This is a genomic window from Desulfurobacterium sp. TC5-1, assembly GCF_000421485.1.
Taxonomy (GTDB): Bacteria; Aquificota; Aquificia; order Desulfurobacteriales; family Desulfurobacteriaceae; genus Desulfurobacterium_A.
In genome coordinates this window covers 745,921-860,095 of the sequence record NZ_ATXC01000001.1, presented here as the reverse complement: position 1 = coordinate 860,095, position 114,175 = coordinate 745,921, and the positions used below count along the sequence as shown (strand labels likewise).

The following is a 114,175-nucleotide window of genomic DNA, read 5'->3' as shown; positions in this document are numbered from 1 at the left end:
CCGGGTCTGATACTGCTTCCCCCACCTATCAGTGCTACATCTGATACGGTATGATGCGGCGCACGGTAGGGTCTTTTCGTTATTATGCCGCTTAACATTCCTGCGGCACTGTATATCTGTGTCGTTTCTATGATTTCCTTTTCTGTCATTGGCGGCAGTATTGTCGGGATTCTCCTTGAAAGCATTGTTTTTCCTGAGCCCGGCGGTCCTACGAAAAGTATGTTGTGCCCGCCGGCTGCCGCTATTTCAACGGCTCTTTTGGCGTGATACTGGCCGGCAATGTCTGACATGTCAACGGCAAAGCTGAAGTTATTTTCTGTTAAGTTTTTTTTAACAGGTTCTATTTTGATGTCGTCGTTTAAAAAGGCAACTGCTTCTGAAAGGTGCTTAATCGGGATTATTTCAATGCCGCTTATTAAAGAAGACTCTTCAGCGTTTTCTGAAGGTAAAATTATCCCTCTGTAACCTTTCTTTTTTGCAAGTATAGCTGCAGCAAGGGCACCTTTTACTTTTCTTATCTCACCTTTGAGACCAAGTTCGCCGGCTATCAGATATTCGTTTAGCCTTTTGCCTGAAACGATGTTCTGTGCCACCAATATGCCGATTGATATCGGAAGGTCGTATATCGTTCCCTCTTTTTTGACATCTGCCGGCGCAAGATTTATCACTATTTTCTTTGCAGGAAAGGGATAGCCCGAATTTACGATTGCCGCTTTTACCCTTTCTCTGCTTTCTTTTACGGCAGAATCCGGAAGTCCAACAACGATGGTGCCCGGCATACCTCTGCCGGCATCAACCTGAACCAGAACCTCAACTGCATTAACACCTATTAGCGTGTAGCTTTTAACGTTGGAAACCATAAATTGATTTTACTAAAAATTTTGTTTCGGTGCTATTTGCCGGATTTTTCTGAAAAGAGACAGCATTTCAGTTGGCGGTATCTCTTCGGCTCTCTTTTGGAACATCTCTTCCAATTCTGCTGAAGGCGGTTTTCCTATGTTGTTTTTCAGCTTTTTCCGCCTGTTTGAGAAGGCTTTTTTCAAAAAGCTTTCAAATTTTTTAAGTTCTTTTTCTTCCATTCTAAAACCTAAAGGGGTCATCTTAAAAACGGTTGACCAGACTTTAGGCGGCGGAACAAAGGCACCAGGCGGGACGTCAAAAAGTTTCTCTATTTTGAAAAAGTTTTGAAGCAGCGCCGGCAGGTAGCCGTAATCTTTTCCCACGGTGCTGGTTAGCCTTTGTGCCACCTCTTTTTGAGTCATAAAGATGGCTGTCTGAACGCTGTCAATGTAGTTTAAAAGGTTTCTTATTATTGCGGTGGAAACATTGTAGGGAAGGTTGCCTAAAACTTTCAGGTTGCTTCCCACCTGTGACAGGTCAAATTTTTTTGCATCTTCGTTTAAAATTGTGAAGTTTTTACGGGTTTTGAACTTCTCTTTTAAAAATTCCACCATTTCAGGGTCTATTTCAACGCATACGAGGGATTGGGGGTTTCTTTCTAAAATCTCTTCCGTTAAGGCACCGCCGCCGGGACCTATTTCAACGACCGTATCGTCTGTTTCTATCCCGGCGGCATCAACTATCTTTTTTATGATGTTTCTATCTTTTAAAAAGTGCTGTCCGAGGGATTTTTTAAGTCTTGGAGGTTTATTCTTCAACAATGCCCTCTCTTTTAAATGCTTCTTCAATTGTTGAAATGGTTTTTTCTATCAGGTCTTCACTTTCGGCTTCCACCATTATTCTGACCAGAGGTTCTGTTCCCGAATACCTTACAAGGATCCTTCCCCTGTCTTCAAGTGTAAGTTCTGCATCGGCGATTGCCTTTTTGACCTCTTCTAACCTGTCTATAGGTTTTTTCTCTTTAACTTTAAGGTTTACAAGCTTTTGGGGATACTTTTTAAACACGTTTGTAAGTTCACTGAACGTTTTGCCGCTCTTTTTAAGAATTGAGGCAAGAAGGATTGCTGTCAGAACGCCGTCGCCCGTTTCCATGAACCTTCTTATTATTATGTGGCCGGACTGTTCACCACCTATGATAGCGCCTACTTCTTCCATCTTTTCCGATACGTGTCTGTCGCCAACAGGTGTTCTGTAAAACTCTATGCCTTTCGACCTTATATATTTTTCAAGTCCAAGATTGCTCATAACCGTTGCAACAACAGGTTCTGATTCACCAAAGTAATCAGATAGAAGGGCTATTATTTCATCGCCGTCTATAATGTTTCCTTTTTCGTCAACTGCAACACACCTGTCAGCGTCGCCGTCAAAGGCAAATCCGACATCTGCTTTTATCTCTTTTACCTTTTCTGCGAGAAATTCAGGATGTGTAGCGCCGCAGTTTCTGTTTATATTGAGGCCGTCAGGTTCTGCGTTGTAAATGAACACTTTTGCGCCTAAAGCTTTAAAAACTTCCGGTGCTATCATGTAGGCTGCACCGTTGGCACAGTCAAGGGCTATTCTAAGTCCTGCAAGGTATGTTCCGGCTTCTTCAAGGAATTTTGCGTAGCTTTCAAGAAGTCCTCTTCCATCAAAGATTCTGCCTATTTCAAGAGCTGATGCTTTTGGAAGTTCGTACTTGTTGAATATTACAAGCTCGAGGGAGGCCTCTTCCATCTCTGAAAACTTTTTTCCTTCCCGATTAAAGAACTTTATACCGTTGTACTCTGCGGGGTTGTGGGATGCAGAGACCATAATGCCCATTGATAGGGAAAAGTTTTTCACCATGTATGAAATAGAAGGTGTTGTTGTCGTTCCAAGATACGTAACGTCAATGCCTGTAGCGGTCAGTCCTGATATGAGGGCTGAAATTATCATATCAGAAGAGGCGCGGGTGTCTTTTCCAATCACAACTGTATGTTTTTTGTCGGGATACTTGGCTTTAAGGTAGCATCCTGCTGCCACGCCGATTTTTTGCGTCATTTCACAGGTTAAAGGAAATTCGTTTGCCACGCCGCGGATACCATCAGTTCCAAAAAGTTTCTTCTTCGGCATTATTACCTCCTGATCAGCTTCACTTTCACGCTTTCCGGGAAAGTTCTGTAAGGGGATTCTATTTTAGCGTAAATAGTTGCGCTTGTTTTCAGGTTGTCCGTGTTTATGGGTTCTGTTTTTACCAATTTTACTTCTGCCGCTTTTGATTGAGGCACGTAAACGGTTACGTAGTTGGGTGTTACTATTTTGGCTTTGAATTTGTGTCTGTTTTTGCCAGTTAGGACAACTTTTACCGGAGTGAGTTTTTCTATGACTTTTTCAAGTTTTAATGTAATGGTTTTTGTTTTAACACTTCTGATAGAAATGTCCGGAAGTTGCGGTTTAAGTGTTAACATTGAAAGGTTAACGGGTAAGGTTATCGTTCCGTTATCTTTAGTGAAGTGAGCGGGTAGGTTTATGTAGAGTTCTCCCTCTTTTTTAATAAATTCTATGGATTTTTTTGTTCCCTCAACTTCGACTGTTAATTTTTCCGGTTTGTAGCTTGCCACATTTACGGTTGCCGGTGTTATTATTTTTACGGGCAGTTTTACAGTTAAAACGATGAATTCCTGCTTGGCAGCTAAGAACCACAGCAGAAAAGAGAATATCACTGCCAGCAGTTTGTAGTGAAAGTTTTTAAATATTGTATCAACTATCTTTTTCAGCATTTTCGCCCTTCAAAAAAGTGGTAAGTAGTTCTTTCAGCGCATTTTTCGTTTCTATCTCTTTTACAAGAAGTGACTTCAAGATTCTTTTCAACCTCTGGGGTTCAAGGTTTTTAATCAGTTTTCCATGGTAAGCTATTGATATGTTTCCCGTTTCTTCAGAAACGATAACGGCTATTGCATCGGTCTCTTCCGTTATTCCCATAGCTGCTCTGTGCCTTGTTCCCACCACCTGTGGAAGTTTGGTGTTTAACGTTAATGGTAAAAAGACGCCGGCCTTTTTTATCCTGTCTTCCCTTACAATGACTGCGCCGTCATGTAGCGGCGTTCCCGGCCAGAATATCGTTATTAGCAGTTCTTTTGATACCTCACCGTCAATTTCTGTTCCGGCTTCTGCGTAGCTGTCCGTCTTTACGTCTCTTTCAATGACTATTAGCGCTCCTATTTTGTCCTCTGACATGGTGGCAGAAGCCCTGACAATTTCGTCAATGACCTTTTCTGCTTCGTATCTCTGGGCAAACAGTCCCATCTGCCCTTCGCCAAGTCTTGCAAGCAGTTTTCTTATTTCAGGCTGGAATATCACGATGAGGGCAAATATTCCGATGGTTAGAACATTGTTCAAGAGGAAAGAAAGAGTGTAGAGGTCGAGGATTCTTGCCAGGACGCTTAACATAACGATTGTCATTATTCCAAAGAGGATCTGTATCGCCCGCGTTTTGGATAGATAGATTAAAACTCTGTATATAAGGAAAGAGACAAGTCCTATATCTATCAGGTCCCTGATTGTTATTTGAGGTAGAATGTTTAGCATTTAAGCGTCCTCTATGGCAAGTAGTATGTCTAAAAACTGCTTCGTCTCTTTTACATCGTGAACTCTTACAATTTTCACACCGTTTAAAACGCCTTTAACTATTGAGGCTAAAGAGCCGGCGACTCTTTTTTCCGGATTTTCTTCGCCTGTTACCATTTTTATGAAACTTTTTCTTGAAGTGCCAAGCAGAATTGGAACGCCAAACCTTTTGAATTCGTTAATCCTTTTAAGAATTGTAAGGTTATCTTCAAGCCGCTTCCCAAAACCTATTCCCGGGTCTATGATTATCTGTTCCTTTTTAACCCCTTTCTCTTTAGCTTCTTTTATGGTCTCTTCAAAGTATTGGCATAACTCTTTTATTACGTCTTCGTAGTAGGGGTTTTTCTGCATGTCTCTCGGTGTTCCTTTTATATGCATGAGAACGGCCGGGACGTTTCTTTCAGCTACCAGTTCTGCCATTCTGTTGTCAAAGTGGAAACCGCTTATGTCGTTTATTATGTCGGCACCTGCGTTTAAGGCTTCCTCCGCTACTTTTGATTTGTAAGTGTCAACGGATATAAAAACGCCCGGAAACTCTTTTCTTATTGCTTCTATCACTGGAACAACTCTTCTCATCTCTTCTTCAAGTGGGACAGGTTCGGCGCCAGGTCTTGTAGATTCACCGCCAACGTCAATTATTGACGCTCCGTCTTCTATCATTTCCTCCGCGTGCTTCAGGGCTCTATCGACGGTTGTCCACTTCCCGCCGTCAGAAAAGGAATCGGGGGTCGTGTTCAAAATGCCCATGATTGTAGGCTTTTCAAGAGAAAGCGTTTTTCCGTTTGCTTTAAGCTCAAACCTTGTGTTGGAATCGGCCTCTATCAGCCTCTTTATTTCGTCAGCAAGTTTTTTAAGTCCGAAAGGTTGCTTTTTCATTCTTTCAAGGAGTTTTTCAATAGTTCTGAGAGAACCGATAAGGACAGCTGTGCACGTTTTACATGTGAAAGAAGAAGCTTCTCTTGGTAGGGCGCAGTCGCCTCCTGAAGCTATTGCGTCCTGCTTTAGAATGTTGGCTGCCCTTGTGTCTATTCCTTCTATTACAAACGTATATAGAATGCCCTTTTTTGAGAGAATGTCGGCACCTTCAGGTGTGTTTCCGATGGTAAGCAAGAACTCTTTAAGTTTACTTTTTGTAAATTTTCTTATTGTTACGAACATAGTTTGCCCCGTAGTTTAAAATAGAAGATGATGAGTTAAATTATACCTATAAAACAGCGTGTGAATAAAGGGGAAATATGGCTATCGTTATAACTGCTCATAAGAATATGGATCTTGATGCTCTTGGAGCTGTCATTGCAGTTAGGAAACTTTATCCTGATGCGGTTGTCGTCCTTCCGGGGACGAAAGGTAAAGATGTTATTAAGGTTCTTGAAGAGAATCCGAAACTGCTTGATTACGTTGATGAGACAGGTTTTAACGGTGAAATAGAAAAGCTGATTGTCGTTGACACGTCGGACATAGAGAGAATACCTGAAGTGGTTAAGGATAAAATAGCGGGGAAAGATGTTCCCGTGATTATTTATGACCACCACACACGGGAAACTTCAGGGTTTAAAAACGTAAGGCTTTACTTTAAGGAAACTGGAGCGGTAACTTCCCTTCTTACTATGATTCTAAAGGGTAAGGGAATAATCCCTTCGCCACTTGAAGCTTCAATAATGGCTTTAGGAATCTATTCTGATACGGGAAGTTTTCTTTTTCCAGGCACGTCCTCCCTTGATCACATAGCGGCCGGTTATCTCTTTTCAATCGGCGCCAATCCGGAAATAATAAAACACTATCTTCCAAGGGAGTTTTCACCGGAAGAGATTGATATTTTGAAGGTTTTAAAGGATAACGTTGAAATTCTTGAGATTAACGGTAACAGGATAGCTCTTACCACTGTGCAGTTTGATAAATACGTGGGAGATATTGCCCACCTCGTCAGTAAACTGCTTGACATCAACAACTATCCTGCCTTGATAGCCGTGGCAGGTGTTGAAGGGACAGTATTTGTAATAGGTCGGTCAAAAACGCCCCTTGTGGATGTGTCAAGACTTGCAGAGAAACTTGGCGGTGGAGGGCATTCGGAGGCAGCTTCGGCAGTAATTCGGGATAAGACGGTTTACGAAGTGAAAGAGAAAGTGATAGAAGTGCTTAAAGATATTGTTTATCCGGCAAAGGTGGCGGGAGACATTATGTCTTCACCGGCACAAACTGTTAGAAAGGATATGACCGTAAAAGAGTGTCTTTCGTTTCTTATGAAGCAGGGAATAAACGCTGCGCCTGTCCTTGATGATAGGGGGATGCTTGTAGGTATCATAAACAGGAGCTTAACCGATAAAGCATATTACATGGGAATGGACGATGAACCTGTTTCAACGGTAATGGAGAGAGAGTTTTCTTGCGTTTTTCCGGATACACCTGTAAGTGAAATTGAGGAGATTATAGTTTCAAACCAGCAGACGCTTGTTCCTGTCATAGACAGGGGTAAAGTGGTCGGTGTCATAACGAGAACGGATGTTCTAACGAATCTTTATCGTGATGAGATAGATGAGTCGGAAAAGTTTTATATGAGGCGTTCATCTTCGCCTCACTTTAAAAATGTGAAACAGATGTTAAAGGAAAGGCTTCCGGGAAAGGTTTATGAACTTTTGAAGAAGGTTGGTGAAGTTGCGACGGAAAAAGGTATAAGTGCTTACGTTATAGGTGGCTTTGTCAGAGATTTAATTATAGGAAGAAAAAACCTTGATGTTGATATTGTCGTTGAGGGCGATGCAACAAAGCTGGCAAAGGCATTTGCTAAGGAGGTGGGAGGAAAAGTTCACGTTTTTGATAAGTTCAAAACGGCTACGGTTACGCTTTTAGATGGCTTTAAGGTGGATTTTGCCTCTGCAAGGACGGAGATTTATCGTGCACCCGGTGCTCTTCCAGAGGTGGATACGGCACCTTTGAAAAAGGATCTTTTCCGGAGGGATTTCACCATTAATACACTTGCCGTTAAGCTTAACGGCAGGGAATTCGGGAAGCTGGTAGATTTCTTTAATGGTTTGAAGGACATAAAGGAAAAGAAGATAAGGGTTCTTCACGCTTTAAGTTTTGTTGAGGATCCTACAAGGATTTTGAGGGCTTTGCGGTTTGCCGTTCGTTATCGCTTTGATATAGGAAAACATACCGAGAAGCTTTTAAAGATTGCTGTTCAGAAAAATCTCTTTAGAACGGTTGAAGGGAAAAGGGTTTACCTTGAGCTTAAACATATTTTTGAAGAGGATAATCCGCTGAGGATTGTAAACCGAATGGAAGAATATGGAATACTTAAGGCTTTTAGCCCGCGGTTTATATGGAACAAAAAAAAGAGGGACTTTTTCGATAGGATAAGGAAGATAATTAATTGGCACAGGTTGACTTTCAGCAGAAGCAGGGTCGATTATCCGATTCTTTACTTTGCCGCTTTCTTTGAAAGTCTTCCTGCAGAGGAGATAGACAGGCTTTTGAAGGATTTTTCTGTTCCGGAAGATGAGGCAAATCTCATTAAAAATCTCATATATCGCGGAAAGCAGCTTACGACAAAACTTGAGAAAGGTAGTTTTACCAACAGTGAGCTTTTCGAGACATTGAAAAGAGAAAAAGAGGAAATGATTCTCTATGTCGCTGCAAGAACTACGAAAGAGGAATTAAAGCACAGGTTGTTGCAGTATCTTAAAGAGTGGAGAGATTTAAAACTTGCCATAACAGGAAATGACCTTAAAGAGATGGGGTTAAAACCAGGCCCTGTTTTTAAGGAGGTGCTGACGGAATTAAAGCACAGAATTTTGGATGGAAAGGTTGAGAATGAATATGACGCTTTGGAAGAAGAAGTGAAGAAAATTTTAAGAGAGAAAAAGCTTGAGCTTGTTTAATAAAAGGCGGGGATTTCCCCGCCTGGTTTAAGCTGTGGCCTTTTGCAGTTCTCTTTCCTGGTGGTTTGCCACGAAATCTTTTGCGTAGTGCTGGACGTAGAATCCAAGGAGAGGAATCTGGATGATAAACCCTAACACGACGAATAGCACCATCAAAGCTGCCTTGTCCACAGGGAATGTTATGAGAATTATTGCAAGTGTTATGTTAAGGTGCCTTACTGCTGATGCAAAAGCAACAACGATTGCCTCTTCAGGCTTTAATATCTTCCTTGCGACTAAGAACTTTGCATATATGGTGCTGAATATCAGCATTGAGATGTAGTAGATGATAAGCGGAATAACGATTACAGGCACGATGTCCGGATGAGAAAAGAGAAGCTTCGTTCTGCTCATTGAAAGGACTAAAAATGAGAGAATAACAATACCGATACTGCTTATTCCAGACAATTCGGGTTTGATTTCTCTGTTGAATGTTTCAATTCCAAACTTCCTTATGAGGAGTGTTCTTATTACAAGACCCACAAGGAGCGGTATAAAGAACACTATGAGAATGCTTTTGATGAACGTAAAGGAACTTATTGTCATCTGGCTTCCGATTACCTTTGGAAGTATAAAAGGAACAGCTACGAACGCTGCAAAGAGCAGGTTGGCAGGAATCAGAAACATTGCCGTTTCGACTTTGCCACCTGAAATGCTGGTCCATGCTGCCGTCATGGCACTTGTCGGGATAAAAGATAGAATTGTCAGTGCAACGAAAAGTTCAGGGTGGTTGGCAAAGAAGATTTTTCCCAGAACGTATGCTATAAGCGGAGATACTGTAAAGTTTACTACAAGGCTTAAAAAGAGCACCTTTGGTTCTTTTAGGTGCTTGAAAACTTCATCTATCTTCAGATTTATCATTACAGGCAGAATTACCAGAAACATCATTACCGAGAGAATCACCGTTTTTGGCACTTTCCATCCACCTGTAAAGTAAACGTTTAAAAGGCCTGCAACGATTGCAGTTACTATAAGATAGTGAACATTTTTCTTTATAAACTGCATCGCTTTAAGTGGTGTTTTCATCACCTCACCTCCTGTTTCTATCTGTTCATATAAATATTGCAATTTTACAATAAATGTCAACCTCTTTGATGAAAGAAAATGGCGTTTTTAGTGGTGTTTCAGAGGAAAAGTGAGGATATGCTAACTAAGAGAGATATTGAAAAGTTTTCCGGTTTTTATTAATTCGTTCAGTTTTTTAGCACAGGTATCCGGAACGAGAAAGCGGACGTCCCTCCCCTGCTTTAGGCGGTTTCTTACTTCCGTTGAGCTTATCTCTATAAGTCTTCCGTTCATTATGAAGATATCTGCCGAGTTGATGTCGTTAGGTTTTTTTAACGTTCCCTCTTGTATTTTTTTCTTTACGTTTAACTGCTTCAGGATTTCTTCTGCTTTAAGGTTGTATTCAGGCCTTTTGACCACGATTATTTTAGCTGTTTCAAGGATTTTTTTTGGTTCCTTCCATTTTGGAAATGTTAGGAAAGAGTCGGCGCCCATTATAAATACGGGAGGTTGTTTTTCATTCTGCTTAAAGGCTTTAAGCGTATCTATCGTGTAAGAAACACCTTCCTTTTTTATTTCGTAATCCCATACCTTAAAGTAGGGTATTTCTCTGACTGCTAACTCTAAAAGTTCTAATCTAACCTCCGGTGGAATTGACAGTTTCCCTTTTAAAGGCTGGATTTTTGCAGGAACAAAGACGATTTCCGAGAAGCTAAAGGATTCAAGGACATCCCGCGCTATGACGAGATGCCCTATGTGAACCGGGTTAAAGCTTCCGCCAAACAGGGCTTTCATCTTTTCTCACTTTTAAACTTCTTTATTAAAGTTACCGGAATCCAGACAAATATGTTTACCAGAAACACTACCAGTAAAAACAGAAATATGTAATTGAAAATCTGTTCTCTCATATTACTCCCTTATCTGTCCGTTGCCAAAGATTATGTATTTTGGAATTGTAAGGTCTTCAAGTCCCATAGGTCCTCTCACGTGTATCTTGTCGGTAGAGATTCCCATCTCTGCACCGAGGCCGAAAACGTTTCCATCTGTGAAGCGGGTTGAGGCGTTTATGTAAACGGCAGCAGAATCGATGTCGTTGAGAAATTTCATGCCGTTTGTATAGTTTTCTGTTACTATGGCGTCGCTGTGGTGAGAGCCGTAGGTGTTTATGTGTTCTATCGCCTCTTCAAGAGAATCAACGATTTTGACGGCAAGTATCAGGTCAAGGTATTCGGCGTACCAGTCTTCTTCTGTCGCTTCTTTTATGTATTCCGGGTCGTAAGCTCTTGCCCTTTCGCATCCTCTAAGTTCAACGCCGGCCTTTTTAAACCTTTCTATCATTTCCGGCATAAATCCGTCTGCTATTTCGCTGTGAACGAGCATAGTTTCCATTGCGTTGCACACACCCGGTCTTTGAACCTTTGCATTGAAACAGATGTTCCACGCTTTCTCAAGGTCTGCAAACTTGTCAACGAACACGTGGCAGACACCCTTGTAGTGTTTTATTACAGGGATTCTTGAGTTTTCTGCAACAAATCTTATCAATCCTTCACCGCCTCTCGGGATTATCACATCTATAAACTGGTCTAACTGAACCATCTCTTTAACGATGCTTCTGTCGGTTGTATCAACAAACTGGATTGCCTCAGGTGGGAATCCTTCAGATTCAGCAGCTTCCTTTAAGATGTTTACAAGTACCCTGTTTGAGTTTATCGCCTCTTTACCGCCCTTCAGGATTATTGCGTTTGAACTTTTTATACAGAGGGAAGCTGCCTCTACTGTGACGTTTGGCCTTGATTCGTATATTATTCCCACAACACCTAACGGAACTCTCATTTTCCCTATTTTTATACCGTTTGGGCGCTTCCACATCTTTATCACAGAACCGACAGGGTCTTCCATTTTCGCAACATCATGGAGGACGTCGATCATCCCTTTTATCCTTTTTTCGTTTAAAAGGAGCCTGTCAATCATGGCTTTTGACAGGCCTTTTTCTTCTGCAGCTTTTAGATCTTTTTCATTTTCGGCTTTTATAAGGTCTCTCTTTGCATCGATCAGTTCCGCTGCTTTGAGCAGTGTTCTGTTTTTCACGTTCGTTGATATACCTGTCAGTTTATAGCTGACCTTTTTTGCTTCTTCAGCAATTTTTCTTATTTCCATTGATATCCTCCTCCAACAGTTTTAAATTAATTACAGGCATTTGCTCACCGGAGGTTGTCTGTGAGGATAAAAATTTTACCATTATTGGCCACTATCTCAACGATTGTTGTTCTTTCTGGATGTGGTCAGACGGTCGTTAACACGGGTGTAACGATTACAATTCCACCGAAAAAGGCAGTTCCAGAGGTTAAGGTTAGTGTTCCTTCTGTCAATCGTGAAGAGGAAGCTTTGAAAGAAGCTGAAGGAAAGGAGCCTCAGATTGAGGTTTCAAAGTATATATTTGAAAACGAAGTAAAGGCGTTTAGAGATTTAACCGGAGCAAAGGTTATTGCTTCTGTACCGCTGTTTGGTCATTTACCGTCTATTAAAGGTGACCTTTTGGTGGTTGAAGAGCCTCAAAGAGTGAGAATAATCATTAAGGATTCACTTATTTTTGAACTTAACAGGGATAGGATTGTCAACGATTCTGTTATAAAGGCGATTGCACAGTCCTTTAACGGTAAGAACTCTCTTTTAGTTATTGCTGGTTTTTCTGATAGCACGGGGACTGATGATTTTAACAATCTTATTACTGAAAGAAGAGCGGAAGCTGTTAAAAAAGAACTTGAAAGCTTAGGTATTCCATCTTATAGAATTTTAGCCTTTGGTTGTGGATCTTCTAAGCCAATAGCGCCCAATAGTACGGTTGATGGAAGGGCAGCCAACAGGCGTGTTGAAGTTTACGTCTATCCTGAAAATATGTACGTTGATAATGTGTGTGGACAGAGATGATGAAAGGAAAGCGGTTTTTTGTAAAGACTTTCGGCTGTCAGATGAATGTTAACGATTCGGAAAAGATGGCAGGAATACTTACCTCTGCCGGATACGAGAAGACGGAAAATTTAAAAGAGGCTGACATCGTCATTGTCAACACCTGTAGTGTTAGAGCAAAGCCTGATAACAAGGCTTACAGTTTTATTGGTGAACTTAAAAAATTAAAAAAAGAAAAGCCTGAGCTTGTCATAGCTGTTACGGGCTGTGTTCCTCAAAGGGACTGGAAATTTATTCTCGATAGATATCCTCATGTTGACATTATTTTGGGCACATTCAACTTTCACAAGATTCTTGATTTCATTGAGGCCCTGGAAAGGCCATCTGTAGAAATACTTGATACGTTCCTTGAAAATGAGGGCGAAGTTGTTCCTTCAATAGAGCCGCTTTTAACCAATCCTTTTGTTGCTTACGTAACGGTTCAGCGTGGTTGCAACAGGTTCTGTACCTACTGTATCGTTCCATACGTTAGAGGGAGAGAGAGGAGCGTACCGCCTGAAAATGTTGTAGATGAGGTGAAAAGACTTGCGGAAAAGGGTGTTAAAGAGGTGCACTTACTTGGTCAGAATGTTGACTTTTACGATTACAACGGTGTCAGGCTGCCAGATTTACTCTACATGGTCTCTCAGGTTGAAGGTATTGAAAGGGTGAGGTTTACAACTTCTCATCCTGCCGGTTTTGATATTTCCATTATAAAAGCAATAAAAGAGATTCCGAAGGTTTGTGAGTATGTTCACCTACCGCCTCAGAGTGGTTCCAATAAAATTCTTGAGAAGATGAATAGGGGATACACCCGGGAAGAGTACATAGAGAAGGTTTTGATGCTGAAAGAGGAGGTGCCGAACGTAGCACTTTCAGGTGACTTTATTGTTGGATTTCCCGGTGAGACAGTTGAAGACTTTGAACAAACGCTTTCTCTTGTAGAAACCTGTGTTTTTGATCAGGCTTTTGTCTTTGAATATTCTCCAAGACCTTTAACGCGGGCGTTCTCTTTTGAAGATGATGTTCCTAAAAAGGAAAAGAACAGAAGGCTTACTGAGTTAAATAACCTTCTGAAGAGGCAGGCGGAAGAGAGAAACCTTGCCCTTCTTGGATCTGTTCAGGAAATTTTAGTTGAGGGCCTGAGTCCTTCAACCAGTGAGAAGATGATAGGACGGACGCGGAATAATAAGATAGTTATAGTGGATAGGAACGATTCTCTCATTGGTAATCTTATAAACGTTGAGATAGAGGAGGCAACACCGTTTTACATGAGGGGTAAAGTAATAAAACAGCTGGCAGGAGTGGAGAGATGGTAGAGGTGTCTGTTATAGGAATAACACACGATAGGTTGAGCGGTCTTCCTATCATTATTTTGGGGAACGTCGAGGAGAACTTTGCAATACCTATCTGGATAGGTGAATACGAAGCGGAGCTTCTTGAAACGCACCTTTTGGGAGCTGTTGCACCGAGACCTTTTCCATACGACCTTATATGTGACATGATTCAGGCTCTTGGAGGAGAGGTGGAGAAGGTAATTATTAATGACTTTGACAATGGAATCTACTTTGCCACCATTGTAGTTAGACGTTACGATGGTGAAGTTATAAACATAGATGCAAGGCCGAGTGATTCAATTAATGTTGCTGTAAGGCTGGGTGCCCCCATATATGTGACGAAAGATGTTATTCAGAGAGTTTCTATTATATCCCTTGACGGTAACCCTCACTACACGAGTGAGCAAAAGGCAGAGTTTGAAGAACTTTTAAAGTATCTTTTTGAAGAGGGAGAAGAAGAGTAATGGCAGTTATGGAGATTTCTGTTGTTCCTGTAGGTACGGGAGATCCGTGTGTTAGTGAATACGTTTCCTATGCTTATAAGTTTTTGAAAGAAAAAGGCTATCATTTTCAGCTTACTGCGATGGGCGTTATCGTTCAAGGTGAAGTTGAGGAGCTGCTTCAATTGGCTCTTGAGATTCATAGAAGGCCTTTTGAGAAAGGCGCTTTAAGGGTCGTGACAGCGATAAAAATAGACGAGAGGAAAGATACGAAGTTAACGGTTGAGGGTAAGGTTAATAAGCTGAAAAAATCCCTACAGTAATTTTATACGCCGAAGAGCCTGATTCCGTGATAGAAGACAAAAGCAGTAATCCATGCTACAACAAGCTCTACCGTTAGTATAAAACCCACCCACTTTTTAGAACCGCTTTCCTGGTATATTGCTGAAATTGTAGCTATACATGGGATATAGAGAAGAACAAAAACTATGTAGGCAAAGGCAGATGCAGGAGTAAACGTTGTTTTAAGCACCGCTGACAGCATCTCTGCGTTTCCGTATAGCGTTCCCATTGTACCTACAACTACTTCTTTTGCAACGGCGCCAAAAATCAGAGCAACAACAGGTTTCCAGTCATTTATCCCTAACGGTTTAAACAGGGGTAAAAGCCATTTTCCTGCCATTCCGGCTACGGAGTGTTCGCCGGCGTATTTAACGCCGGCTGGAAAGCTTGCAAGGACCCATATTATTAGAGAGGCAAAAAGGATAATTGTTCCAGCTTTTGAGAGGAAGTCCTTTACCTCAATGACAGTCTGGTTAAAAACCACTTTTAGTGAAGGGAATTTATATGAAGGTAGCTCTATGAAAAATTCACCTTCCCCTTCATCAATCAAAAATATAGACATAGCCTTTGCAAATATAAGTCCCATTATAATGCCTATTGTGTATAGGCTTAATACAATAAGTGTTCGTTCGTCCCTGAAAAAGGCTGCTATGAAAACGCTGTAAACGGCGAGTCTTGCACTACATGACATCCACGGAATTATCGTCATTGTTATAAGCTTGTGAACCGGCGAGCGCATTGCCCTTGTTGCATAAATTGCAGGAACGTTACAGCCGAATCCCAAGATAAGGGGGATAACGGAAGAACCTGACAATCCAAAGTGCCTCATAAAGTTATCCCAGAGTGCTGCTGCTCTTGCCATGTAACCTGTATCTTCTAAAATTGAAAGGAGTATGTATAGGACAAAAAGAATGGGAAGGAAAGATAAAACAGAACCTACACCTGCCAATACACCGTTGTTTAAAAGTGATTCTATTGTTTGAGGAAAGGAGAATGCTTCTACCATTGCGGGCAGAGTTTCGCCAAATAGGTGGCCTATCCACTCAACAAACGGTGTGCTGAATGTAAAGGTTAACTTGAAAACTGCTGCCATTATGGCAAAAAATATTGGTATTCCTGTAATCGGTGTGGTTATAAATCTGTCAACTTTATCCCTGAAGTCTTCCTCTTCCTCTGCTATGTAGTCTGTCTCAATTACAGTTCTTGCAATGCGGGAAGCCATTAAGAATCGTTCTTTTGGTATTGCCGATGATATTTCTTCTCCCGCGCGTTCATAAAATTCCTTTTTTATCTTTTGAAGAGATTTTGATAAAGAGTTGTATATTCTTGAGTTTTCTGCCATTTCAGTGATTTCTGGGTCACCTTCAAGAAGTTTTATAGCAAACCAGCGCGTATTTTTTTTGAACCGCTCATCTTCTTTTATTATCATAGAAACTTCCAATATGGCTGCTTCTAAAAGGTCAGAATATGTTGGCCTAAAAACTTCTTTACTGATTCCGTTCAGTCCTACTTCAATTATTTTTTCAGAAAGTTCTGAAAATCCTGTGTTTCTATAGGCACTTACGGATACAACCGGCAAGTTGAATATTGCGGATAGTTTTTCGAAATTTATGGAGAACCTCTTTATGTCATCAATTTTGTTAAGTGCGAGTATTGGTTTAACGCCCATCTCAAGAAGTTCAAGGGTGAGATATAGGTTTCTGCCAAGGAGGGTGGCATCTATAACATTTACTACGACATCGTACTTTCCACTAAGCAGGAAGTTTCTTGTTACACGTTCTTCAATCGTGTAGGAAGTGAGGCTGTAAATTCCCGGTAAATCTATCAGTTTTATTTCAAATCCCCTAAAAGAATATTTTCCCTCTTTCCTTTCAACAGTTACACCGGGCCAGTTTCCAACCTTGGCTTTTGTTCCCGCGAGCATGTTCATTATTGCTGTTTTACCAACGTTTGGGTTTCCAACGAGAGCGGCAATGAGTTCTTTTTTCACCGGTTACCTCACAACTATTCTTCGTGCCATTCCCCTTCCGAGGGCAAAACGGCTCTTTTCCACTTCCACAATAATAGGTCCTGGAGCATTTTTTACAACTCGTACGTTGCTGCCGGGAAATATGCCCACTGCGGCTAAACGCCTTTTGAAACAGGGTCCGCCTTTTATCTCTTTTATCTCAACGGTTTGTCCCTCTTCTATATCAAGAAGCGTTCTCATTTTTCTACCCTCAACCTTTGATTGTTAGAATATATTAACTTTTTCTCTGAAAGTCAAGGAAAATCATATTTAGCACCTTCTGTCATCCGTTCGTTGTTTTAAAAAACCACATCAATTATAAGATGTTTTAACTTCTATAAGTAGGGTATAATTTCACCATGAAATGGACAGTTATGACACTTGTTAAAAGAGCTTCTGAAATTCTGTCTGAGAGAGGAATTCCGTCACCTCGCCTTGATGCAGAACTTCTTATGTGTTGTTTATTGGGATGGGATAATAGGGTTAAAATTTATACTGCCTACGATAGACCCCTTTCGGCGGAAGAGGTGGAGGCTTACCGTCAGCTTATAAAGCGGCGGGTTAAAGGTGAACCGGTTGCCTATATCACTGGAGAAAAAGAGTTTTTTGGATTTAGGTTTAAAGTGACACCTGCCGTTTTGATTCCCCGTCCAGAAACGGAGCTTTTAGTTGAAAAGAGTGTTGAACTGCTTAAATCAATGTCGAAAGAAACGCTTAAAATTGTTGATGTCGGAACGGGAAGTGGTTGCATAATCATCTCAATTGCAAAGCTGCTTAAAAAAGATGCGGAGTTTTTTGCTACGGATATTTCCAGAAAAGCTCTTGATGTTGCCGTTGAAAATGCAGAATTACACGGTTGCAAGGTTAAGTTTTTAAAGGCGGATTTGCTGGAAGGAGTAGAAGGAAAATTTTCTGCAGTTGTCTCTAATCCACCCTACATAGCTTATTCTGATAGGCGGGTTGAGAGCAGCGTTAAAATGTTTGAACCGTCAGTTGCCCTCTACGCAGGTAAAAAGGGAACAGAAGTTATAGAACGTCTTGCTTTTCAGTCGTTTGACAAACTTGAACCGGAAGGATTTTTGGCGGTTGAATTTGGGGAAGGGCAGTCAGAAAAGGTTAGAGATATATTTGAAAGAGCAGGTTTTAGCACTATTAAGATTTTTAAAGATCTTTCAGGGAAAGACAGGATTATCGTAGGTTTTAAAAAGGAGTGAAAAATGTATAAATTTGTTATAAAAGGTGGAAAACCGTTAAAGGGGAAGGTTAGGGTTTCAGGTTCAAAAAATGCAAGTCTTCCCATTATTTTTGCTGCTATTTTAACAGAAGATGCTGTTATTTCGAACGTTCCTGACTTAAGAGATACCAGAACAGCTATTTCACTGCTGACAGATATGGGATTTGAAGCAGAGTTTGAAGGAAATAGGTTGAAGGTTGCTAAGGGAACTAACATAAAGACGGAAGCAGACTATGAGCTTGTTAGAACTATGAGGGCTTCCGTCCTTACACTTGGTCCTCTTCTTGCAAGATTTGGAAAGGCAAGGGTTTCTCTGCCAGGTGGTTGTGCAATAGGTGCCAGGCCGGTTGACCTTCATCTTAAAGCCCTTTCAAAGCTTGGAGCTGATATAAGGATAGAACACGGTTACATAAATGCTGTTGCACCGGGTGGACTTAAAGGTGCTGAAGTTGTTTTTGACTTTCCCACTGTTGGGGGTACGGAAAATCTTTTGATGGCAGCAGTTTTAGCCAAGGGAAAGACCGTGATAAGGAATGCTGCAAAGGAACCTGAAATTGTTGACCTTGCTTGTGCTTTGAGAAAAGCAGGTGCGGTTATAGAGGGAGAGGGAACCGACACGATAGAAGTTGAAGGTGTTGAATCTATAGGGACTATAGACTATACGGTTATGCCTGATAGGATTGAAGCAGGAACATTTGTTGCCTGCGTTGCGGCTGCCGGTGGTGAACTTGTAATAGAAGAGTTCCCTTATGATGTTTTAGGAGCTGTGATTGATAAATTTAAGGATGCAGGTGTCACTATTGAAAAGGTTGATGAGATGACCGTTTTTGTTAAAAGCAATGGCAGGCTGGTTGGAACTGACATCACTACGGAGGTTTATCCGGGATTTCCAACTGACATGCAGGCTCAGTTTATGGCTGCCATGTGCCTTGCAGACGGTGTTTCTATCATAAAAGAGACTATATTTGAAAATAGATTTCAGCACGTTCTTGAGCTTCAGCGACTTGGAGCAGATATAAAAATAGAGGGAAATGCCGCTGTTGTTAGGGGAGTGGAGAAACTTATAGGTGCAAAGGTTATGGCTACTGATCTCAGGGCAAGTGCTTCCCTTGTGGTTGCCGGACTTGCTGCCGAAAATACGACAGAAATTTACAGGATATACCACCTTGAGAGAGGCTATGAGAATCTTGAAAAGAAGTTGTCAGCACTTGGTGCTGATATAGAGAGAGTAAAAAGTGATAGACCTTATTGAGGTACTGAATGCTATTTTTTCACAGGAATGAGATTACAGGTGGTGATATTTATCTTATTGCTTTTACTCTTTCTCTGCTTGCCTTTATTCAGCTTATTAAGGTTTTAGTTCAAAAACGTATAGAAAACAGGTTTTTGAAAGCGCTTGTTGAAAGTTTAAGCGGCATTCTCTTTTTTGTTGCGGGATTTTCGCTGTCAAAAGTAGTTTCCAGCCACATTTTAAAGTTAATATTTGAAGATTTTTCAATCCTGATAGGTTCTGTTTACCTCACCAGAGCTGTTTTTATAGCTGAACAAGCTTCCTCCTTTCCCAGAATAATGACATTTTTCTTCCTAGTCTGTGCATTTTTGACTTCAACTTTGAGCCATTTAAACATTTTGAGGCTTGATGAGAATGTTCTTTATTTTATAAAGAAGTTTTTTGTTGTTCTTTCCTTTCTACCGCTGATAGGGACGCTATCTTCCCTCTTAAAAGGGACGCTTCGTAGCATAGCCTTTACGGCCCTTCTTGTTTTTTATATTACCGTTTCAGCCCTTTGGCTTTCAGGATTTATCGCTTTTGATATGAAGGCTTTGATAGGTATAGGCCTGGTTGCAATTGTTAGTCTTTTTTACAGCTTTCTGGAAACGAGGGGTATGGAGTATGCTTTTACTTACTTTGAAAAACATTTTTTCAGGAAAAGAGATGCTCTTATTTTGATTAAAAATCTTAGACTGTTTGTCACTCTGCTTTTTATTGTTGTTTTGAAAGCCATTCTTGAACAGTTTTTTGGGATTGATAAATTTTTTAAAATTTTAAAGAATGTCTATTTTATAGAGACGGACCTTTTGAGGATAAGTCTTTATAACATTGTCCTTTCCGTTTATTATGCGTTCTTGCTTATCTCTCTCCTTAACATTTTTAAAAAGCTTGTAAAACTTTATTTCCCTAAGGAGAGGAGAAGCATAGAGGGTGGTTCTGCAGAGGCACTTATTTTTAACATAGGTATTTTGTTTGTTTTTATCGTTGTTTTGTCCTCTCTCGGTATTACATGGAAGGTTTTGCTACCTGTTGCAGGTACTTTAGGTGTTGGTATCGGTTTCGGTCTTCAGACGATCATGAATAACTATTTGAGCGGTTTTATTCTCCTTTTCAGTAAGAAATTGAAGATTGGAGACATTGTAGAGTTGCCAATTTCTGTTCCAACTCTTGGTAATAGGGATAGGAACGTTTTCGGTAAAATAGAGGATATAGGTATTCTCTCAACTTTAATAAGGACAAACGACGGCGTGGAGATAGCCATTCCTAATTCTAATTTTATCTCTTCTCCAATAGTTAACTTTTCCCATCATGATCCTTTGGTGAGGTTGAGAATTCCCATTGGTGTTGCTTACTCTTCTGCTCCTGAGACGGTTAGGAAGGTTATTCTTTCTGTTCTTGAGAAGATGCCTGGTGTTTTGAAGGCGCCAAGACCTTCAGTTTGGTTCTGGGAGCTGGGAGATAGTGCACTTATCTTTATAGCCTCTTTCTGGATTGATATACGGCGAGATATAAAAATAGAGGAGATACGGAGCCGTTTTTACTACAACGTGTGGAGAGAACTTAAAAAGGCCGGCGTTGAAATACCGTTTCCGCAGAACGATATCTGGTTTAAAAACTCTCTCAAGGTTGAGATTGAGAAGTTTGAAAAAGGAGAAGACAGTTAAATTTCCTTCTCCTTCTTCTGTTCTTTAACCTTTTCTGAGACAAACCTTAAAAGTTCGGTTACGCCTTCACCTGTTACTGAAGATATGGCAAAGAAGGGATAACCTTTACTTTCAAAGTATCTTTTTGCCTTTTCTATTTTTGATTTATCTGTTACTGCATCTATCTTTGTTCCTACAACTATCTGTGGTTTTTCGGAAAGCTTTGGAGAGTAAAGTTTAAGTTCTTTGTTAATCTTTTCAAAGGCTTCTTCCGGTTCCCTGGTCAAATCTGAAAGATCTATCAGGTGTAGCAGTAGTTTTGTCCTTTCAACGTGTCTTAAGAATTCATGACCAAGACCTTTTCCGGCGTGGGCCCCTTCTATGAGTCCGGGAATGTCAGCAACAACAAAAGAAAAGTTGTCAACTTTTGCAACGCCAAGTATAGGCCTTAGAGTGGTAAATGGGTAATCGGCTATTTCTGGTTTTGCAGCTGTGATCCGTGATAGGAATGTTGATTTACCGGCATTCGGGAATCCTATGAGTCCGACATCTGCAATGAGTTTTAGTTCAAGTTCTATCCACCTTTCTTCTCCGGGTTCTCCCGGCTCTGCAAAGTCGGGGGCCTGACGTGTCGGTGTTGCAAAAGCAGCGTTACCTCTACCGCCTTTTCCACCTCTTGCTACGACTAATTTTTCGCCGACCTTTGTCAGATCACCTATTATCTCACCGGTCTCTGCGTCTTTTACTACTGTCCCGACAGGGACTTTTATTATTAAATCTTTACCACTTTTTCCCGTTCTTTTGTTTCCTTCGCCGTGTCTCCCCCTTTCTGCTTTAAAGTGGCGCTTGTATTTAAAGTCGAGGAGTGTGTGCATACCACTATCTGCAACCAGAATAACACTTCCGCCTCTTCCACCGTCACCGCCTGCAGGACCACCTTTAGGAACAAATTTCTCCCTTCTGAAAGCGACACAACCGTTTCCGCCGTCGCCACCTTTAACGTAAATTTTCGCTCTATCAATAAATTTAGTCATGGTTACCTCTTTGAACGGATTTTTGTTCTGTAATTAAGATATGCGGTGGAGGGAGTTAAAGGAAGTCTTATATCCAGTTCCCTGGAAACTCAAGACCCGTTGTTTCAGGAAAGCCACAGATAATGTTCATGTTTTGAACGGCCTGTCCAGAAGCACCTTTTCCAATATTGTCTATTACAGATACCACAATTCCCAGACCTGTACTTTCATCTTTTGTTACGTAAATGTCGCAGAAGTTTGTTCCTGCAACGTCTGAGGTTTTAGGTGGTTTTTCTCTAAGTCTTATGAAGTATTCGTTACTGTAAAACTCTTCATAGACTCTTCTTAATTCCTCTTTTGAGCTTTGGGTCTTGAAATATATGGTAGAGAGAATTCCTCTGTTCATAGGAATTAAATGAGGTGTAAATCTTACACTTTCAATTTCAAGCTTTTCCGCTATTTCAGGTGCATGTCTGTGGCCTTCTACGGCGTAGGCTTTGAAAGACTCATTTACTTCGCAGAATGTGAAGTCTAACGTTGATTTTCTGCCTGCACCGGTTAAGCCGGATTTGCTGTCAGCAATTACAGGAAAAGAGGTTTCTACAAGTCCTGCTTTCTTAGCAGGGTAAAGTCCCAATATTACACTTGTAGGGTAGCAACCCGGGTTTGCAATGACATTTTTTATCTTTATCTCTTCCCTGTTGATTTCTGGAAGTCCGTATGCACTTTTTTGAAAAAGTTCTTTTGCCGTGTGGTTTACGCCGTAGGTTTTTTCGTAGATTTCCGGATTTTTAAATCTAAAATCGGCACTGAAATCTATGATTTTAAGTGTCTTTTTTGTTTCGTAGAGTTCTTTTACTATTGGATATGCAGTTTTGTGAGGAAGACATAAAAATACAACGTCGGATTTTTCGGCAATTTTTTCTTTTTCGTAGCTTTCAAATTTTAGATTTTCAAATTTCATTCTTGAAAGGTGCGGAAAGACATCCTTTATCCTTTTTCCTTCAAACTGGCGGGATGTTACTGAGACTACGTTTGCGAACGGGTGAAAAGAAAGAAGGCGGAGAAGCTCCGCCCCTGTATATCCTGAAGCACCGATAATAGATATCTTAACGTTTTGACCACTGGTACCTTGCACGTGCGCCTCTCTGTCCGTACTTCTTCCTTTCTTTGATACGTGCGTCTCTTGTGAGGAATCCTGCTTTTTTAAGAACTGGCCTTAATTCAGGGTTGAAGGCCAATAGTGCTTTGGCAATACCAAACTTAACAGCATCTGCCTGAGCAGACTTTCCTCCACCTTTTACCGTGCACCATACATCAAATCTTCCGTTTGTTCCTGTAACGTCAAAGGGTTGTTCCATTATTTTAAGAAGAGCAAGTCTTCCAAAGTAGTCTTTTGCATCTTGTCTGTTTACGGTGATCTTGCCAGAGCCGTTAGGAATTATCCAGACTCTTGCAATTGCCGTTTTTCTCTTTCCAGTTCCGTAATATCTCATTTCAGCCATTGAATCCTCCATTAAAATTCAAGAGGTTTAGGATTTTGTGCAGCATGAGGATGGTTTGGACCTGCGTACACTTTAAGTCTCTTCATCCTCCTATCTCTAAGCTTATTCTTTGGGAGCATTCCCCTTACGGCAATCTTGATTACCTCTTCCGGCTTTTCTTTGAGCATGTCTTTAAGAGTTCTTTCTTTCAAATGTCCAAAGTAACCGGTGTGCTTGTAGTAGATTTTCTGGTTGAGCTTCTTACCGCTGGCGTAGATTTTCTCAGCGTTTACTACAACTACGAAGTCTCCACCGTCAACGTGGGGTGTGTAAGTGGGCTTGTGCTTGCCTATGAGTATCTTTGCAATTTCAGAGGCAAGTCTTCCAAGAGTTTTTCCGGTAGCATCAACAACGTACCAGTCTCTTTTAACCTCTTCCTTCTTCTGCATGAAGGTTTTCATTCTGAATCCTCCGGTAGTTGGCGTTTTTAACAAAAACGCCGAAAATGTAGCGGGCAGGTGGAATTTACTATACTGCTGCTGTTTTGTCAAGGTTTTGTTCTTACTTGCACCCGTGAATTTTTAGAACCTTTTCTATAATTTTTGATGTAGATATATCGTAGGCGAATTCTATCCTTTCAACTTTTTTTGCGTATTCCCTTCCTACTATCTTTTCAAGGGGCCAATCGGCACCTTTAACTAAGATGTCAGGCTTTAGAGCTTTTATAACGTTTAAGGGTGTCTCTTCGTTGAAAACAATTATTCCATCAACCGCTTTTAAACCCTGAAGAACCCGTATTCTATACTGCTGGTGCACTATTGGTCTTTTGTCGCCTTTTATTTTTTTAATTGAGCTGTCACTGTTAACACCTATTATCAAAATATCGCCAAGGGATTTTGCCTTCTCAAGGTAATCAATGTGACCTGCATGGATAATGTCAAAGCAGCCATTTGTAAATACTATCTTTTTGCCTTCTTTTCTTTTTCTCTCGGCAAACGCTTTCAATTCTTCAATGCTGGAGAATAGTAGAGCCATTGTTTCCTCGCAATCTTTTACGGCCATTATACCTTAGTATTGAGGAATGGTTGGTATGTTTTGAGGCACCATTCCTGGAAATCCTGGAAAGTTGAAAGGTTGGCAGCTTTTTGCTTCATCGAGAGGAATTTTTGTTTTTCTGCCTGTTCCAAAATCTTTTAGGTACATTGTCACTCTGCCGTTTTCTACCTGTTTAACTATGCCAAAAGGAACATTGCTACTCACCCATGTTTCACCGGTTTCTGTTTTGAAAATTGCTACAGGAACTTTTTTACCTGTTGGTGTTTTATATGTTCCAAAGTGAATTTTTGGTCTTGTCGGTTTGAACTTTTCCGGTGTCTTTGTATGTGGATTTTCCTGCACCTGAGGTCCCATCGTTGAGCCACCTGCAAAACATATAAGTTGTCCGTCTGGTGTTTTCATTATAGTCTTGACCGGTTGGTCTTTTTCATCAAGCCACAGCTGTATTATTCCTGCCATGTTTTTTCCATACCTTCCTGAAAACTCCACTATGTTGATAGTTTTTCCATTAACTTTCTCTTTTCCGCCGTATATGTAGGTTAGTGTTGTTTTCTTTCCATCTTCACTTATTATCGTGTATTTTGACCAATCACCTTTTTTTAGAGGTTTAAAACCTGTATATGCGGAAGCTATTGCTTTTGTTCCAAAAACTAAGAATAAGAAAGCACTTATAATGTATCCTATTTTTTTCATCTTTGTCTCCCTTAAAAGGTTTTATAGAAATTATACTATTTTGATTTTTTGATGGAGCGTGCGACTGTGTAAACGTAGACGGCATCGGCACCGGCTTTAATGAGTTCTTGTGCTATTTCGTTGACGGTGCTTCCTGTGGTAAATATATCGTCAAACAGGCATATCCTTTTTCCCTTTATTTGAGGTATTACATTTTCTTTTACAGCAAATAGTCCTTTAACGTTTTCTTTCCTTTCCTGTTTTGAGAGTAAAGCTTGTTTTCTTCCATGGAATCTCTTTTCAACGCCATCTATGAATGGAACATTTGCAGCGGACAGGATTAAGTGACACTGGTTGAAACCTCTTGCCTTTAGTTCTTCAGGATGAAGGGGAACAGGGATGATGATGTCTATTTTATTTCCAGATAGAAATTTTTTTAGGTGGTTGGATATCGTTTGGCCGATCTCTTTTCCGATTTCCCGGCGTTTTGCGATTTTGAAGGTTTTGATAGCTATTTCAAGGAGACCTTTGTAGAGTCCAAAATACGATACGCCAGAGAAAGCAAATTTTCTGCTTTTTTCGAAACAATCTCTGCAAAGAGGTTCGCTTCCTGGCGAAAGTTTTAAGGGATATCCGCATACCGCGCATTTTTTTCCTGAAAACGGTCTTATGTGGATGTTCCAGCACTCTTCACAGGTGATTTTTCTGTGCTTGCCAATGAGAAACTTTCCACATACGGCACAGTATTCAGGTGAAAGGATGTCTAAAAGTGTTTCTTCTATGAAAGTTAGAATGTTATCTTTAATCCTGTCTTCTCCTCTAAAAACTTTAAGAGGATTTCTGCTGTGTGTTCGGTTGAAGACGTTGCCAATTCCACGCTTAAATCCTGGACAAATTTTCTCTGGTCTTTAAAGTAATTTCTTACAATTTCTTCTATAGATGTTGTCTTTTTAAGTTTTTCTGTCTCTTTTTCTGAAATGTTTTTTTGAAGAACTCTTACTATTAGAGCTTTTTCTTTTAATCGTTTGATGGCAGTTGTTTCTGAAAATGGTTTTTCGGTGTAGAGGTACTTTATCACTACAATTGGAGGAATCGGACATTCAGATGCCTTTTCTGTTATTTCTTCCAGTTTCACGTTCTCGTCTTTTCCTTCCTCTATCGTAAATGATAAGAAATCCCTTAAATTTTCAAGTTTGATTCTCTCTAATGACTTCTTTTCAAGATCTATTATGTTAAATCCTCTGCTGGTGCTTTCTGCCTCTTTTACTGTTCTAAATTCTGTTACACCTGCGTAGCTGAAGAAATAGCTTTTAGTTTCGTGAATAAAGTTGTGGATATGCCCACCAGCATAGTATGTGAATCCTTCAGGTAGGTCAGACATGCTCATTTCAGCTGCGCCTTCGTACGGAAGGTAGGTATCTATGCCCTGGTGGAACATAAAGATTGAGAATCTGTGTTTTACTGCATTTTCAGAAAATTCAGGGAAGATTTTTTTAGATAACTCTTTCAGATGGCTTCCAGGCATGAACTGGATACCTGCTATGTAAAGGTCGCCGAAAACCTTTTCACCGTAAGGTGAGATAAGTTGTAGCAGTCCGAGATCTTCTAAGATTTTCTGCGGTGGGATTTTCCCTTTTCTGAGTGTTCTGTCGTGATTCCCTGTAATTGCAACTACGGGGATTCTTTTTTCTTTTAGCTTCTTAAACTGTTTTATCGCTTTTGAAAGAGAAGTCATGTCAGGTTGTGGAGATTCAAAAAGGTCTCCCGTGTGTATTACAAGGTCAACATTGGATTCTATGATTCTATCTATTGCCTGTTCAAAAGCTTTAAAGAAGTCTGCCTTCCGTTCAATTAGGTTGTACTGTGCATATCCAAGGTGGCTGTCGGATATGTGTGCAATTTTCAACTTTTTTGCTCCTTCGTAGAGAGAAAGGATTTAATTTTCTCGTAAATTTCAGGCAGACGATTAATCAGGGCTTCCGTTTTTCTCCACGTTCTAAAATCTTTTATCGGGAAACCGGCGTAGATGCCGGGCTTTGTAATGGATTTGGTCACACCAGATTTAGCACCGACTGTTATGTTACTTCCTATTTTAATGTGTCCGGCAACGCCTACCTGCCCTGCAAGTGTGACATTGTCGCCAATTTCTGTAGAACCGGAGATTCCCACCTGAGAGACAATGAAACAGTTTTTTCCGATTTTATCGTTGTGTGCTATCTGGACAAGATTGTCTATCTTTGTGCCATCTCCTATGACAGTATCACCTATGGTTCCTCTGTCTATTGTTGTGTTTGCGCCTATTTCAACGTCGTTTCCTATGATTACTCTTCCAATCTGGGGAACTTTGTAAATTTTCATCTCTTTTTTGCTGAATGCGTATCCGAAGCCGTCTGAACCTATTACTGTTCCACTGTGTATTCTTACGTTTTTGCCAATTTTAACGTCGTGGTAGATGGTGACATTAGCAAAAATTACACTGTTATCACCTATTTCACAACGGTTACCTATTACAACGCCTGGATATATTTTAACATTGTTGCCGATTTTACATTCTTTTCCTATGAATACGTGGTCTCCTATATAGACGTTGTTCCCTATAGTTGCTGTTTCGTCAATAGTAGCTGTCTTTGAAATTCCTGGCTCCGGGTGGGGTTCTTTTATCAGCATTGATAGGATTTTTGCAAATGCTACGTAAGGTTCTTCGCAGATTAATTGTGTTATAGGAACGTTGTACTCTTTTCCGACGATAACGGCAGAAGCGCCTGTTGTTCTGAGAAATTTTTCATACTTTGGATTTGTAAGGAAGGTGAGTTCACCTTCCTTAGCTTTCTGTATCTCATTTACACCCTTTATCTTAATATCCGGGTTGCCTTTTACTCTGCATCCAATTGACTTTGCTATTTCACCGATGCTAACTTCCATTATTTGCCTGCCCTGCTATAAAGTTTAAGGATTTTATCTGTTAGGTCATACTTTGGATCTGCAGATATTATTCCTGCCTCATTCTTTTCAACAATCATTGGAATATTGTGTTCTATTCTGTACTTTTCAACGATTTTAAATACGTCCTTAAGGATTTTGGCTGTAAGCTCCCTCTCAAATTTTGAAAGCAATTTTTGGCTTTTTTGTTGTAGTTGTCTGTACTGGAGAATCTTTGTTTGTATTTCAGTCTCTTTCTGTTGCTTCGTTTTCTGACTGATGAGGGGTGATGAAAGTTCTTTTTTTAACTGTTCAATCTCTTTTGCTAACTTTTTGAGCTGTGATTCAGCCTTTTTAATCTCTGCTTCTAATTCAGTTTTTGCCTTTTTGCCCTGAGGTGACTCATTTATTAATTTTTGCATGTCTATGTAGTAAACTGCAAAGCTATCCGCTTTTGCCTTAACGGTTCCCACTCCAATGATAATGAAAGTTCCTATTAAGGTTAACATCAACTTTCTAAATTTCTCCATTTTAATTTCCTCCCTTTGTTTTAGAAGTAAGTTCCAAGTCCAAAATGCCATTCTGAAGCACTTTCTCCGGGCTTTTTGTCAAGTTTGTAACCTATGTCTAATCTTATTGGTCCAACCGGTGTCATCACTCTTATGCCGCCACCTGCTGCTTTTCTAAGTGTTCCAAAGTCAACTTCGTTCCACCATCCTGCGCCTATGTCGAAGAATCCGATGAAACGAAGGTTATTTGATATATCGTAGCCTATTTCAAAGTTCATAACAAGTTCTCTGTTTGCTCCTTCAGGGTCGCCATTAATATCTACAGGACCTGCCTCACCCCAGCGGAATCCTCTGACAGTTGTATCTCCGCCAACGAAGAATCTGTAATCTATGGGAACCTCTTCCGTTTTGCCGTAGGTGTCTGCAAAACCTGCTTTTAGATGTGCTGATAGAACAATGGGTATTTTGTAATTTTCAGATAGGTCATCGAGATAGATATATTTTGATACATCTGCAACCGCTTCGTAGAAATTGCTATCACCACCAAGGGCTTGACCAGCTACTTTTGTACTTAAACTAAACATAAATCCTCTGTGTGGAAGGAATCGGTTGTCTCTCAAATCGAGGGTAACTCTTGAGGAAAGGAGCCCTATAATTGAAGTTCCTTCTTCTTCCTTGACAATGCTTGTTGCGTTGGGATCTATGTCGCTTATTGTGTTCTTTTCAAGAGTGTAGCCTATCCCAACGTTCCAATCTTTTTTGACTCTTCTATAAACATTGAAGGAAAAGCCTTTCTTGTAGCTGGTGTATGTTGTGTATTCATTTTTGTGGTTGTAAACTCTCAATCCAAGTGTTTGCGGTTGATTGAGCCACCACTTGTGGTTGTATCCAATGTCGAAGTAGGTGATGGATGAACCGAATTGACCTGATATGAATATTGAATCACCGGTTCCGAAAAGGTTACCTTTTCTCAAAGATAGCATTGCAGTCAATTTTGTCATGGAGCTGTATCCGATACCGATGGAGAAGATGCCTGTTAGACGCTCTTTAAGATTTACGTCAATGTCTAAAAGATTTTTGTCCACAACTTTAGGTTCTACGTTGACAGCTTCGTAGTAGCCCGTGTTGTATAGTCTTCTGATGGAGCGTTCCAGCTTTTCAGTGTTAAATATGCCTGTTTCGTATATGTCAAGTTCTCTTCTTACCGTTCTGTCGCGGCTGTCGTAGTTTCCTTTAATGTTTATGTATCTTACTTTTGCTCTTTCTCCCTCATGAATGATAAAAGTGACATTTATCGTGTGGTTTTTCCTGTCAATTTTTGTTTCGGGAGTAGTTGATGCAAAGATGTATCCATACTTACCGTAGAGTCTTGCTACTTTTATTGAGAATATGGTTAATAATTCTGGATTATAGGGATTTTTAGGTTTGAGTTCATCTACTAACTTTAGAAGTTCTTTTGATGTGAAAAGGGTATTTCCTCTAATCGCAATTTTTCCAAAGAAATATTGTGGCCCTTCTTCTAAAATGGGGTATATGACTTCGTAGCAACCGTCAAGTTTCTTTATTATGGGATTTCCAACTTTTATATCAATATATCCTTTGCTTTCATAGAGTTTTTTAATTCTTTCCACATCTTTTTTAAGGTTTTCCTTAACGAGAGATGGATGAAATCTTAATTTCCATATACAGCGTTCCTTTGTAAGGAGAACGCCTTTTATTTCATCTGTGTCTATGGCTTTATTTCCTTTTATTATGATTTTGCAGACGTAAGCTTTCTGTCCTTCATCTATTTTAAATGTCACTTTGACTTTTTGGGGTTCAATTTGGGATACATTATAGTTAACTTTAACATTTATGTAGCCTTTTTCGTGATAAACGCTAATTATTCTGTTCTTTATTTTTTCGAGTTTTTCGTAGGATATTACGTGTCCTGTAAAATTGCCTTCGTCAAATTCTATTTTTTTCTTTAGTTCTCTGGTTGATATGTGTTTATTCCCTTCAAAATTCACGGCTTCGACTATTGGCTTTTCTTTTAGTATATATTTTAGAATCACCTGGTTTCCTGCTTTTTCTTCAATGACTTCTATGGTTTTGTAGTATCCCAGGGAAAAGATGTTTTTTATATCTTCTGCTACTTTCTCGGTGTTTAAAGGTTCTCCGGGCTTTAGAGATATCCTGTAAATTATGCTTTCTTTTGGCAAATAGGTGTTTCCTTCAATTTTTATCTCTTTTATTACCGGTTGTAAGGTTGTGTTTTCTGTGGGTACAGTTTTGTTTTCCGAGATTAACGTTTGGGCACTTGATACTGATGGAATAGTTAAAAGTAGTAATGCCACTACAATAGCTATTTTCCTCAAGGGAGAAACCTCCAGATAATTGGTGGTTACAATGATAACACAGTTACGGGTACGGGAAATATACTTTAAAACATGTTCCTTTACCAACTTCGCTTTCAACGTCAACTTTTCCATCTAACTTTTCAACGGCAAGTTTGACGATGGACAATCCAAGCCCTGTACCACCTAACTTTCTGGATCTTGACTTGTCAACTCTGTAAAATCTCTCAAATATAAATGGAAGGTGGGATTTTGGAATACCAGGACCTGTATCACAGACAGAAATTTCTTGTTCTTTAGGAAGCGTTGAGTATTTTATGTCCACTTTTCCACCTTCGTGGTTGTACTTTATGGCATTGTCTATAAGATTTCTGAACACGAAGTAGAAAAGCCTTTCATCACCTGTTACCTCAAGATCTTCAGGAAGGTGAGATTTTACTTCTACATTTTTCTTTTTGGCTATTACACTCGTTTCCTCTATTATTTTATCGATTATAGGCTTCAATTTAATTTTTTTCTTTTCAAACGGGATGCCTTTACTGGTTTCTAACATCGTTAATGTTATTAAGTCTTGGATGAGTTGTTCCATATATTCTATTCTTCCCTGTGCTTTTTTGATAAATTCTGTTGCGGTTTTGTTCTCTTCGCACTCATCTTCAAGGGTTTCCATTAATAGTTTAAGTGTTGCAACAGGTGTTTTAAGTTCGTGGGATACATTTGCAATGAAATCTCTCTTGAGATTTTCGTACTTTTTGATTTGTGTGAGATCTCTGAGCAGCAAAACTTTTTCTTCTACATCTGCAGCGAATACAAGTTGTATATAACGGTTTTTTATCTTTTTACTTTCCCAGACGTTGTACTTTTTATCAAAATTTTCATTAATAAATGTTATTACATCCAAGTCACTTATTACCTGGTAGAAGTATCTACCTTTGTAGTTTTCTTTATCTATATCGAGAAGTTCTCTGGCAAATCTGTTAGTGTATATAAGTTTCCCGGAGGGTGACATAATAACGAGACCTTCGTTAAGGAGGTTTAGAGCTTGAGACAATAAATGAATGTTATCCCGGCTTTTTCTCTCGCTAATCTCTTTTTCGATACAGTAGATAAGTTCGTTCCAGTTTACTTTATCGGGAAGTGAAAACAGACCGGTAAGTTTTTTCTTTATTTGAGCTGTTCTTCTTAGCTGAACCGTTAGTATTCCTGTTGCTATTCCTGCTGCACATAGTCCAATGGTGGCAAGAGCAAGCATTTTAAAACCTCATTTTGTTGTAAATGTACTGAATAAAGTTTATCATTTAAGTGTTAGAAATAAACCGCTTAAGGGAGGATTATAATGGGTGTAAGAGTTGCCATCAATGGTTATGGAAGAATTGGAAGATGTTTTCACCGTGCCATTTTAGGAGATGATGAAATTGAAATCGTGGCAATAAACGATTTAACGGATGCTGCTACACTTGCTCATCTTTTAAAATACGACTCTGTACACGGTAAATTTCCCGGAACGGTGGAAGTAAAAGGGGATAAACTTGTTATAGACGGCAAAGAAATAACCGTTTATGCGGAGAAGGATCCTGCAAAGTTGCCCTGGAAAGAACTTGAGGTCGATGTGGTTTTAGAAGCCACTGGAAGGTTTAGGGATAGAACTGGTGCTTCAAAGCATCTTGATGCAGGGGCAAAGAGAGTTCTTATCTCGGCACCTGCAAAAGAACCAGATGCCACGTTTGTCGTTGGTGTAAATCACACAGATTATGATCCGGAAAAGCACTACATCATTTCAAATGCCTCCTGTACTACTAATTGCCTTGCGCCTGTTGCAAAGGTGTTGCTTGAAAATTTTGGTATAGAAAAAGGATTTTTAACAACAGTTCACTCTTATACTGCTGACCAGCGTCTCCTTGATGCGCCCCATAAGGATTTGAGAAGGGCAAGAGCAGCTGCTGTATCAATGGTACCAACAACCACAGGTGCTGCTAAAGCGGTAGGTCTTGTTATTCCTGAGCTTAAAGGTAAATTTAATGGGATTTCTATAAGAGTTCCAACACCTGATGTTTCTCTAATTGATTTTGTATGTATTGTTAACAAAGAAGTTACTGTTGAAGAAGTAAATGCTGCTCTGAAAGAGGCAGCAGAAGGTAAACTGAAAGGTATTTTAGGTTATACAGATGAAGAGCTCGTTTCTGTTGATTACATAGGTGATAGACGTTCTTCCATAGTAGATGGAAAATCTACTGATGTAATAGGTGGAAACTTGGTTAAGATAATTTCCTGGTACGACAATGAGTTTGGCTATTCAAACAGACTTGGTGATTTAATTAAGTATATGGCATCTGTTGGCGTTTGATGTAAGGTGATTGAAGTATTTTTAAAAGCCCGCTTTGAGCGGGCTTTTTTATTCCTTCCACGCTTTTCTGTTTTTGAGAAGAATGGCTTCAGCGGTTTTCCAGTTTTTTTCAACCTTTTTCTTTGCCTTTTCGGGTAGTAGAGAAACCACTATGTCTGTCACAGGTGCAAAAAATCCTCCAAGATAACTTGTTTTTATAAGGTAACTGTCCGGCATTGTTGCACCTATAAAGAGTAAAAATATTGAGGTGAGGAGAATACCTCTGAAGATTCCAAACAAAAATCCTAAAAGGTTGTTTAACAGTCCTAAAAAACCTTTTGAATATAGAGAGTTTAAAGTGAAAGCGATATATTTAGATATAAGAAATAGGATGCCATAGATGACGAATCCTGTCATAATGATTATTGGTGCGTCAGGGTCGGAAACGAATTTTGCTGCAACAACATGGGCGCTTTTGACAGCTATAAAAATACTTATACCGATGCCTGCGATGGATAAAATTTCTTCGATAGCACCCTTATTAAAGCCTCTAAAAAAGTTCCACCCCAGTATTATCACAAGAACGGCATCTAAGAGATTCAACGGATGAATGTTCATTCTACCTCCATACTTATATCAACCCATTTTGCATTGGTTATAAGCTTACTTGTTGACACAAAATCTATATCTTTGGTTCTTAATTCCTTTAACTTTTCCAGAGTTATTCCCCCAGATATTTCTATTTTAGCATGATTTAATTCATTTCTGATAAATTTTATAGCTTTGTCCAATTCTGATATTTCCCAGTTATCTAACATGATGATGTTTATCATGTCTTTAACATTAAGAGTTTCTTTGAGTTGATCCCAGTTTTCTATTTCAACCTCTATTATTGTTGTTACAGGAATATTTTTATAGATTGTATTTACTGCATTTGTTACATTTCCGTAAGCTTTAATGTGATTGTCTTTAATCATGACTGCGTCGTAGAGTCCCATTCTGTGGTTGAAGGCACCGCCAATTCTTGTTGCATATTTTTCAAAATATCTAAGTCCTGGAGAGGTCTTTCTGGTGTCTAATAGTTTTATTTTTGTCCCTTGTAAAACTTTTGCATACTTATAGGTGTTGGTAGCTATTCCTGAAAGATGTTGAAGTAAATTAAGAGCTGTTCGTTCGCCTATTAGCAGAGATTTTTCTCCGCCCTCTATGTAGCCTATTATTTCACCAGCTTTCACTTGTTCCCCTTCTTTCTTTTTCCATGAAAACTTGAAATTGCTATCTAAAACTTCAAATACTTTCTGGAAGAAAGGTGTTCCAGCCAAAATAAAGTCATCTTTTGCCTCGAGCCTTGCTCTTATTTTTCTTCCTGGTAATGCCGCGGAGGTTATATCACCGGTAAAACCTATATCCTCTTTTAAGAAAGATAGTATATAATCCTCAATTGCTATTTTTGAAAAATTCATACTTTAACCTCTGTTATTTTGGAGTTGATACTAATGGTAAATATACCAAATCTCATAACAGTTGTTAGGGCTCTTATTGTTCCTCTTTTTATAATGGCTGTTCATTATAGTAACTTTAAAGTTGCCTTAATTCTATTCATTATAGCAGCTTTAAGTGACGCTTTTGATGGCTTTTTGGCGCGACGTTTACAGCAAATTACCATAGTTGGAATAATAATGGATCCACTTGCGGATAAAGCTCTTATTGATTCTGCATTTGTGGTTTTGAGTTATATACACAAGATTATTCCTCCATGGTTGACTATACTGGTTATTTCAAGAGATATTTTGATAATAGTTGGTGGCTGGTTGCTTACAGTTTTTAATAAAGTTGATAGAATTAAGCCCATTTTAATTGGTAAATTTACCGCTTTTTCACAATTTTTAACAATATTTTTCACTTTACTTCGCTTGAATTTCAATAATTTTTATCTTGATATATTCTTGAAATTCTTGTATTCCTTTACCGGTGGTATGACTGTTATATCTGGTATAAGTTATGTGATAATAGGGATAAGGGAGTTGGGAAGTGAATAATTCAGTTGTGGAGAGATACTTTCCGGAGATGGTTGTTACGCTTACTATAACACTTTTTATTATTGTACTTTTTATGATGAAGCCAGTTGTTTTTCCATTTTTTGCAGCCGTGGCGAGTGCTTATATAACTTTTCCTATTTTCGAGTTTTTTTTAAAAATTTTTAAAAAACGTCAGATTGCAGCAGTACTAACCGTGGTTTTAATATTATTGGCAATTTTGGGTTTGATGCTTGTTATCTTGCCAGCTCTTATAAAGCAAATTGAAGGATTTATTGATTATCTTCCCGTTTTAACTTCTAAAATAGATTTTTATCTGTCAAAATATATAGGAAAAAGACTTTTTGCCGGTAGCTTTAATCCGGAAAATGCCAAGTCTGTTTTTTCTTTGTTGTATCAAAAATTTTCTGTTAATAATTCTTTAACTGTAGCTGCATTGGTTCAAAAGATATTTTCCGGTGTTTTTTCAATTGCTTCAGTGCTTATAAATATCGTTGTTATTCCTTTACTTTCTTATTATATCCTGGTTGATTGGGAAAATTTGCGGGATTTATATCTAAAATTAATTCCTCGTACTTACAGAACTGAAACAGCTGTTTTGCTGGATAGGGTCAATGACTCTTTGTCTGGCTATATTAGAGGACAACTTTTAATGGCATTTTTAGTGGCTGTCTATTTTTCTATTACATTAACCGCTGTGGGTATCAGGTATAGTTTCCTTATAGCTGTTGTTGCGGGGATTATGAATATGATTCCTTACGTTGGTTTTTTCACTGGTTTTGTTCCTTCAATTTTATTAGCTGTTTTTGACAATGGTGACCTTTTCCATATAGTTGCGGTTATTATTGTTTTTCTTTCAGAAGCTGCTCTTGAGAATGTTATCTATCCCATGGTTATGAGCAGAACTACGGGGATTAATCCGCTTTTAATATTTTTTGCAATCTTTTTTGGAGCAACTTATGGGAATTTCCTCGGAATAATTGTTGCCGTTCCAGTTGTTGCGATGATACTACCGGTTTTTGATAGTTTTATGATGAAGAGGGAAAGTGAATCGTGATTATAGGAATAACAGGGAATATAGGAGCAGGGAAAAGTACTTTCTCTCAATTTTTGAGGGTTAAGGGTTTTAAAGTTTTGAATGCTGATGATTTAGCGAAGGAAGTTTTAAGAAAAGGAGAGCTTGCCTATGAACCTGTCGTTTCCGTTTTCGGAAAGGAGATTCTTGCTGAGGATGGAGAAATCGATAAAAGAAAGTTGGCAGATATAGTGTTTTCTGACAAAGAAGCTCTAAAAAAACTTACATCTATCACGCACCCTATGGTGAAACAAAAGATTATATCTTCAGCTAAAAGTAAAGAGCCTATCTTTGTTGAGGCAGCTGTTTTAATTGAGTCTGGATGGTATAAAGTTGTTGATAAAGTTGTTGTTGTTTTTGCCTATCGTGGTCAGAGGTACTTGAGAGCATCTAAGAGATTTACCCTCAGGGATGTTATTAGAAGAGATAGATTACAACTTCCGTATAATGAAAAGTTAAAGTTTGCCGATTTTCTTGTGTGTAACACAGGAACATTTCTTGAGTTAAAGACGCAGGTAGATTTACTTGTTGAAGATATTTTGAGTGGTCGGAGCAGGGGGATTTGAACCCCCGACCTCTTGGTCCCGAACCAAGCGCGCTACCAGGCTGCGCCATGCTCCGAGCCTGCGTAAGGATATTTTAAAGGCATTAAAAGAAATGTCAATACCGTTTGCGCTTTGATATAATTAGCATGCTTTTTATACCATTTTGTCCGGAGATTGTGGTGGAAAAGATGAGAAATTTAAGATTTGTAAGACTGCTGTTGTTTCTCCTTATTCCAATAGTAGTTGGTTTGTATGTTCGCTTTGATGATCTTTCTGTATGGCAAGCAAGAAAATCGAGCTTTTATTATAAAGATCGTCCCCTGTTTACAAGTTATGATGCTTTCTATTTTGCAAGATGGAGTGAAGATTATCTTGAGGGTAAGTATAAAGCGGGGAAAGTAGATCCTCTCAGGTTTGTCCCTGATAACTATATAGTTTCGAAGCTTTCAGATTCAGAGATAAAAAAATTGAAAGCTTATAAAGCAGTTTATCCTGAGCCGATACCTCTTGAGAGTTTTATGGGAGCCGTTTTTGCAAAACTTTTCCATACTCACATAGAAAATGTAGCTTTTTATCTTACGCCCATTCTTGCCGTTTTATTTGTGATTCCTCTTGTTATATATATGGATGAGATAGGTGCGCCTCTTGCGGGTTTTTCAGGTGCGGTTTTTGGCGTTATTTCTCTTATGTACTTGGCGAGGACAACAGTTGCAAGGTTTGATACCGATTCTCTGAATCTCTTTTTCCCCTTTTTGATAGCCTATTTTTTCCATAAAATTCTCCATACTGAAGGATGGAAAAAGTATCTTTTTGCAATTTTGGCCGGAGTATCTTGTCAATTATTCTACTGGTGGTATGCCCATCCAGATCTTGTACTTATTATGTTTATAGTATTTATAGTGGGTTTTATTGTGCTAAAGAGGCAATTTTCAAAAGATGATGTTAAACTTTTTGGTTTTTTATTTTTAGCGGCCAATCCTTTAATAATTTATAAAGGTATTATGATTCTTGCCGATAGGGTAAATACTTATATTCTTAATTTTGGCAAATCTGCTGTTCAGAGTGGATTCCCAAACGTTATGCAATCTATCAGTGAAGCTCAGAGAGCTCCATTAAGGACAATAATTGCTACGAGTACAGGAAATAGTATTGTGTTCTTTGTTGGATTATTATTTGTTTTCGTATTGTTCTTTAGAAAATGGCGGGAAATGCTTTTTCTTATTCCCACTTTTCTTCTTGGATTAATGTCTTTTAAAAGTGGTAATCGATTTGTTATGTATCTTGCACCCTTTATAGGTATTGGTTTTGGTTACTTCTTTGATTTTCTGTTTGATTACTTTAACGAATATGTTCGTGATAATAATTCCTTATTAAATAATAGTTGGAGTAGACTTAAAGAAATAGTACTTTTGGGTTTAGCAGTTGTTATATCTGTTTTGGCTTTTTCCGTTCAGTCTGAGGCAGTGAAGTTTGTAGCTGTTCCTAAGATAACTCCTGCACTTGAAGAAGCTTTTTTAAAATTAAAAGAGATTACACCTGAAGATTCCTGGATATGGACATGGTGGGATTATGGGACTGCCATTCAGTACCTTTCTCGCCGTGCAGTTTATCATGATGGTCAGTCTCAGCTTTCACCAAAAACATACTTTGTGGCAACGACGTTTTCAACTCCTTCATCAAAGGAGGCTTATAATACGATAGCCGGTATTTCAAATGTGGGCATAACTTATGTTAATAAGTGGCTTAAAGAGGGTAAAAAACCAGAAGAAATAAAGGCGGAAATTTTAAGTGGAAGATTCAGTGGTAGATTAAAACATCCTGTTTACTGGATTTTTACAGAAGATGAAATAGGTAAATTTGCCTGGATTAACTATTTTGGTACGTGGAATTTTGAGCTCAAAAAAGGTGTGAAAAACAGCATTACACCTTTGGGTGTTTGTGTTGCTGTGGATAAGGAAAATGTTGCTTGTGGCGGCATTCGCATAAATTTAAGAACAGGTGTTGTTCGGGCGAAAGGTGCTGTTATGCTAAATAAAATAGCTTTGAATGTTAATGGTAAGTATAAAGAATTAACTTTTAATCCTGCCGGCCGGTTTTATCTTGACCTTGTAAATGTTCAGGGAAGATTATTGGGATTCATAATGGGACAGCAACCTTTTTATTCTATGTTTAATCAGATGTTTATTCTTAGGCATTATGATAGTAGGTATTTTAAGCTTGTTTATGATGATTTTCCGGTTATGGTGGCATACAGACTGGTGTCTAAATGATTATCGATAGAATTGTTAATTTAAAGCATAGATTTTCTGAAGATCAGGATTTAAGGGAACTTTTGAAAAATTCAGGGATTGCTTTTTTCCTGAAAGTTGCTGGCATAATTGTTGGTTATTCTTTTACAGTTATTGTTACTCGCCATTACGGTGCTGAAGCATGGGGTGTTTTCTCTATATGTCTTATGTTTCTTCAAATATCGGGAATGTTTGGTCGTTTGGGAACAGACATAGCACTTTTGAGATTTACTTCTGAGTTTATGGTTTCAGAAAATAAATATTTAATACCTCAGGTTTTTAGAAAGATTTTGTTGTTGACTTTGAGTGTATCAAGTGCATTATCTTTTATTTTGTTTTTGTTTGCTAAATATATAGCAGTCGAAGTATTCCATGATTTTACTTTGATTGTACCTTTGAAATTGGTCTCCGCCTTTGTTATTCCTTTTGTAGTTTTATGGATTACAAGAGAGGCTATTAGGGGATTGAAAAAAATAACTATTTATATGTTACTTCAACAGCTTGGAGTTTTCGGTCTGGCCTCTCTTATTTTAGTTTTCTCTTTGATGTTTTTGAAAACAAAGCATCCTTATTTGATTCCAATTTTATCTTATGGTATATCTGTTGTTGTTTTTACTTTCTTAGCACTTTTTTTGTGGAGAAAGTATTTGAAAACATTTTCGCTCTATGTTAAACCAGCATCAAATCAGATTTCTTATAAATATATCTTATCGGTTTCTCTACCTCTTCTTTTTTCGAGCGTATTGGTTTTCATTATGGGATGGACGGATACTTTTATGATAGGAATTTTTAAAACCACCAGAGATGTAGGAATATATAATGTAGTTCTGAAACTTTCTACGGTAATTAGTATTGTTCTTTTTTCTATAAATTCAATTGCTGCTCCGAAGTTTGCAGAGTTTTGGGGGCGTAAAGATTTGAAGGGTCTTGCGAGAGTTGCAAGACAGTCTGCTCGACTAATCTTTTGGACGTCACTCCCGATATTGGTTGTTTTTGTTTTTTTCTCCAAGCAAATATTGTTAATTTTTGGTAAAGATTTTATTGTTGCTTCTTCTGCACTTGTTATTCTTTCTTTGGGGCAATTTGTTAATGCAATTGTTGGAAGTGTTGGCTACATTTTGATGATGACAGGGAAAGAGAGAACTATGCAAAATATTATATTTGGTGGTGCTTTTATAAATGTTGTTCTTAATGCTTGTTTAATTCCTCATTACGGGATAAACGGAGCTGCCATTGCCAGTGCGATAAGCCTTGCCTTTATCAATATTGTACCGCTTTTCCTTGTTAAGAAATATTATGGTTTTTATACCATAAATATAATTTAGTGGAGCTGTCAAATGAAATGTCCGCCAGTTATTATTGTTGGGATGCATCGTTCGGGGACATCTTTACTTTCAAGAGTTCTTCAAAAATGTGGAATTTTTATGGGAGCGAGTCGAGATCCAAATAATGAACCTTTCTTTTTTCTTGAACTCAATGACTGGTTGTTGGCTCAAGCAAATGCTACATGGGATAATCCATACAATTTTAGATTCATAGATGATACATTCAAAGAAATTTTAGTAAAAGCAGTTAAAGTTAATATTTCCAGTTTTAAAATATTGAAATTTCTTGGTGTTCGCAGGTTTCTAAAGTATAGAAAATTAGACAATCTTCCTTTTCTCTGGGGATGGAAAGATCCAAGGAATAGTATTACTTTAAATATATGGTCAGAGATTTTCCCTCAAGCAAAAATAATTCATATATATCGTAATCCTGTAGATGTAGCTGAAAGTTTGAGAAGGAGAGTATTGAAGAATAAAAATAATTTTAGGTGGAATTACAAACAGACTATAAAAGCTATATTTGCTATAGGTAAATTGAATTTTGTTGATTCAGTTCGTTTGCAGTTTCTTGAAGAAGGTGTTAAGTTATGGGAGGAATATTTAAAATCGATATATGATTTTGAAAAACGCTCAGGCAAAGGAATCTTGCATCTAAAGTACGAGGAATTTTTGGAAAATCCTATTCCAACCATTGAAAGTGTTTTGAACTGGCTTAATGTTTCCATAGATGGGGATAGAATAAAGAAAGCGACTTCTCTTGTAAATGCTTCAAGAAGTTATGCTTTTTTATCGAATGAGCGTCTTGTAGAATTTTATAGAAACCTGAAGGGGAAACCATTAGTTAGAAAGTTGGGTTATCATAACCTGTGTTGAGGTGAATGTGGAAGAAAGGACAGTGGCAATTTTAATGGCTACTTATAATGGTGAGCAGTTTCTGGCTCAGCAGCTTAATTCCATTTTGACTCAAACTTACAAAAATTGGGTTCTTTTGGTTCATGACGATGGGTCGGAAGATGGAACAGTTGATATTTTGGAAGAGTACAGCATTAAATATCCTGAAAAGGTTATTTTTATTAATGATGGATTAAAATTGGGTAATGCTAAAGACAATTTTAGTCATCTTATTGGTATCGCTTTAGAAAAGGATTTTGAATATTTCTTTTTTTGTGATCAAGATGATATCTGGATTGAGAATAAAATAGAGATTTTTCTTCAAAAATTTAAACAAATTGAGAATTTACGTGAAGATTTGCCGATTCTTTTGCATTCTGATTTGAGGGTGGTGGATTCTAATTTAGATGTGATAAGCGATTCTATGTGGCGTTATCAGAAGCTTAATCCGGAATGTAAAACACTTAATTATCTACTTGTTCAAAATAATGTAACTGGATGTGCATGTGCTGTTAATAGGGCTTTGTTAAAAAAGGCCTATCCTATAGGTGGAAAAGCTATTATGCACGATTGGTGGCTTGCCCTTGTTGCGTCCGCGTTTGGAGTGGTGGATTTTATTTCAAAACCAACAGTGTTGTATCGGCAGCATGGAAAAAATGATACGGGTGCTAAAAATGTTGATGTAAAATATGCTGTTAAGAAATGTACACGAAAGGATGACTTAGTTAAATCTATTACTAAAACAATTTTGCAGGCTCAGAATTTTTTATCAACTTATGAGGACTGTTTGAAACCGGAACAAAGAGACATGCTTAGAGCTTATGTACAAATTCCTTATGTATCTTACATTGGTAAGTTGCTTACCATTTTTCGTTTTAAACTTTTCAAGCAGAATTTTCTGAGAAACCTTGGGTTTTTGTGGTATTTAAGATATGTAAGAGAGGATCTCTATGATATCTGTAATAATTCCAACATATAATGCAGAAAAATACATAGGAAGGCTTCTTGATGCTCTTGGTAATCAAACTATAAAACCAGATGAGATTATTGTTGTAGATTCTTCGTCTTTGGATAGGACAGTAAATATTGCTGTTTCAAAGGGGGTACATGTTATATCTATTCCGAAAGAAGAATTTGACCACGGAAGCACGCGAACATTAGCAGGGAAAAAAGCTAAAGGAAAGATTCTGATTTACTTTACACAAGATGCTATTCCTGTTGATGAAAAAGCGATTGAATTTTTAACGCTGCCTTTTCGTGAAGATAAAAAGATAGCCGCTACTTATGGGAGACAGATTCCTTATGAAAATACCGATTTATTTGGGAAGCATTTGAGGTTATTTAACTATCCTGAAAAATCTTTTGAAAAAAATATTGAAGACAGTAAAACCATGGGATTTAAAGTGGCTTTTCTTTCAAATTCTTTTGCTGCCTATAGGAGGGAATGCCTTGAATCTATAGGATGGTTTCCAGAAAATATTATATTTGGAGAAGATTCTGTTGTTGCGGCTCGTTTACTGATGAAGGGGTACAAAATCAAATATGTTGCGGAGGCAAAGGTTTATCACTCACATTCTTATTCTGTAATTCAGGAATTTAGAAGATATTTTGATGTTGGTGTATTTCATAAAACGCAATTTTGGATGTTGGAAACATTTGGAAAACCGGAAAAAGAGGGTATTAGATATGTTAAGTCAGAACTGAAATTTCTTTTAGATAATGGAGCTTTTCATCTTTTACCCAACTTTTTTTTTAGGAATTTTGCAAAGTATCTTGGATATAAAATGGGATATAATTTTGATAAGCTACCTGTAAATATAAGGAAAGCTTTTTCTATGAATAAACATTTTTGGAATAAATGTAAGGAGAAACAGTAGATGCTTTCACATATTGTAGAGGCTGGAATTGTACTGTCTGTTGCAGGTTTTTTAATTGGTTTTCTTTCGGGTCTTTTAGGAAAGGGTGGGGGAATGTTATTTATACCTACATTTTGGGTTGTCTTCCCGTTCTTGGGTATTTCTGAAAGTATAGTTCCTAAATCTGCCGTTGCAACTTCTCTCGCCTGTATGACAGTAACTTCTGGAACATCTGCCTGGCAGCATATAAGAAAAGGCTTTTTAAAGGGAAAACTTTTCCTTTTTCTTGTTTCTGGGGCATTACCGGGTGTATTTTTGGGAAGTGCGTTAACGGCTAAGTTTCTGTCACCTCAGATGACAAAGGTGCTTTTTGCCATCTTTCTTATTTTTATGTCTATCAAGCTTTTGAAGGGTTCAGATAGCAAGAAAAAAAAGGAAAAAGTAAATTATAGGACGGTATTTTTAACGGGTATTGCTTCTGGGTTTCTTGCAGGGCTTCTTGGCGTGGGAGGTGGGGCTGTTGTTACTCCGATGCTTTATTCGTTTGGAGATATACCTATAAAAAATGCTATGGCGACTTCCACAGGTGTTGTTTTCTTTAATGCCCTCTTTTCGTCTCTCAATTATATTTACTATGGATGGCATCGCGTTAGTAATCCTTTTTTTATTGGTTATATCTACGTTCCTGCACTTCTTTTTATGATTCCAGGCCTTTATGTCGGAACCCGCTTTGGTGTAAAGATTATGCATAGAGTACATCCAGATAAGCTTAGGAAGTGGTTTGCCTTATTTTTACTGGCAGTTGCTGTAGAAGTTGTTGTAAAGGTTTTTAATTCTGTTTTTTAATTTTCGTTATTAGCTGCCATGTTGAGTGTGTTATAATTGAGTTTAACAAATTGAAAAATTTTTGTTATTAGAAGAAGCGAGGAAGAATAATGGCTTCAATAGTTGATTTTCTTAGGGAGCTTGTTGAGAGAGGTGGGTCGGATCTTCATCTTTCGCCCGGAAGTCCGCCAAGAGTGAGAGTTAGTGGTGACCTTATTCCAATGGAAGAGTATGAAATCCTTTTACCTAATGACACAAAAAAGTTGATATACAGTGTTCTTACCGATATGCAGAAGAAGCGTCTTGAAGAGGAGTTAGAGCTTGATTTTTCTTTTGGAATAGAAAATCTGGCACGATTTAGAGGAAATGCCTTTTATCAACGCTCTGCATTGGCTGGAGTATTTCGCTTAATTCCTTTTGAAATTCCTGAATTTGAGAAACTTGGTTTACCAGAGGTTGTAAAAAGTTTTGCACATCTTGATCAAGGATTGGTGCTCGTTACAGGTCCCACCGGTTCCGGTAAATCTACAACGCTTGCTTCTCTTATTAATATCATTAATGAAACTTATCCCTATCACATAATTACGATTGAGGATCCTATTGAATTTGTTTATGAGCATAAGATGTCTCTTGTGAATCAGAGAGAACTCGGAAGTGATACGAAGAGTTTTGCCAATGCACTTAGATCAGCACTTCGTGAAGATCCGGATGTCATCCTTGTAGGTGAGATGAGGGATACAGAAACTATTGCAGCTGCTCTAACTGCTGCGGAAACCGGACACCTTGTTTTTGGTACTTTGCATACCAATTCCGCGATAGAGACGATAAACCGTATAGTTGATGTTTTTCCAGCAGATAAGCAGTCTCAGATAAGGACTCAGCTTTCGTTTTCTCTCCAGGGTATAGTGGCTCAAAAACTCCTTAAGAGAAAAGATGGAAAAGGTAGAGTTGCTGCGGCGGAAGTCTTTATACCGACGGCGGCTATCAGAAATCTTATAAGAGAAAACAAACTTCATCAAATCTATTCGTTAATGCAGACTGGCCAAGCAGAGACAGGGATGGTAACGATGAATCAAAGTTTGGCTAAATTGTACCTTTCAGGAGAGATTACTCTTGAAACAGCAAAAACAGTTTCCCCTGATGTTAAAGAACTTGAAGCATTGATAAAAACTTATTCGGGATAGGTGAGATATGCCTGTTTACAGTTATAAAGGTAAGACAATTTTTGGGAAGGTTAAGAGAGGTAAAGTTACCGCTGATAATATTGATATGGCTAAAAATCTTATAAGAAACAAAGGAATAGTTTATATAGAGTCTGTCAAGGAAGAAAAATCTTCTGGTCTAAATATGGAAATTAATCTATCTTTTATGGATAGAGTTAAGCTGAAAGATATAGTATTGTTCACACGCCAGCTTTACTCTATGATAAATGCTGGTATTCCACTTGTCAGTGCTTTAAGAGCGCTTGAACAGCAAGTTTCTAATAGAAGGTTGAGAGAGATTATAAAAGATGTTGCAAAACAGGTGGAGGAAGGAGGTAGATTTTCTGCAGCTCTTGCAAAGCATAAAGATGTCTTTGGTGATCTTTACATAAGTATGATAAAGGCGGCAGAAGAGGCGGGTACTCTGGATACAACTTTAAAAAGGCTCGCAGAATATCTTGAAAAAATAGAGCATCTTCGTTCTAAAGTGAAAAGCGCGATGTTCTATCCTACGTTTGTTTTAATTATAGCTACAATAATTGTTTCCGGTATTTTGATTTTTGTTATTCCTACTTTTGCAAACATATATAAAGACCTTGGTGGTCAGCTTCCAACTTTAACGCAAATCGTTATAAATATTAGTAATTTTTTGAGGGATTATATAGGTTGGATGATTGGACTGTTAGTTATCTTTATAATTGCTTTTAAGCAACTTTTAAAGATAGATAAAGTTAGATATTATTTTGATATGTTTATGTTGAAAATACCAATTTTTGGTAAGCTTATTTTAAAAAGTTCAATTGCTAACTTTGCCAGGACGCTTTCTTCGATGGTTTCAAGTGGTATAAATATTCTTAAAGCTCTGGATATTGCTGCGGAAACATCTAACAACAAGATTATCCAGGAGGAAATAAAAAAAGTGAAAGATCAGGTGGAAAGGGGTATAAGTCTTGCTGTGGCTCTTTCCCGTAGCAAGATCTTTCCACCGATGCTTATAAACATGGTGGCTATCGGTGAAGATGCAGGTAACCTTGACGAAATGCTTGGCAAAGTAGCTGACTTTTATGAGGAAGAAGTAGATACGATGGTTGATGGTTTAACGTCTCTCATAGAACCTCTTATGATGGTATTTATAGGCGGAGTAATTGGCTTTATTATTATTGCGATGTATCTACCAATATTCAATATTGGGAATCTTATTAAGTAATTTAAATTTATTCTGTTTTTTTTCTTAGCAGCATAAGATTTTCGAGAGGTATTTTAATATTAAAATCTATCTTTATCTTGAAGTTAGGATGAGCGGTATCTATAGTTATTTCTTGGTTTCCTTTTAGTTTTTTAATCTTTTCTATGCGCACATTTACAGATTTTCCACTGCTGTAAAAAATTTCGACCTCATCACCCTCTTTAAATTGGTTTCTAACTTCCCATATGCCATTTTTAAAGAGCGCTAAAAACTTATACTTTCTTATGTAAGAACTTGTGGGGTAGTGTTGGAGCTCTTTCTCCTGACCCAAAAATCCCGTTGTATAAGGTCTGTGACTCACTTTATCTAATTCTTTTAGCAGTTTAGGAATCTCTTTTTTAAATGTTGATGGATCATTTTTTATAAGGTCAATAGCCCTTCTATATACTGCTGTTGTAACAGCAATGTAGTATGCGCTTTTTACCCTTCCTTCAATTTTTACAGAGTCAACACCTATTTCGTAAAGTTTGTCAAGGAGTGGAAGTGCACACAGGTCTTTAGAGTTGAAAATGTACGTGCCGTGCCTGTCTTCCTCAATTTGGTATAGTTCGCCTTCTCTATTTTCTTCAACGACATAATATTTCCACCTGCAACTCTGGACGCAGCTTCCCCGGTTGGGATCCCTTCCTGTCAGATAACTTGAAAGCAGACATCTTCCTGAGTATGCCATACACATTGCGCCGTGGATAAATACTTCTATTTCCATTTCCGGTACAGCTTTTTTAATTTCTTCTATTTCCTTGAGTGATAGCTCTCGGGCGAGAACTATTCTGCTGGCACCAAGCTTCCGGTATGCTTTTACTGTTTCTATATTTGTTACATTTGCCTGTGTGCTGATATGGATAGGAATGTCTGTTCTGCTTCTTATTATGGAAAGTGCACCGATATCTGCCACAATAAATCCATCTGGGTTAAGTTTAGCCACAGCGTCAACAGTTTTTTTAAAGGTTTCTAATTCGTTGTTTCGTAAAAATGCGTTGAGCGTTATATAGACTTTTTTATCTTTTGAGTGGGCGTATCTAATTCCTTCATATAGTTCTTCTATCGTGAAATTTCCTGCTCTCTCTCTTAAGCTGAACTGTTTTACGCCTGCATATACCGCATCAGCGCCAAAATCTACGGCAACTTTTAGTTTTTCTAAAGTTCCAGCCGGTGATAAAAGTTCCATGTTTTCCTCTGTCTATAATAGTTATAGAATAAAGATAGCCGTTTATTGCCAGTATTCAACAATGTTCTTAATTTTCTTCTATATACTTTTGGGTTCAGGGAAGACAGAATGAAAAGTGCGGGAATAGATATAGGTTCAACTACCATAAAATGTGTTTTGCTTGATGAAATAGGAAATGTTATCTATAAACGTTACGAGAGGCACGAGGCGAGGCAGGGTGAAAAGCTTTTAAAGTTCTTAAAAGATATTGAAGCGATTGCTGGCAGAGAGTTTAACCTCTTTATGACGGGAAGTGGTGCTACATCTTTTTCCAAAGTTCTTGGAGTTCAATTTATCCAGGAGGTAAACGCTGTAACTCAAGCGGTTGAAAGCACTATTCCAGATGTAGGAAGTGTCGTTGAGCTTGGTGGTCAAGATGCAAAGATGATTTTCTGGTTTGATGTTAACGGCAGAAAAAGAAAGTTAACGACGATGAACGATAAGTGTGCTGGTGGAACAGGTGCAACGATAGATAGAATTTTAAGTAAACTTAAAATATCACCGGATGTTGCAGCTTCTGTGTCTTACGATTCTTCAAAGGTTTATCCGGTTGCTGCTAAGTGTGGTGTTTTTGCTGAGACAGATATAACAGGTCTTCAAAAGAGTGGTGTTCCTGCCGAAGAGCTTCTTATATCTCTTTTTGATGCAATAGTTCTTCAGAACCTTACCGTCCTTACAAGAGGTTATACTCTTGTACCTAAAGTTCTACTCCTTGGTGGGCCTCATACATTTTTCCCGGCACTTCGTCAAGCCTGGAGGTTTCATCTTGGGAGAGTTTGGAAAGAGAAGGGTATTGATTTTGATGAAAACAGCGTGATTGTCCCGGAAAACGCTCAATTCTTTGCCTCAATAGGGGCTGCTCTTACTGGTATAAAAGAGGAGAGTCCTTATAAAGGTTGCGATAAACTACAGGAATTCTTGAGTATAGGCAGGGATGGTTTGAAGAAAGAAATAGGGGTACCCGGGTTAGTAAAGGATGAGGAAGAGCTTGAAGAGTTTTTGAAAAGGTACGGCAAAGTTATTGTTCCGGTGAGACAGATTGTGCCAGGTGAAAGAATTCCCTGTTATATAGGAATTGATGGTGGTTCAACATCTACCAAAGTGGTTGTTATAGATGATAAAAAGCAGATAGTGGAAAAAGCTTACACTCTTTCCTGCGGAAATCCTCTTGAGGATGTTAAAAATCTCTTAAAGCAGGTGCAGAAGTCTGTTGAGTCTAAAGGGGCTGTTCTTGATGTTAAAGGAGTCGGCGTTACAGGCTATGCTAAGGATATGATAAAAGAAATAATAGGTGCCGATGTTGCAGTTGTTGAGACGGTTGCCCACACAATTTCGGCTCTCTCTTTCTTTGATAAGGTTGATGTTATTGTTGATGTTGGAGGGCAGGATATAAAGGTGATGTTTATGTCCAACAATCAGGTGAAAGATTTTAAATTGAATACTCAATGTTCCGCAGGAAATGGATATTTTCTTCAAACGACTGCAGAAAGGTTTGGTTACAGAGTAGAAGAGTATGCAGACGTTGCTTTTAGGGCAGTGTATGTTCCTGAGTTTAATTTTGGTTGTGCAGTCTTTCTTGAACAGGATATTGTTGATTTTCAGCGTCTTGGATGGGAACCTCAAGAAATAATGGCAGGTCTTGCAAAGGTTCTTCCAAAAAATATTTGGCTGTACGTTGTTAAGGAACCGAACCTTAAAAAGTTCGGTAAGTATTTTCTCCTGCAAGGGGGAACACAGAGAAACCTCGCCGCAGTTAAGGCTCAGTACGACTTCATAAAAGAGAAGGTTCCCGATGCGGAAATTTTTGTCCATCCTATAACCGGTGAGGCCGGGGCTTTCGGAGCTGCTGTTGAAGCTATGAAGACAAAAGAAACGGTGTTCCCCGGGTTTGAAACTGTTGAAAATATGCAGTTTGAGGTTATAAGTGATGAGACCACAAGATGTCATTTCTGTACAAACAGGTGTTTAAGAACCTTTATAAAGGGAAGAGATAGCCTTTACATTATTGCTCCGTGTGAAAAGGGAATGGCTGTTGATGTGCAGTCTCTAAAGAGACAGCTTAACTTTCTGCAAGAGATTAAGGAAAGATTTCCTGACATGTCGGAGATCTCTGCCAAAACTGTTTTTCAAGATTTTGATGTTGATGTAATTTCAAATAGATTGAAAGGTGTTGTTGTAGGTATTCCAAGAGTTCTTAACTTTTACGCTATTGCACCTTTCTTTACAGGTTATTTTAAGTCTTTAGGTGCTAAAGTTCTCTTTTCGCCTTTTACAAGTGAGAGTATGGTGAAAAGGGATATGGTTGGTGGTGCCATAGACCCTTGTTTCCCCAGTAAAGTGGCGTTGGCCCACGTTATTAACCTTTTAAGGAAAAAACCTGATGTTATCTTTTTCCCGAAAATCTTAACTTTAATGCGTTTTTTAAAGGATTGTGAAGATTCTAAAGCTTGTCCTACAGTTTCGGGAACGCCAATGGTTGTGAATGCGGTTCTTACGAAAGAAGAAAACGTCTTTAAACGTAAAGGTATTGATTTTATCTCTCCTATCCTGCACTTCCACGATAGGGACTTCCTTGAGTTTGAACTTTTTGAGACGTTTGGAAAACGTTTTGGTGTAACAAGAAAAGAAAACAAGGAAGCTATTGACATTGGACTTGAGGTTTATAAAAAATATCTTTCTACTATGAGAGCTTATGGTAGAGAAATCCTTGAGCGGGTGGAGAAAAGCGGTGAAATTGCCGTCCTCGTTCTTGGGAGGCCTTACCATAATGATCCGGGGATAAATCACGGTATAACCACGGAGATTCAGAAAAGGGGTTATCCAATTCTTACAATAGATTCTCTTCCTGTTGATAGAGACATACTTGCGAGAGTTTTCAGGGAAAAGGATCCTTTCTCTATTTCTCATGTTTATAAGAAATCGTACAGTGAAAATACCAACCGAAAAGTCTGGGGTGCTCTTTATGCTGCAGGTCATCCAAACATCGCAGTGCTTGACTTTTCAAGTTTTAGATGCGGTCCTGACGCTCCTGTTTACGGAGTTATTGAAGGTATAATGGAAAGTAGCGGAACTCCTTACTTTACCTTTCACGAAATAGACGAGAATCGCCCTGCTGGAGCAATAAAGATAAGGGTAGAAACGATAGATTATTTTCTCAAAGAGTACAGGGAGAAGGTTTTATGAGCGTTCTCCTCTTATGATTTTCTTTGCAACGACGAGGGTTATGAATCCATTCACTATCGCAAAGGGAATGCTTTTTAGGAGCAGGCTGTATATGGTTAGGGATATAGAGGCTATAAGGTTAAAGTAAAGGAAGAGTCTAAACTTTTTAAAATACAGAAAGATATAGGCTAAAAGTAGCAGAATGCATCCTGCCCATCCGAAAAGTTCTCTCATAGATTTCTCCTTTAGATTGCCGGAAGTAACACTTTAATTACAAAGATAAGCCACAGGGGAGAGAGAAGTGTGCTTAAAAATATTATTGAAGCGCTGATTTCCGGGTCTTGATTGAATCTGTCGCACAGTACAAAGTTAAGGATTGCCGATGGAAGGCTTGACTGGATAAACACCGTTTTTTTTAGAAGTGGTGGTGCCTGTAAACCTTTTACTACAATGAAGGAGATGAGTGTACCGAGAACAAGTCTTAAAAAGGTGCCTGTAATTGCCGGAGATACTCTATCAGGTTTTATGCGGGAAAGCTTTATTCCGATTGCAAGAAGCATAAGAGGCATTGTTGAGTCGCCTGTAAGTTTAAGCATCTTTTCAATACCTTCCGCAAGTTGAAAGTTTCTCAAGAAGAAGGCACCAATTACTGCGTATATGAGAGGTATTTTTAGCGTTTCGATGACTCCTTTCTTTATACTTTCCGGATTTAATGCCACTATTGCTACCGTAAAGTGGATGATAGTTACAAAGACCATGTAGGTTATAGCGTAACCCAAAGCTTTATCGCCAAAGAGGACGTATATAAGTGGAAGCCCTAAATAGCCTATGTTCATTATAGCTGCCGACAGTTCGAGTGCGGGAATTCGCCTTCCGTAAAGCTTTTTACTTACAAATCCGGCTGCTATCCATACTGCTGCGATTGTTACTGTTCCGTTAGTGATTATGAACTTTATATTCTCTATTGAGAGATCAACGTTTTTAAATGAAGAAAGCACCAGTGCAGGTGCCAAAAAGTAAAGGACAATAAACGTTATAGTGTCTGTCTCTAAGTCTTTCTTGAATTTTCCCGATAGAAAGCCGGCAGCTATTAGAATGTAAACGGGAAAAATAACATTTATCAGAACGTACCACATATTTCACCTTACAAAAAGCCTTTGCGAGAAAGCCCTGCTTTTCAAAGCAGAGATGAACCGCACAGCGTAAGCCGTTGAAACAGGATGATTCAAAGATTAATTTTAAGCTATGAACGGATTAAAGCAAGAGAAAATTAAAGAAACTCTTAATGCAACCAGAAAACGGAGAAAACGTCAAATTCCCCGCGTCTATCAACTTAAACTTCAGAACCTATCAAAGAAAGATAGAAAAAAACTTGACAGACTATTCCTTGAAGCCAAGTGGCTCTACAACTACATAATTGCAGACATAGAAAACCGTCTAACCAAAGACTCCTGGAAGCTCAAGCAGGTAAAAATCAAAACACCCGAAGGCTTTGAAAAGAGAGACATCAATACTCTCTCATCTCAAATGAGACAGGGAATAATCGAAAGGATAAAACACTCCCTTAAATCCCTCAAAAAAGCAAAAGAAAAAGGAATCAAAGCAGGCAAACTCTCATTCAAAAGCGAAATAAGAAGCATACCCCTAAAACAGTATGGAATAACCTACAAAATTTCAGGAGACAGAAACAGAATAAAGATACAGGGAATAAAGAAAAAGTTCAGAGTTTTAGGACTCCACCAGTTAATAGAGGACTGTGAAATAGCAAACGGACTGCTTGTAAAGAAACCGAGTGGCTACTACCTCTACGTCACTTGCTACCTGCAAAAAGAAAAAGCATTAGAAGAAATCAAAAAGAAACAAACCAGACAACCTATTGGAATAGACCTTGGAATAAAACACCAGATAACCCTATCAAACGGAGAAAAAATAAGCTGGTATGTAGAAGAAACCAAAAGACTCAAAAAACTACAAAAAACACTCTCAAGAAAACAAAAAGGAAGCAAGAACTACTTTAAAACCAAGCTGAAAATTCAAAAAGAGTGGGAATATATTCAGAACAAGAGGAAAGACACCCTCAACAAAGCCATAAGCCACCTGAAGAAATTCTTCCTGATAGCAATTCAAAACGACTCAATAAAAGGCTGGCACGAAGGATACTTTGGTAAACAGGTTCAAAACACGGGGATAGGAGGAATAACTGCAAGGCTGAAACGCCTTGCGACTCTTATTCCCGTGTTCTTTGTTGATAGATACGAACCTACCACACAAGTTTGTTCTTTCTGCGGACACAGGCAGAAAATCCCCCTATCAGAAAGGACATACAAATGTCCTCTCTGCGGAAAAGAGATAGACAGGGACGTTAACTCTGCAAAGAACATACTCAAGATAGCGGTAGAGAAACTCAAAGGAGAAGGAAAACTCCTTAAAACCCTACCCGTGGACTGCGGGGAAGTAACGTCTGTGGAGTGGGCAATAACCCACGGTGAAGCAGGAAGCCTGCCACTTTAGTTAGGAGGATGTCACAGGGAGAATTCTTCACCTAAATAGACTTTTCTAACAATTTCTGATGCAGCTATCTCTTCAGGTGTTCCTTCGGCTAAAACTTTCCCGTGACTTATTATGTAAGCTCTGTCTATGATTTTAAGTGTTTCTCTAACGTTGTGGTCTGTTATCAGTATTCCAATACCTCTATGTTTCAGGCTTTTTATCAGCTCCTGAATGTCGGCGACTGCGATGGGGTCAACGCCTGCAAACGGTTCGTCAAGAAGCAAGAAACGGGGATTTATCGTTAAAGCTCTTGCTATTTCAAGTCTTCTACGTTCTCCGCCTGAAAGAGTATCTGCTCGATTTTTTCGAAGGTGTTCTATTCCAAACTCCTGAAGTAGAGAGGTTGTCTTTTTTTCTATCTCTCTCTTAGGATAGTTATGCATTTCCATAACGGCTATCAGGTTCTCTTCAACGGTTAGTTTCCTGAATATTGAGGCATCCTGGGGAAGGTAGGAAAGCCCTTTTCTCGCCCTTATATATGTTGGGTCGTTTGTTATCTCTTCTTCGCCGATGAAGACTCTTCCGCCTTCCGGTTTCACCAGACCTATAATGCAGTAAAAGGTTGTAGTTTTGCCGGCGCCATTTGGCCCTAATAGGCCTACAACTTCGCCCTCTTCAACCTTTAGCGATACATCTTCTACAACGGTTCGCTTTCCGTACACTTTTTTTATGTTAACTGCTGAGAGAACGTTGAGGTCAATTTTATTTAACTGTGGCATTTACTGTCTCTCCGGGGAATATAATCGTTTTTACTTTTTGCTTTATACCTTCCACTGTGACGTTTCCGTCCTTAAATGCGACGATTCTGTCACCTATAATAACGTTTTTCCCTTTCTTTAATGTTGCATTTCCTATAAGAACTATCTTTTCCTGGGCGGGGAAGTATTCTAAACGGTCACATTTTCCATTCCCCTGTTCACTTTTTAATGTGACATTCCCTATCATTTCAACTTTTTCTATTACCTTTCCTGTTTTATCAAAATGGATAATCAGCTTATCGCCAGTAATTGTTATTTTGTCATGTTGAACAATTACGTTGCCTATATATATTGCTGTGTGTTTGTTTTTATCGTAGATTAGCTGCCTTGCTTCAACGACAATTGGAAGGTTTTTAAGTTCAGTATTTCTTGCAAATCCGCTGTGCGGTAGTAATGTTAAAACCAAGATAACTGCAAGGAAAAGTCTTTTTATCATTTCTCCTCCGAAAGTTTTATAACTGTTTTTACCGTTTTGCTAATTATAACCTTTCCCGTTTTGAAGTTGATGGTGCAGTTTTTCCCTTCTATTGTGTATCCGTTTAAAAATTTAACGTGGCAGTTTGAGTTTGAGTGGAAAATCTGCCGTTTACCGTCAAATCTTCCTTTGGGAGTTTCAGCGTAAAAATCCTGTCCTTTTAGTTTAACCTTTTCAAAGGTTGCCCTGTTTTCCTGCTTATAGTATATAGCTTTTTTAGCTGTTATGGTAACAGGATTTTTGGTGTTAACGATAAGGATTGGATTTATGAGGGTTATGTGGTTGTCTATGAACTTTGCTTCAGGTGCTTTTAGCTTCCATTCAGTCTGATTGTTTTTTTCTTGTGAGAATACAAAGTCCCTTATTATCTGTTGTTTTGTCTTTTTTATATGAACCTCTGGAGGTGGAGTATCCCTGCGGAGCATTATAAGGAGCAGGGGAAGCAGTCCTGCTATACCTATAAAAACGGCAATTCTGAATAGCTTTTCTCTCACCCGATTTCACCCACTATCCGCTCTATGAATTCTCTCACTGCTCCTTTCCCGCCTGGATATACACTTACAAAGTCGGCCTCTTTTTTGACTTTTCTCACCGCGTCAATCGGTGCTCCGGAAAACCCGGACTTTTTTATCAGGGGTAAGTCAGGAATATCATCGCCCATGTAGGCTACTTCATCGTAGGTAATGTTAAAACGGTTAACGAGTTCGTCACAAACACTCTCTTTATCCTGGATGTTTTGAAATACGTATTTTATTCCTAATTCCTTACACCGCTTTTCTACCATTGAGGATGTTCTTCCTGTGATTACCGCTATTTCAATTCCCTGTGAGAGAGCATACTTTATCGCGAAGCCGTCTTTAACGTTGAATCTTTTGTACTCTCTCCCTTCGCTGTCATAGTATATGGAACCGTCGGTAAGAACGCCATCAACGTCAAGAATAATTAATTTAATGTCCATCTTAAATCCTCCTACCCAATATGTCGTGCAGGTGAATGATGCCTTTTAAATTGCCAGATTCATCAACGACGGGAAGAACTGTAATCTTGTAACGTTCCATTATTTCTATGGCTTTTTCGGCAAATGCCTTTTCTTCAATGGTCTTTGGCGAAACGGTCATAGCCTCTTTTACTTTGGAACTGATGTTGCCACCCTTTTCAAAGAACCGTCTCAGATCACCGTCAGTCAGTATTCCTGCAAGTTTCCCATTTTCAACGACCAAGGTTGCACCTAACTTTTTTGACGATATTTCATATATCGCGTCTTTTATCGTGGTTTCGGGAGAAACTATTGGAACATCTTCGCCTTTCCTCATCAGATCTTTTATTCTGGAAAGTCTGATTCCCAATTTGCCACCTGGATGGAACCTTGCAAAGTCTTCGCTTTTAAACCCCTTTTCTACCATGAGAGCAGCAGCTATTGCGTCACCAAGAGCAAGCGTTGCTGTCGTTGTGGTCATAGGGGCAAGTCCTAATGGACACGCTTCCTTTTTTACATTAAGGAAAAGACTTACATCACAGAGTTTTGCAAGGGAAGATACAGGATTATTCGTTATTGCTATTGTGGGTATTCCAAAGCTTTTTATTATAGGAATAATGTTTAAAAGTTCTGCAGTCTCCCCGCTGTTAGAGATGGCTATTACTGTGTCGTCTCCTTTTAACATTCCAAGATCTCCATGGACAGCATCTGCTGGATGGAGGTAGAACGAGGGAGTTCCGGTGCTTGAGAGCGTTGCAGCTATTTTTTTACATATAAGACCCGATTTTCCCATTCCTGTAAGGACAACTCTTCCTTCTGTTTTCAGCAGGATACTTACGGCTTTAACAAATTCAGTTCCGATGCTTTCTGATAGGTTGATTAATGCGTCGCCTTCCTCCTTTAGTACCTGCTTTCCGATTTTAAGGATTCTCTCGCTCACTTAGGGACTCCTTATTAGGTATAATTGAATTAATTGCTGTTAGCGTCTGCTTATATTACTATATGTCAGCCATAATTTTACAACACAAATTCCGACTGCAGAGGTAGTTTTCGTTATGGAAATAAAACCTGGATTACAGCAGCAGCTTGCTCTTGAGCTTAAACTGACTCCTGCACTCCTTCAGAATATAGAACTTTTGCAGCTTCCTGTGCTTGAGCTTGAAAATCTTATTAAGGATGAGATAGAGGCCAATCCACTTATAGAACTTGAAGATGAGGTAGAGGAAACTCATAGGGAGCAGAAAGAAAATGTTGAGAGTGTCTGGGATTTTGTCGTTGATGGGGGTAACATCTTTGTAAAGGATGATTCGGAAGTTTTTGATCCACTGACTATTAAGGCATCTCCAGTTTCTCTTCGTGATAGGTTGTTAAAACAGGCGCATCTTGAGTTTGAAAAGGATGAGTTTGAGATAGCTCGTTTTATTATTGATAACCTTGATAGGAAGGGTTTTTTAGCCATTCCTGTTGAAGAGGTAGCCCGTTCCCTTTCTGTTCCTGTTGATAAGGTTGAATCTGTCAGGAAAAAAGTTATGCACTTTGACCCTGTCGGTTGCGGTGCTGTTTCTTTAGTTGAATGTCTTAAGGTTCAGGCTGAAGAGCTTGGTGTTGCCGATAAATTTATCAGGGCCATCGAAGATATGGAAACTTTGAGAAAAAACAGGAAGAGGTTTCTTGAAAAGACCGGATTGACCGAAGAAGAATTAGATGAATTTCTCAATATCTTGAAGCATCTTGATCCACAACCCGGGATGGAAGCTGAAACGGTGAGGATTACGCCTGATTTGATTGTCTATCTTGAGGGTGATAAACCGATTGTTAAGATTCTTAAAACTAAAACTTTTAGTTTTAGAGTAAATTCTTCGTACCTTCGTTCTGCCGATACGGAAAAGCTTAAAAGGTATCTTACTGAAAAGTATCAGAGGGCGCTTAACCTGAAAAAGGCTATTGAGCAAAGAAATGCTACTCTTAAAGCCATAGGTGAGGCTGTTTTTTCTCATCAGATAGATTTCCTAAAACGCGGTGAATCTGCTATAAGGCCGTTATCCTATAGGGAAATTGCGGAAAAGCTTTCCATTCATGAATCAACCATAAGTCGCGCTGTAAAGGACAAGTTTGTTGAAACACCTTTTGGAGTTTACCCGTTTAAGGTTTTCTTCAGGCGTTCTGTTTCAGGTACTAGCGTTGATGTTATAAAGGAAGCTATAAAGGAAATTATTGAAACTGAAGATAAGAGGAAGCCTCTCAGTGATTCCAAGATAGCGACTATGCTTGGTAAACGTGGTATTAAGATAGCAAGACGAACTGTTGCAAAGTATAGGGAGGAGATGGGCATTCCCGGTGCTTTTGAGAGGAAAGAAAAATGAGATATCTCCTTGAAAAGTGCCGAAACGAATATCCAGAAAGCTGGCAAAGGGCACTTGATATTATTGAAGAAGGTAAAGAGAAACTTCCGAATGTTAGGAGAGCCCTTATACTTGTTGATAAACTTAGAGAAAGATTTCCTGAAGGCTTACCCGATTTTTTGCAGGATGAATTTTTAGAAGACCTTATAAAACTTTTCTCTTTTTCTCAATTTTTGGGTGATTTTTTCGTTATCCATCCTGAGTTTATTCCAGAGCTTAAAAATATCTACAAAAAGAAGCTTTCACCTGAGGATTTTGTGGTTTCCGGATGGAAAGAAGGGGACGAAGCGGGCTTTAAACGACTCATAAGATTTCATCACTGTCTTCACATGGGCAGGATTGTTTTGAGAGATATCTGTAAAATGGATTCGCTTATCTTTTTAACGAGAGATGTCACTCTCTTGCACGATTCCATTATGGGGGCGGCTTTTGAATTTGCAAAAAGTGTGATGGAAAAGCGGTATGGAAGGCCTGAAAACAGTGACTTCTGTATCGTTGATATGGGGAAAGCTTCAGGTTTTGAGCTTAACTACTCTTCCGATCTTGACGTTATATACGTTTACTTTTCAAGATACGGTAAGACTTCAGGCGGAAGCTATGGAAAGCTTGATAATCACGATTATTTTTCTCTTCTTTCTGAATACATTACAAAGCTTGTGACGGAAACCACAAAAGATGGAAAATGTTTTGAGATTGATTTAAGACTTCGTCCAAACGGAACAATGGGCCCTATCTGTAACGACATAGAGGCCCTTGAAGAATACTACACTGCTGTGGCAAGACCCTGGGAGCGGTTTGCCCTTCTGAAATCAAGACCTGCTGCTGGTGATTTGAAGGTGACAGGTATTGAGTTTGAGAAATTGATAACACCTTTTGTTTACAGAAAGTACATTGATTTCACTCTTATAGAAGAGGTTTTAAGGCTTAAAGAGCTTATAAAAGCAAAAGTGTCTAAAAAACTGAACAAGATAGATGTTAAACTTGGCGAAGGTGGCATTAGGGAGATAGAGTTTATTGTTCAGGCTTTTCAGATAATTTACGGTGGAAAAAATAAAAACATTCGTTCGCGAAACACACTTATCGCCCTTGATAAGTTGAGACGTTGGGGTTTCCTTACAGAAGTTGAATATAAAACACTGAAAGAGAGCTATGAGTTTTTGAGACAGACAGAACACATGATTCAGGTAACTCACTTTCGTCAGACTCAGACTTTTCATCCAGAAAGTGAAGAGGCAGAAGAACTTGCATTGAAGATGGGCTTTTCAAGCAGAGAAGTTTTTGTCTCTAAGTTAAGAGAGACTATGGATGCTGTTCACTATCTCTTTGACAGGTTTTTCCCGACGGAAAAGAAGAAAACGCTTTCATCTTTAACTATTGAGGACTTAAGACGTAAAGAGTTCTTTGAGCCAGAAGAAATAAAAAGGTTCATAGATTACCTTTTTAACGGAAAATTGCTATCTGCGGAAGCTCAGAATCAATTGGATTTAATGGGTGATACTTTTATAGATCTCATATTTGAGATGCCCGATTCAAAGCTGTGCATGAAGAATCTTGTATCTTTTCTTGAGAAGGAAGAGGGGAGGATCTATTTCCTTTCTTACCTAAAGCAGATAAATACGCTAAAGGTTCTCCTTATGCTTCTTTCTCTTAAAGACTTTTTCATAAAGCGGTTTGTTGAAACGCCGGAGATAATGGAGTATCTCTTTGATCCTGAAGGTATAGAGAATCCCAGAACTGTAAGTGCTGTGAGGGAAACATTTCAACTGTTAAACAACGATAGACTTTCAAAGAATCTTGAAGAGGTTAGGGTTGTATTAAGGAAGCTTCTTGGAAGAACTGATATGGAAGCTTTCAATAAAGAGCTTACAAATGTAACGGACGTTGTTTTACTTAAAATTTATGAAGAGATGAATCCGCTTTTTGCAGTTGCTTCACTGGGGAAGTTTGGAAGCAAAGAGATGAACGTTGGTTCTGATCTTGACCTGCTTTTCATTTTTCAAAATGAGAAGGATAAGGAACAGGGAATCGGTTCTATTCCTGCTTTTATTGAGAGGTTGAGGGCGTTTGGCTATGAGGTTGATACCAGGTTGAGACCTTTTGGTGAAAAAGGAGAGATAGGTTTTACTATTCGTTACATGAGAGAATATTTTTTCGAGTCTGCAAGGGTATGGGAAAGGCTTGCTTATACGCGCTTCAGACTTATTACAGATGGTGTTCCTTTTCGTGAAAAGGTTATTTCTGCCGTTGATGACTTTCTCTTTTCTGTTCCTCTGTGCATCAATACATGGAAAGAGATTAAGTTGATGAGAGAGAGGCTTGAGAGAGAGCTTGGGAAGAAAAGTTTCATTAAATATGGAAAAGGTGGTATTGTGGATTCTGAATTTATAGCTTATACCTATCAGCTCTTTTTGGGAGAGAAGATAGGAAATGTTTACAGGGTGCTTAAAAAGCTGTCTGATGAGATGGGTAAGGACTTTTACACTGTTTTTTCACTTTTGAGGGAGGCAGAAACGGAAAAGAGATTTTACGGCAAGTACATTAAATTTAAAAATGCTGAGAATCTAATGGAAGAAAATAGAAAACTGTATCTGGAGTTTTGTGAATGGATAGAAACTTTAACGAGTACGCACAGGAAATAATTAAGTATATTGCTGAAACATTTCCTAACCTGTATTTTAGAGGAAATGACGATTTGAAAATTATAAAGAGATGGTACTATTTGGCCATTCCAGAGACATTTATTATGAAGTGTGTTACGGAAATGGAGGGAGATTCTCCAAAAACGCTCAGGGAACTTGGTAAAAAAATAGAAAATCTTTTTAAAATTCAAAAGAAAAAAGAGAGAGAAAAGATAAATAAATTGTATAAATCACCGCTTTCGGCTGCAGAGCGGTTGCAGTATCTTTATGATATTCTTCAGGGGATTCTTTTATCTCTTCCAGTTGATAATGTTTTAATACTTGAAAAATTAAAAGATATATCAGAACTTGATGACGACTTGATAGAAGAGGCATTAGAAGGTTTTGAGGACGATTTTTTTGCTTTTTTTATTAAATATCTTCCAGAAAAAGAAGAGATATTAAAGGAAGCTGCTGCTAAATTAGAGAGATACAGGTTTTATTGGGATGAAAAAATTTATAAAATAACTTATAAGGCGCTTGTCAAGAAAATGTTAAGGGAGCAGTATGAAATCCCTGAATTTACAATCGTTGTCATTGATTGATTATCCTGCCGGTCGGGAAAGTGTTATTCTTAGAAGATTGGAAACACTTGAGAATCTTGAAGTTGAGCTTAATGATTTTGTTGCCAAAGGGTATAGAGGAACCGTTTTTTCCGGTTTCATAAAACCTTCTGATCCATTTACCATTCCTGTTAAAGTAGCGATAAAGTTTGCAAGGAGTGATGCCGGTAAAGAACAATTTCTCTTAAAAGAGGCAAGAATTCTTGAGTACCTTGAAGCTAAGTCTGTTGCTCCTGTTGTTTACTATTACGATGAAGACATGATAATCATGGAATACGTGGACGGTTTCCCGTTCTCTTTTGAAAGATTTTTCTCTAAAGAAAAATTAGTGAATGTTATAAGAGAGATTTTGGAGAAGTGCTTTATCCTTGACAGGGCAGGAGTAAGCCATTCTGAGTTAAAAGGTGAAAAACATATAATTTTGACGGATAGGGGAGTTAGATTCATAGATTTTGAAAGTGCCCGATTCACAGATAGTCCAAGAAACCTTCTCCAATTTCTTGGATTTCACATTATCAGGAAGCCTGAAAGGCTCGCCTTCCTCGGTATAGATAGAAACATCATAAAAAAAGCCATAGGATTGTATAAAGAAAATCCAATTTCAGGATTTAAAGAGATTCTGGGTCTATTTCATATTTAAATCTCTTTTCTTTAATAATGTTTAAACATATCTAATTGTTTTGATTTCTCAATTAATCCTATGATAAAATTGCGCAACATATAAAAACCGAGGGAGGCATTATGAAAGTAGCGGTTTACGGTTTTGGCAATCAGACCTATTACAGAGAAATTTTAAAGGTTCCTGAAACTCTTGGTGGTGAGCCGCCATACGGTGGTTCCAGAATGGCACTTGAATTTGCTCAGGCAGGACACGAAGTTTCACTTGCCGATCCCCGTATTGAAACTATTGATTCATCCTTTAAACAAAAGCTTATCGATGCAGGTATAAAGCTTACAGGCGATGATGTTGAAGCAGCAAAAGATGCTGATGTTGCTGTTCTCTTCACGCCTTTTAGAAGTGGTCTTACCGTGAAGATTGCTGAAAAAATTATTCCTTATCTTGGAAAAGATGCAGTAATTGCGACTACCTGCACAATGCCTGTGCTTGTTCTTGAAACGTCTGTTAAAAATATTCTATTTATGGAAGATAGGGAAGACATTGGTTTTTCAACTCTTCATCCAGCAGCTATTCCGGGAACGCCCCAGCATACTCATTATTTTATTGCTACAAATGAGCTTTTGGAAGAGCAAATTGTTAAACCTGAACAGATAGAGAAGCTTAAAAAGTTAGCAGAGGATACGGGAAAAGAGGCTTATTTAATTCCTGCAGAGCTTATATCTCCTGTTGGTGATATGGGAGTTGTTGCCACAGCCTCAGCAGCAGTTAGTGCTCTTGAGTATTATGCTATTTCAAAGAGTGTTTTGAAGACAACAAAGGCAATGACTGAGTTTCAGCTTGCGCAGGCTTTTCAGGCTGTTTCAAGCATTATTGCAAAGTACGGTATAGAGGGACTTGTAAAGTTTTTAAGTACAGGTGCCCTAAAAAAATCTTTAAAGTCAATGCTATTTGACAAGAAAGTGCAGAAAGTTTCTTTTGCAGCTATGGATTTCCTTGAGAACATTTCTGATGTAGAGGCAGTTATAGGTAGTCTTGACGGTATAGCTTCATGTTTTGAGCCAAAGGAGAAAACTTTCCTTTCGGCACCTTCTCCAATGCTTATATCCTATATGGAAGAGCTTGCCGGTGAAGATGTTACAAGAGGAATTGTAAGAGAAGCACTTAAAAAACTTTATCAGGGTGAAGGAAAATAAAGGAGGTAAATTATGGCAAGCAAAAGAGAGTTATTAGAAGAGGTTTTGTCATCTCTTGCCGATTCACTTGGTTCAGATATACTCGGTACCCTCGTTGCAACGCCTGACGGACAGGTTGTCGTTTCAACGATGGTTAAGGGAGGTTTGAGTGCTGAAAAGCTTGCAGCTATGGCGGCTGCTGTTGTTGGTACGTCTGAGAGGCTTTCGAAGGTTGTTGAAGCTGGTGATTTTGAAGATGCACTTATAAGATGTTCTTCCCAGAATATTCTTACTAAGAAAGCCGGAAGAAGGGCTATTCTTGTTTGTGTGGTTAAGTCTGATGCAAATGTTGGACTTTTAAATCTTGAAGTTGAGGATGCCATAGAGAGGATTCAGTCTATTCTTGGTGCTTGATGTAAGGGCGGCGCAAGCCACCCTTTTTTATCCAAAGACTCTGTTAAAGATGTAATCAACGTGCTTTGTGTGGTATGAAAGGTCAAAAATGTCCTCTATCTCCTCATCTGTTAGAACCTTTTTAACTCTTTCATCATTCTTCAATAACTCTTTAAATTCAGCACCTTCGGCCCATACTTTCATCGCATTTTCCTGAACAATTGCATAGGCTTCTTCCCTTGTTAGACCGCCTTTCTCTATCAATGTAAGCAGAACTCTCTGAGAAAAGACAAGTCCTTTGAGAAGATTTAGGTTTTTCATCATGTTTTCGGGATAGACTGTTAAGTTTGATATAAGCCATTCAAATTTCTGGAGCATGTAGTCTAAAGCTATGCAGGCATCCACAAAACTTGTTCTTTCTGTTGAAGAATGGCTTATGTCCCTTTCGTGCCAGAGGGCTATATTTTCCATACCTACGATAGAAGCACTTCTCACGACGCGTGCCAATCCACACAGCCTTTCAGAAAGGATAGGATTCCTCTTGTGAGGCATTGCAGAAGAGCCTTTTTGGCCTTTTCTGAACGGTTCTTCCACTTCTCTTACTTCTGTTCTTTGAAGATGTCTTATCTCTGTTGCAAATTGTTCTATAGAGCTTGCAATGAGACCTAATGTGTTTAAGAATTCAGCGTGTCTGTCTCTTTGGACTACCTGGTTTGAAACCTTTGCATGACCTATGCCGAGCTCTCTGCAGGCTATCTCTTCAACTCTTGGATCTATGTTGGCATAGGTTCCAACAGCACCAGAAATTTTCCCGACAGCAGCTCTTTTTACGGCTGCTTCAAGCCTTTCTCTGTTTCTTTTCATCTCTTCGTACCAGATAGCTAATTTGAGACCAAACGTTATAGGTTCTGCGTGTATGCCGTGAGTTCTTCCTATCATTACGGTGTATTTGTGCTCAAGAGCTCTTCTTTTTATTGCCTCAAGGATTCTATCTATGTCCTTCAGGAGTATTTCGCCAGCCTCTTTTATTTGGATCGCAAATGCAGTGTCAAGCATGTCTGAGGATGTCATACCAAAGTGTAAATACTTGGCAGCATCACCGACTATTTCTTTTATGTAGGTTAAAAATGCTATAACATCGTGGTTTGTTATAGATTCAATCTCATTTATCCTGTTGATGTCAAATTCTTTTTTGCCTTCTATGTACTCTTTTGTCTTTTCTTCAATTGTTTTAAGTGCTTCTTCAGGAACTTTGCCAAGTTCAACCCATGCTTTCGTTGCGGCGATCTCAACCTTTAGCCATGTTCTGTATTTGTTCTGTAAATCCCAGACAGAGCTCATTTCTGGAAGTGAGTAACGTGCTATCATTTGACCTCCGTTTTTCTTTTCAGGTAATTTTTGCGTTTTTGAGAAGGTGTTTGAGTTCTATCGTGAGGTTTAGCATAAGCTCTTTTGCGAATTCTGTCTTTCCTTCAAATCCAAATACGGCAAGTTTCTCTGTTGCTCTTATAATGTAGAAGGGTAGGACAGGAGATTTCACACCCATTGCGGGAAAGTATAGCCTGCCGTTTATCTCTTTGTTTTCGGGAAATGCAGGAACTGAATCGCCTACCGTTTCAACGGCAATTGCCTCAAAAGAAATATCTCTAAGCTTATAGATGTCAGGAACATCGTTTATTGAAGATACAAAAAAGCCCTTGTATCTACCTATAAAGGGGAGTCTTATCGATTTCCTTCTATTTTCAAAAACTGTAACTTTTTCTACATTTAAAATGTTGCCATTTATAGATTTTATGTCGTAAACTTGAACCTTGTTTTGTGTGTCTATAAGTTTCAATCCTTTTGAGGTATCAATGAAACGGAGAATTTTAGTTGCTGGAACAACTACTTTTTCTCCTTCAAATTCAACATTAATTGGGAAGTCGGCTTTCGGTAGAGAAGGTATATCCAGAGTGAGAAAAGCAATGGTTTTCATAAAGCCCTCTATCCAGTTTAGTTGTCACCTGTCTCTTTTAATTTTATAACATTTTTTATCTCTTCGGGAGTAAAGTAGTAAACGGTGGAACAGAAGTTGCAGGTTATCTTTGCTCCTCCCTCTTTTATGAGCTGTTCAAGTTCTTCAATGGGTAACATCATTAAACTTTGCATGGCTGTTTCTTTTGAACATCTGCACCTGAATGAGAGCTCTTTCAGGGCTAAAACTTTTACTCTAAATCCTTTTAATACCTCCTCTATGATGTCTTCAGGTCTTTTACCGGATGTTAGCATTTCGGTTACCGGGGGAAGGTTTTTAACAGTTTCTTCTATCTTTGCGATGTTTTCTTCTTTTGCCCCTGGCAGTGGTTGAACCAAAAATCCGCCAGCTGTTTTGACTTTTCCGTCTTTTCCGATAAGGACACCTAATGAGACTGCTGAAGGTATCTGCTCAGATTTTAAAAGGTAGTAAGCTATGTCTTCTGCTATTTCCCCTGATATGAGAGGAACGGAGCTTTCGTAAGGTGTTTTCAATCCCAGATCTTTTACAACCGTTAGCGTTCCCTTTCCCACAGCACTTCTAACGTCAAACTTTTTCTTTCCGTTGACAGTTTTTGTAGCTGTTTCTATCTGTTTATTCTGAATGAATCCTCTGACTTCGCCTTTTCCGTTTGCTTCAGCTACAACAAGACCTGCAGGGCCATTACCTTCTATTCTTAAAAGGATTCTCTGTTCCGTTCCATGTTTTATAAGCGTTGTAAGGAGTATTGTGCCTGCCATTGCTCTACCTAAAACTACCGTTGAAAGTGGAGATAGCCCGTGTTTTAGACGGGCTATCTCTGTTAGGTTTGTTGTTTTTATTGCGAAGACTCTTATCGCATCCTCTTCCGTTACGGCTATCACGCCGTAGTCTCTATCCTGGAAGTATTCTTTAAAGTCTTTCTTTACCTGTTCGTCCAGCTTCTTGAGCATCTTTTACCTCTTTACTTTGCGTAATCGACAGCACGGGTTTCTCTGATAACAGTTATTTTAATCTGCCCAGGATACTGAACCTCTTCTTCTATCCTCTTTGCTATCTGATGGGCAAGCAGGGCAGCTTCTTCGTCTGTAATCTTATCATGTTCTACCATGATTCTAACTTCTCTACCTGCCTGTATCGCAAATGCCTTTGAAACGCCAGGGAATGATTCAGCGATGCTTTCAAGCTTCTCTATTCTCTTGATGTAGGCTTCAAGGCTTTCTCTTCTTGCACCAGGTCTTGCAGCGGATAGTGCGTCTCCCACCTGTGCTAAGACTGCTTCAACATACTTTGCTTCAACCTCTCCGTGGTGGGAAGCGGCTGCGTTGATTACTTCGTCAGGTTCACCGTACCTTTTGAGAATCTCTGCACCTACAGCAGCGTGGGAACCTTCTGTTTCATGAGAAACAGCTTTTCCTATGTCGTGGAACAGGCCTGCTCTCTTTGCCATTTCAACATCAGCACCTATTTCGGCGGCAAGCATAGAGGCAAGATATGCAACCTCTTTAACGTGCTGAAGGACGTTTTGTCCATAGCTTGTTCTGAATTTCAAACTACCAAGGAGTTTAATCAGTTCAGGATGGACGTTAGAGATACCAAGTTCAAACAGTGTTTCTTCCCCTGTGGCGATGATTTCCTGTTCTATCTCTTCTCTAACCTTTTCTACAACTTCTTCAATTCTCGCAGGATGAATTCTACCGTCTGCTACAAGCCTTTCAAGTGCTATCCTGGCAACTTCTCTCCTTACAGGGTCAAAGCATGATATTGCAACCGCTTCTGGTGTATCGTCAATGATCAGGTCAACGCCTGTTGCAAGTTCAAAGGCTCGGATGTTTCTTCCCTCTCTACCGATGATTCTTCCTTTCATTTCGTTGTTTGGAAGGTCAACTACAGCAACGGTTGTTTCTGCGACGTGTTCTGTTGCAAGTCTCTGTATGGCTGTTGAGAGAATCCTTCTGGCACGCCTTTCTGCCATGAATTCAAACTCTTCTTCCATTTTTTTGTATCTTACCGCAAGTTCTCTTTTGACTTCATCTTCCATTCTTCTTAAAAGTTCTTCTTCTGCTTCTTCCTTTGTCATTCCTGAAATTTCTTCAAGTTTCTGGATTTCACTTTCTATAAGCCTTGCAAGTTCAATTTCTTTTTCTGAAAGTTTCTCCTCCAACTGTTGAAGTTCAGTTTTCCTCTCTTCCAGCTCTTTTTCAACTCTTTCAAGAAATTCAGCCCTTCTGTCAAGGTTTTCTTCCCTCTTGTCAAGAGATGTTTCCCTCTTGTCTAAAAATTCTTCCCTCTTTAAAAGTCTTTTCTCAAATTCCTGAAGCTCCCTTTTCTTTTCTTTGAGTTCTTCTTCTATTCTCTCTTTCTCAAGTTGGACTTTCTCTTTTGCGTGAAGGAGCGCTTCTCTTCTGATTTCATCTACCTTTGATTGGGCTTCTTTAAGGATTGTTTCTGCCTTTCTTTTTATGTCTTCGGCCTCTTCTTTAGCCCTTTTTATCAGCCTTTCAGCCTCTTCTTTGGCTTCATTTCTTATCTGTTCTCTGATTCTTTCGATCTCGCCCTTTTCTTTTTTTGCACCTACTACGAAACCGGTACCAAAACCGGCGATGATTGATAGTGCAACTATCATTAACAGTTCCATTCTTTCCTCCTTATTGTTCTTTTTTCGGATACTACAAGTTTTACAGGTACATCAAACGGTTCAACAGGAAGTTTTTCAACTATCTGGAAGTCGAAGCAGACACCGATTGTGAAGTATTCTTTTCCTGACAGAAAACGGTCGTAGAATCCACCTCCGTAACCGAGTCTGTAGCATTGAAGGTCAAAGGCAATTCCCGGTACAAACACAACTTCTGGCTTTTCTTTTCTACCTGTTTCAGGTGGTTCTAAAATTCCCATGTATCCAGGAGAAAGTTCGTTTAAAGAGTTGACCTTTACCGGTATCAACTCTTTTCCAGAAACTTTTGGAAATAGCACAGATTTGCCGGCTTTTTTAAGTTCGTTGAAGAGTGAAAGTAGCGAAACCTCGTTTTTGAAGGGATAGTAGAGAAGAAAGCTTCTGTGCTTTCTGACAGCATCAATGGTTAAAAGCTTTTTACATATAATTTTGCTTTTTGCTTCGGCTTCTTTCCTGTCAAGTAATAGCCGTTTCCCTTTTATCTTATGCCTTAATGCTGCTTTCTTCGCTTTCATGTTACCCCTTTCGGGGCATAAGGGGAAGGGAAAAGTTAAGGCGCTATTTTTCTTGAGTTGATTAGAATCTTGGCACCTTCTTCATGTAGCCGCTGAATTTCAATGCCAAGATCCCTTATCTGTTCTCTGAGAGATTCATTCTCATCAAGCAGGTAGAGACAGGCTATTATTAAAGCTTTGTCATAGGTTATACGATTGTTGCCAGCTCTTATACGATCCAGCATCTTCTCAAGTTTAATACCAAGATGCCTTACGTACTCAGGATCTTTGTCTGTCCTTATGGTAAATCTCCTGCCGGAGATAATTATCTCAACTGTGTTTGGCAAATTTGCCACTTTCCACTTCCTCTTATGCCCTTATGGTGATGTTGGACTCACTGAGTTTTTTAACTACTTTATCTATTATACGAGAAACTTCCTCATCTGACAATGTTTTTTGAGGTGACCTGAAAATAAGTGAGAATGCTAAGCTTTTTTTGCCCTCTGGAATGTTTTCTCCTTCATAAACGTCAAACAGTTTTATCTTTTCAAGAAGTTTTCCAGCTGCTTTTTTAATAATCTCTTCAACTTTTGATGCGGGTATTTCCCTGTCTACCAAAACAGCTATATCTCTTGTTACAGGTGGGAATTTAGGAAGTTTTTTAAAGCTTTTCTTTTCCTTGCCCGCAAGTTCAAAAAGCTTTTCAAGAACTATTTCACCTGCAAAAACAGGTTGTTTTATCCCCATGTTCTCTTCAATATCAGGATGAATTCTGCCTATAAATCCTGCTTTTTCACCATTTATTACGATGTTTGCAGATTGTCCCGGGTGGAGAAATTTCTCTTCTGACCTTTCAAATTCAGCTTTTAGACCAAAGTATTCTATAAGTTCTTCTGCTATTCCTTTAATGTCGTAGAAATCAACTTCCCTTTCATTGTAAATTCCTTCAGGAAGTTTTCCTGAGAGCAGGAAAGCGGCGTGTAATTTTTCATCAGGAAGTTCTTTTCCAACGTTTTCAAATACAACAGAAACTTCAAATAGGGCCACGTTTTTTTCGTTTCTTTTAACATTTTGAACGCAGTTGTTAACCAGTGAAGGAGTTAAAAGGTCTCTCATTCCAACCCATTCTTCTGACAGAGGGTTGGATATTTTGATAAGGTTTTCAAAATCAAGACCGAACGCGTCGTAAAGTTTCTTTCCGATGAAACTGTAGTTTATCGCTTCGTTCAATCCTTTTGCGGATAGGAACTCTTTTGTTTTCATTATGTTGTCAAATCTACGGGGCCTTTCTACGTTAGAATGCAAAAGCGGATAGGTGCTTTCTATCTTTTTCATTCCGTAGATGCGGACAACCTCTTCTATGAGGTCTACTTCCCTTGAGACGTCGTACTTTCTCCAGGACGGCACTTTTACGATAATGTAGTCCTGTTCTTTCTTAACAGGGAAACCCAAGGAGTTAAGGATTTCAAAGGATTTTCTCGGTGGGATGTCAACTCCAATAAGCTTTTTAACTTTCTCCGGATTGAAAACGATGACTTTAGGTGTGTAAGGTTTTGGATAGAATTCCACTTTTCCAGAGTAGATTTCGGCATCTGCGAATTTTTGAAGGAGGTGAAGTGCCCTTTCAGCTGCACAGATTGTTGCTTCTATGTCCGCACCTCTTTCAAATCTGTAAGAGGCGTCAGTTGAGATACCCAACCTTTTTGCTGTTTTCCTGATTGTTAGCGGTTCAAAATGTGCACTTTCAAGAACAATTCTGTCGGTGTTGAATGTAACACCTGAATCTTCCCCGCCCATTATGCCTGCAAGAGCCACAGGTCTTTCCGCGTCTGCTATTACTAAGTCTTCTGAAGTGAGTTTTCTCTCAATTCCGTCAAGCGTTACGATTGTTTCACCGTCCTTTGCCCTTCTAACAATGATTGTGTTTTCAGTTAGTTTGTCGGCATCAAAAGCATGCATTGGCTGACCTAATTCGTAGAGAACGTAGTTTGTTATGTCAACAACGTTGTTTATGGGTCTTAATCCAACCTTGTAAAGCCTCATCTGCATGAAGAGAGGTGATTGTTTAACTTTTACGTTTCTTGCAACAAAACCGTCGTACCTTGGGCAGGCAACTTCATCCTTCACTGAAAGTGTAAGAGCGTCTAAAGCATTTTCATCAATGGTTGAGAAAGAAGTCTCCGGCAGTACAATTTCTCTGCCCAATACGCTTTTAAGTTCTCTTGCAATGCCAAGCACACTTAGAGCATCTGGACGGTTGGTTGTTATTTCGTATTCTATTATCCAGTCATCAAGTCCTAAAGCTTTTACCGCATCTTCCCCGATCTGAAGTCCTGCATCTTCGGGAAGGATCATTATCCCTTCGGAATGGGTAGTAAGTCCAAGTTCTTCCTCTGAGCAGAGCATTCCGTTTGATTCAACGCCTCTGAGTTTGCTTTTTTTGATTCTTATACCTATTGGAAGCTTTGAACCGTGAAGGGCTACAGGGATAACAGCGCCTTCAAATATGTTATCGGCACCTGTTACGATTTGAAGAACGGTGTCTCCAACATCTACCTGACAGATTTTTAACTTGTCAGCGTTTGGATGTTTTTCAATGGTTAGTATTTTACCTATAACGACCTTTTCTATATCTTTTCCTGCATAGGTAACAGAATCAACCTCTATACCTATGTCTGTCATAATGTCCGCAACTTCCTGCGGAGATAGGTCTTCAATATCTATGAACTCTTTTAACCAGTTGTACGTTATTCTCATACTTCCAACCCTTTGAACTGTTTTATGAATCTTAAGTCGTTTTCAAAGAAAAGTCTTAAATCGTCTATTCCGTATTTGAGCATTGTAAGTCTTTCAACGCCCATTCCAAAGGCGAATCCCTGGTAAATTTCGGGATCGATGTTTACTGCCTTGAACACTGCAGGGTCGACCATTCCACAGCCAAGGACTTCAAGCCACCCTGTTCCTTTACATACTTTACAGCCTTTGCCACCGCATATTACACAGCCAATATCCACTTCGGCACTTGGTTCTGTAAATGGAAAGAAGCTTGGTCTAAATCTAACTTTTGTTTCAGAACCGAAGAATTCTCTCAAGAAAAGTTCAAGAACACCTTTTAGGTCTGCAAATGTTACTGATGTATCAACCATAAGTCCTTCAACCTGATGGAACATGGGGGTGTGTGTAAGGTCTGCGTCTTTTCTATAAACCTTACCGGGTGCTATTATCTGAATTGGAGGATTTGTTGATTCCATGACTCTAATTTGCACAGGTGATGTGTGGGTTCTTAAAACCACCTCTTCTTTTATGTAGAAGGTGTCCTGCATCTCTCTTGCAGGATGTCCTTTAGGTATATTGAGAGCTTCAAAGTTGTAAAAGTCTGTTTCTATTTCTGGACCGCTTGCGATAGCAAATCCCATAGATGTAAATATTTTTGTTATTTCTGATAAGGTTTTTGTTATTGGGTGAAGTGCTCCAGAGGGGATTCTTCTTCCAGGGAGTGTTATATCTATAAATTCCTTTTTGAGTTTTTCCTCTTTCTCTCTTGCTTTTAGTTCTTTTATGCGGTTTTGCAATAGCGTTTCAACTTCTTTTTTGAGTTCGTTGCATGCTTTTCCAAAAGATTTTCTCTCTTCCGGTGGCAGTTCCGGAATTCTTTTGAGGAGCGATGTAACTTCTCCTTTCCTTCCGATGTATTTTACTCTAAGTTCGTCAAGGCTTTTGAGATTTTCTATTTTTGAAAGTTCTTCTATGAATTTTGATTTGAGTTTTTCGAGTGTTTCAAGGTTCATTTTCCCCTCTATCCTGTATGAAGTTTAAAGGGGGGAAGGACCCTTCCCCACCAAATCTTAAAGAGCTGCTTTAACTTTTTCAACAAGAGCCTTAAATCCTTCCGGGTCCCTAACTGCGATGTCTGCAAGTACCTTTCTATCAAGTTCTATGCCGGCTTTTTTAAGACCGTTGATGAATCTGCTGTAGTTTAGACCAAACTGTCTGACTGCTGCGTTAATTCTTGCAATCCAGAGTCTTCTAAATTCTCTCTTTCTTTCTCTCCTGTGTCTGTAAGCGTAAAAGAGAGATTTCATTACCTGGATTTTCATTGTTCTGTAAAGCTTGTGCTTGGCACCGAAGTACCCTTTCGTGAGCTTTTTGAGCTTTTTCCTTCTGTACCTTCTTGGGCTTGTCTTTACTCTCATATCTTTCCTCCTTTTAGCGAGCTACGGGCGCCTTCAGGCTTATGCCCGGTTGCATCACTTACTTGTAGAGCACTAACTCTTTGTAGTTTGCAGCCTGAGCACCTGTAAGGTAGTCTGCCTTTCTGAGTCTTCTCTTTCTCTTTCTGCTTTTCTTGGTGAGGATGTGGCCCTTGTTAGGATGCCAGTGCTTTACCTTTCCGGTAGCAGTTACCTTTACTCTCTTGGCTGCTGACCTGCGTGTTTTAATCTTTGGCATGCCAATTGCCTCCTTCGGAAGTTAAACGGTAGTAATTATATACCCTTGAGTTGATATTTCAAGTCTCAGCTTTTAGTTCCGCCTACGGTCATCTCTTTTATCCTGATTGTTGGTAGAGCGTCTGAAACTGGTACGCCTTGCCCGTCTTTTCCACACGTTCCTATAGCAAATCCTAAGTCGTTTCCAACGGCGTCTATATTTTGGAGAACGGCAGGTCCATTTCCTATAAGGGATGCACCTTTTATTGGATATGTTACCTTTCCGTTTTCTATCATGTAGCCTTCAGAGATTTCAAATACAAAGTCGCCGTTTATTGTGTTAACCTGGCCGCCTCCCATTTTCACGACTAAGATGCCTTCTTTTGTGTCGCTTATAATATCTTCAGGATCGTCGTGACCAGGTGCTATGAAAGTGTTTGTCATTCTTGGGATAGGCACATGCATGTAAGATTCTCTTCTTCCGTTACCTGTTGGATGATGTCCTGCTTTTGAGGCTTGAAGGTGGTCGTACATAAATCCTTTCAGGATTCCATTTTCTATTAAGATGTTTCTTGTGGTTGCTTCACCTTCGTCATCGTATCCAGATGAGCCATATTTTCCTTTGAGTGTTCCATCGTCGATTACAGTTACAAGGTCAGACGCAACTTTTTCACCAATTTTGCCAGAATATACAGAAAGTCCCTGATTTGCAAGATCTGCTTCAAGACCGTGTCCGACAGCTTCGTGAACCATTGTTCCACCAGCTTTTGATGATATAACTACCGGAAATGTCCCGGCAGGTGCAGGTTTTGCTGACAGCATTTTTATGGCTCTCTCAGCTGCTTTCAGTGCAATGTCTTCAGGTGTTATTCTTTCAAAGATAGAATAGTCACCGAGGTGTCCTGCAGGTTCGTATCCTGTTTGAAGGGTTCTGCCGTCAGAAGCGACCACCAATACATAAAAAACAACTCTTGGCCTTATGTCTTCAACAATTTTACCTAAAGAGTTAACAATAACTACCTCTTGAATAGAATCTTTTAGAACAACCGTAACCTGTTTGACTCTGTCGCCACACTCTCTTGCCCTGTAGTTTGCTCTCCTTAAGAGCATAATCTTTTCTTCAACAGGTATTGTAAAATCAGTTTCACCGTCAACAATTTCAGGGTATCTTTTCTCTTTTACTGTCATATTAAGGGATATCTCTTTTTCAGCAGCGGCCGCCACCGCCAAGTTTTCTATGACGGAGAGTATGGATTTCTGCGTTATTTCATTTGTGAAACCGTAGTAGGTCTTCCAGTTTTTTATCATTCTGATTCCAACGCCTATTTCTATTCCGTTGGAGATGTTTTCAATGCGATTTTCTTCACATTTTGCGGTAAAAGTAAACTTTTTTTCAAAGAAAAGGTCGGCAAAGTCGGCTCCGCGTTTCAGCAGCTCTTTGACGCCAAATTCACCAAGTTCCTTGAAGTCAACCAGCATAACTATATCCCCCAGTCTCTAAAGTAGAGGAAGTCTTTATCTACTGTCCTCTGTGCAATTTTACATATGATAGGCAGCTTCCGTTTGTACTGTGAATGTTGAATCATCTTCATCACTTTTTCAACGATTTCAGGTTCGTATCCGAAGCCTATAATTTCTTCCTTCTTAATTTTCAGGTCAACGTATGCTACCAGTATCTGGTCAAGAAGGTGATATGAAAATCCGATTTCTCCTTCGTCAGTCTGTCCCGGCCAGAGGTCTGCTGACGGTTTCTTTTTTACGATTCTTTCAGGAACACCAATATATTCTGCCAATTCCCATATTTGGGTTTTGTAAAGGTCTCCAATAGGATTCAGATCGTGTGCACTGTCTCCCCACCTTGTGGAGTATCCTATAAGAAGTTCACTTTTGTTACTTGTCCCAACGACAAGGGCTCTGTTATCGTATGCAAAATCGTAAAGAATAGACATTCTTTCCCTTGCCATTTTGTTGCCGCGGCGGAGTCTTGATGCTTCGGGAAATCGCTGGAAGTACGCATCGATTTGAGGTGTTATATCTATTTCGTGAAATTCTGCACCAAGAATCTGCCCCACCAATCTTGCATCTTCAATTGAAGCTTTTGCGCTTGTTTTGTAAGGCATTGATATAAGTATAACGTTTTCTTTGCCAAGAGCTTTTACAGTAAGGAAGGCTGAAAGGGCGGAATCAACACCACCGCTTACGCCAATTATTGCTTTTTTAAAGCCTGCCTTTTCTATTTCCTGTCTAATAAAGTTTACAAGAACGTTTACGATAAACTCTTTGTCTTCTATTTTCAGAATTTCTACAAGTTTCTCTTTCATTTTTTTCCTTCCAGAAAGGCTTTTAGTTCTTTTTCAATAATCCATGGTTTTTCGTCTCTAAGGAGAGGAAGACTTATTCTTGCAGAGCGTATAAGAGATGGTTCAATGTCTGCGATAATGATTTCTTCTTCAAATGGTGAACCTTCGTTTACGATGTTTCCGTAGGGGTCACATATAAAAGAGTTGCCGGAAAAAATGAAGCCGTCCTCTACACCAACTCTGTTTGCATATATAAAGTAGGAAGCGGTGAGGCGGGAGTAGAATTCACCCATGTTCTTCCAGACTCTTGCGTTTCCAAACATACGGTTTTCTCTGTAACCTCTTCCAGGACTTGCAGACTGGACAAATATAAGTTTTGTTCCTTCTAAAAACGGAAGGTAAATTGAAGAAAAGTGCCAGCAGTCTTCACATATGAGGATTGTTGATTTGAAACCACACGCAGTGAAAGTTCTAAACGTTTTACCTGCACCGACAAAACGTGCTTCGTCAAACATTCCGTAGGTTGGAAGGTAAACTTTACGGTGTATGTGCTTTACCTTTTCATCTTCTATGAAAAATGCGGAGTTGTAGAGAATGTGTTCTTCAGATTCTTCAATGCCGCCGACTATTATACCGATGTGCTTGCTTAGCTTTTTTAGTGGTGATAATCTTTCATCATCCGGCTTTATAGCTATTTCAGATGTTATGTCCTGAAGGTAGTAGCCCGTTATGGAAAGTTCCGGAAAAAGGCAGATGCTTACACCTTTTTCTATGCATTTTTCGGTGAATTGGCAGATTTTCTCTATGTTCTTTTCCAGGTTTCCAAGAACGGTATTTATCTGAACAACGGCAACTTTCATAATCACCACCTGATTATTAATTGAATTACAGGACTATTTTAAGGCAGATGCAGGGCAATTTCAATGTGAATAAGTGTGAAAAGATTGAAACGGGGGAAATCCCCCGTTTCATGTTAGTTAGTATATTGGAATAAGCCAGTCGCTGTACTTGCTAATGTTTCCTTTAACAATGTTAAAGTAGAGGTCCTGAAGTTTTGATGTTATTTCGCCGATTTCTCCATTTCCTATGACTCTTCCGTCTATTTCGGCAATTGGTGCAACCTGTGCTCCTGTTCCCGTGAAGAACGCTTCATCGGCTATGTAAAGTTCGCTTCTTAACATTGGTCTGACTTCGACGGGAACGTTAAGCTCTTCTTTCAGAAGTTTTATTATGGCGTTTCTCGTTATACCTTCAAGAATGTTACTGTATGACGGTGTAGTTATTGCAACGCCGTTTCTTATGATAAAGAGATTTTCGGCACTCCCCTCTGCTACCGTTCCATCTGGATTAAGCATTATGGCTTCATCTGCGCCTGCCCTTATGGCTTCTGTTTTTGCAAATGCGCTGTTAACGTAGGCACCGGCAACTTTGCACCTTGCAGGAATCATGGAATCGTTTATTCTGTGGAAAGAAGAGGTAATTACCTTTAATCCTTTTTTTGTATCAAGATAGTCACCAAGAGGAACGGTGTATATTGCAAGTTCTGTATCGTATCCTATAAGTTTTGGAGAAATCTGAAGGTTTGGAAAATAAACGATAGGTCTTATGTAAACGTTTTCTCTATGTTCGCATTTTCTTAAAAGCTCTACAGTTATTTCAACGAGTTCATCAACAGTTTTATCTACCTGGAAGTTCAGGATTTTACAGTTTGCAAGCATTCTTTCGTAGTGTTCTTTGAAAAATAGGCCGAAAAGCTGTTGCTTCTCTTCGTTCCAGTATGCTCTAATGCCTTCAAAGACGGCTGTTCCGTAATGAAAAGAGTTGGTTTGAATGTTTATGTTTGCTTCCTCTATTGGAACGAATTTCCCCTCAAAGTAGGCGTAGCGTTGAGCCATCTTTCTCCTCCAGCTTTGAAATTTTCCTTGAGAAATCAATTATACTTTTTTACAGGCTTTCCTTCTATATATTATCAGACCCGTTCCAAGAATTACCATAAAAATGCTCATTATCTGGTTATTGCTTAATGTTCCAAAGAACTCTTTTGGTGTGGCTCTCCAGAACTCTATTAGAAATCTAAAAATACCGTAAAAAATGAAATAAAATCCAAATATTTCTCCGGGTGATTTTCTCTTTCTGTAGAGGAAGTAAAGTACAGCTGCTATAAGAAAGTTTGCTGCTGAAGAGACAGGTTCCGTTGGATACAAAGGAACATTGAGAGGAGCGGCAGAGTGAGGATCTCTGAATACGAGGGCGAACCGGGAATGGCATACTTTACCGTAGCAGCATCCTGCCATAGTACAGCCTATCCTTCCAAACCCAAGTCCCACTTCACCTGCTATTACTGCAATATCGGCCGTCTTCCATATGGGAATGTTCTTTTTCTTGGCCAGATATAGCGCTGTTATAAAACCGAAGAGGAAGCCACCGTACCAGACGAGTCCTCCTTCCCAGAAGTAGAATATCCGCCATACAGGATGGAGATATTGGGGATTGTATAGAAAAAAGAAAATTCTTGCGCCGATGAAGCCGGAAATGACCGTCCAGATCATAAGATCGGAAAGGTCATCCTTGTTTATTCCTTCCCGTTCTCCAAGTTTTATTAGAATGAAGTATCCACAGATGATGCCGATTGCTACCATTACACCAAATGTATAAATGGTGAAGGGTCCTATCTTAAAAAGGATTGGATGCATTTACTGCCTCCTTAAAAGTTTCATCGCTATCCTATCGCCTGCCAAAAGCAGCGTTGCAAAATAGATAATCACTGCAACTACGATGGTTGCAGATATTGTTGCTATTTTGAGTAGCGGTGATGCAAACTGAAAGTATGTTTTTGTTCCATAAATTGCAACTGGAATTATGGGAAGGGATAGGAGTAAATACCTTAAGTTTTCTTTAATCCAGTTTTCTATGAAAGAGACGTTTTTTTCGAGTTTTCGGACAAGAAACAGAACATTTAAAAGAGAGGTCATTGCCGTACCGAGCGCTAACCCTGCAGCACCTAACTTTAGTCCAAAACAGAGAATGATGTTGGCGACTATGTTGAAAACGAGCGTAGCGGCGCCAACTTTGACAGGATAGCTGTAATTGTCAAGAGAGTAAAAAGCGTTGACCAGGATCTTTTCAAAAGAATAAAAAAGGAGCCCTATTCCATATCCGCATAAGACGTAGTATGTTGCGTTTAGATCTGCTGTTGTAAATTTTCCGTGGTGAAACACGATGTCAATTAATGGTTTACCAAAAAAGAGAAGTCCAATAGTAGAAGGTATTATTATCATTGCGCATAGCGTTAATCCTGTTGTCAGGTTGTATCTGAAGGCGTCTTCGTCTTTAAACGTTTTCGCAAGTTTTGGAAGGAGTACCTGGGATAGACCTATTGCAAATATTCCAAGGGGAAGTTGAACAAACCTGTTTGCGTAGTAGAGGTATGATATGGCACCGGCTGCTAAAAATGAAGCGATAATTGTGTCTGCCAACATGGAAAGTTGTCTCACACCAAAGCCGAATATCCCCGGGATGATGTTCTTTAAAGCTTTTTTGACATCTTCGTCTATTCCCGGAATAGGTCTTGGAATAAATGCTTCTCTTCTGAGGAAGTATAGCTGGAGAAGCACTTGAAGAAAGCCACCTATAACAACGCCTAAGGCTAAAGCATGGATGTTAAGTTGGTTCTTAAAAAATATGGCACACAGTATAAGCGATATGTTGAAGAGAACTGTTGAAAATGCCGGGGCGAAGAAGTGCTCATATCCATTTAGTATTCCACCGAAAAAAGCCACGAGGCTTACTAAAAGTATGTATGGAAACATTTCTCTTGTAAGGGATATAGCAAGTTTTTCAATATCTCCCGAGAAGCCTGGAGCTATAACTTTTATTATTAGTGGGGTGAAGATTTCACCTATGATTACAACCGTCAGTAGTGAGATGGACAGGATGAAAAAAAATCTTGATGCAAATTTTACGGCCTCTTCCTTACTTATCTGAAGTTTTTTGGCAAATGCCGGTGTGAAAGCTGAGCTAAAGGCACCCTCTGCAAATACTCTTCTTAACATGTTGGGGATTCTGAAAGCTACAAAGAACACGTCGGTTGTTCTTCCTGCACCAAAAGTCGATGCTATGACGACGTCTCTCAGCAGTCCAAAAACCCTGCTTGAAAGGATGGATAATGCTACAATTAGAAACGATTTTCCTATGCTTTTGTTTTTTGGCATAATAGGCAATTATATAAGAGTTTTGTTTGAGGTGAAAGATGAAAAAAGTTTGTATCATAGGTGCCGGTGTTGTGGGTAGTTCCCTTGCCAAAAAGCTCTCAGTTTCCGGCTATGAAATTGCCGTTATAGATAAGAACAGTGCCAAGATAGAGGATTTAACTTCTACCCTCGACATAATGGGTATTGACTGCGATGCGACAGAAGTGAAGTGTCTTGATAAGGTTAAGGATTTTGAGCTTTTTATCGTTGTGACAGATAGTGATGAGAGAAACATAGCAATAGCCGCGATTTTGAAGTCTTTCTTCAAGAAGGATAAAATAATCATAAGGGTGAGTAAGAATGCCTTTGCTGCGCCACCGATTAAAGAACTTCTTGGTGTTGAACCTGTTAACATTTTAACAGAAGTTATTACAAAAATCATTGACACTATTAGATTCCCCTTTGCCCGTTCAGTTGTTCGTTTCGAAAAAGGAAAGTTAATTCTTCTCAACTACATGGTCTCTTCTGAGGATATTTTTGCGGGGAAAGAGATAAAAGAACTTCAGGCTTTAAGGAAGCTGATTCCTTTTACAATTGCGGCTCTTGAAAGAGACGGGAAGGTTGTAGTTCCGGATGGGGATACGATAGTTTATCCTGATGATTCTCTCTTCTTTGTAATAAAAGAAGAAGATGTAAAAGTGTTTCAGGAACATCTCCTTAAAAATGCTGAGCCAGTTAGACTTGCGTTTATTCTTGGTCATTCAAAGTTTACCGTTGAACTTCTCAAAAGAATAGCGGATTTTGAGGGGTTAAAGATAAAGCTTGTTGAACCTGACCTGCAGAAGTGTGAGGAGATAGCCGGGGAATTTCCAAATATTGATGTTCTGCACGGAGAAGTTACAGATGTTGAGCTTTTAAAGTCTGAAGGGATAGACAAAGCAGGTTTGGTCATTGCGATAACAGAAGATGAGGAAAATAACGTTCTTTCCTGCATCCTTGCTAAAAAATTAGGTGCTAAAAGAGCGGCAGCACTTATAGCCCATTCTGAGTATGAGAACATCATAGAATCTATTGGTATTGATACGCCGATAGTTCCGAGAAAGTTGCTTGCAAGCCGCGTGTACACAACCCTTAGTAGTAAAAGCCTTCTTGATGTTTTTGAGCTTAGAGAAAACATTGAAATTCTTGAAATCCAGGTTGGCAGTGAGTGGGACGGCAAGCAGATATCAGAAATAAAGTGCAAGGAGTGTCCTTTAGTTCTTGCACTTAAAAGAGACAACGATATTCAGGTAGTCGGTGGCGATACGGTTGTAAAGAAAGGCGATATACTTATATGCATAAGGCAGAGGTAGTGGTATGAAAGTTAGGGGTATTGATTTAACGGTAGTGTTTAAAGTTGTCGTCTCAATCCTCTTTTACATGTCTTTGTCGCTTCTTATCCCTGCCACTTATTCTCTCGTTGTTGGTGACGGTCAGGTTATGGATTTTATTTATCCATTTCTTCTTGTAGGTTCAATTTATCTGCTTGCTTATCAGATAGAGATAAGGGATGATTTGACTTTAAAAGAGGCCATTCTTTCTATTTCTCTTATATGGCTTGTGTTTCCGGCAATTTCGGCAATGGCTTACTGGATAAATGGTGCCATTCCTGACTTTATAGAGGCTTACTTTGAATCTGCTTCAGGTTTCACGACCACAGGTGCTTCGATACTGACAAATGTGGAGGCAATGCCAAAGAGTCTCCTTCTATGGCGTTCAACGACAAACTGGGTCGGTGGTTTAGGATTCGTCGTTTTTGCCATTGCCCTTCTGCCTGCCCTTGGATCAGGTGGCATGCAGATGATGAAATTTGAAGCTTCAAAGGCGGTAGAAGAAAAGCTGAAACCGAAGGTTAAAGAAGTTGCAAGGATAATCTTTGTCATCTATAACGGTTTGATAATTGCTGAGATTTTGCTCCTCCTTTTAGGAGGAATGCCGCTTTTTGACGCTGTTAACCACGCCTTTTGTACCATAGCAACAGGTGGCTTTTCAGTTAAGAACAGCAGTATAGGAAGTTACCACAACGTTTTTATAGAGATGGTTGTTGCACTTTTTATGGTGTTTGGCTCAGTTAACTTCCTCAACTGGTATCACTTTTACAGGACAAAAAACTGGAGAGTTTTCTTTAAATCAGAAGAAAACAAACTTTACTTTACAATTCTTGGTGTGGCGATAGTTTTATGTACTCTTGTTCTTACAGTCGATGGATTTTACAATCCATTTCAGGCTTTAAGGTACAGTATATTTCAGGTGATTAATTCTGCTTCAACGACAGGTTTTTCTTCAACAGACTATACTCACTGGCCGACATTCGTTTTAGCGGTGCTTATCATCCTTGAGTTTTTGGGAGGTGTTTCCGGTTCAACGGCAGGTGGTTTAAAGCAGTTCAGGCTTGTAGCTTTAGGCAAGTCTATCTATGGAGAGCTTAAAAAAACGGCACATCCGAGACTTGTTTACAGGATAAAGCTGGACGGTAAAACGCTTGATTTTTCCGCGCTTAATGCAATATGGGCTTTTGGTGCGGCTTTTACCTTTGTCACGGTTATTGTGGGGATACTCCTCTGTCTTACCGGCACGGATCTTGTAACGGCCTTCTCCTCTTCTATTGCCTGTGCCAGCTGTTCCGGTCCGGGTCTTTTGAAAACCGGTCCTGCCGGTAACTATCACTTTTTTGCAGACTGGCAGAAGCTTATCCTTTCTATAGAAATGATTCTGGGAAGACTTGAGATTTTTGCCCTTTTTGCCGTCTTCATGCCTTCTTTCTGGAAAGATTGATAATAACTTGCAATTGACATAGTTAGGAGATATTAATAATTTTTCCCTGACCACAGCGAAAAAGGAGGGAAAGTATGTTTGAAAAGTTGCTTTTTGTCGTTGTTCTTACGCTTGTTCTGAATCTACCTTTCGGGTGGTTAAGGGAGACGACAGAGAAGTTTTCAAAAAGGTGGTTTCTTTACATTCATCTTCCGATACCATTTATCATAGCCTGTAGAATTCTTCTTGGGATCAGTATAAAGTTTGCACCTCTTCTTATTGCAACGGCCGTGATAGGACAGCTTGCCGGTGGTATGATAAGGAGAAGGTACTATCCGGGAGGTATTTATGAGTGAGACTTTTCACGGTACCACCATATGTGCCGTTATAAGAGATGGTAAAGTTGCTATGGCTGGTGATGGCCAGGTTACACTTGGAAACACAGTTTTTAAAAATGGTGCAAGAAAGGTTAGGAAAATATATAACAATAGTGTACTTGTCGGTTTTGCCGGTTCTGTTGCTGATGCCTTTTCTCTCCTTGAAAGGTTTGAGTCTAAATTGATTTCCTTTGGTGGAAATCTCTTAAAATCTGCCGTTGAACTTGCAAAAGACTGGCGGACAGATAGGGTTTTAAGGCGGCTTGAAGCGATGCTTCTTGTTGCCGATAGGAGCAGGATTCTTCTCATTTCAGGTAACGGTGATGTGATAGAACCTGATATTCCAGTTATGGCAATAGGTTCTGGTGGTGCTTACGCTCAAGCTGCAGCAACAGCTCTCTATGAGAATACTGACCTTTCTGCCAGAGAGATTGTTGAGAAATCTCTAAAAATAGCCGGAAGTATATGTATATATACCAACGTTAACATAGTGGTTGAGGAACTTTCTTAGAGGTGGATATGATAGACCTTCATACACATACGGTTTTTAGTGATGGTGAGCTTATTCCAAGTGAACTTGTTCGCCGTGCGGAGTTCATTGGTTACAGAGCGATAGCTATAACTGATCATGCAGATTACTCAAACTATCAGTTTATCATTGAAAATCTATTAAAAACTGCTGAGATTCTTACTGAAAATACGAATGTAATTGTGCTTCCCGGTGTTGAGATAACTCACGTTCCACCTGTTAAAATTCCGGAACTTATAGAGAAGTGCAGGAATGAAGGTGCTAAAGTTGTTGTAGTTCATGGTGAAACAGTAGTTGAACCGGTGGCTGAAGGGACAAATTTAGCGGCAGTTGAAGGTGGTGCGGATATTCTTGCCCATCCCGGACTCGTGGATTTGAAAACGCTTGAAATGGCAGCTAAGAAAGGTGTAGCTATTGAGATAACTGCAAGGAAAGGGCATAATATAACCAACGGATATGTGGTAAGGGTTGGTAGAGAAGTGGGCGTCAGGTTTGTTATAAACACCGATGCTCATTCACCTTCTGATTTAATAGATAGGACTTTTGCTTTAAAAGTTGGTCTTGGTGCAGGACTTACGTTGCAGGAGGTTGAGAGGGCTTTTGCAACCTCTGAAGAGATAGTTAGGAGGAAGATGGGTGATGAAAAAGCCACCTTATAAGTCTTACGGAAGAGATAAGAAGAAGAAAAAGGCAAAAATAGAGAAGCATATTGACATACCGGCACCAGTTGATACGCCTGAAGCTGAAATGATGGTGGATGATGTTTATAAGATTATTGCTTTCTTTCAGGCTCACGCCGCTAAATTTGTTGCCGTTCTTGCTGTTTTGCTTATAGTCGGTGGTGGATACCTTGGCTATAAGTGGTATAAGAGTAACCTTGAGATGAAAGCGGCTGCCATTTTTGATAAAGGTATGATAGCTCTTGAAGATGGTAATGAGAAGGAGGCTGAAAAGTATTTTAAAGAAGTTGCTGATAAATACTTTTCAGCACCTTCAGGAAAGGCCGGTGCGTTTTTATATGGGAAGTTGGCAGGTGATATTGATTACATAAAAAGGGCTGAAGATGTAAAAAGTTTTACAATTTCTCCTGCTGCTAAGTTGGAAGATGGAATTTTTATGATGGAGAAAGGTAAAAGTAGTGAAGCCGTTCAAAAGTTTGCCTCTCTTTCCCGTGATAAAGATTGGACCTATCCTGCAGGGCTTTACTATCTGACGATTTACTATCTTTCAAAAGGAGAGAAAGAAAAGGCTAAAGATACCTACGATATATTAAGCGGGGATTATAAAAACAGTTTTTATACGGCTGTTTTAGGAGAAGTTATCCAATGATAACAGAGGTTAAGAACAACCTGGCCTCGTCTCTTCTTTCTATTTTGAGAGATAAAAAAAGCGAAGGAGTCTCTTTTCGTAGTGCAGTTGAAAAGCTAACGTTCCTTTTGGTTGAAAGAGCTTTGTCAAATCTGCCTTCAAATAAAGTTGTTATTGATACGCCGGTTGAATCAAACGCTGAAGTTTCCGTTTTAAACGATGAGGTGGTTTTTGTTCCGATACTTCGTGCTGGGCTTTTGATGCTTCATCCCGCAATCTCTATTTATGAAAAGGGTAGAATAGGTTTTGCCGGTGTTTACCGTAATGAGGAGACTTTAAAGCCAAACCTTTATTACTTCAAAGTTCCTGTTATTAAAGATGCTTTCTATTTTATCCTTGATCCTATGCTTGCAACTGGCGGAACCGCCGTGTGTGTAGTTGAAAAACTTTTAAAATTGGGTATAAATCCCGGGAAAATAAAATTTATTTCTTTTGTAAGTGCACCAGAAGGAATTGAAAAACTTAAAAAGTTTTCAGGAATTGAGATTTTTACAGCATCAATTGATAGGTGTTTAAACGATAAAGGATACATTTTGCCGGGTCTTGGTGATGCCGGTGATAGATTTTGCTATACGGAAGGAGTGGAGGTCGTAGAGGATTATGGGATTTAAGACGGTTAGAGGTGTTGAAGACATAATACCGCCTGAAAGTGAAAAGTTTGAAAAAATTGCTGAAACGTTTAAGGAAAAGGTAAAGGTTTACGGTTTTAAAGAGGTAATTCTTCCCGTTTTTGAAGAGGCAGGGCTCTTTTTAAGAAGTGTTGGAGAAACGACAGACATTGTTCAGAAAGAGATGTACGTTTTTGAGGACAGGGGCGGCAGGAAGATTGCTTTAAGGCCAGAAGGAACGGCTTCTGCCGTAAGGGCTTACATTCAGCACGGTGTCTATGCAAAGGAACCTTTTACAAAATGGTTTTACATAGGTCCTATGTTTCGCTATGAAAGGCCTCAAGCCGGAAGGAATAGGCAATTTTTTCAGGCTGGATGTGAAGTTTTTGGACTTTCTTCACCAGGTGTTGATGCGGAGGTTATTCTTCTTGCTTCAGAGATTTTAAAAGCTTTAAACATTGACTTTACGCTTGAAATAAATTCTATAGGCTGTGAAAAATGCAGGCCAAATTATAAAAAGGCTCTTATTGAATATCTCTCTTCTCAAAAAGAAAAACTCTGTAAAGATTGCCAGAATAGACTTGATAGAAATCCTTTAAGGGTTCTTGACTGCAAAAATGAGGGTTGCAGGGAAGTTGTTAAAGATGCGCCTTTAATAACAGACTACCTGTGTGAAGAGTGCAGCGAACATTTTGAAAAACTAAAATTTTTGCTTAGAGAACTTAAAGTGCCTTTTGTTCACAATCCTTTCATCGTCAGAGGGCTTGATTACTACACGAAAACAGTTTTTGAATTTAAATCTGATGCTCTTGGTGCTCAAAGCACGGTTTTAGCCGGCGGCCGCTATGATAATTTGATAAAAGAACTTGGTGGCAGTGATGTTCCCGCCCTTGGTTTTGCAATGGGTATTGATAGGATAATGCTTCTTATTTCTGATGAAGAAAGAGAAAGAAACGGAGTTTTTGTTGTAACAGGTGGTGAGAAGGCCTATTTAGAAGGGTTAAGACTTGTCAAGATGTTAAGGGATAAAAGTTTTTACGCAGAGATAGATCACAGGCAAGGGAGTTTCAAGTCTCAGTTTAAACTTGCAAATAGGTTGAACGTTAAGTATGTAGTTATCATAGGTGACGAAGAGTTAGAAGGTGGTTTTTATTCGTTAAAGTGTCTTGAGACTGGAAAGCAGGAGAAGATAGAGTCTGTGGCTGAACTTATAGCGAGGCTTTAATGGGAAATGAAGTTAAAAAAGTTTTGGTTTTAGGTTCAACTGGTTCAATTGGTGAAAATACGCTTGATGTTGTAAGGCAGTTTTCAGATAAATTTAAAATTGCTGGTCTTGTTGCTGGAAAAAACGGTGAAAAGCTTAAAAAACAACTTGAAGAATTTAAGCCTGAGGCAGTAGCTCTTTTTGATGGAGAGATAGAAGTTCCAGCAGGTACCAGATTTTACTCTGGTGAAGAAGGAATCACTTCTCTTATAGAGGATATTGAGTTTGACATTGTAGTTGCTGCTATATCAGGAGCTTCGGGAATTGTTCCAACTTTTGAAGCTTCAAAAAAGGCAAAAAGAGTTGCTCTTGCCAATAAGGAATCTCTTGTCTGTGCCGGTAAGTTCATTAAATCTGTAGCAAAAGAGATAATTCCTGTTGATAGTGAACATTCAGCAATATTTCAGGCACTTTTATCCGGAAAAAAAGAAGAAGTAAAAGAAATTATTCTTACGGCTTCAGGGGGCCCTTTTAGAGGGAAAAAGCTTGAGGAACTTAGAAACGTGAAACCTGAAGACGCACTTTCCCATCCCAACTGGGACATGGGAAGCAAGGTTACGGTAGATTCGGCAACGTTGATGAACAAAGGCCTTGAAGTCATTGAAGCTGTCTGGCTTTTTGATGTGCCTGTTGAAAAAATAAAGGTTGTTGTTCATCCACAGAGCATCGTTCATTCAATGGTGAGATTTTGTGATAACTCTTTTATAGCCCAGATGGGAAAACCTGATATGAGAATACCTATAGCATATGCTCTCTCTTATCCTGAGAGATTGTTTCTTTCTGATGAACTTGGAATGGATTTTTACGGCGTTTCCCTAACCTTTGAAGAGCCTGATGTAGAAACATTTAAGTGTTTAAAGCTTGCTTTTGATGCCTTAAATAGAGGTTATCCGTATCCGATAATTTTGAACGCTGCAGACGAAATTGCCGTTAGCTATTTTCTCAATAGAAAAATCCCGTTCACAGCTATTCCTGAAGTTATAGAGAAAACCATGGAGATACTGAATCTTTCACCACCTGAAACAATAGAAGAGGTTATCTCTATTGACAGACTGGCCAGGGAAACAGCTGAAAAGGTTGCTCAAGCGTTTATTGTTTCAATTTCTTAGAGGTGCGCTTTAAACTTGTATTTCACTTTTATATAGCGTTCTAAAGCTCTGATTTCAATTCCTTGGAGGTACGCTTAAAACAATTAGCAAAATGCTCTTATGTGTTCGTTTATGGGACATGTTTCAATTCCTTGGAGGTACGCTTAAAACTTAGCTATCTTTCTTAAAGAAAGAACTTCGCCAGAGTTTCAATTCCTTGGAGGTACGCTTAAAACAAGAGATAGAGAGTTTGCTTCCTCCCGCAGATCCTCGTTTCAATTCCTTGGAGGTACGCTTAAAACTCTCAGAACTCTGGGAATTTGAAGAGAGTATCCAAGCCGGTTTCAATTCCTTGGAGGTACGCTTAAAACGAAAAGAGAGAGGAAATGAGATTTTTAAAGCGGCCATGTTTCAATTCCTTGGAGGTACGCTTAAAACCTGTTGATACAAGTACTGATGTTTTAACTCCTTGCGTGTTTCAATTCCTTGGAGGTACGCTTAAAACCATACACAACCTCCTTTTATAGTTTTATTAGAATTTTAGTTTCAATTCCTTGGAGGTACGCTTAAAACAACAAAGCTTCCACAAGTAATTAGATTATATTTTTGTTTCAATTCCTTGGAGGTACGCTTAAAACTGAATGTTTTTGATCCTGCTGTTCACGTGGACGATGCCGGGTTTCAATTCCTTGGAGGTACGCTTAAAACAATATTTTATAAACTATTTGAAGATGTGGAAGATGGTTTCAATTCCTTGGAGGTACGCTTAAAACTGCGGAACTTGATTCTAAAGAAGTTGGCAAACTTTTGTTTCAATTCCTTGGAGGTACGCTTAAAACTCATTTTCAAAGTAGAAAATAACGCCTGCGTTATCGTTTCAATTCCTTGGAGGTACGCTTAAAACCCTATTTTAAAACTTATTCTTTTTTCAAAGAGTGTCAGGATTCATATTCATATTAGCATTGGTTAATGTGAGGTGTCAAGTGTCGGGGATGCTGATTAAAATAATTGTGAATGTTTAATTTATGGTTTTATAACCATTGCTATTACAGTGTTTAAATTGCATTTATTCTAAACTTGGTTTCCGACAGATTTCAGGAAACTGACACACAGCCGCTGTCAGTTTCCTGAATATTTTTAAATTATCTGTAGAGTTCGTCTGCCACTTTTCCGTATGGAAGATTTGGTGGCATTTTTCCTGCACTTACAAATTCTTTTACTGCGTTTAGCAGTTGAGTTTTGTCTTTGTACTTTGCAAGTATCATATCTTTTGTTACTGCCATGTTTCCATTGTGACAGTGGGCACAATTTGCATTCCATTCTGGTGTTGATTTTGCCGTTTCTTGTTTCTGTCCGCAGCCTGCCGCAACAATGCTAAGGATTGCAAGTCCTAAAAGGGCGGTTTTTTTCATTACATCCTCCTGTTAATTTCTGAAATTGCATAATGAAGACGTTTAAGAACCCTCTCTTTTCCTAAAAGAGATACAAGGATGTCAAGTTCAACGCCCTTCATTTTTCCTGTTAAGGCTATCCTTATAGGCATGAATAGGTTTTTGCCTTTAGCTTTTAGTTCTTTTCCTGTTTCTTTAACAGCTTTTTTAAAGGTTTCTGCGTTTAGTTCGTCTAATTGATAAACCTTTTCCACAAAGTGTTTTACTACGTTTAGCCTCTCTTCATTCATGAAGTTTAAAGCCTCTTTTTCTATTTCAAATTCGTCTTTCAAGAAAGTTTCCATGTATGTAGGTGCGTCTGAAAGCAAAGTGAAGTAGTCTCTTGTTGCTTCGACTACTTTTGTCAGCCAGTCAAAGTCGAATTTTTCAACTTCGTAGCCTGCCTCTTCAAGGTATGGAATAATGAGCTTTGTTAACTTTTTAATGTCGTAGCTTTTTATGTATTCCTTGTTCATCCAGTTGAGTTTTTCAAAATTGAATATTGCAGGTGAACTGTTTACATCTTTTATGTCAAATCTTTCAATCAGTTCTTCCATAGAGAGAATTTCTTTTCCGTCTTTTGGGTACCATCCTAAAAGTGCAAGGAAGTTTGTAAATGCTTCTGGAAGGTATCCCTTTTCTTTAAACTCAGCTACAGATGTTGAACCATGTCTTTTTGAAAGTTTGCTTCTGTCTTCTCCTAAAATCATCGGTAGGTGGGCAAATTCAGGAGCTTCAAAACCGAGTGCTTCGTATAAAAGAATCTGTTTTGGTGTATTTGAGATATGGTCTTCACCTCTTATTACGTGGGAGATTTTCATGAGGGCGTCGTCAATGACAACAACAAAGTTGTAAACTGGCATACCGTTTGAACGGACGATTACAAAGTCTCCACCAAGCTGTTCAGAGCTTATAGATATTGTGCCTTTAACAAGATCTTTCCATGTTACTGTTTTTCCTGTAGGTACTTTAAATCTTAAAACAGGTTTTCTTCCTTCGGCTCTCAATTTCTCTTTTTCTTTTTCTGTTAAATGGCGACATTTCCCTGTGTATCGTGGTGGTAGTCCTTTTGACAGTTGTTCCTGACGCATCGCATCAAGCTCTTCTTTTGTGCAGAAACATTCATATACAAGATCTTTTTCTTTTAGAAGTTCAATGTATTTTTTGTAAATCTCTTTTCTCTCAGATTGCCTGTAAGGGCCGTAGTTTCCACCTTTTTCAGGTCCTTCATCCCAGTCGAGTCCCATCCATTTAAGGGCTTCATATATAACTTTTACAGCTTCTTCGCTGTGTCTTTCTGTATCAGTATCTTCTATTCTGAGAATAAATGTTCCGTTGTTGTGTTTTGCAAAAAGGTAGTTGAAAAGGGCAGTTCTGGCATTTCCTACGTGCATGAATCCTGTTGGGCTTGGTGCAAATCTAACTCTAACTGACATTGTGCTTTTTACCTCCTAAAAATACCTGGAAAATGATGGAATTATATCAGTTTATTTGATGTCTTTGCTCAGGATGTAAGAGAGTGCTCTTGATACGTTTTCTACGACAGGTATTATTCGACAGTAATCCATTCTTTTTGGGCCTAAGATTCCCACAATACCTGCGTCTTTTGATTTTAGAGAGTACTTTGCTGCGACAATGCTGAATGGCTCAAAGGCCTCAATTTCTGTTTCTTTACCAAGAATTACCGTTACTCTGTCAGCTGTATCAATTAGTTTACTAAAGGTTTCTAAAAGCTTCTTTTTTTCTTCGAGAATTTTAATTATTTCTTGGATTTTCTCAAAATCTTCGTTAACACTGTTAAAGATATTGAAAGCTCCTGTAATTCTGACATCATTAACACTATTTACAAGTTTCAAAAGGTGCGCATTAAGGTTGAAAGATAGCTCCATAAATTCGTCTCTGACCTGATTCATCTCTTTCACAAGCTCTTTCTTAACGTTTGAAAGGGGTTTTCCTTTGAACTTTGCCGTTAATTCCTGGGATATTTTTGCAAGCATTGAAGGTTCCGCTTTCAGCGTTATAACTTTATGTATAACGTATTCAGGTTCGCACGTGATAACAACAAGGACTTTAGATGAGGAGACTTTTACAAGGGAAGTTTCTTTTATCGTTAGTGCATCAATTACGAAATTTGCGCCAAGGCTCATGTATCCTGTTGATTTTGTTAAAAAATTCAGAACCGCAGAAAATATTTCATCAAATCCAGTCTTCCCAGAGGCTTTTATATAATCAATAATTCTTGTAGCTATGCCTGTATCAACTTCACCAAGGGAAAATAGAAGGTAATTTATGTAATATTTCATTCCTTCGTCTGTCGGCAATCTGCCAGCGGATGTGTGAGGTTGGTAGAGGTATCCTTTGTCTTCAAGGTCTGCCATTACATTCCTTATAGTTGCAGGACTTATATTCATAGAAAACCGCTTCTGCAAAGTTCTGGAACCAACAGGTTCTCCCGTTTCCATGTAGAGCTCAGCTACTTTTAGCAGTATATCTCTTTCTCTTGGAGTCAGCGTTTTTCCCTCCTAAACGGGATTTATCATCTATTAATTTAGGCTTTTCTTAAAAGTAGTGTGAGGATTTTGTAGGTTATTGGGTATCCCTGTTCTTTTTCGTCAAAATAATGCTGGCAGAAGATCTTATAAAACTGCTTTTTTATTTTTTTAAAGCCGTACGGATTTCTTGCACCTATTTTGTTTATGTAATTTAAAGCTTCTGATGCAGTTGGTAAAACTAACTTTTCAGTTTTTATGGTGCTGTGGTTTATCTGGAAATTGTACTTTTTTGTGAAGAATATAATGGCGTTTACTGATGGAAATTTGAAGAGTTTATCCTTTTTTCCATTTAAGAGGATAGAAGTTTTTTGCCAGGCTGAAAAAAGTTCTGATAAACTTCCTTCTACGGGAAGGGATAGTGCAAAAACGCCGTTTTTTTTCAAAATTCGGCTTGTTTCTCTTACTGCTTTGTCAATGTTCATCCATTGAAGGGCAAAGTTTGAAACGGCAAGATCAAATGTTTCATCGGAAAAAGGCAGATTTTCTGCATCAGCACATACACATTTTATTCCTTTTGCTTCCATCTGTTTGCACATTTGAGGTGAAATATCCACACCAATGCAGTTTTTAAGTTTGGAAGCAAGTTCACCGGAACCAGCGCCAATATCTATGGCCTGTTGATACTTTACTTTGGATATTAAGTTCAATAAATTTTGTGCAGTCCTTTTTTGGATGATTGCAAAACGTTCGTAGTTTCTGGCGCCTCTGGAGAAATTTTGAGCTATAATCTCTTTCATAACATGAAAATTTAGGCTTTTAGGTAAAATTGGGAAGTGGAGAGTTTATGTGGATAAAGAGAAGAAAAAGTCGTGTAATAAAAGTTGGGAATGTTCCTATCGGTGGTGACAATCCGATTGTTGTTCAGTCAATGACAAATACCTTTACAGAAGATCTTAAATCTACAGTTGCTCAAGTTAAAGAACTTGAAAGGGTTGGATGTGAAATTGTTAGGGTTGCGGTTCCTTCTGTTGAGGCTGCAGAAAATATTCCTCTCATAAAGAAGGAAATCACTATCCCTCTCATTGCCGATATACATTTTGATTACAAGTTAGCTATCCTGTCCATAGAGAAAGGGGCTGACGGGATAAGGATAAATCCTGGCAACATAGGTGGAATGGATAAGGTAAGAGAAGTAATAAAAGCAGCAAATGAGAGGAGCATTCCAATAAGGATTGGTGTAAATACCGGATCTTTGCCAAAAGAGATTTTAAATAAGTATGGTCGTCCATGTGATGAAGCGCTTGCAGAAACTGCTTTAAGTTACATGAAGTTTTTTGAGGACGAAGGTTTTATAAATATGAAATTTTCTCTTAAAGGTTCAGATATTAAAACCACTGTTTTAGCTAATAAACTTTTTGCGTCTTCCTGTGACTATCCTATCCACATAGGGATAACGGAAGCTGGAACAATTCTTTCAGGGGCTGTTAAATCGGCAGCAGGAATAGGGATTCTACTCTATGAAGGAATTGGCGATACAGTTAGGGTTTCCCTTTCGGCACATCCTAAAATAGAGGTAAAAGTTGCATTTAAAATTCTCTCTTCACTTGGTTTAAGAAATTACGGTGTTGATGTTATTTCCTGTCCCACCTGTGGTAGATGTCAGATTGATCTACCTAAAATTGCGCTCGAGGTGGAAGAGGCTCTTGAACACATAAAAGTACCTGTTTCTGTGGCTGTTATGGGATGTGCGGTTAATGGTCCTGGAGAGGCATCCTTTGCCGATGTTGGAATAGCAGCGGCGGGAGATAAGTTCATCTTTTTTGTTAATGGGAAAGTTGTGGGGAAGTTTGATGAAAAAGAAGCTATTGAAAGGCTTGTGAAAGAGGTTGAGAGGATTGCAAATGAAAAAGAAAACGAAAGTGTTTCTTGAAGGGTGTAAAGTTCATTTAAAATGCGGAGTTTACGAAGAGGAAAGAAAACTTGGTGTTGAAGCAGAAATTGACCTTGAGGTAGAATCTGAAAAATTTGTGGATTATGAGAAGCTTTATAGAATAGTTCTTGAGTATGCACAGAGAGAATTTATTTATCTTGAAGATTTTGCGGATAGTCTTATTAAAGAGATATGTAGACAGTTTGAACCTGATATGGTAAATATAAAGATAGCAAAGAGAAGTTTGCCTTTTCATAATTCTATGAAGAAAGCCGGTATAAAAGTTTCCTGGGAGAAAGGTTATGGTGAATCAGTTTGAATGTGAATTAATGAAAAAGATAAATTCTGGTGATGGTTTATCTCTATCGGATTATCAAAAAATTTCTGTTATTGCTAAAGAAGAGATCAAGTTTCTTGTAAGGAATGGAATCCCTCTTACCCCGCTAAATTACTATTTGTGGTTTGATATTTTCTGCTATTTACATGAAACAGGTAAAGATCTATCAGATCCTGAAATAATGGGTATTTTTAAGGAGAAATATCCAGATGAATCTGTTATTGAAACTGCCATTTTGAAAATAAACAAAGCAGATCGGAAATTTATAAGGCAAATAGCGGAAGAGGTAACTGCCGAAATTGAAAAAGTTTTGAGAGATATAGATAATCATAACAAAATAATAGAAAATCACGCTGAAAAAGTGGAAAAAACCACAGAAGTTTTATCTGATGAAAATTTAAGAGCCATGTTAGAGACGGTTGTAAAAGCGTTGAATGATATAAAACTTCAAAATGAAACTTTGAGAAAGAGACTTCAAGAGTCAAGAAAGGAAATTGAGAAAGTATCTGAGAAACTTGATGAGTCTGAGAAAAACGTTTTGATAGAGTTTCTTACGGAAATTGCAAGCAAAAAGAGTTTTGAGAAAGTGTTAAAGGATATGTTTGATGATTTTGAATCGAGAAATTATCCATTTGCTGTTTTAATGGTTAAATTAGATAAGTTTGAAGAAATTGTAAAGGGTGAAGGGGAAAAGGCAGGAAAAATAGTTCTTCAAGAAGTGGCTCGAAAATTAAAGAAACTCTTAAGAGTAAATGATGTTGTGGCTTATTATGATGACAGCATTTTTGGAATTTTGTTACCTGGTGTAACATTTGGGCATGCTATAAGGATAGGTGAACGTGTAAGAAAATCAATAGAGGATATGTTGATCAGTATTAACGGAAAAACTTTGAAGGTAACGGTAAGTGTTGGAGCTGCTGTTGCAAGAAAAGACATGGATGAGACGGATCTTATAACGAAGGCTCTTGAGGCTTTAGAACTTGCAAATAAAGAGGGTGGTAACACCATAAAAACCGACCTTGATGTGGAGCTTGAAAAGTGAAGCGAGTTCTTCTCCACATCTGTTGTGCGCCGTGTGCCTGTTATCCTTTGGAAGTTTTAAAACAAGAAGATTTTGAAGTTTATGGTCTTTTTTATAATCCTAATATTCATCCATACACTGAATTTTTAAAAAGGCTTGAAACAGTTAAAAAATTTGAAGAAATCACTAAAATCAAGATTATTTATATTAATAAGTATCCCCTTGAAGAGTGGCTTAGGGCGGTGGTTTACAGAGAGGAGAGACCCATCAGGTGTCAAATATGTTACTCAATGCGTTTTGAAATGACTGCGAGTGTTGCTAAAAAGGGGAAATTTGATTTTTTTACCTCAACTCTGTTTTACAGTAAATACCAAAATCATGAAATAATGAAAATGTGTGCAGAATCTGCTGCATCGAAATTTGGTGTTAAATTTCTTTATAGAGATTTTAGAAAGGGATGGAGAGAGGGGATAGAAAAGTCAAAGGAGTATAATCTTTACAGACAGCAGTACTGCGGTTGCATATATTCTGAAAAAGAGAGATACTATAAAAATAACGCTAAATATTAAGTTGCTAATGCTTATGTTACAATAAAATCCGGGGAAACCTTTTAAGGAGAGAGGTGGAATATGAAAGTCACGGTTTACGGCTTTGGAAGTCTCAACTACTATCTTTATAAATTAAATGTTCCTGAAAGACTTGGTGGTAGCCCCCCGTACGGCGGTTCAGCAATGGCGCTTGAATTTGCTCAGGCCGGGCATAATGTAACGTTGGCAGACCCTCACCTGGATAGAGTTCCGGTTGATATAAAGTCAAAACTTGAAACTGCAGGAGTGAAGCTTACGACTGATGATGTGGAAGCAGCGAAAGATGCAGAAATTGCCATTCTTTTTACACCTTTTAGAGGTGGTGTGACTTTTAAAATAGCTGAGAATATACTTCCTTATCTGGCAGAAGATGCAGTTATTTGTACTACATGTACTATGTCAATCCTTGTTCTCAATTCTTATCTCCAGAATGCTATTTTTATGGAAGGACGAGAAGATATTGGATTTTCAACCATGCATCCTGCAGCTATTCCGGGTACTCCACAACATCAGCATTATCTGATTGCAACGAATGAACTTTTGAGGAAACCTATTGTTACAGATGAACAGATTGGTAAGTTAAAAAATCTTGCCATTGATGCAGGTAAAAAAGTTTATCTCCTTCCTGCTGAGCTTGTTTCAGCTGTTGGTGATATGGGTATTGTTACGACAGCGATTGCTTTCACTGGAGCGATTGAATATTATAGAGTTGCAAGAGATGTATTGAAAACTAAACGTTCAATGACGGAATTTCAAATTGCTCAATCTCTTCAAGTTGTTTCAAGTCTGGTTGCAAAGTACGGCCTCGGTGGTTTAATAAAACTTCTCAACGTTGACGCTATGAAAGATTCCTTAAAGTCAATGATTCTTGACAGAGATGTGCAGCCAATGACCGTAACAGCTTCAGAACTTCTTGAGAAAATTGGCGAAATAGTTCCTGAGCTTGTGAAAGAGGCAGAAAGTTTTGCACCTTCAGAAGCTGTTTATATGTCAGCACCGTCACCAATGCTTGTTGAATATATGGAAGATCTTGTTGGTGATGATGTTCTCAAGGGTATTCTAAGAGAATCCTGGAAGAAGTTTTATGAAGGTGTTTCAGACAGAGAATAATTTTTATGCTTAACATGATAGGGGAGGAATTATGGCAAGCAAAAGAGAAATGTTAGAAGAAATACTTTCAGATCTTGCTGATTCACTTGGCGCTGATATGCTCGGTGCTCTTGTAGCGACACCTGATGGTCAGGTTGTCGTTTCAACAATGCTTAAAGGCGGTTTAAGCGCTGAAAAGCTTGCAGCTATGGCTGCAGCGGTTGTTGGTACATCTGAAAGACTTTCAAAAGTTGTTGAAGCTGGAGATTTTGAGGATGCACTCATCAGATGTTCGAAACAAAATATCCTTTCTAAAAAGGCCGGGAAGAGGGCTATTCTCGTATGTGTGATAAAATCTGATGCCAATATTGGTCTTCTCAACATAGAAGTTGAGGATGCGATAGATAGGATTACGTCAGTGCTTGGTGTTTAACATTTATGGTGGAAATTACTTCGACAATACATATTAGTAATTATTGTAGTTTTAAAAGAAAGTGTGCCTACTGCGGATTTGCGGTGGGCACTTCTGTTGAAGGGTATTTCTATCTTACAAGTAAGAAGAGAGAAGAGATAAAGAGGGCGGCACTTTTTATAGAAAGGAATGGAATAAAGAGGGTGAGTCTTTCTGCTGGGTATGGAAATTTTCAAAAAGTTCTGTCCGCTCTTGAGATTGTAAAAGAAAATACATCTTTAAGGGTTTTGATAAATATTGGTGGTGATTTAGATACTGAGAAGATAAAGTTATTGAAAGGTGCAGGTGTTGATACGATATGTTGTAATCTCGAAACCATGAATCCCAGACTTTTTAAAAAGCTAAAGCCAGATGACTCTCTTGAAAAACGAATGAAGGTTTGTTACCAGGTTAAAGAACAGGGTGTTGAACTTTCAAGTGGCATTCTTGTGGGTATTGGTGAATCTGAAGAAGATAGAGAGAAGCATATTGAATTTTTAAAAGAATTGGAAGTAGAAGAAGTTCCAGTTATGGGATTTAGACCTTATAAAAATACGCCAATGGAAAAGAATCCCCCTGCGTCTTTATCGTTACAGTTAGACGTTATAAAAAGGGTAAAAGAGCATATAAATAGCCTGAGAAGGTTGACGGTTCCTTTTCCCACTATTTTAATGAAAGGACTTATTCCTGCGATTAGAGCTGGTGCTACGAACATTGCGACGGTTATTCCAGCAGGTTATCCTTTAGTTGTGAAAGGTGTTGGTTCACCTGTTGTGGGTGTCCTTGAAGAAATTCTACCACTCCTTGAAAAACACGGGATTAAAACAAATGTGGAGAAAAAGCCGCTCTCTGTTTAAAAAAGCTTTTGAAGAATCCCTTAACGGTATCCGAAAAGGTGACAAACCTGAAGAGACAGAAGCTCTGAAAAAGCTTTTACTTGATGGTAAGTTTGGGGTTGTAACGGACAATCATAAAAAGTTTTCAATTTTCAAAAATACTCTTGGTATGTTTGGTGTTAAAAATGTTATTCAGATTTGTGTTCCTACCGACATTTTTGATTTGGAGCAGATGCCTTCACTGTCCAAAGCACTATCAGGGCGTTACTTTGGGGAGTGTGATTTTTACATTGCCAGAGGAAGGCTTGGACTTCCTGGGAGCGGGGCGTTGACGATTTTGATTGATGTTTATGGAAATGTTATATCGGCTGTAACCTCGCCCCCTCATCACATTCATGGCTTATCTTTGGAAACGGCACTTTTCTTTGATGTTTTTAGACTTTTGAAAAGACTTGGCATGGTTCCTGTTCACAAAGGTATAACAAACAGGACACGAACGGTTTATTCATCTTTCACTGTTTTGGATGTTGCCAAAAAAATAGCTAAAAAAAAGGCGGAAGTGCTTAAAGAGTTCAAAGGTGATTCACTCCTTGTAATTGGTGGTTATCTTGATGGAATATTTATTGCTGAATATTTGAAAAATAATTTTAGAGAAATTTTCCTGTATGATAAAGAAAAAAGTGTTATGGCTCTTTCTCCTTTCAATAAGCCTGAAAGGGAAGAGTTTGACGTTATTATTGACCTTACAGGTTTTGGGGGGATTGATGTTAGTCGGGGTCAGGCAGGGAAATTCAAAGGAAAAGTTATTATTTCAGAGGAACCTTCTGGACTTGAGGTTCTTGAAACAGAAAAGAAGCCGGACTTTTTCCTTAAAATGGATTACAGGGGAAAGACATCAGGAACTATGACCTTAACGATTCATACAGTAAGAAAAATTTCTGTTGAGATAGAAAAGTTTAATGATGTTCTTTACGCCGTGCCTAATCTCTTTTTTGCTGAGTCGTTGTTGTTTAATGCAAAAAGTAGTCGTGGTTTTCTTGATGTGATGGAGATTCCGGCGGTTACCGCTTCAGTAAAAAACGGAGGAAACTTTAAGGCTGACTATTTTGAGGACGTTTTAAATGGGATTTTACAGGAGATGAAATTTGAACTGGCAAAATTTTGAAAAGATTGTAAGAGAAATTGTTCCTGAGTCTTACGCTGTTGCCGGGGATTTTTACGGATGGGTTGCTGATTTTAGACCTGGAAAAGTAGAACATGTAGCTGTTGTTGTTGATGTTCCACATGATTTTGACTTTTCTAAATTTGATGTTGTTGTTGCTCACCACAAACCCTCTTTTAATCCTAATTTTCCCGTTTTTGTTGTTCATACGCCTCTTGACCGAATAGATTGGGGATGTAATTACGCGCTTGGGAATATTTTAGGTTTGGAAAACCTTTCTTTTTTTGATGATAATCGTTTTGGAATGTATGGGATGATAGAGATATCGCCAGAGCTATTTTTAGAGAAGGTTATGAAGGTTCTTAATTTAAAGAAAGTTTTTTATCATCTTCCTGAGAAGATAGAGAAAGTCGCTGTGTTCAGCGGATGTGGTTTTAACTTTTCTGATTTTATTCAGAATCTTTTCAAGTTTAATATTGATATTGCTGTTTCCGGTGATCTTGTCCATCATACGGCTTGCAGATTAAGAGCGGCCAAGATGGGTTTTATAGATGCTTCTCACTACAAAACTGAAATTCCCGGAATGGTAGAATTTGCTAACCGCCTAAAAGATTTTGTTGATACGGAGTTTGTTGATGTCGGTTTCCCGTACTCTGACTTTTGCCTCGATTGAGTGTTTTACCCATTGTGAAATTGGTATGGGTGTTCATAAACTTTCTGCTCCTTATGTTAAGAACAAATTACCAATTTCCGTTTCCGCCGTTATGTTTCTGCCTTCCGTCTATTCTATAGAAGAAATTTTGGGAGTGATGCTTCCCCCGCCTCGTGCTCACGTCAATGGAATAAAGGTCTATGATGAAGTGGAAAATGTAAACGTAACACTTATTCTTTCCAGGGTTATAAAAGAAAAATTGGGCGTAAACATCTCTGTTGCTTCAAGTGCTGGAAATGGAAGAGGTGTAGTGTGTTTGCGCTTTAATAAGGAAATTTTTATAATTAGAACAACGAATAAAGTTGAAGGTTTCCCTTTTGCAAGTGTTGAGAAAATTTTGAAGAGAAAGGAGGAAGCAGTTAATAAAACTCTTCTTCTTTTGAAATCTCTTATTAAAGGTGGAGAAATTCCTGACTTTGTAGAGGTAGTAAAGAATGGATAGAGTTACTATTTTAGAAGAAAAACTCGTTCCTTACGGCAAACTTGTTCTTCTTGGAGCCGGGAGGCTTGGAGTTAGAGTTTTTGAAAGGCTTGTTATGACTCATAGAGGTGGATTTTCGAAGATTACCGTTTTTGATGGAGGAACAATAGAAGAGAATGACTACTATCATATTCTAAAAGGAGCACTTCCAAAAGAAAACAAAGCTTCTTTTTTGAAAAGACGCTTTCTTACGCCTGATACCCGCTATAAAGAGATAGAGGCTTTTCCCTTTGATTTTTCTGAAAGTAATATCGACTGTCTGGAAGATGCATCAGTTGTCGTATCTACAATAGCAGGAGGGGATACCATTCCGCTTGTAGCTACAGTTGGAAAATTTTGTATTGAGAAAGGAATTCCTTTTATTACCACTAACGGTGTATTTGGTTTTGGTGATGAAGAGGTGGGAACCTTTATTTCTCTTGCTTCAGTTGAAAGGGGGCCTGCACTGTTTTTAAAAGAGTACGATTTTCCAGCTTCTTCCCCGTTAACTGCGTTTATTGGCACAGGAATTTTGATAAAAGATGGCTTACCCATTTCCCCCATTATCCTTGATAGAGTTGCAGATGCAATAGCAATTCAAGTTTTAAAATTTCATCAAAGGAGGAAATGTGGAAGAAGTTATTGAAAAAGTGCTTTCTGGTGATTTGGAAAGTAAGTATGAATTAATGGAAAAAGGGAAACAGAATCCTTCTGCATTACTTAGAGCTTTAAAGGGACTTTCTGAAGAAGAGCTAATTTGCCTTGGTTCTTCTTACAAAGAGTTTCCGTTTGGGTGTGACTTGAATGAAGTTCTTGTTGATGTTGTAAGTTTGAAGCAAAGTCTCACAGAGATTAAAGGTGGTTTCCGCCTTGTTGATAGATTAGGATTTCCGGTTCATGTTTGTTCGTATGCTGTTGCAGATATAGCTGAAAGAGAAGGAATGACACCTTTTGAATTGATGAAAGATCTTCGCAGTCTTACAGATATGCCTGTGGATGTTGACCATTTCGGTAAATACGGGCCTATGAGGTATCCTGAAGAGATAGTTAAATGTCCTGCCGATTGTTATAGAAGTGGTAAACCTTTTAACGGTTGTCCTCGCGGAAGGATTCATAAGAGGCTTGAAAATAAGGAGAAAGCATTTTCTTACGAAAAAGATTTGTGGCCAAGCGTTGTTCAATCAATAAGCGTTAGTCTAATGGCTTTTCAAAAAAACACCTCTCATGCAGCGCCGCCTGAAGAAACTCTATCTGTTATAGAATTTGCGAAAAAGCACGGTAAAGGTGTTGGTGCAATTATCTGTGTTGGAGATGGTGAGGAAGAACTTGCAAGGGGTATTAAAGCTTGTGTAGATTATAAAATAGATGAGGTGGTTATAGAGGGTGGCCCTTATAACTGTGCTGGAAATAGAGTAAGAGCTTTTGGCGAAGCTGTTGTGATGGCAAGGATTCTTTCGCCAGGAAAAATTGTTGCGACGAATGGACAGTATGAAGATGAGTTGAGATTTGGTCTAAAGTGTGGATTAAACAGTGTTATAAGTGGTTTTCCCGGTAATCACCACGCATACATGTCAGGTTACATGCCTGGTGAAGCTACAGTAACAAAATTTGGACTTCCAAAAGTAGTAGAAGTTATGGCTGAAGAGGTTACGGCTTCACCTTTTCCAGTTCCGGCTGATAGAGGTACGACGGAAATAATAGCCAAGTCGGCAAAGTTTTTAGGATTGGATTCTATATATCCTTTTGGCAAGATCGGAGATATCTTTATAGGGGATGCTCACTGGTTTCTCCTTCTGACTTCTCCACTCAGTGCTAAGTTAAAGTTGAAATACAGCCTTAAAGCTCTTGTGGAGGAGCTAAAACGGAGAAACATTAAAAAGCTTGGTTTAATAGGTGGTAGGTTTATCGCCTGGGGAATCGCAAAAGCTGTTGCTCCCTTTGTTGAAGAGATAAGGATTAGTGATAGGGATAAAGCTGTTGAAACTGTTACGGTTGCTCATCTTGATAAAAATCTTCCAGTAAAGATAATTGGTTGCAACGGTGATGATGATACATGTATAAATAATTCGCAAGTTAGTGTTGTTTGCTCTTTTATCCCTTCGCTTATAAGGAAATTCCGCGGTTTAGATAATGTTATAACACTTGAAGATTGATAGAAGTTGGATATAATCAAACCTTAAATTTGCTTTAAAGGAGTGAACGATGAAAAAACAGACAGCTCTCGTTCTTGGTATCGTTGCATCCTTTGCAATTGCAGGATGCGGTAACAATAGCAAGCCAGAACAATCACAGGAGCAGCAGGCTGCACCTATGACAGCTAAGGAGCTTCCACCGGGACATCCGCCTATTGGAAATAAAACAGCTCTTCCACCGGGACATCCAGACATAAGCGGCATGAACGGAATGGGGATGCCTCCCCACGGTATGGGAATGGATGGTGGTATGATGCCTGGTATGCATCCTCAGTCTATGACGAAATTAACAAAACCTGTAGAGTTACCGGAAGAGGTTAAAAAAACATGGAAATTCGCTGACGTTATAGTCATTGATAAAACTACTGGAAAAGTTATCAAGGAGGCTAAAGTTAAGGCAGGGGATGTTATTAAAGTTGGAAATACAGAAATAAAAATCCTTTACATTGTTCCTGATTTAAAGTTGATGAACAATGCTTACACATCTGCATCAAATGAACCCAATAATCCGGCTATAATTGTAAAGGCTACGGAAAGTGGTAAAGTAACGTTTGAAGGGCCCCTTTATCAAAAGTTTCCTCAGATATTCACAATTAACAATCCAAAATATGATGTAAAGCTTAAGGGTATTTCGAAAGGTTAATTTTCGGGGGCTTGCCCCCCTACATTTTTTTGAAAAAGCATAGAGCTGTTTTATTGGTCGCAAATTGATCGCAGTGTGCGATCAATTTTTCCGTTTCGTTCCTTTATATTCCCTATATTCTTTTTTGTCCAGAGGGTAAGTAATATTATAATTAAGGTCGAAAAACGCTTTTTTTAAAAGGTTTTAATTGGTGCCCGGGGCGGGAATCGAACCCGCACGCCCGCAAGGGCAAGGGATTTTGAGTCCAATTGTTTCTTCTTGAAAACAAAGGATTTACATGTCTTTGTTCGCAAATTGTTCGCATTAGATTCTTTCCTCCAACCAGTCTTCAAGAGCTTTTGCAGGAACAAGAAATCCGTATTTATATAGATTTTCAATTAATTCTCTCAGATATATTACATTATCATCTGTCAACCTATCCTTTTCAAGCAAGATCCTTCTAAATTTCCTTCCATCTTCGCCAGTTAATAGAAATATTTTTTTTCTTCTCAAATCATATTCTTCAAAAATTGACACAACTTCTTTGGACGTCATTTAAGTTCCTCCATAACATTCACATCTCCTTTTGTGCGTTCAATATTTAATTTCATCCATTCGAGATATTTTCCTATGATTTGTTCTGCAATTTCAAAATCTTTATTTCCTTTTTCTAATTGTTCCTTACAGTATTTGTAAATTGAGTCGGCAATAAAATAAATTTTGGGTGAAGAAGACAAAAAAGGATCTCTTTTAAACCGAATAACTGCTTCTGTTTCTATAGGCAATACAGGATTTATCTTAACCTTTTCACTCAAAATCCTGTCGTTGATATAATCGGCGAGTTTGTAGAAATCAAATGGGAACGGACCCCTCCGCTGGAGCATTTCTTCTATTTCCTTGGCGAGATGAGGTTTGTGTTCCTTGTACCAGTCAAGTCCACCGGTTAGCAGAAATTTGTATTGATCCCTTGATAACCAGCTTCCCGGTGCTTTCACCGTAGCTAAAAGCTCTATAGATTTAGCAACTTTCGTAGTTATTCCTGGTGGGTATTTTTTCCTTGTCATAAAAGCCTCCTTTGTGGCCTTTTTCTTTCTCTTACGGAAGGAGATCTTCTCGCCCCTGGATAAGGAGAAGACACTTAAGAATATATGAAACGCTTGCAAATTGTTCAAGGACACAATAGAATATAATAAACATATATGGAGGATAAGCTATGCGGAGATTGTTGGCTGTGTTGAGCGGTATCATTTTAATAACTTCCTCCGCAAAAGCCGGAATTAAAGATTATCTTGATAAATTTGTAGTTGAAACGCCGGCAGATTCTTCAGGAGTATTTGACAGTCAGACAAGGCGCTATTATGTTGGTGGTCGTTTTACCGTTCAAGCTCCGAGAACAGTTATTCAGCCGTTTTCGGTAATACCGCCGAAAATAGAGGTGGGTTGCGGTGGGATAGATATAGTCACCGGCAGTTTTTCTTATCTTAGAGATGGAAAGTACTGGGAAAGTTTTGCGAAAAGTGTCTTCAACCCGGGAACAGTGTCGGCAATGGCGTTTGACATAGCTCTGGGAGCTTTATGTGAAAAATGTTCATCAACCATAAAGAAATTAACATCATTGGCAAATCAGATAAACAGTATGAATTTTGATAGCTGTAAGATTGCAACGGCTATATCCAATAATTTAAAGGAACGCTTAGCAGGGACTGAAATAGCCAGAAGTATTAAAGGTAAAACCTCCGACTGGCTTTCTGGGGCAGATAAATTCCTGGATAATATGACAGATCTTGTAAGTGAATTTAATACTTCAATTAATTGTACAGGTTTTGCATGTAAAGTTGCAAAAAAACTGACAGATACGGATAGTTTTCTTCACGATCTTTTAGAAGATACTGATATGTATGATCCTGATCTTGAAGACATATTACGTGCATATATAGGTGACTTCAGGATAGATACAGGTGCTGAAGAACCGGTCGTGCCTATAAGGAAAAATGATGAAAATGTAAATGAAAATGCAATGTCCGTTGTTAAAATTCTCACGGGATACGATGATAATTCCGGAACGTGTTCCAGTTTGGCTTCGGTTAAGGGTCTGGATAAGTCAGGTGCGTATGTCACGGTGACTAATTACAACCCTGCATGTGTGTATGCTCAGGATGCTGTCACTGATGTTTTTAACGCGATAAGATATAGAATTAGACCAAGAGCAACTACTATAGAGTTTATAAACAGATTTGATGTGCCTGTTTATTCATTATTGAATACGTTTTCTCTTGTTCCTGATCAGGTCAGGGATGGAGTAAAAGCCGATCTTGTACGTCTTTTCGCTGCTGAATATGCCTATGAAATTCTTTCAAATACGCTAAATGCCATAAATGAAAAGCTTGCGTACGTAAGATATCAAATTTCTCCTGAACTAAGAAACACAGCTTACGGGGAAGGTCTCGAGGGGAATCTTGAAATCATGCAAAAAAACACTCTTGAGCTTCTGAAAGAAGTATCAAAATTCTACGGAAAAGCTCACGATAAATTTATCAAGGATATGCAAAATCAAAAGTTCTATGAAGAACTTAACAAGGAAATTATGCAGGCGATGGGTCATTCACCGATTGCCGGAGCATACCTTCTCAGTTTAGGAATAAATAAAATCTGATTCAGAGGAAAGTCTTGAAGAGAAAAAATATTCTGTTTTTTGTACTTTTACTTGTGGCTGTTCCTCACACAGCTATGGCAGTTGATACGATATACACGTGGGGATACGGAGATCTGATAGCTGAAGCACTACGAGGAGTTATTTCTGTAGTTGGTTCCGGTGATTTTCACAGCTTATTTAAAGTTTTTATGGGGCTTGCTGTTTTTTCTTCGGTTTTCTCTGTTCTGTTTTCAATAGGAAAAAGGGTTGATTATTTTTCTATATTCAAAGTAGGTATTGTAGGATCTATCGTATTCAGTTTGCTGATACAGATCCGTGTTCCGGTTGCTGTTGAGGATCTGGTAAACGGCTCCAATGAAATTATCAACAATGTTCCCTGGATTATAGCAAGACCGCTGGCTTTATTTACGCAGACGGAAAAGGTTTTAGGAGGAGTTGCAGAAAGATCGTTTTTGCCTTTTTCGGCTGCAGATTTAAGCTACAATAATGTTGGTCCTATAGCACCTCTTGCAGTTGTTGCATCAGAGGTCCAGGCTACAAGGCCGGTGGATCCCTACATTTATAAAAGCGTGAACAATTATGTAGAGGATTGTGTTATTCCTGATATTCTCGACGGGACAAAAAGCCTTACAAACCTGCAAACCTCTACAACTTTGTGGACCGAACTTGGCGGAACAAATCCTGCAAGATTTACTGTTATTTATGATGCTTCTGATCCTGAGGGAACGGTGTACAGTTGTGATTCCGCCTACGGTATTCTTACAGGGCAATTGAACACTTACGTTAATACAGATGCCCTTGACGTTCTCTCAAAGAGCATAGGTTTTCTTTCGGCCGCAAAAATTGCGAGCGTGCTCGGTATTGCTAACGATTATTTTATGAATTATTCAACTACTGCTCAGGATGCTATTCTTCAGGGGATAGCAATTAACCAGATGAAAGACGGATATAGGGAGTGGGCTATAGCTGCCGGTGTCAATCCGGATGCACTTGCTTACTCTTTATCAACAGCAACGGAACAGTTGAAACAGACTTCACTGGCAAAAGCAATTACCGGGGCAAAGTTCCTGCCGATGGCCAAAGGAGTAGCAACGGCCTTCTTTGTTGCCATGCTTCCTTTCGTTCTTCTTGTCGGAATTTTCGGAGGGGAAAAGGTTTTTAAGACAATTTTCGTTGTGTATGCGTGGTTCCTCCTGTGGCATATCGGTGAAGTTGTGCTGAATGCTTTTATTTTAAACTCTGCCCGGGATTATCTGTCAGCAATTGCTAACGGAGGTTTTACGCTGCTTAATTCTGCTGGAGTTGCTGCAGCTGCTCAGGATAAAATTATTGCATTTTCATCATTTTACTGGCTTATACCCACAGTTTCTTTCGGTCTTGCTGCAGGCAGTGCTTACGCATTTACAAATGTTGCTTCCGGACTCATGGGTATGGCAGCGGGAGCTGCTGAAAGAGGTGCAGGAGAAGCAGCAAGGGGTTCTGCAAGTTTCGGAAATGTAGCATATAACAACGTTTCATCAAACAACGTTGACTGGCTTCACAGGGAAAATATGGGATTTGAAAACCGCCTTGAAGCAGGTTCTATGAATGTCAACGGAAGGCAATCTTTCAATACTCCCTGGCATTCCTGGGTAAGTGAAGGGGGTGAAAAAACTACAAAACTTGCAGGTCATTATGCATGGGAAGCAGGTTTAGGAAAACTGGGAAGCCTGTCAACAGAAAGATTTATTGATGGCTATGCTACCAGGACTGCTAACGGTGGAATGAAAATCTCAGGTATGACAGAAACCGGGAAAGTCATAAACGGTGCAGTGGATAGGAATGGTAATTTCACGGGAACGATTTCGGACGGTAGAGGATTTGAAAAGTATGATAAGGGACAACTTATTATGGCGGAGCACGTTAATAATAAAGGATTTAATGAAAAGATAGTGGGCGATACTGAAATAGTGAGCAAGGGAGGTGCAGGCGTTACGGCATTGAAATCAGACGGCACCATAACCAATGTAAATCTCTCTAACGCCGCTTTTAAAAAGACAGCTACACTGAGAGAGCAGCTTTCCAAAAATGCTTCAGAAATGGAACAGCGCGGCAAAAGAGCTGCGTCTGATTATATTAAGACTGTTGGTGTAGATAGAGCTTTTGGAACCTCTGTTAGGGCTATTGAGACCGTGGAGGAAGGAAATCAATACTCTGATTCTCTGAAGAAGGAAGCAAGGAAAACGGAACAAAGCGTTATTTCCAAGACTCTTGAAGATATGGTGAAAAATGGAGTAATTAAGAAGGATAGGCTTACAGCACAGGGAGCTCTAAGTGCAAACGCTGCAGTTAAAGGAAATTGGGAAATTGTAAGTGCGAAAGCCAGTGCAGAAGGGGAAATTGTAAAACTTAAAAACAAAGATAATGACTATGAAGTAACATTAACAGGTAAGGAGGCCAGAGCTTTTAGGGAACAGTTTGCTAAAAACTTTATTTCTTCACAAAGTGCCAGCCGTATCCTTAAAGCCGCCCGGAGAGGCGTAAAAGATAGTGGTTATCGGAATCAATTTTCAGAGGCTCAAAAGTGGAGTGAGTCAGTTTCTGAATACATGCAAAAAGCAAAAGAGTACAGAGAGGGAGCTTCAAAGATTTCCGAAAGAAACCTCTCAGAAAATCTTAACGCTCTTCCTGAAGTTTTCAATAAGTATCTTGATGCACAGGGAATAACCGATCCTGATAAAAGGATAGAAAAAGCAGCCGAAATTATGAATAATCTGAATAAGCTCTTTGCGACAAATCCGGAGGAAGGCCTGAAAGTTCTGAACCGGGTTTCAGGCGGAGATTTTAAAGCTCTTGAAAATATTGAAAAAATGAAGGTGGATCCTGAACATTTAGGTACAAATATAAACACTTCAAAGATTGGTAATCGTCCTGATGTTAAAAGAGCAATAAATGCAGGTAAAGGACAGGTTGAAAAAGCTTACAACAGTAATCACGGCAAAGATGCGGGAAGGGGCTATGAGGCACTTGAGTCGTATAAGGACAAGATTGACTTTGGTCACGTAGCAAGTAAAGAAGGAATAGAAGCGGCAAGAAACCTGTTAGTAGATTCTTTCAACAGGTGGGGTCTTCTCGGAAACGATGAAGGAAAGGTCATGGTGCTTGGCTGGAACAATGACGCGATGAGAATCCACGAAATTAGAGATTTCGTTCCCAATAAGATGATGGGGGATATTCTGAACAAGATGCAGGATAAACCTGACAGGGTTGTAGATTCCATAAACAGAAAGGAATTATTAGGTATGAAACCCGGGGAAGTAATACGGGCAAAAAATGGAGAAAAGATAGCCAAAATAACGCCGGGGGTTTATCTTGGCTACAACAGCAAGACGGGATATTTCGCTTTCAGGATGCAGGAAAAGCCGATGCCCGAATATGTAGTATATCGTAATGGGAAAAAACAATATATTCCTTACAGTGAATGGAAGGGACAGGGAGCGCCGGGAGGAAAACCGGAAGCTCCGCCTGAGTTCAATAATCCGAAAGACCTGCATTAATCGTCGAGATTACAGAGCCCTATCTCCATTCCATCAAGTTCGTCAAATGTTCTATCATCGTCATCGTCAAAGATACTTCGACGACGAGAAAAAGGATGTTGTTTTTTGCCGGCATTTTCCATCTCATAAGGGAATCCGCACTCGTAACAGATTCTGCTTTCTTTTCTATCGGTTTTTTTCTCCTCTTCGGGAAGTTTACCTTCCTCATAAAGCTTTCTTTTAATGAAAGCCTCCTCCTCTCTCTCAACCAGATGCTTTGGAAGGCCTGTGAGTTCGTCAAGTTCCTCTTCTTCGGTTATGTTTTTAAATAGATCCAGAAAACCCATAACTGCTTCTCCATCATCGTCTGAGTTCAATAATCCGAAAGATTTGTGTTAATCATAGATCAGAGTACTCATTTATTGTAGTTCCATCAAGGCCATCAAACGCTTCTTCAAGTTGTTTAATAGGATCAAAAAGATCGTCATCAAAGTTATTCCGGGTGGAAAAACTGCGTTTTTTTCTGGAGTTCTCTATATCGCAGTCATAAGGGAATCCGCACTCGTAACAGATTCTGCTTTCTTTTCTATCGGTTTTTTTCTCCTCTTCGGGAAGTTTACCTTCCTCGTAAAGCTTTCTTTTAATGAAAGCCTCCTCCTCTCTCTCAACCAGATGCTTTGGAAGGTCTGTGAGTTCGTCAAGTTCCTCTTCTTCGGTTATGTTTTTAAACAGATCCAGAAAACCCATAACTGCTTCTCCATCATCGTCTGAGTTCAATAATCCGAAAGACCTGCATTAATCGTCGAGATTACAGGGACCCATCCACATTCCACTAAGTTCGTCAAATGTTCTTTTAATGGAATCAAAAAGATCGTCATCAAAGTTATTCCGGGTGGAAAAACTGCGTTTTTTTCTGGAGTTCTCTATATCGCAGTCATAAGGGAATCCGCACTCGTAACAGATTCTGCTTTCTTTTCTATCGGTTTTTTTCTCCTCTTCGGGAAGTTTACCTTCCTCGTAAAGCTTTCTTTTAATGAAAGCCTCCTCCTCTCTCTCAACCAGATGCTTTGGAAGGCCTGTGAGTTCGTCAAGTTCCTCTTCTTCGGTTATGTTTTTAAATAGATCCAGAAAACCCATAACTGCCTCAAAAATCAGGTTTATCGTTCTGTTCTTCTGAAATTGTTTCAAAGTAAGTTATCACTTCCATCATACATTCTATCATATCTGCCTTTTCTTCTTCTGAGAAATTGGTTGAGGAGATAGAATCACATATCTCTTCCAGCTTTTGATGAATCCAGTCAAAGCTTTCTCTTTTCATTTTATCCCCCGAAAACTGTGCTATCATTATACAGCTTATCTGTGATGATTTTCGTGACATTAGTGCTATGCTTATTTTGAAGTATAGGTTCATTTTTGCGTATTGTCAATAACTTATAGTTCGTTTTTGTGGCATAATTTGATGATTATGGGTTGATCTGTGATGATGAAGAATGGCAATATAGGCAGTAGAATTAAAGAGCTAAGAAGGGTTCTTGGTTTGACTCAGGTGCAATTTGGTGAACGTCTTGGCCGCTCAAAACGTTCTATTCAGGAATGGGAAAGTGGCAGAACTGAACCTTCTGAAAGAGTGATAAGGTTGATAGAAAAAGTTTTTTCTGTCAACCCTGAATGGTTGCGTGAAGGTAAAGGAGAAATGTTCCTGAAACGTAATGAGTTGAAGTTTCTGGATGTGGCACCTGCTGATTTTGTTCTTATGCCGGTGCCTGTTGTTTCACGGGTAAGAGCCGGACGTGGACTTTACCCTGCTATTTCGGCACCGTCTGAACTGAAAATGGCCTGGGTTCCCAGGAAAAAAGCTCATCACAGGGTTTTTTTCTTTAGAGTTGAGGGAGATTCAATGAGACCGCGCCTTCAACCGGGAGACTGGGTACTTGCTGATCTGGACAGCTCGGTAATGAACGGCGATATAGCCGTGGTAGAACTTACCAAAGAAAGTGACGATGAAGGTGAGCTTCTTTTGAAAAAGTTTTATAAGAAAAAAGATGTTATTGTTCTTGAAAGCTACAATCCTGATTATCATCCTGTAATTGTAAAACCCGAAGATATCAAAACACTTGCGAAGGTTATTACTATTGTTCCGAATGGAGAGTGACCTCAAGTTTTTTTGGAAAAAATCACCACGTCTTTTCGTTCCAGATCAACCTGGGGAATTTCAACCTTCCAACCTTTTCAAATTCTATGTAACCTTTGTAGTCCAATTCTTCTAAAGCGTTTCGAATAGTTTTAGGAGATAAATAAAGAAACTCGGCTAACTCTTTTTGAGTCTTATAGACTATTTCGTCTCCTGCTCTGAGCCATAAAAGAGAAATTAAAACAATTTTGGAAACAGGTTTTAAATAGTACTGGAAAATCTCTCCCGGAATAAAGACAGCTTCCGTGATGGAAGAGGGAAAATCAGTAAGGATATAGTAATTATGTCTAAAGTGTTTTTTTATCTTTATAAATCCTTCTTCTTCGAGTTTTCGTATTGAGTTTTGAACAGTGCTGACGCTTATACCGGTTAGCTTCGCTATTCTCCGAAAGGATGGAAAACATTCACCTATCTTGTTGGCATGATAGTAAAGGCCGAGAAAAATGTATCTTGTTAACGGTGAAAGAGGCGAAGTGACTACGTTTTTCGAATGAGGAAAAAGAAAACTACGAAAATTCGCCACCAGATTCCGGAAAAATTTTTCCGGGTAACGGTTAATATCAGATATATCATATATACCAGATATACTGTGCATACTATTTATACTATTTGTACGAGACGCAGCGTTAATATCTGACATACCATTAGTGCCATTAATACTGTACATACCTACACCTCCTCTCTTTATGTTGCCTTTATTCAATATAGTCCAAAGGGAAAAATCTGGTAAATATTAAAGAGGAAATTTTTGAAAAATCCCTATACTTAAGTATTTTATAAGTCACTTTAATAAAATACTTAAAAATTCCCTACAAAAGTTACCAATAGATACAAAGAAGGGAAAATTAAGCAGTTATAAAGAGGTAAAATTCAGAACAGAAAAGTAAAAAAACAATACATTAATGATGGAACTTCTACCGCTCGACTTCCGAAGCACATCACGCTGCACGAACATGCTGTTCTCACCGTGCACACTTAACCGACGCCCGTAAAAAAAACAACCGCTCCTCTCCGAGCGCAGCGTGATGTGCGCTGAAAAGAGGTTAATTCACCCAGCACTTTCTCTACTTTTCCTATTCCGTGGTGTTCCCGTTTTAATGAGGGGTAGTTTAGGATAGCTGCTGCAACCACAGGAAAATTCCAACATGAAAAACCTGTTTTTCAGCCCACACTGCCGATATATCTGATATTGACTATCTATATCATACCTACCGTACATACGGTAGTAATTGTATATATCATACCTATCGTATCTTCTTTATCATCCGCGGGCGAGAAGACTCCTTCCGTAAGGGAGGGGATGAAAGCCTGCAGGTGCGTAAGCACCTTGAAATAGAAAACAGTGAGAATAGTTTTAAGTTGAGATGATAGTGAAAAGAGCGTTTGTCTTTGAACTAAATCGTCTAACAGAGGAACAGGAGATAATTCTCGGACACCTCACCTACCACGCCGGAAGACTCTGGAATCAAGCAAACTACCTCATAAAGAACAAGTTAGCAAAACCTGATTACAGAGACCTCTACAACAAACTCAAAGACGAATCCCTACACTTACGTTCCTTACAATCCCGCTCAGCCCAAATAGTTCTTGATGAACTATCAAGAGGATGGAATAACTTCTTCAAGTTCTTAAAAGACCTTGAAAAGTTCAAAAAGAAAGGAGTAGAAACGGTTAAACCGCCAAGCTACGTAAATCTCGAAATACCTCACAGAGTGGTAACTTGGGATAAAACAGGATTCAAGATAGAAGGAAGTAGGATAAGACTTTCGCTATCAAAAAACTTAAAAGAACACCTGCTTAAAAAGTTTGGATATTCACCAGATTACCTATGGATAGAGACAGGGTATAAGGACTTAGAAAACCTCAAAGTTCTCAACGTTCAGATAGTCCCGTATAAGTCCTACGGGCAGGTAAGCTTTAAAGCGGTGGTAGTGTATGAGAAAGAAGTTCCGGAGGTTAAACTGCAAAGTAACAAAGTATTAGCGATAGACTACGGAATATCAAACTTTGCCACCTGTGTGGTGGAAGGGAATCCTACTTCCTACATAATAGACGGGAGAGGATTAAAAACGTTACTGCGGAAGAAACTCAAAAAGATAGTCAACCTACAGAAAAAGCTTGATAACCTCAAGAACAAAGGACTACCGACAATACAGTTAGAGAAGAAACTTCACAGACTTTGGAAAAATGTCAAGAACCTACTGAGGGATTATGCCCACAAGGTCAGCAATCTAATAAAGGAGCTTGCAGTAAGGAACGGAGTGAAAACGGTAGTAATAGGAAAAGTTCAAGAATCAAAGAACAAAAAGAACAACCTTCCAGACCTTGTAAACCAGATGTTCAAACTGTTACCCCACGGAAAAGTAACAGAACACCTGAAATATAAGCTCAAAGAGGCAGGAATAGAAGTTAAGCTGATAGATGAGAGCTACACTTCCGTTACCGACTCCTGCGGCGAAAATACAGGAGCTGCAAGAACGAACAAGGGTAACGGAAGAAGGATAAAAAGAGGACTTTTTCTATCAGCCATAAAAGGACTCATCAACGCAGACGTTAACGGAGCGAGAAACATCTTAAGGAAGTTCAAGAAGAGCTGGTTTGACCTTGTAACGGGACTCAAACAGGTAGTAAGGATAAGAATATACAGGATGAATAAAGGTATCTCCGAATCCCTGCTTTTTGCAGGGATAGGAGTAGAGGGCAGCGTGAACCTGCCGCGAGGGATAAGGGCTGGAGAAATCAGTCAAACTCCCTCAGAAGCTCCGTCCGTAAGGGCGGAGTAGTTCACTAACTGTATATCACATATCACCATTACATACCACACTACCGATATTGACAATATAGACTATACGCACTATACTAACGATATAAACTATATATTCAATTCTGTCCCAGGAGGTGAGCAATGATAATAGGACTGGACGTAGGCTTTGGAAGAACAAAAATCATAACAGAAAAAGAAAAGCTATCATTCCCGACATGGGTAGCAAAACACACCCCATCAGCAGACGAAGAAGTAGAAACAATTTCCCTTTTCGGAGAAAACTACGTAATAGGACAGGACGCAAAATACGAACGAAACCTCATAGAAATATCAGACATCAAAGAATACATCAAATACCTGCCGCTCTTCCTCAAGTTTATTCAGAAGAAATTCTTAGAGGAATCCGAAAGACTTTTCATAATAACAGGGCTGCCGCCAAG

At 38.9% G+C, this 114,175-nt stretch carries 114 protein-coding genes, 1 tRNA gene, 1 pseudogene and 1 CRISPR repeat array (2 of these 117 running past the window's edge); of the genes and pseudogenes, 55 read left to right on the top strand and 61 right to left on the bottom strand.

The window, feature by feature from the left end; genetic code table 11:
* The 6 genes in view from H153_RS0104415 to folP are tightly spaced (at most 12 nt apart) and all read right to left on the bottom strand, a layout consistent with a single transcriptional unit that may run on beyond the window.
* Positions 1-860: the 5' portion of a YifB family Mg chelatase-like AAA ATPase gene (locus H153_RS0104415; RefSeq protein WP_022846939.1), read on the bottom strand. Its footprint begins 655 nt before the window's first position; only the first 860 of its 1,515 coding nucleotides appear in the window; the start codon lies at positions 858-860; its stop codon lies beyond the left edge, outside the window.
* A gap of 12 nt (positions 861-872) precedes the next feature.
* Complete coding sequence (gene rsmA, locus H153_RS09300) at positions 873-1,658, bottom strand: 16S rRNA (adenine(1518)-N(6)/adenine(1519)-N(6))-dimethyltransferase RsmA (protein ID WP_022846938.1); 786 nt, start codon at positions 1,656-1,658, stop codon at positions 873-875.
* Positions 1,648-2,991, bottom strand: coding sequence for a phosphoglucosamine mutase (gene glmM, locus H153_RS0104405; protein ID WP_022846937.1), 1,344 nt, complete (start codon positions 2,989-2,991; stop codon positions 1,648-1,650). Before glmM ends, rsmA begins: the two co-directional genes overlap by 11 nt.
* A gap of 2 nt (positions 2,992-2,993) precedes the next feature.
* On the bottom strand, positions 2,994-3,638 hold the full coding sequence (locus H153_RS0104400; protein WP_022846936.1) for a hypothetical protein: 645 nt from the start codon (positions 3,636-3,638) through the stop codon (positions 2,994-2,996).
* A complete protein-coding gene (cdaA, locus tag H153_RS0104395) occupies positions 3,619-4,446 on the bottom strand; it encodes a diadenylate cyclase CdaA (RefSeq protein ID WP_022846935.1) in 828 nt (275 codons plus the stop codon). Before cdaA ends, H153_RS0104400 begins: the two co-directional genes overlap by 20 nt.
* Entirely contained in the window at positions 4,447-5,643 is a 1,197-nt protein-coding gene (gene folP, locus H153_RS0104390; protein ID WP_022846934.1) for a dihydropteroate synthase, read from the bottom strand.
* A gap of 77 nt (positions 5,644-5,720) precedes the next feature.
* Between folP and H153_RS0104385 the strand changes: the two genes are divergently transcribed.
* Entirely contained in the window at positions 5,721-8,363 is a 2,643-nt protein-coding gene (locus H153_RS0104385; protein ID WP_022846933.1) for a CBS domain-containing protein, read from the top strand.
* Positions 8,364-8,390: 27 nt separating this feature from the next.
* Here the strand turns inward: H153_RS0104385 and H153_RS0104380 are convergent, their stop codons facing one another.
* The 3 genes from H153_RS0104380 to H153_RS0104365 all read right to left on the bottom strand — a co-directional run bounded on the left by H153_RS0104380 (position 8,391) and on the right by H153_RS0104365 (position 11,564).
* Positions 8,391-9,428, bottom strand: a complete 1,038-nt coding sequence (locus H153_RS0104380; protein WP_022846932.1) for a bile acid:sodium symporter — start codon at positions 9,426-9,428, stop codon at positions 8,391-8,393.
* A 120-nt stretch (positions 9,429-9,548) separates the two neighbouring features.
* A complete protein-coding gene (gene nadD, locus H153_RS0104375) occupies positions 9,549-10,202 on the bottom strand; it encodes a nicotinate-nucleotide adenylyltransferase (protein WP_022846931.1) in 654 nt (217 codons plus the stop codon).
* Positions 10,203-10,316: 114 nt separating this feature from the next.
* Entirely contained in the window at positions 10,317-11,564 is a 1,248-nt protein-coding gene (locus tag H153_RS0104365) for a glutamate-5-semialdehyde dehydrogenase (protein WP_022846929.1), read from the bottom strand.
* A 60-nt stretch (positions 11,565-11,624) separates the two neighbouring features.
* Here H153_RS0104365 and H153_RS09915 point away from each other — a divergent pair, with 60 nt between their 5' ends.
* From H153_RS09915 to H153_RS0104345, 4 genes are read left to right on the top strand one after another with little or no spacing between them, the layout of a single operon-like run.
* Entirely contained in the window at positions 11,625-12,335 is a 711-nt protein-coding gene (locus tag H153_RS09915; protein WP_022846928.1) for an OmpA family protein, read from the top strand.
* Entirely contained in the window at positions 12,332-13,672 is a 1,341-nt protein-coding gene (gene miaB / locus H153_RS0104355; RefSeq protein ID WP_022846927.1) for a tRNA (N6-isopentenyl adenosine(37)-C2)-methylthiotransferase MiaB, read from the top strand. The genes H153_RS09915 and miaB overlap by 4 nt, the downstream gene beginning before the upstream one ends.
* Positions 13,666-14,154, top strand: coding sequence for a bifunctional nuclease family protein (locus H153_RS0104350; RefSeq protein WP_022846926.1), 489 nt, complete (start codon positions 13,666-13,668; stop codon positions 14,152-14,154). The genes miaB and H153_RS0104350 overlap by 7 nt, the downstream gene beginning before the upstream one ends.
* The gene (locus tag H153_RS0104345) at positions 14,154-14,453 is read left to right on the top strand and encodes an MTH1187 family thiamine-binding protein (RefSeq protein ID WP_022846925.1); all 300 of its coding nucleotides are present in this window, start codon (positions 14,154-14,156) and stop codon (positions 14,451-14,453) included. The genes H153_RS0104350 and H153_RS0104345 overlap by 1 nt, the downstream gene beginning before the upstream one ends.
* A gap of 2 nt (positions 14,454-14,455) precedes the next feature.
* Here H153_RS0104345 and feoB read toward each other — a convergent pair whose 3' ends face one another.
* The gene (gene feoB, locus H153_RS0104340) at positions 14,456-16,462 is read right to left on the bottom strand and encodes a ferrous iron transport protein B (RefSeq protein WP_022846924.1); all 2,007 of its coding nucleotides are present in this window, start codon (positions 16,460-16,462) and stop codon (positions 14,456-14,458) included.
* 3 nt (positions 16,463-16,465) lie between these two features.
* A complete protein-coding gene (locus tag H153_RS0104335) occupies positions 16,466-16,681 on the bottom strand; it encodes a FeoA family protein (protein WP_022846923.1) in 216 nt (71 codons plus the stop codon).
* Positions 16,682-16,839: 158 nt separating this feature from the next.
* Here H153_RS0104335 and prmC point away from each other — a divergent pair, with 158 nt between their 5' ends.
* Genes prmC through H153_RS09910 form a run of 3 tightly spaced genes read left to right on the top strand, consistent with a single transcriptional unit; the run spans position 16,840 to position 20,651 of the window.
* Positions 16,840-17,694 carry a peptide chain release factor N(5)-glutamine methyltransferase gene (gene prmC, locus H153_RS0104330; protein ID WP_022846922.1) on the top strand — a complete coding sequence of 285 codons (855 nt, stop codon included), beginning with the start codon at positions 16,840-16,842 and terminating at the stop codon, positions 17,692-17,694.
* Positions 17,695-17,697: 3 nt separating this feature from the next.
* Positions 17,698-18,966, top strand: a complete 1,269-nt coding sequence (murA, locus tag H153_RS0104325) for a UDP-N-acetylglucosamine 1-carboxyvinyltransferase (RefSeq protein WP_022846921.1) — start codon at positions 17,698-17,700, stop codon at positions 18,964-18,966.
* Between the two features lie 8 nt (positions 18,967-18,974).
* Complete coding sequence (locus H153_RS09910) at positions 18,975-20,651, top strand: mechanosensitive ion channel domain-containing protein (RefSeq protein ID WP_022846920.1); 1,677 nt, start codon at positions 18,975-18,977, stop codon at positions 20,649-20,651.
* Here H153_RS09910 and obgE read toward each other — a convergent pair.
* From obgE to H153_RS09275, 12 genes are all read right to left on the bottom strand, one after another.
* Complete coding sequence (gene obgE / locus H153_RS0104315; RefSeq protein ID WP_022846919.1) at positions 20,648-21,664, bottom strand: GTPase ObgE; 1,017 nt, start codon at positions 21,662-21,664, stop codon at positions 20,648-20,650. The two genes, H153_RS09910 and obgE, sit on opposite strands and share 4 nt — an antisense overlap.
* Positions 21,665-21,731: 67 nt before the next feature.
* A complete protein-coding gene (gene argC / locus H153_RS0104310) occupies positions 21,732-22,781 on the bottom strand; it encodes an N-acetyl-gamma-glutamyl-phosphate reductase (protein ID WP_022846918.1) in 1,050 nt (349 codons plus the stop codon).
* Complete coding sequence (gene rpsI / locus H153_RS0104305; protein ID WP_022846917.1) at positions 22,753-23,148, bottom strand: 30S ribosomal protein S9; 396 nt, start codon at positions 23,146-23,148, stop codon at positions 22,753-22,755. The genes argC and rpsI overlap by 29 nt, the downstream gene beginning before the upstream one ends.
* A gap of 11 nt (positions 23,149-23,159) precedes the next feature.
* Positions 23,160-23,588, bottom strand: coding sequence for a 50S ribosomal protein L13 (gene rplM / locus H153_RS0104300; protein WP_022846916.1), 429 nt, complete (start codon positions 23,586-23,588; stop codon positions 23,160-23,162).
* A gap of 100 nt (positions 23,589-23,688) precedes the next feature.
* Positions 23,689-24,162, bottom strand: coding sequence for a D-glycero-beta-D-manno-heptose 1-phosphate adenylyltransferase (rfaE2, locus tag H153_RS0104295; protein ID WP_022846915.1), 474 nt, complete (start codon positions 24,160-24,162; stop codon positions 23,689-23,691).
* A gap of 33 nt (positions 24,163-24,195) precedes the next feature.
* Positions 24,196-24,876, bottom strand: a complete 681-nt coding sequence (locus H153_RS0104285) for a hypothetical protein (RefSeq protein WP_027720009.1) — start codon at positions 24,874-24,876, stop codon at positions 24,196-24,198.
* Positions 24,877-24,911: 35 nt separating this feature from the next.
* Positions 24,912-25,616 (bottom strand): ComF family protein, encoded by a 705-nt coding sequence (locus H153_RS10235; protein ID WP_255348293.1) that lies wholly within the window; start codon positions 25,614-25,616, stop codon positions 24,912-24,914.
* Between the two features lie 26 nt (positions 25,617-25,642).
* Positions 25,643-26,761, bottom strand: coding sequence for an exonuclease SbcCD subunit D (locus H153_RS09285; protein ID WP_022846914.1), 1,119 nt, complete (start codon positions 26,759-26,761; stop codon positions 25,643-25,645).
* Positions 26,758-27,777, bottom strand: a complete 1,020-nt coding sequence (gene lpxD / locus H153_RS0104275; protein WP_022846913.1) for a UDP-3-O-(3-hydroxymyristoyl)glucosamine N-acyltransferase — start codon at positions 27,775-27,777, stop codon at positions 26,758-26,760. The genes H153_RS09285 and lpxD overlap by 4 nt, the downstream gene beginning before the upstream one ends.
* Positions 27,777-28,304 carry an OmpH family outer membrane protein gene (locus H153_RS09280; RefSeq protein WP_022846912.1) on the bottom strand — a complete coding sequence of 176 codons (528 nt, stop codon included), beginning with the start codon at positions 28,302-28,304 and terminating at the stop codon, positions 27,777-27,779. Before H153_RS09280 ends, lpxD begins: the two co-directional genes overlap by 1 nt.
* Before the next feature lie 20 nt (positions 28,305-28,324).
* Positions 28,325-30,640, bottom strand: a complete 2,316-nt coding sequence (gene bamA, locus H153_RS0104265; RefSeq protein WP_022846911.1) for an outer membrane protein assembly factor BamA — start codon at positions 30,638-30,640, stop codon at positions 28,325-28,327.
* Positions 30,641-30,683: 43 nt separating this feature from the next.
* Complete coding sequence (locus tag H153_RS09275; RefSeq protein ID WP_022846910.1) at positions 30,684-31,871, bottom strand: ATP-binding protein; 1,188 nt, start codon at positions 31,869-31,871, stop codon at positions 30,684-30,686.
* An 84-nt stretch (positions 31,872-31,955) separates the two neighbouring features.
* Between H153_RS09275 and gap the strand changes: the two genes are divergently transcribed.
* Positions 31,956-32,963, top strand: a complete 1,008-nt coding sequence (gene gap / locus H153_RS0104255) for a type I glyceraldehyde-3-phosphate dehydrogenase (protein ID WP_022846909.1) — start codon at positions 31,956-31,958, stop codon at positions 32,961-32,963.
* A 48-nt stretch (positions 32,964-33,011) separates the two neighbouring features.
* Here the strand turns inward: gap and H153_RS0104250 are convergent, their stop codons facing one another.
* Positions 33,012-33,560, bottom strand: a complete 549-nt coding sequence (locus H153_RS0104250) for a CvpA family protein (RefSeq protein ID WP_022846908.1) — start codon at positions 33,558-33,560, stop codon at positions 33,012-33,014.
* Positions 33,557-34,405, bottom strand: a complete 849-nt coding sequence (nadC, locus tag H153_RS0104245) for a carboxylating nicotinate-nucleotide diphosphorylase (RefSeq protein ID WP_022846907.1) — start codon at positions 34,403-34,405, stop codon at positions 33,557-33,559. Before nadC ends, H153_RS0104250 begins: the two co-directional genes overlap by 4 nt.
* A gap of 33 nt (positions 34,406-34,438) precedes the next feature.
* Between nadC and H153_RS0104240 the strand changes: the two genes are divergently transcribed.
* From H153_RS0104240 to coaE, 3 genes are read left to right on the top strand one after another with little or no spacing between them, the layout of a single operon-like run.
* Positions 34,439-34,981, top strand: coding sequence for a CDP-alcohol phosphatidyltransferase family protein (locus H153_RS0104240; protein ID WP_022846906.1), 543 nt, complete (start codon positions 34,439-34,441; stop codon positions 34,979-34,981).
* A 28-nt stretch (positions 34,982-35,009) separates the two neighbouring features.
* Positions 35,010-36,035: an AI-2E family transporter gene (locus H153_RS0104235; protein WP_155883415.1), complete on the top strand. Its 1,026-nt coding sequence runs from the start codon at positions 35,010-35,012 to the stop codon at positions 36,033-36,035.
* Entirely contained in the window at positions 36,032-36,619 is a 588-nt protein-coding gene (gene coaE, locus H153_RS09905) for a dephospho-CoA kinase (protein ID WP_052168210.1), read from the top strand. The genes H153_RS0104235 and coaE overlap by 4 nt, the downstream gene beginning before the upstream one ends.
* Here the strand turns inward: coaE and H153_RS0104225 are convergent.
* Positions 36,598-36,674: transfer RNA gene (locus H153_RS0104225), tRNA-Pro, on the bottom strand. The genes coaE and H153_RS0104225 overlap by 22 nt on opposite strands.
* A gap of 112 nt (positions 36,675-36,786) precedes the next feature.
* On the opposite strand from H153_RS0104225, the gene H153_RS0104220 reads away from it, so the two are divergent.
* From H153_RS0104220 to H153_RS0104185, 8 genes are all read left to right on the top strand, one after another.
* Entirely contained in the window at positions 36,787-38,868 is a 2,082-nt protein-coding gene (locus H153_RS0104220; RefSeq protein WP_231378261.1) for a dolichyl-diphosphooligosaccharide--protein glycosyltransferase subunit STT3, read from the top strand.
* A complete protein-coding gene (locus H153_RS0104215; protein ID WP_022846903.1) occupies positions 38,865-40,211 on the top strand; it encodes a flippase in 1,347 nt (448 codons plus the stop codon). Before H153_RS0104220 ends, H153_RS0104215 begins: the two co-directional genes overlap by 4 nt.
* Positions 40,212-40,223: 12 nt before the next feature.
* Positions 40,224-41,084, top strand: a complete 861-nt coding sequence (locus H153_RS09270) for a sulfotransferase (RefSeq protein WP_022846902.1) — start codon at positions 40,224-40,226, stop codon at positions 41,082-41,084.
* 7 nt (positions 41,085-41,091) lie between these two features.
* Entirely contained in the window at positions 41,092-42,081 is a 990-nt protein-coding gene (locus tag H153_RS0104205) for a glycosyltransferase family 2 protein (protein WP_022846901.1), read from the top strand.
* A complete protein-coding gene (locus H153_RS0104200) occupies positions 42,053-42,979 on the top strand; it encodes a glycosyltransferase family 2 protein (protein WP_022846900.1) in 927 nt (308 codons plus the stop codon). Before H153_RS0104205 ends, H153_RS0104200 begins: the two co-directional genes overlap by 29 nt.
* On the top strand, positions 42,980-43,804 hold the full coding sequence (locus H153_RS0104195; protein ID WP_022846899.1) for a sulfite exporter TauE/SafE family protein: 825 nt from the start codon (positions 42,980-42,982) through the stop codon (positions 43,802-43,804).
* An 89-nt stretch (positions 43,805-43,893) separates the two neighbouring features.
* Positions 43,894-44,967, top strand: a complete 1,074-nt coding sequence (locus tag H153_RS0104190; RefSeq protein WP_022846898.1) for a type IV pilus twitching motility protein PilT — start codon at positions 43,894-43,896, stop codon at positions 44,965-44,967.
* 7 nt (positions 44,968-44,974) lie between these two features.
* Entirely contained in the window at positions 44,975-46,192 is a 1,218-nt protein-coding gene (locus tag H153_RS0104185; RefSeq protein WP_022846897.1) for a type II secretion system F family protein, read from the top strand.
* A gap of 7 nt (positions 46,193-46,199) precedes the next feature.
* Here H153_RS0104185 and H153_RS0104180 read toward each other — a convergent pair whose 3' ends face one another.
* Positions 46,200-47,399 carry a U32 family peptidase gene (locus H153_RS0104180; RefSeq protein ID WP_022846896.1) on the bottom strand — a complete coding sequence of 400 codons (1,200 nt, stop codon included), beginning with the start codon at positions 47,397-47,399 and terminating at the stop codon, positions 46,200-46,202.
* A gap of 108 nt (positions 47,400-47,507) precedes the next feature.
* Between H153_RS0104180 and H153_RS0104175 the strand changes: the two genes are divergently transcribed.
* Positions 47,508-50,621, top strand: coding sequence for a BadF/BadG/BcrA/BcrD ATPase family protein (locus tag H153_RS0104175; RefSeq protein ID WP_022846895.1), 3,114 nt, complete (start codon positions 47,508-47,510; stop codon positions 50,619-50,621).
* Here the strand turns inward: H153_RS0104175 and H153_RS0104170 are convergent.
* Entirely contained in the window at positions 50,616-50,834 is a 219-nt protein-coding gene (locus tag H153_RS0104170; RefSeq protein ID WP_022846894.1) for a hypothetical protein, read from the bottom strand. The genes H153_RS0104175 and H153_RS0104170 overlap by 6 nt on opposite strands.
* An 11-nt stretch (positions 50,835-50,845) precedes the next feature.
* Entirely contained in the window at positions 50,846-51,736 is an 891-nt protein-coding gene (locus H153_RS0104165) for an AEC family transporter (RefSeq protein WP_022846893.1), read from the bottom strand.
* 109 nt (positions 51,737-51,845) lie between these two features.
* On the opposite strand from H153_RS0104165, the gene H153_RS0104160 reads away from it, so the two are divergent.
* The gene (locus H153_RS0104160; RefSeq protein ID WP_022846892.1) at positions 51,846-53,111 is read left to right on the top strand and encodes an RNA-guided endonuclease TnpB family protein; all 1,266 of its coding nucleotides are present in this window, start codon (positions 51,846-51,848) and stop codon (positions 53,109-53,111) included.
* Between the two features lie 11 nt (positions 53,112-53,122).
* Here the strand turns inward: H153_RS0104160 and lptB are convergent, their stop codons facing one another.
* Genes lptB through H153_RS0104135 form a run of 5 tightly spaced genes read right to left on the bottom strand, consistent with a single transcriptional unit; the run spans position 53,123 to position 56,299 of the window.
* On the bottom strand, positions 53,123-53,869 hold the full coding sequence (gene lptB, locus H153_RS0104155; RefSeq protein ID WP_022846891.1) for an LPS export ABC transporter ATP-binding protein: 747 nt from the start codon (positions 53,867-53,869) through the stop codon (positions 53,123-53,125).
* Positions 53,853-54,344, bottom strand: coding sequence for a lipopolysaccharide transport periplasmic protein LptA (lptA, locus tag H153_RS0104150; RefSeq protein ID WP_022846890.1), 492 nt, complete (start codon positions 54,342-54,344; stop codon positions 53,853-53,855). Before lptA ends, lptB begins: the two co-directional genes overlap by 17 nt.
* On the bottom strand, positions 54,341-54,877 hold the full coding sequence (lptC, locus tag H153_RS0104145) for an LPS export ABC transporter periplasmic protein LptC (RefSeq protein ID WP_022846889.1): 537 nt from the start codon (positions 54,875-54,877) through the stop codon (positions 54,341-54,343). Before lptC ends, lptA begins: the two co-directional genes overlap by 4 nt.
* Positions 54,874-55,341 carry an HAD-IIIA family hydrolase gene (locus H153_RS0104140; RefSeq protein WP_022846888.1) on the bottom strand — a complete coding sequence of 156 codons (468 nt, stop codon included), beginning with the start codon at positions 55,339-55,341 and terminating at the stop codon, positions 54,874-54,876. The genes lptC and H153_RS0104140 overlap by 4 nt, the downstream gene beginning before the upstream one ends.
* Before the next feature lies 1 nt (position 55,342).
* Complete coding sequence (locus H153_RS0104135) at positions 55,343-56,299, bottom strand: KpsF/GutQ family sugar-phosphate isomerase (protein WP_022846887.1); 957 nt, start codon at positions 56,297-56,299, stop codon at positions 55,343-55,345.
* Between the two features lie 115 nt (positions 56,300-56,414).
* Between H153_RS0104135 and rpoN the strand changes: the two genes are divergently transcribed.
* The 6 genes from rpoN (at position 56,415) to H153_RS0104105 (ending at position 63,207) form a co-directional block, all read left to right on the top strand.
* A complete protein-coding gene (gene rpoN, locus H153_RS0104130) occupies positions 56,415-57,722 on the top strand; it encodes an RNA polymerase factor sigma-54 (protein WP_022846886.1) in 1,308 nt (435 codons plus the stop codon).
* Positions 57,719-60,400 carry a [glutamate--ammonia-ligase] adenylyltransferase gene (locus H153_RS0104125; protein WP_022846885.1) on the top strand — a complete coding sequence of 894 codons (2,682 nt, stop codon included), beginning with the start codon at positions 57,719-57,721 and terminating at the stop codon, positions 60,398-60,400. Before rpoN ends, H153_RS0104125 begins: the two co-directional genes overlap by 4 nt.
* The gene (locus H153_RS0104120; RefSeq protein ID WP_022846884.1) at positions 60,364-60,984 is read left to right on the top strand and encodes a hypothetical protein; all 621 of its coding nucleotides are present in this window, start codon (positions 60,364-60,366) and stop codon (positions 60,982-60,984) included. The genes H153_RS0104125 and H153_RS0104120 overlap by 37 nt, the downstream gene beginning before the upstream one ends.
* A complete protein-coding gene (locus H153_RS0104115) occupies positions 60,947-61,642 on the top strand; it encodes a hypothetical protein (protein WP_155883413.1) in 696 nt (231 codons plus the stop codon). Before H153_RS0104120 ends, H153_RS0104115 begins: the two co-directional genes overlap by 38 nt.
* A gap of 101 nt (positions 61,643-61,743) precedes the next feature.
* Positions 61,744-62,814: a H(2)-dependent methylenetetrahydromethanopterin dehydrogenase-related protein gene (locus H153_RS0104110; RefSeq protein WP_022846882.1), complete on the top strand. Its 1,071-nt coding sequence runs from the start codon at positions 61,744-61,746 to the stop codon at positions 62,812-62,814.
* Positions 62,815-62,826: 12 nt separating this feature from the next.
* Positions 62,827-63,207, top strand: a complete 381-nt coding sequence (locus H153_RS0104105; protein WP_022846881.1) for a roadblock/LC7 domain-containing protein — start codon at positions 62,827-62,829, stop codon at positions 63,205-63,207.
* Positions 63,208-63,234: 27 nt separating this feature from the next.
* On the opposite strand, the gene purB is transcribed toward H153_RS0104105, so the two are convergent.
* From purB to murJ, 16 genes are all read right to left on the bottom strand, one after another.
* Entirely contained in the window at positions 63,235-64,554 is a 1,320-nt protein-coding gene (gene purB, locus H153_RS0104100; protein ID WP_022846880.1) for an adenylosuccinate lyase, read from the bottom strand.
* A 19-nt stretch (positions 64,555-64,573) separates the two neighbouring features.
* Positions 64,574-65,161, bottom strand: coding sequence for a hypothetical protein (locus H153_RS0104095; protein WP_022846879.1), 588 nt, complete (start codon positions 65,159-65,161; stop codon positions 64,574-64,576).
* Positions 65,162-65,178: 17 nt separating this feature from the next.
* Positions 65,179-66,132, bottom strand: coding sequence for an Hsp33 family molecular chaperone HslO (gene hslO, locus H153_RS0104090; RefSeq protein ID WP_022846878.1), 954 nt, complete (start codon positions 66,130-66,132; stop codon positions 65,179-65,181).
* 11 nt (positions 66,133-66,143) lie between these two features.
* On the bottom strand, positions 66,144-67,817 hold the full coding sequence (gene rny, locus H153_RS0104085) for a ribonuclease Y (RefSeq protein ID WP_022846877.1): 1,674 nt from the start codon (positions 67,815-67,817) through the stop codon (positions 66,144-66,146).
* Complete coding sequence (locus H153_RS0104080; RefSeq protein ID WP_022846876.1) at positions 67,805-68,368, bottom strand: 5-formyltetrahydrofolate cyclo-ligase; 564 nt, start codon at positions 68,366-68,368, stop codon at positions 67,805-67,807. Before H153_RS0104080 ends, rny begins: the two co-directional genes overlap by 13 nt.
* 35 nt (positions 68,369-68,403) lie before the next feature.
* On the bottom strand, positions 68,404-68,703 hold the full coding sequence (locus tag H153_RS0104075; RefSeq protein WP_022846875.1) for a cell division protein ZapA: 300 nt from the start codon (positions 68,701-68,703) through the stop codon (positions 68,404-68,406).
* 13 nt (positions 68,704-68,716) lie between these two features.
* The gene (gene pheT / locus H153_RS0104070; protein ID WP_022846874.1) at positions 68,717-71,104 is read right to left on the bottom strand and encodes a phenylalanine--tRNA ligase subunit beta; all 2,388 of its coding nucleotides are present in this window, start codon (positions 71,102-71,104) and stop codon (positions 68,717-68,719) included.
* Entirely contained in the window at positions 71,101-72,135 is a 1,035-nt protein-coding gene (pheS, locus tag H153_RS0104065) for a phenylalanine--tRNA ligase subunit alpha (RefSeq protein ID WP_022846873.1), read from the bottom strand. The genes pheT and pheS overlap by 4 nt, the downstream gene beginning before the upstream one ends.
* Positions 72,136-72,192: 57 nt before the next feature.
* A complete protein-coding gene (gene rplT, locus H153_RS0104060; RefSeq protein WP_022846872.1) occupies positions 72,193-72,540 on the bottom strand; it encodes a 50S ribosomal protein L20 in 348 nt (115 codons plus the stop codon).
* Between the two features lie 58 nt (positions 72,541-72,598).
* Positions 72,599-72,796, bottom strand: coding sequence for a 50S ribosomal protein L35 (gene rpmI / locus H153_RS0104055; RefSeq protein WP_022846871.1), 198 nt, complete (start codon positions 72,794-72,796; stop codon positions 72,599-72,601).
* A 65-nt stretch (positions 72,797-72,861) separates the two neighbouring features.
* A complete protein-coding gene (locus H153_RS0104050; RefSeq protein ID WP_022846870.1) occupies positions 72,862-74,253 on the bottom strand; it encodes a TldD/PmbA family protein in 1,392 nt (463 codons plus the stop codon).
* Between the two features lie 2 nt (positions 74,254-74,255).
* A complete protein-coding gene (locus H153_RS0104045; protein ID WP_022846869.1) occupies positions 74,256-75,095 on the bottom strand; it encodes an NAD+ synthase in 840 nt (279 codons plus the stop codon).
* Positions 75,092-75,934, bottom strand: coding sequence for a nitrilase-related carbon-nitrogen hydrolase (locus tag H153_RS0104040; protein ID WP_022846868.1), 843 nt, complete (start codon positions 75,932-75,934; stop codon positions 75,092-75,094). Before H153_RS0104040 ends, H153_RS0104045 begins: the two co-directional genes overlap by 4 nt.
* Positions 75,935-76,051: 117 nt before the next feature.
* Positions 76,052-76,969, bottom strand: a complete 918-nt coding sequence (locus tag H153_RS0104035) for a branched-chain amino acid transaminase (protein ID WP_022846867.1) — start codon at positions 76,967-76,969, stop codon at positions 76,052-76,054.
* A gap of 39 nt (positions 76,970-77,008) precedes the next feature.
* On the bottom strand, positions 77,009-77,767 hold the full coding sequence (lgt, locus tag H153_RS0104030; protein WP_022846866.1) for a prolipoprotein diacylglyceryl transferase: 759 nt from the start codon (positions 77,765-77,767) through the stop codon (positions 77,009-77,011).
* Positions 77,768-79,285: a murein biosynthesis integral membrane protein MurJ gene (gene murJ, locus H153_RS0104025; protein WP_022846865.1), complete on the bottom strand. Its 1,518-nt coding sequence runs from the start codon at positions 79,283-79,285 to the stop codon at positions 77,768-77,770.
* 38 nt (positions 79,286-79,323) lie between these two features.
* Between murJ and H153_RS0104020 the strand changes: the two genes are divergently transcribed.
* The 9 genes and pseudogenes from H153_RS0104020 to dxr all read left to right on the top strand — a co-directional run.
* Entirely contained in the window at positions 79,324-80,616 is a 1,293-nt protein-coding gene (locus tag H153_RS0104020; RefSeq protein WP_022846864.1) for an NAD-binding protein, read from the top strand.
* Positions 80,617-80,620: 4 nt separating this feature from the next.
* Complete coding sequence (locus H153_RS0104015; RefSeq protein WP_022846863.1) at positions 80,621-82,078, top strand: TrkH family potassium uptake protein; 1,458 nt, start codon at positions 80,621-80,623, stop codon at positions 82,076-82,078.
* Between the two features lie 74 nt (positions 82,079-82,152).
* The gene (locus H153_RS0104010) at positions 82,153-82,413 is read left to right on the top strand and encodes a hypothetical protein (protein ID WP_022846862.1); all 261 of its coding nucleotides are present in this window, start codon (positions 82,153-82,155) and stop codon (positions 82,411-82,413) included.
* Entirely contained in the window at positions 82,406-82,945 is a 540-nt protein-coding gene (gene hslV / locus H153_RS0104005) for an ATP-dependent protease subunit HslV (RefSeq protein WP_022846861.1), read from the top strand. Before H153_RS0104010 ends, hslV begins: the two co-directional genes overlap by 8 nt.
* Before the next feature lie 8 nt (positions 82,946-82,953).
* The gene (locus tag H153_RS0104000; protein ID WP_022846860.1) at positions 82,954-83,622 is read left to right on the top strand and encodes a histidinol phosphate phosphatase domain-containing protein; all 669 of its coding nucleotides are present in this window, start codon (positions 82,954-82,956) and stop codon (positions 83,620-83,622) included.
* On the top strand, positions 83,603-84,292 hold the full coding sequence (locus H153_RS0103995; RefSeq protein ID WP_022846859.1) for a hypothetical protein: 690 nt from the start codon (positions 83,603-83,605) through the stop codon (positions 84,290-84,292). Before H153_RS0104000 ends, H153_RS0103995 begins: the two co-directional genes overlap by 20 nt.
* The gene (gene upp / locus H153_RS0103990; protein ID WP_022846858.1) at positions 84,289-84,942 is read left to right on the top strand and encodes a uracil phosphoribosyltransferase; all 654 of its coding nucleotides are present in this window, start codon (positions 84,289-84,291) and stop codon (positions 84,940-84,942) included. The genes H153_RS0103995 and upp overlap by 4 nt, the downstream gene beginning before the upstream one ends.
* Entirely contained in the window at positions 84,932-86,164 is a 1,233-nt protein-coding gene (gene hisS / locus H153_RS0103985; RefSeq protein ID WP_022846857.1) for a histidine--tRNA ligase, read from the top strand. Before upp ends, hisS begins: the two co-directional genes overlap by 11 nt.
* A pseudogene (gene dxr / locus H153_RS09900) lies at positions 86,164-87,297 on the top strand (1-deoxy-D-xylulose-5-phosphate reductoisomerase); the annotation flags it as partial. The gene hisS and the pseudogene dxr, both read left to right, overlap by 1 nt.
* A CRISPR array of direct repeats spans positions 87,298-88,195; the repeat unit is 29 nt; unit sequence TTTCAATTCCTTGGAGGTACGCTTAAAAC.
* 238 nt (positions 88,196-88,433) lie between these two features.
* On the opposite strand, the gene H153_RS0103975 reads toward dxr, so the two are convergent.
* Genes H153_RS0103975 through H153_RS09895 form a run of 4 tightly spaced genes read right to left on the bottom strand, consistent with a single transcriptional unit; the run spans position 88,434 to position 92,010 of the window.
* Entirely contained in the window at positions 88,434-88,703 is a 270-nt protein-coding gene (locus tag H153_RS0103975; RefSeq protein WP_022846856.1) for a hypothetical protein, read from the bottom strand.
* Positions 88,703-90,157: a glutamate--tRNA ligase gene (gltX, locus tag H153_RS0103970; RefSeq protein WP_022846855.1), complete on the bottom strand. Its 1,455-nt coding sequence runs from the start codon at positions 90,155-90,157 to the stop codon at positions 88,703-88,705. The genes H153_RS0103975 and gltX overlap by 1 nt, the downstream gene beginning before the upstream one ends.
* Before the next feature lie 51 nt (positions 90,158-90,208).
* Complete coding sequence (hrcA, locus tag H153_RS0103965) at positions 90,209-91,231, bottom strand: heat-inducible transcriptional repressor HrcA (protein ID WP_027719996.1); 1,023 nt, start codon at positions 91,229-91,231, stop codon at positions 90,209-90,211.
* Positions 91,232-91,269: 38 nt separating this feature from the next.
* Positions 91,270-92,010 carry a methyltransferase domain-containing protein gene (locus H153_RS09895; protein ID WP_022846853.1) on the bottom strand — a complete coding sequence of 247 codons (741 nt, stop codon included), beginning with the start codon at positions 92,008-92,010 and terminating at the stop codon, positions 91,270-91,272.
* Positions 92,011-92,057: 47 nt separating this feature from the next.
* Here H153_RS09895 and ispG point away from each other — a divergent pair, with 47 nt between their 5' ends.
* The 13 genes from ispG to H153_RS0103895 are packed head-to-tail and all read left to right on the top strand — an operon-like array spanning position 92,058 to position 102,633.
* Positions 92,058-93,143 carry a flavodoxin-dependent (E)-4-hydroxy-3-methylbut-2-enyl-diphosphate synthase gene (gene ispG / locus H153_RS0103955; RefSeq protein ID WP_022846852.1) on the top strand — a complete coding sequence of 362 codons (1,086 nt, stop codon included), beginning with the start codon at positions 92,058-92,060 and terminating at the stop codon, positions 93,141-93,143.
* Complete coding sequence (locus tag H153_RS0103950; protein WP_022846851.1) at positions 93,115-93,462, top strand: dihydroneopterin aldolase; 348 nt, start codon at positions 93,115-93,117, stop codon at positions 93,460-93,462. The genes ispG and H153_RS0103950 overlap by 29 nt, the downstream gene beginning before the upstream one ends.
* Positions 93,446-94,522 carry a GGDEF domain-containing protein gene (locus H153_RS0103945; protein ID WP_022846850.1) on the top strand — a complete coding sequence of 359 codons (1,077 nt, stop codon included), beginning with the start codon at positions 93,446-93,448 and terminating at the stop codon, positions 94,520-94,522. Before H153_RS0103950 ends, H153_RS0103945 begins: the two co-directional genes overlap by 17 nt.
* On the top strand, positions 94,519-95,070 hold the full coding sequence (locus tag H153_RS0103940) for an epoxyqueuosine reductase QueH (protein ID WP_022846849.1): 552 nt from the start codon (positions 94,519-94,521) through the stop codon (positions 95,068-95,070). Before H153_RS0103945 ends, H153_RS0103940 begins: the two co-directional genes overlap by 4 nt.
* A 60-nt stretch (positions 95,071-95,130) precedes the next feature.
* Entirely contained in the window at positions 95,131-96,198 is a 1,068-nt protein-coding gene (locus H153_RS0103935; protein ID WP_022846848.1) for a H(2)-dependent methylenetetrahydromethanopterin dehydrogenase-related protein, read from the top strand.
* A 31-nt stretch (positions 96,199-96,229) separates the two neighbouring features.
* Positions 96,230-96,610 (top strand): roadblock/LC7 domain-containing protein, encoded by a 381-nt coding sequence (locus H153_RS0103930; RefSeq protein WP_022846847.1) that lies wholly within the window; start codon positions 96,230-96,232, stop codon positions 96,608-96,610.
* Between the two features lie 5 nt (positions 96,611-96,615).
* Positions 96,616-97,485: a 5,10-methenyltetrahydromethanopterin hydrogenase cofactor biosynthesis protein HmdB gene (gene hmdB / locus H153_RS09260; RefSeq protein WP_022846846.1), complete on the top strand. Its 870-nt coding sequence runs from the start codon at positions 96,616-96,618 to the stop codon at positions 97,483-97,485.
* Positions 97,457-98,629: a FeGP cofactor biosynthesis guanylyltransferase HcgB family protein gene (locus tag H153_RS09890; RefSeq protein ID WP_022846845.1), complete on the top strand. Its 1,173-nt coding sequence runs from the start codon at positions 97,457-97,459 to the stop codon at positions 98,627-98,629. The genes hmdB and H153_RS09890 overlap by 29 nt, the downstream gene beginning before the upstream one ends.
* Positions 98,610-99,299, top strand: coding sequence for a Nif3-like dinuclear metal center hexameric protein (locus tag H153_RS0103915; protein ID WP_022846844.1), 690 nt, complete (start codon positions 98,610-98,612; stop codon positions 99,297-99,299). Before H153_RS09890 ends, H153_RS0103915 begins: the two co-directional genes overlap by 20 nt.
* Positions 99,262-99,780, top strand: coding sequence for a FeGP cofactor biosynthesis protein HcgF family protein (locus tag H153_RS0103910; RefSeq protein WP_155883410.1), 519 nt, complete (start codon positions 99,262-99,264; stop codon positions 99,778-99,780). Before H153_RS0103915 ends, H153_RS0103910 begins: the two co-directional genes overlap by 38 nt.
* The gene (locus tag H153_RS0103905) at positions 99,773-100,444 is read left to right on the top strand and encodes a ThiF family adenylyltransferase (RefSeq protein ID WP_022846842.1); all 672 of its coding nucleotides are present in this window, start codon (positions 99,773-99,775) and stop codon (positions 100,442-100,444) included. Before H153_RS0103910 ends, H153_RS0103905 begins: the two co-directional genes overlap by 8 nt.
* Complete coding sequence (hmdC, locus tag H153_RS0103900; RefSeq protein WP_022846841.1) at positions 100,428-101,951, top strand: 5,10-methenyltetrahydromethanopterin hydrogenase cofactor biosynthesis protein HmdC; 1,524 nt, start codon at positions 100,428-100,430, stop codon at positions 101,949-101,951. The genes H153_RS0103905 and hmdC overlap by 17 nt, the downstream gene beginning before the upstream one ends.
* Before the next feature lie 49 nt (positions 101,952-102,000).
* Positions 102,001-102,633: a hypothetical protein gene (locus H153_RS0103895; RefSeq protein WP_022846840.1), complete on the top strand. Its 633-nt coding sequence runs from the start codon at positions 102,001-102,003 to the stop codon at positions 102,631-102,633.
* Between the two features lie 303 nt (positions 102,634-102,936).
* Here H153_RS0103895 and H153_RS0103890 read toward each other — a convergent pair whose 3' ends face one another.
* Both H153_RS0103890 and H153_RS0103885 read right to left on the bottom strand, forming a co-directional pair.
* Positions 102,937-103,167 (bottom strand): hypothetical protein, encoded by a 231-nt coding sequence (locus tag H153_RS0103890; protein ID WP_022846839.1) that lies wholly within the window; start codon positions 103,165-103,167, stop codon positions 102,937-102,939.
* On the bottom strand, positions 103,164-103,676 hold the full coding sequence (locus H153_RS0103885) for a hypothetical protein (protein ID WP_022846838.1): 513 nt from the start codon (positions 103,674-103,676) through the stop codon (positions 103,164-103,166). Before H153_RS0103885 ends, H153_RS0103890 begins: the two co-directional genes overlap by 4 nt.
* A 149-nt stretch (positions 103,677-103,825) precedes the next feature.
* Between H153_RS0103885 and H153_RS0103880 the strand changes: the two genes are divergently transcribed.
* Both H153_RS0103880 and H153_RS0103875 read left to right on the top strand, forming a co-directional pair.
* Positions 103,826-105,265, top strand: coding sequence for a conjugal transfer protein TraH (locus H153_RS0103880; RefSeq protein ID WP_022846837.1), 1,440 nt, complete (start codon positions 103,826-103,828; stop codon positions 105,263-105,265).
* 14 nt (positions 105,266-105,279) lie between these two features.
* Positions 105,280-108,801 (top strand): conjugal transfer protein TraG N-terminal domain-containing protein, encoded by a 3,522-nt coding sequence (locus tag H153_RS0103875; protein ID WP_022846836.1) that lies wholly within the window; start codon positions 105,280-105,282, stop codon positions 108,799-108,801.
* On the opposite strand, the gene H153_RS0103870 is transcribed toward H153_RS0103875, so the two are convergent.
* From H153_RS0103870 to H153_RS10165, 4 genes are read right to left on the bottom strand one after another with little or no spacing between them, the layout of a single operon-like run.
* Positions 108,798-109,127: a hypothetical protein gene (locus H153_RS0103870; RefSeq protein ID WP_022846835.1), complete on the bottom strand. Its 330-nt coding sequence runs from the start codon at positions 109,125-109,127 to the stop codon at positions 108,798-108,800. The two genes, H153_RS0103875 and H153_RS0103870, sit on opposite strands and share 4 nt — an antisense overlap.
* Before the next feature lie 52 nt (positions 109,128-109,179).
* Complete coding sequence (locus tag H153_RS0103865) at positions 109,180-109,527, bottom strand: hypothetical protein (RefSeq protein WP_022846834.1); 348 nt, start codon at positions 109,525-109,527, stop codon at positions 109,180-109,182.
* A gap of 48 nt (positions 109,528-109,575) precedes the next feature.
* The gene (locus H153_RS0103860; protein ID WP_022846833.1) at positions 109,576-109,917 is read right to left on the bottom strand and encodes a hypothetical protein; all 342 of its coding nucleotides are present in this window, start codon (positions 109,915-109,917) and stop codon (positions 109,576-109,578) included.
* A 7-nt stretch (positions 109,918-109,924) separates the two neighbouring features.
* Positions 109,925-110,098, bottom strand: a complete 174-nt coding sequence (locus tag H153_RS10165; protein WP_022846832.1) for a hypothetical protein — start codon at positions 110,096-110,098, stop codon at positions 109,925-109,927.
* Positions 110,099-110,260: 162 nt separating this feature from the next.
* On the opposite strand from H153_RS10165, the gene H153_RS09885 reads away from it, so the two are divergent.
* Positions 110,261-110,932 (top strand): S24 family peptidase, encoded by a 672-nt coding sequence (locus H153_RS09885; RefSeq protein WP_022846831.1) that lies wholly within the window; start codon positions 110,261-110,263, stop codon positions 110,930-110,932.
* Between the two features lie 22 nt (positions 110,933-110,954).
* Here the strand turns inward: H153_RS09885 and H153_RS09245 are convergent, their stop codons facing one another.
* Entirely contained in the window at positions 110,955-111,638 is a 684-nt protein-coding gene (locus H153_RS09245; protein ID WP_022846830.1) for a helix-turn-helix domain-containing protein, read from the bottom strand.
* A 703-nt stretch (positions 111,639-112,341) separates the two neighbouring features.
* Between H153_RS09245 and H153_RS0103840 the strand changes: the two genes are divergently transcribed.
* Together H153_RS0103840 and H153_RS0103835 are read left to right on the top strand one after the other, a co-directional pair.
* Positions 112,342-113,754 (top strand): RNA-guided endonuclease TnpB family protein, encoded by a 1,413-nt coding sequence (locus tag H153_RS0103840; RefSeq protein WP_022846829.1) that lies wholly within the window; start codon positions 112,342-112,344, stop codon positions 113,752-113,754.
* 122 nt (positions 113,755-113,876) lie between these two features.
* Positions 113,877-114,175, top strand: the 5' portion of a protein-coding gene (locus H153_RS0103835; RefSeq protein ID WP_022846828.1) for a ParM/StbA family protein. Its footprint extends 604 nt past the window's final position; 299 of the gene's 903 nt are visible here — the first part of the coding sequence; its start codon is at positions 113,877-113,879; its stop codon lies beyond the right edge, outside the window.

What these genes read in the sequence shown, in the direction of transcription:
- upp (WP_022846858.1), top strand. Translation starts at nt 84,289, where the DNA reads ATGATAACAGAGGTTAAGAACAACCTGGCCTCGTCTCTTCTTTCTATT.
- H153_RS0104115 (WP_155883413.1), top strand. Translation starts at nt 60,947, where the DNA reads ATGAAATCCCTGAATTTACAATCGTTGTCATTGATTGATTATCCTGCC.
- H153_RS0104050 (WP_022846870.1), bottom strand. Translation starts at nt 74,253, where the DNA reads ATGCTGGTTGACTTCAAGGAACTTGGTGAATTTGGCGTCAAAGAGCTG.
- H153_RS10165 (WP_022846832.1), bottom strand. Translation starts at nt 110,098, where the DNA reads ATGAAAAGAGAAAGCTTTGACTGGATTCATCAAAAGCTGGAAGAGATA.
- H153_RS0104010 (WP_022846862.1), top strand. Translation starts at nt 82,153, where the DNA reads ATGTTTGAAAAGTTGCTTTTTGTCGTTGTTCTTACGCTTGTTCTGAAT.
- H153_RS0104250 (WP_022846908.1), bottom strand. Translation starts at nt 33,560, where the DNA reads ATGAACATTCATCCGTTGAATCTCTTAGATGCCGTTCTTGTGATAATA.
- hmdB (WP_022846846.1), top strand. Translation starts at nt 96,616, where the DNA reads ATGGTGGAAATTACTTCGACAATACATATTAGTAATTATTGTAGTTTT.
- lptB (WP_022846891.1), bottom strand. Translation starts at nt 53,869, where the DNA reads ATGCCACAGTTAAATAAAATTGACCTCAACGTTCTCTCAGCAGTTAAC.
- H153_RS0104120 (WP_022846884.1), top strand. Translation starts at nt 60,364, where the DNA reads ATGGATAGAAACTTTAACGAGTACGCACAGGAAATAATTAAGTATATT.
- H153_RS0103935 (WP_022846848.1), top strand. Translation starts at nt 95,131, where the DNA reads ATGAAAGTCACGGTTTACGGCTTTGGAAGTCTCAACTACTATCTTTAT.
- H153_RS0104285 (WP_027720009.1), bottom strand. Translation starts at nt 24,876, where the DNA reads ATGAAAAAAATAGGATACATTATAAGTGCTTTCTTATTCTTAGTTTTT.
- murJ (WP_022846865.1), bottom strand. Translation starts at nt 79,285, where the DNA reads ATGCCAAAAAACAAAAGCATAGGAAAATCGTTTCTAATTGTAGCATTA.
- H153_RS0104350 (WP_022846926.1), top strand. Translation starts at nt 13,666, where the DNA reads ATGGTAGAGGTGTCTGTTATAGGAATAACACACGATAGGTTGAGCGGT.
- H153_RS0104160 (WP_022846892.1), top strand. Translation starts at nt 51,846, where the DNA reads ATGAACGGATTAAAGCAAGAGAAAATTAAAGAAACTCTTAATGCAACC.
- H153_RS0103910 (WP_155883410.1), top strand. Translation starts at nt 99,262, where the DNA reads ATGTCGGTTTCCCGTACTCTGACTTTTGCCTCGATTGAGTGTTTTACC.
- H153_RS0103870 (WP_022846835.1), bottom strand. Translation starts at nt 109,127, where the DNA reads ATGGGTTTTCTGGATCTATTTAAAAACATAACCGAAGAAGAGGAACTT.
- H153_RS0103885 (WP_022846838.1), bottom strand. Translation starts at nt 103,676, where the DNA reads ATGACAAGGAAAAAATACCCACCAGGAATAACTACGAAAGTTGCTAAA.
- H153_RS0104365 (WP_022846929.1), bottom strand. Translation starts at nt 11,564, where the DNA reads ATGGAAATAAGAAAAATTGCTGAAGAAGCAAAAAAGGTCAGCTATAAA.
- H153_RS0103945 (WP_022846850.1), top strand. Translation starts at nt 93,446, where the DNA reads ATGGTGAATCAGTTTGAATGTGAATTAATGAAAAAGATAAATTCTGGT.
- H153_RS0103995 (WP_022846859.1), top strand. Translation starts at nt 83,603, where the DNA reads ATGAAAAAGCCACCTTATAAGTCTTACGGAAGAGATAAGAAGAAGAAA.
- H153_RS0104125 (WP_022846885.1), top strand. Translation starts at nt 57,719, where the DNA reads ATGAGATATCTCCTTGAAAAGTGCCGAAACGAATATCCAGAAAGCTGG.
- rplM (WP_022846916.1), bottom strand. Translation starts at nt 23,588, where the DNA reads ATGAAAACCTTCATGCAGAAGAAGGAAGAGGTTAAAAGAGACTGGTAC.
- H153_RS0104170 (WP_022846894.1), bottom strand. Translation starts at nt 50,834, where the DNA reads ATGAGAGAACTTTTCGGATGGGCAGGATGCATTCTGCTACTTTTAGCC.
- rpmI (WP_022846871.1), bottom strand. Translation starts at nt 72,796, where the DNA reads ATGCCAAAGATTAAAACACGCAGGTCAGCAGCCAAGAGAGTAAAGGTA.
- H153_RS0104400 (WP_022846936.1), bottom strand. Translation starts at nt 3,638, where the DNA reads ATGCTGAAAAAGATAGTTGATACAATATTTAAAAACTTTCACTACAAA.
- H153_RS0103880 (WP_022846837.1), top strand. Translation starts at nt 103,826, where the DNA reads ATGCGGAGATTGTTGGCTGTGTTGAGCGGTATCATTTTAATAACTTCC.
- H153_RS0104140 (WP_022846888.1), bottom strand. Translation starts at nt 55,341, where the DNA reads ATGGACATTAAATTAATTATTCTTGACGTTGATGGCGTTCTTACCGAC.
- folP (WP_022846934.1), bottom strand. Translation starts at nt 5,643, where the DNA reads ATGTTCGTAACAATAAGAAAATTTACAAAAAGTAAACTTAAAGAGTTC.
- rplT (WP_022846872.1), bottom strand. Translation starts at nt 72,540, where the DNA reads ATGAGAGTAAAGACAAGCCCAAGAAGGTACAGAAGGAAAAAGCTCAAA.
- H153_RS0104335 (WP_022846923.1), bottom strand. Translation starts at nt 16,681, where the DNA reads ATGAGAACGCTTCTTGATATAGAAGAGGGACAAACCGTTGAGATAAAA.
- H153_RS0104035 (WP_022846867.1), bottom strand. Translation starts at nt 76,969, where the DNA reads ATGGCTCAACGCTACGCCTACTTTGAGGGGAAATTCGTTCCAATAGAG.
- pheS (WP_022846873.1), bottom strand. Translation starts at nt 72,135, where the DNA reads ATGAACCTTGAAACACTCGAAAAACTCAAATCAAAATTCATAGAAGAA.
- H153_RS0104220 (WP_231378261.1), top strand. Translation starts at nt 36,787, where the DNA reads ATGAGAAATTTAAGATTTGTAAGACTGCTGTTGTTTCTCCTTATTCCA.
- H153_RS0104000 (WP_022846860.1), top strand. Translation starts at nt 82,954, where the DNA reads ATGATAGACCTTCATACACATACGGTTTTTAGTGATGGTGAGCTTATT.
- lptA (WP_022846890.1), bottom strand. Translation starts at nt 54,344, where the DNA reads ATGATAAAAAGACTTTTCCTTGCAGTTATCTTGGTTTTAACATTACTA.
- lgt (WP_022846866.1), bottom strand. Translation starts at nt 77,767, where the DNA reads ATGCATCCAATCCTTTTTAAGATAGGACCCTTCACCATTTATACATTT.
- hslV (WP_022846861.1), top strand. Translation starts at nt 82,406, where the DNA reads ATGAGTGAGACTTTTCACGGTACCACCATATGTGCCGTTATAAGAGAT.
- murA (WP_022846921.1), top strand. Translation starts at nt 17,698, where the DNA reads ATGTATAAATTTGTTATAAAAGGTGGAAAACCGTTAAAGGGGAAGGTT.
- nadC (WP_022846907.1), bottom strand. Translation starts at nt 34,405, where the DNA reads ATGAATTTTTCAAAAATAGCAATTGAGGATTATATACTATCTTTCTTA.
- H153_RS0103890 (WP_022846839.1), bottom strand. Translation starts at nt 103,167, where the DNA reads ATGACGTCCAAAGAAGTTGTGTCAATTTTTGAAGAATATGATTTGAGA.
- H153_RS0104380 (WP_022846932.1), bottom strand. Translation starts at nt 9,428, where the DNA reads ATGAAAACACCACTTAAAGCGATGCAGTTTATAAAGAAAAATGTTCAC.
- H153_RS0104180 (WP_022846896.1), bottom strand. Translation starts at nt 47,399, where the DNA reads ATGGAACTTTTATCACCGGCTGGAACTTTAGAAAAACTAAAAGTTGCC.
- H153_RS0104110 (WP_022846882.1), top strand. Translation starts at nt 61,744, where the DNA reads ATGAAAGTAGCGGTTTACGGTTTTGGCAATCAGACCTATTACAGAGAA.
- purB (WP_022846880.1), bottom strand. Translation starts at nt 64,554, where the DNA reads ATGATAGCACGTTACTCACTTCCAGAAATGAGCTCTGTCTGGGATTTA.
- H153_RS0104185 (WP_022846897.1), top strand. Translation starts at nt 44,975, where the DNA reads ATGCCTGTTTACAGTTATAAAGGTAAGACAATTTTTGGGAAGGTTAAG.
- H153_RS0104105 (WP_022846881.1), top strand. Translation starts at nt 62,827, where the DNA reads ATGGCAAGCAAAAGAGAGTTATTAGAAGAGGTTTTGTCATCTCTTGCC.
- gap (WP_022846909.1), top strand. Translation starts at nt 31,956, where the DNA reads ATGGGTGTAAGAGTTGCCATCAATGGTTATGGAAGAATTGGAAGATGT.
- rfaE2 (WP_022846915.1), bottom strand. Translation starts at nt 24,162, where the DNA reads ATGGCTCTACTATTCTCCAGCATTGAAGAATTGAAAGCGTTTGCCGAG.
- H153_RS0103905 (WP_022846842.1), top strand. Translation starts at nt 99,773, where the DNA reads ATGGATAGAGTTACTATTTTAGAAGAAAAACTCGTTCCTTACGGCAAA.
- H153_RS0104020 (WP_022846864.1), top strand. Translation starts at nt 79,324, where the DNA reads ATGAAAAAAGTTTGTATCATAGGTGCCGGTGTTGTGGGTAGTTCCCTT.
- H153_RS0104235 (WP_155883415.1), top strand. Translation starts at nt 35,010, where the DNA reads ATGGTTGTTACGCTTACTATAACACTTTTTATTATTGTACTTTTTATG.
- H153_RS0104015 (WP_022846863.1), top strand. Translation starts at nt 80,621, where the DNA reads ATGAAAGTTAGGGGTATTGATTTAACGGTAGTGTTTAAAGTTGTCGTC.
- H153_RS09885 (WP_022846831.1), top strand. Translation starts at nt 110,261, where the DNA reads ATGATGAAGAATGGCAATATAGGCAGTAGAATTAAAGAGCTAAGAAGG.
- H153_RS0104195 (WP_022846899.1), top strand. Translation starts at nt 42,980, where the DNA reads ATGCTTTCACATATTGTAGAGGCTGGAATTGTACTGTCTGTTGCAGGT.
- H153_RS0103930 (WP_022846847.1), top strand. Translation starts at nt 96,230, where the DNA reads ATGGCAAGCAAAAGAGAAATGTTAGAAGAAATACTTTCAGATCTTGCT.
- H153_RS0104095 (WP_022846879.1), bottom strand. Translation starts at nt 65,161, where the DNA reads ATGAAAACCATTGCTTTTCTCACTCTGGATATACCTTCTCTACCGAAA.
- obgE (WP_022846919.1), bottom strand. Translation starts at nt 21,664, where the DNA reads ATGACTAAATTTATTGATAGAGCGAAAATTTACGTTAAAGGTGGCGAC.
- H153_RS09280 (WP_022846912.1), bottom strand. Translation starts at nt 28,304, where the DNA reads ATGGAGAAATTTAGAAAGTTGATGTTAACCTTAATAGGAACTTTCATT.
- ispG (WP_022846852.1), top strand. Translation starts at nt 92,058, where the DNA reads ATGTGGATAAAGAGAAGAAAAAGTCGTGTAATAAAAGTTGGGAATGTT.
- H153_RS0104175 (WP_022846895.1), top strand. Translation starts at nt 47,508, where the DNA reads ATGAAAAGTGCGGGAATAGATATAGGTTCAACTACCATAAAATGTGTT.
- H153_RS0103950 (WP_022846851.1), top strand. Translation starts at nt 93,115, where the DNA reads ATGAAAAAGAAAACGAAAGTGTTTCTTGAAGGGTGTAAAGTTCATTTA.
- nadD (WP_022846931.1), bottom strand. Translation starts at nt 10,202, where the DNA reads ATGAAAGCCCTGTTTGGCGGAAGCTTTAACCCGGTTCACATAGGGCAT.
- prmC (WP_022846922.1), top strand. Translation starts at nt 16,840, where the DNA reads ATGAAATGGACAGTTATGACACTTGTTAAAAGAGCTTCTGAAATTCTG.
- H153_RS09245 (WP_022846830.1), bottom strand. Translation starts at nt 111,638, where the DNA reads ATGTACAGTATTAATGGCACTAATGGTATGTCAGATATTAACGCTGCG.
- rpsI (WP_022846917.1), bottom strand. Translation starts at nt 23,148, where the DNA reads ATGGCTGAAATGAGATATTACGGAACTGGAAAGAGAAAAACGGCAATT.
- hisS (WP_022846857.1), top strand. Translation starts at nt 84,932, where the DNA reads ATGGGATTTAAGACGGTTAGAGGTGTTGAAGACATAATACCGCCTGAA.
- H153_RS0104385 (WP_022846933.1), top strand. Translation starts at nt 5,721, where the DNA reads ATGGCTATCGTTATAACTGCTCATAAGAATATGGATCTTGATGCTCTT.
- H153_RS0103865 (WP_022846834.1), bottom strand. Translation starts at nt 109,527, where the DNA reads ATGGGTTTTCTGGATCTGTTTAAAAACATAACCGAAGAAGAGGAACTT.
- H153_RS0104200 (WP_022846900.1), top strand. Translation starts at nt 42,053, where the DNA reads ATGATATCTGTAATAATTCCAACATATAATGCAGAAAAATACATAGGA.
- pheT (WP_022846874.1), bottom strand. Translation starts at nt 71,104, where the DNA reads ATGAGAATAACGTACAACTGGTTAAAAGAGTTCATAGATATTGAAGAC.
- cdaA (WP_022846935.1), bottom strand. Translation starts at nt 4,446, where the DNA reads ATGCTAAACATTCTACCTCAAATAACAATCAGGGACCTGATAGATATA.
- H153_RS0104080 (WP_022846876.1), bottom strand. Translation starts at nt 68,368, where the DNA reads ATGAAAGCGAAGAAAGCAGCATTAAGGCATAAGATAAAAGGGAAACGG.
- H153_RS0103860 (WP_022846833.1), bottom strand. Translation starts at nt 109,917, where the DNA reads ATGGGTTTTCTGGATCTATTTAAAAACATAACCGAAGAAGAGGAACTT.
- H153_RS09895 (WP_022846853.1), bottom strand. Translation starts at nt 92,010, where the DNA reads ATGAAAGAGATTATAGCTCAAAATTTCTCCAGAGGCGCCAGAAACTAC.
- H153_RS0103975 (WP_022846856.1), bottom strand. Translation starts at nt 88,703, where the DNA reads ATGAAAAAAACCGCCCTTTTAGGACTTGCAATCCTTAGCATTGTTGCG.
- lpxD (WP_022846913.1), bottom strand. Translation starts at nt 27,777, where the DNA reads ATGGAAGTTAGCATCGGTGAAATAGCAAAGTCAATTGGATGCAGAGTA.
- rpoN (WP_022846886.1), top strand. Translation starts at nt 56,415, where the DNA reads ATGGAAATAAAACCTGGATTACAGCAGCAGCTTGCTCTTGAGCTTAAA.
- H153_RS0104040 (WP_022846868.1), bottom strand. Translation starts at nt 75,934, where the DNA reads ATGAAAGTTGCCGTTGTTCAGATAAATACCGTTCTTGGAAACCTGGAA.
- H153_RS0104190 (WP_022846898.1), top strand. Translation starts at nt 43,894, where the DNA reads ATGGCTTCAATAGTTGATTTTCTTAGGGAGCTTGTTGAGAGAGGTGGG.
- H153_RS0104215 (WP_022846903.1), top strand. Translation starts at nt 38,865, where the DNA reads ATGATTATCGATAGAATTGTTAATTTAAAGCATAGATTTTCTGAAGAT.
- H153_RS0104045 (WP_022846869.1), bottom strand. Translation starts at nt 75,095, where the DNA reads ATGAAAGAGAAACTTGTAGAAATTCTGAAAATAGAAGACAAAGAGTTT.
- H153_RS0104165 (WP_022846893.1), bottom strand. Translation starts at nt 51,736, where the DNA reads ATGTGGTACGTTCTGATAAATGTTATTTTTCCCGTTTACATTCTAATA.
- H153_RS09890 (WP_022846845.1), top strand. Translation starts at nt 97,457, where the DNA reads ATGTGGAGAAAAAGCCGCTCTCTGTTTAAAAAAGCTTTTGAAGAATCC.
- gltX (WP_022846855.1), bottom strand. Translation starts at nt 90,157, where the DNA reads ATGTCAGTTAGAGTTAGATTTGCACCAAGCCCAACAGGATTCATGCAC.
- H153_RS09275 (WP_022846910.1), bottom strand. Translation starts at nt 31,871, where the DNA reads ATGCTTGCTCTTGCCACCATTGGACTATGTGCAGCAGGAATAGCAACA.
- miaB (WP_022846927.1), top strand. Translation starts at nt 12,332, where the DNA reads ATGATGAAAGGAAAGCGGTTTTTTGTAAAGACTTTCGGCTGTCAGATG.
- H153_RS0103895 (WP_022846840.1), top strand. Translation starts at nt 102,001, where the DNA reads ATGAAAAAACAGACAGCTCTCGTTCTTGGTATCGTTGCATCCTTTGCA.
- rny (WP_022846877.1), bottom strand. Translation starts at nt 67,817, where the DNA reads ATGGAACTGTTAATGATAGTTGCACTATCAATCATCGCCGGTTTTGGT.
- H153_RS09270 (WP_022846902.1), top strand. Translation starts at nt 40,224, where the DNA reads ATGAAATGTCCGCCAGTTATTATTGTTGGGATGCATCGTTCGGGGACA.
- H153_RS0104240 (WP_022846906.1), top strand. Translation starts at nt 34,439, where the DNA reads ATGGTAAATATACCAAATCTCATAACAGTTGTTAGGGCTCTTATTGTT.
- hslO (WP_022846878.1), bottom strand. Translation starts at nt 66,132, where the DNA reads ATGCTCAAGAAGCTGGACGAACAGGTAAAGAAAGACTTTAAAGAATAC.
- H153_RS0104345 (WP_022846925.1), top strand. Translation starts at nt 14,154, where the DNA reads ATGGCAGTTATGGAGATTTCTGTTGTTCCTGTAGGTACGGGAGATCCG.
- glmM (WP_022846937.1), bottom strand. Translation starts at nt 2,991, where the DNA reads ATGCCGAAGAAGAAACTTTTTGGAACTGATGGTATCCGCGGCGTGGCA.
- H153_RS09910 (WP_022846920.1), top strand. Translation starts at nt 18,975, where the DNA reads ATGCTATTTTTTCACAGGAATGAGATTACAGGTGGTGATATTTATCTT.